Below are 115343 nucleotides of genomic sequence, written 5' to 3' on the forward strand. Positions count from 1 at the left end.
TAACTCATTTGGTACCTATCGTTTACGTCTTTTGGCTAGCTCTCCGGATAGAGGAAGTAGTATCTATACCAAATCCATACGGATCTCCAGAACCCAAAAAGAAACGACACCCAAAGAGAATCGTGAGGTATTTGCAGAAAACAATGCTACACCTCCTGCAGAAAGTGAAACTTCTGTAGGCCAACCGCAAATCATTGATGGAGCAACCCGTGATATCAATGAAGAAGATCGGACAGAGGAAAATACAGCGGATGATGAACAAGAAACAGAAAATCTTTCAGGGATACAGGAAGCAGAAGAACCTGGGCCTGGAGAGGAAGATAATCCTCCGGTAGAGGAAAAAGAAGTAGCGGCCGAAAAACTGGAAGACAATATTACAGAGAGCAATACCTCTGTACCTGCCCCTTCTCCTGCCAATACTCTTTCCACTCCTTCTGTTCTTTTTAATGCGGACATTATGCCTGAATTTCCTGGGGGAAAGAATGGGTTGAAAAGATATTTTCGTAAAAACTATACCTATCCGCAAGCTGCAAGAGAGTCTGGAATTGAAGGAACAGTATTCATTCGCTTTGTAGTAAAAGAAGATGGTTCCATTTCAGATATAGCCGTATTGAAAGGTCTTGGTTTTGGTTGTGATGATGAGGCGATCCGTTTGGTGAGAAAAATGCCTAAATGGATTCCCGGTGAGCATGACGGCAAAAGAGTATCCGTTTACAAAACCATGCCGATTGGATTTAAACTATTTGAATAGATACACAATAGATTCATGTACTAAAACGGTAGCTTTCGCAATGAGAGCTGCCGTTTTGCTGTTAAGGATTTATCCTGCGTGCCAGGCATATGCTATTTTTTCTGTATGTTTATATAAAGATTTTCCCCTCAGTTTCTAACCTAAACTTATCTAAGAACCATGCGCAAGCACAGCTTTATGCTAATCCTCCTGCTGAGCTTTCTTTCAGCTTCCTTTTCCCAAAGTGAACTAGAACTTCTTAACAGCCAAAAAATAGATCCAGATAGATATGAAGATATAGAAGACAGTCCTTATCTGTTCAAAAATTGGTTAATCGGCAATGTTACGACCAATTCCGGGGAGATAATCAAAGAGGTATTTATCAACTACAATGGATACTCAAAAAATTTCGAGGTTAAAAAAGGAGATAGATTCATTGAGTTGGAGGATAAATTCTACATGCAAATTGAACTTGACCGAAAGAAAAATGGAGATAAATTTCCCAAGTATGCTGGAGAGAACCTCATTTTTCAACGCAGTTTGCATAAGCAGTTCAAAGAGAAATTTGTCCGCCTGGTTTATCGGGGAAAACAAGTAAGTGTTATTGAAAAATATCGAGTTACAGTTACTGAAAAGACTTTTCAGGATGTCGGTAGAACCATAACGAAAAAACGATTCATCGGCACCCGGGTCTACTATCTACTCAAAGATGGGGAACTCAAAAATTTCAGTATGAAAAGGTCTTCTGTGATCAAGAATTTTGGCCTGAAAAAAGAACTGGATCAATTTATGAGAAAGCAAAAGATCAACCTGGATAAAGATGAAGATATCAGCAAAGTATTTGCCTACTACGAAGAATTGCTGAGTTCACAGTAACAATCTCCTGATCTTAAATGTTCCCTTTTCATAGCTTTTGTTTGTACAGAGGCTGAATTGTATTTTTGAACAAATAATAGACCTATGCTACAAACCAAAGTCGCTGCTCTGGGCTACTACGTACCTGAGAATGTGATCACTAACGATGAGCTATCCACCCGAATGACTACTTCCGACGAATGGATACAAGAACGTTCGGGAATCAAAGAAAGAAGATATTTTACCCCTGGTAAGGATACCGTTTCTAATATGGGCGCCAATGCTGCTCGTATGGCTTGTGAAAGAGCCGGAATTACTCCAGAAGATATAGACTTTATCATTTTTGCCACCCTGAACCCGGATTATATGTTCCCTGGCTCAGGTGTACTACTGCAAAGAGACCTGGGATTGAGCGATAAAGGTATTCCTGCCCTGGATATCCGAAACCAGTGTTCCGGATTTATTTATGGATTGTCCATAGCGGATCAGTTTGTGAAAACCGGTATGTACAAAAATGTATTGCTGGTGGGATCCGAAATTCACTCCTCTGGACTGGACTTTTCAGATGAAGGCCGGGATGTTACCGTTTTGTTTGGCGATGGAGCAGGAGCAGCTATTCTACAACCAACTTCTGAAGAAGGTAAAGGAATTCTGACCACTCATCTTCATGCAGATGGGACACATGCTGAAAGGCTGGCAGTTTTGGCACCCAGTGGCCATAAAGAAAGACATGTGACCAAGGAGATGATAGACGATCGGTCTATTTATCCTACCATGAACGGGCGCTATGTATTCAAATTCGCTATTGAGAAATTTCCTGAGGTCATTCAGGAAGCCCTTAGTGCTACGGGATATGAAACAGGAGACATTGATATGTTCATTCCTCATCAGGCCAACCTTCGTATCGCTGAGGCCGTTCGGATGAAACTTGGGCTCGAACCCGAAAAGGTTCACAACAACATCATGAAGTACGGAAATACCACAGCAGCTTCTATTCCTATTGCTCTCAATGAAGCCTGGGAATTGGGTAAGGTAAAGGAAGGAGATCTGGTTTGTCTGGCTGCCTTTGGTAGTGGATTTACCTGGGCATCTGCCTTGATTCGCTGGTAAAAATATTTGCGATAATATAATCGATAGGGGTAGCTCATGAGCTGCCCCTTCCTTTTTGCAAAATTTCGTGCAAACAAAAGCGGCGTTCAGAGATGAACGCCGCTAACATTATGTGTTGGTTGTGCCACTCATTATACACACTAATCCCTTTCTACAGGAATTAAACTTATCTGCTGAATATTATTCAGGTCAGAGTAATCATATTGATAGAGGCCTTCTTCCGCAACCATGATCAGGATGTTGTTCAACGGAATTACATCGATCGCTGTGATATCCGGGAAATGGGCCAATTGACGCTCATTGAGTCTCAAAGGATCAGAAGCATCAAATATTTTCAAACCATCCGCACCATCACATAGAAAGAGGATATCATCTCTGAGTCCTAGGCCGTGTGGATTGGTGAAGGGAAATTCTGCCGCAATAAAAGCACTGCTGATCGGATTGATATCAATCACAAAGAGGCTGTTTGTGGCTGTATTGGAGCGGCAATCTCTTCCATCACGAATCGTTGAGAAGGCATATTCTTCTCCTACAACAACAGGATCACAACCTTGTACATGACTTACAGCAGTCAACCACTCGGGCTGCTCGGGATTGGCGATAGAGAATACCAGCATACCGGTTTGAGTTCCGATGTACAGGCGATCACCCTTTGGCCAGATCGTCTCTATATCCCATCCAATTCCCAATCGGTTTACTTCTCTGGGACTTGAAAGATCAGTGATGTCAAAGACAATCATATCGCTAAAGGTAACTGTGTAGAGGTGATTGCCTGTAATAGCGAATCTCGCAAAAGAACCTCCTACGCCGGTACTAAGTTCTGAGGCACCACTAGGGACGGTACTTTCCAGCTGAGAATTGGAAGCCAGGGCATCAACTCTCAAATCAACGGCCTGATTGAAGGTAAACATGTTTTGGGGAAGGATATTGAATCCTCTATTGCCACATTCATGAACCTCGGTAACTTCTTTCTCAATCCAATCAATGGCTATCCCTTTGTCCGGATCAGCCCAAAGGCCATTGTGCCAGGAGCCATAGGGAAAGACATTTTCCTGTCTGCCGAGGATGCTTACATTTTGGAGATTACTGATGTCCAGAGCTATCATATCGGTATAGGAATCCGCATAAAGGACATTTCCTCTGGCAGCGATATCTCTTGTACCCGGAATCGCGATGAAGGCGATGGGATTGGGATTTCTGGGATCATTATTGTCGATCACGTGAATCCCTTCGTTTAGCTCACTCATCAGGATAAAACTATCCTTGAAATAGATTTTGCTGGGATTCTTTACGGCGCGTGGTGCTTCACTTTTAACTCCGGCTCTGATTTCTTCAAAGCTTTTGTAAACGGGTTCATAAGTGAGGTAAGTAACAGTTTGCTCACATTGGTCCTGCACACAGCCATTAAATGCAATAGCTACGAGGAATAGCAGAGGTAGAAGTAAACTAGTTCGTTTGTTCATGTCAAATTTGTATAAAATGCTTCATGTGGAATAAAGCGATTGTACTCAGTAGAAATCAAAATCAGGTTCGCAGAAGAACGTGCTAAGCTTAGGTTTAGGCTTATTGTGCGGTTGTACTGATTTTCCCCTAAAACGGAAGCATGATGAAAACTGCTGCATGGAGCTGAAAAAAATTATAAAAAAGCTTCTCATCTCTATGTCAATATGTAATTTTGCTCCATGCAAATAGCAGAAAATCTGAAAGACATTCAGCAAAAGATAAAAAAGGCCGCATTAGATGCCGGCAGAAAGGGAGATAGTGTAAAACTTATAGCGGTTTCCAAAACCAAGCCGATGGAGTTGATTCATGCGGCATATGCAGAAGGGCAATTGGACTTTGGAGAAAATCGGGTGCAGGAATTGAGAGAGAAACATCCGGAACTGCCGGAGGCTCGCTGGCACATGATTGGGACTTTGCAAAGAAATAAAGTGAAGTACATCGCTCCTTTTATTCACCTTATCCATTCCGTCGATTCAAGGAGACTATTAGAAGAGATAGAAAAACAGGCAGCAAAAAATGAACGGACGATCTCTTGTCTGCTTCAGCTGAATATTTCGGATGAGGATGCGAAATCAGGAATGGATGAAGCTGAAGCAAAAGGCATTCTGGAGGACATCGATCAATTTCCACACATTCATATCAAAGGCCTCATGGGTATGGCTGCCTTTGTCTCAGATGAAGGAACCATCCGCAATCAATTTAGACGATTACGGATGGCTGCTGATACATTCGGAAATTTAACTCATAACCGCATCGATATGGAGGAACTCTCTATGGGCATGTCCGGAGACTTTGAAATTGCCATAGAAGAGGGCGCTACCATGGTGCGGGTAGGGAGTGCTGTGTTTGGTTCTCGATATTACCCCTGACTCATGTGCTCTTAAAAGAAATCCAGATCCATGTCCATATGGAGACTATCTTCAAAAGACTCCATTAACAGATCTTCCCCTACAAAAATTTCTTCTTCCATGGGTAGGTCGAAATTGAATGCTTTCATTTCGCCTGTTTCCATAAAATTTCTGAGTTGTGTACTAGCCTTTTTAGGCAGGTCCATTTTCATTCCATCAAGTTCCAGCAAGAAATTTCCCGTTTCTTCCTGTTCTTTTAAACTGATTTCCTGGAAACAATCCATATCATTTAGAGCAACTTCAATAGGTGTTATCCTTCCTTCGCTTAACTTCGCAGCCTTTATATGCTGTTTCGTAATGATCACTTTCATGATTACCGTTTTTTCTTCGTTCTGTTTGATGTCATAAATATCTCTGCCTCCCGCTTGTGTACCTAATGCTCTATTTCGTATTTCTTACAGGTAGTGGAAACTTGTAATATTCGGTTTATTTGTAAATCAAAATAATATACCAAGTGTATTAAGTGCGAGGCTAAAGGCTTCATTCAGAAGCTTTTGATAAAGCGAGCATCCGCTATCAACAACATAGGCCCTGGTAGAAAAAATGTGCCATTGTGGGGAGAAAGAAAGAAAATCACACATTTTTAACAGCTATTAAACCTCCAGGCTTGATTTTCCTCCATTCCAGGGAAGCTTTTCAGAAGGGATCAAGCGCACAAAAGCCCTCTTGCTTCCGTATATAACTTTGAGAGCTTAGGCTTTTCACGTAATTTTAAGATATGGAACTGGGAGTAGATCAAATTAGCCTGCTGATAATCGTCGCTAATCTTATTGTAACCTATAAAGGAGAAAGCGACCCTTCTTTTAAAAAGCAGTACCTCTTCAATGTAGAAGCCATTCTCGTACGGAAAGAATACATCCGTATGCTGAGTTCGGGTTTCCTGCATGGCGGCTGGTTTCACTTCCTGATCAATATGTACTGTCTCTATACCTTTTCGGGCCTCTTTCATTATGTTGGTTTCCCGGCCTGGTATTATCTGGTGATCTATTTTGGGAGTTTGATCGGGGGAAATGCGCTTTCCCTTTTCATCCACAGAAATAATGGCAGTTATAGTGCTCTGGGTGCCTCGGGAGCCGTGAGTGGAGTTGTATTCGCCAATATCGCTTTACAGCCATACGGGCAATTCTATCTCTTTTTCATTATCCCTATGGTGAGTTGGCTGGCAGGTATTCTCTTTGTAGCCTATTCTATTTATGGGATAAAGGCCAAAAATGATAATATCGGCCATGATGCGCATTTGGGGGGAGCTATCATTGGCCTCTTACTAATGTTGCTATATGTACCCGGCCTATTTGCGAAATATCCCATTATCATTTCCGCGCTCTTGTTCCCTGCCATGATCTTCCTCTATTTGATTGTAACCCGTCCGGAGATGCTTTTGATTCCCGGCTATTGGAAGAAGGAGGCCTCAAAGGTGAGTAGCAATTTTACCGTTAAAAAGGGAGGTAAAAAATCTTCCTCTAAATTTGCCAGCGTGGAAGATGAAATCAATCATTTGCTGGATAAAGGTTATGAAAACTTAAGCCCCACAGAGAAAAAACGACTCGAACAATTATCGCGCAGAACAGATGAATAATCTGTCTCAAGCTTTCGGTATGAAACACATATACTTTCTATGCCTGCTCCTCTTGCCTTTCTGGGGATATGGACAGGGTACTTTGCTCAAAGGAAAATTAAAGCTCAATAAGAAGGATCTGACGCTCAAGCTCAAAGGGATCAAGCTCCTGACTGATTTTCAGGAGGGGACGCTTTGGATTTATTATGATGTCGATCGGGGAGCTGCTCAAAACTGGCTGATCAATAGTGAACCCTGGGGCAGTATCCGGTTTCAGGAAGATGGGCAAGGCAATTATTTCGGAAGAGCAGAAATGGGCCAGAATTTTGTGGAATTTGAATCCTGGCGGGATACCGTTTCAAATGAATCCAATTGGGTGATTAAAAGTCTTAGCGACGTTTACTTTCTCCGAAGAAAAAAAGAAGCCACAAGCCAGGATTTTTCTCTCCTCAAGCAAATCGTAACTCCAAAAGGCAGAGCAGAGGTACATCTGATTGATTTTAGCTATGATAAAGATGATCCCAAAAATCTCTACATCATAGATGAAGCTCCCTTGTCAGATTATCCTTTATTAATGAAAGTCGTTGCAGCCTGGTTGGCGACTCTCGAAGGATTGGAACAGTTGACTTTTCTTTCTTTAGAGAACTAGGTAGGAAGAAAGGATTTGGGAAAGTGCTTCTGGATTGTCAGCAGTTGTCTCAACCCCTAGTTCCCCCAATTTATTACTGTGTCCATCTGATATATGACTGGCTCCTGCAAAACCTATGACTTTGCAACCCGCTCCTTTTGCTGCCTGAACACCAGTGAGGCTATCTTCTACGACTAGCACTTCATCTGGGGACAGAGAAAGTGATTGGAGGGCATGCAAATATACATCCGGATGCGGCTTGGGTTTGGGTACATGCTCAGAAGAATAGATTCTCTCTTCAAAAAGAGGCCTGATTCCGCAAATATCCAGAGACATCTGTACATGTGCTACGTGACTATTTGAGACCACTGATTTGGGGAAGGAGATACTTTTGACAAGTTCAGGCATTCCTGCTACCGGTTTCAATTCCTCAGCAAAAACCCGATCTCTTTCTGCCTCAATTTTCTGGTAAAAATTTGGGGGAAAAGGCAGGCCTTCCTGCTCATTTAAATACTTGAGAATCTCCGTATCCAACATGCCTGTAAACTGGCTGGAAAAGGCTTGAAAACTGCTTTGATAGCCGAAGGGTGCCAGCATTTTCAGCATGACCTGTACGGCTACATATTCGCTGTCAATGAGGACTCCGTCACAATCGAAAATCAAATGCTTTATTCCAGACATAATTTTCTGCTTTATTGAATGAGGCAGGGAAATTAGTCCTTTTTATGAAATTTGGATAGATAAATGTCTGTAGAACATAAAAAAACAACAAAGTTGTCATCCCGGAAAATTTTGGAAGTTAACGGAAAAAATTTATCCGGGATCTCTTTCTACTACTAGAGATCCCGGATATTTTTCCATTTCATCGATAAAAATTCCGGGATGTACTGTAGTAAAAGTCAAATAAAATTGGGATTAAATTGAGTTCTATTTTTAGCTACAGCAAAAGCCTGCCTTAAGAGTTTATGAGCAACGGCGACTCTAATGACTTTATGATGTTTACCCTTTTGTTTCATATTTTCTACCATAGATTGACAAAGAGGATTTACTTTCATCGCGGAAAAGGCTCCCATATAGAGATACTTTCTTGCCAAGGCCTGCCCCATTTTTACGATCCTCTCTTTTCCCTTTACAGAGCTACCCGATGTGAAAATACGAGGACATAATCCCAAATAAGCGACCAATTGTTTGGCAGACTCAAATCGGCTAAAGTCATGGGTAATACAGATCAACAAACAAGCGGTCTTAGGTCCTATACCTGGGATGCTCATAAGCGACTGATAGCTTTGTGAACAATGCTCTTTACTAAGGCTGAGCATCTGTTGCTCCAGCCGCTTGATCGAAGCTTGTAGTTGTTCAATCAGATAAAGCTGCTGACTTCTTACCAAAGGATCCACTATGGGAACTTGATCCATAGCCTCGAACTGATTACGAAGCATCTGGAGCTGTTTTTGAAATAGGTTAATGCTAGTCAAAAACTGCTGTAAGCGGAGAAAAATAGCCGCTGGAGGCTGCCAGGGCTTAATAAAGCTTCGGTGATCCCGTCCATATTGAGCAATTAAGCGCGCGTCTTGCTGATCGGTCTTGGTTCGCCTTAATTGCATCTGACTGTAGCGGCGAATGACCAGGGGATTAACTACACTTAGTTTAATCCCATGCTGATGTAAACTAAAGGCCAGGGATAAATAATAGGGACCACTTGCTTCCATGACACAGAGATCTCCTTGAGAGAGGACTTCGATAAATTTACAATGGCCCGAAGCAGTATTGGAATAGCTTTTTACCCAGCTTTTCCCACTATCATTAAGACAGACTACTTCAAAGCTTTTTTTGGCAATGTCGATTCCATATACGTTATTATCCATAATCCTATATTTGAGCAGCTCTGATTCGAACTTATCAATCCTACATTCTGGCTCTTAGCCTACTGTACTGTTCTAGTTTTGAATCAGAGGGAGAGGGAAACCAACATCCCGGACGGTTTTTTAAACCAATGACACTTAACGGATTTATCCCCTCTCCTTTTGCTGCTTATTCAAATACCACAAACTAAGAATTCTTTTCTTCCCTAGCTCTTAGGCAAGTATAGGATGACAATTCTTTGATGATCACTAAATCTCCTGGGCCCAGAACCTAATTCGTCTTTTTCAGGAAGGAATGTATTTCTCCGAAAAGGAATTCATATTCTGCTCCGCTGCTGGAAAATTCGTGAGCTTTTTCCTCGATTTCCACCAATCGCACATTTTTTATTTTCCGCTCATAAATTTCTTCCGAACCATATACCGGTAATGAGAAATGCCGGATCACAAATCGGCTCAGGCTTTCCGGAATATTGATTTTTGTGTCTTGAAATTCATATTCCTGTTCTCTTTTGTATTTGTCAAAAGGAATGCCTTGATGATAAGGAACCATATCATCCTCATTTCCATGAATGAGCAAAGTCGGGATTTGATCTTTTTCCTCAATATGATCCAGCTCGAATATTCCTCCCGCAATGGCTATCAAGCCCCGGATTTTTCCTCGGCTGAGATCTTCTTCTGATTGGCCCTTGTAAGGCAAGCAATCCAGGCAGTCCAGCGGATCATGCTTGAAGAAGTCAAAGGCTTCTCGTTCATCGATGTAGGCATAATTCAAAGCTAGTATGGCTCCTGCACTATAGCCCGCTAAATAAATGCGATCCGGATCTACACCCCATACTTCGGCATTTGCTTCACAATAGGCGAGCAAACTATGTGCATCCTGCAAACTGCGGTAGATCTGATTTTTGGCAAGTTTGCCCGGCTTCATCAATTGATTCAGCAAATCTCCCAAACCTCCCTGATAATCAGCAAGTCGATAATTGGCCGCCAGGGTCGCATAACCTCTTCCCGCAAAGTCCTTGCACAAACGCTGAATCAGAGCATCATTCTTGCTTCCGGTCAGAAAAGCTCCGGGATGAAGAAATACGATCAGGGACTTTTCTTTATCCTCATTTTCCGGCAAAAAAAGATCATAGGTCATTTGCCATGCCTTTCGATCTGTATGCTCGGCATAGGCTTCATCTTCTGCCCATTGTTCTACAGGAAACAGCTTGCGGCTATTGGATTGGCCTTTTAGTTCGGCTTCCTCCAGAATGACATGCTTTTTGGGAAAATCAGGAACAGAATCTTTTTCTGCTTTACAGGAAAAGAAGAGAAAAGGAATCAATAAAAGGATGGAATGCTTCATTCGGCCCGGCTTTATATAAAAGACGGAAGGGGAGGGGGAAGGTTGAAAAAATGTTAGTGTGTTAGGGTATTAATGTGTTAGTGATTGGGAAAATGGATTCATTAGAACCCTCGTACCCTAACACACAAACACCCTAACACGTCAAAAGCCTCCGGCTTTATGCTTTCACTCCCTCATACATTGCCTCTCTCTGAGCTTTGATATCCTCACTGAGGATATAGTCATCATAGCTCATCATTTTATCGAGAACTCCATTTGGAGTGATTTCGATTACCCGAGTAGCAGAAGTCTGCATGAACTCGTGGTCAGAAGAGTAGAGGAGTAGAGATCCGGGATATTTGATCAACTCATTGTTGAAGGCGGTAATGGCCTCCAGGTCGAGGTGGTTGGTCGGTTCGTTGAGCATGAGGAAGTTGGGTTGAGACATCATCATGCGTGCGATCATACAACGTACTCTTTCCCCTCCGGAAAGGACGGTAGCTTTTTTGAGGGATTCTTCTCCTGAGAAAAGCATTTGTCCCAAAAATCCGCGGGCAAATTCTTCTTCCTGGTTATCGGTGAATTGCTGAATCCACTCAATCAGGTTAAGGTTTTTGGTGAAGAAATGCTCATTTTCATTAGGGAGGTAGGCATGTGTGATGGTTTGTCCCCACTTGAAGCTTCCACTAACTGCTTCCTTTTCTCCATTAAGGATTTCAAATAAGGTGGTGATAGCCAAAGAATCTCTGGATAAGAGGGCGATTTTATCCCCTCTTTGCATATCAAAGGTGATATCTCTAAACAGGACTCTCCCATCTATCTCTGCAGTCAAACCATCAAGGTTGAGGATTTGATCCCCTGCCTGACGTTCCTGCTTAAACATGATCGCAGGATATTTTCTTTTAGAAGGCTGAATATCTTCAAGGGTAAGCTTTTGCAACATCTTCTTACGCGCAGTTGCTTGCTTGGATTTTGAAGCATTGGCGCTGAAACGTGCGATGAAATCCTGAAGTTCTTTCCGCTTATCTTCCAGTTTTTTATTCTTATCAGCTCTTTGTCTCAGGGCCAACTGACTGGATTGGTACCAGAAAGAATAGTTACCCGTAAACTGCTGAATTTTTCCGAAATCAATATCGGTAACATGCGTACAAACCGCATCCAAAAAGTGCCTGTCGTGAGATACCACGATCACAGTATTTTTGAAGTCTGCCAGGAAGTCCTCCAACCAGGCAATGGTTTCGACATCAAGGTCGTTGGTAGGCTCATCAAGTAGGAGGATATCTGGATTTCCAAATAAAGCCTGAGCCAGCAGGACCCGTACTTTTTGGTTACCGGTCAAATCTGCCATTTGCATGTAATGCAGATCCTCGGTGATTCCCAGATTGGAAAGGAGTTCGGCAGCATCGCTTTCGGCATTCCATCCATCCATATCTTCAAACTCTGCTCCCAGCTCACCTGCTTTGATCCCATCTTCTTCGCTGAAGTCCGGCTTGGCGTAAATGGCATCCATTTCGCTTTTTACCTTCCACAGTTTTTCATCACCCATGATCACGGTTTGCAATACGGGATGCTCATCGTATGCAAAGTGATCCTGTTTCAATACAGACATGCGCGCATTGGGATCAATGGATACATGGCCGGTGGTAGAATCTATTTCGCCTGAAAGGATTTTCAGGAAGGTAGATTTACCGGCTCCATTGGCTCCAATTACTCCATAGCAATTTCCGGGCGTGAATTTTAGATTGGCTTCTTCAAACAAGGCCCGCTTTCCAAAACGGAGAGAAAGATTGGATACTGTAATCATTAGGATTTCCTACTCTTTGTGAATTCGGCTGCAAAGATAAGGAAAATAATTGCCAAAGAGAATGTTTGATAGGGATAAATTAGAAGCCATCTCTGGTGAAATTTCTTATTTATGAACAACTATCTTCAAAGCTCCTGACTTCCTGCCTTTCCAAATGAAAGTAAGGAAATAAAGACCCTTTGGAACGGTCTCGATATTTAGGCTTACGCTGTTTTGTAGGCGAGTATCGATCCAATGGTGTTTGATGACTCTTCCCGTCTGATCAAGTAAATGCAATTCAAGCTTGCCCGATGGAAGGTATTCCCAATCGATTTCCAGGAAATCTTTAGCGGGATTTGGATAAGCCTTCAGCTGGGCAGATTCTAACAAGGGATCAAGTGCCAGATATGTGGCTGTATCCGGACAGACTCCGGATGAATCCGTCAACTTTTCATAACAGTTCATAGTTGAAAGGCTATAAAGATCCCCAATACCTTCTTGTGTATGGCTGTATCTACTCTCAATTGTCAAACCCAGGGCTTTTTCATATCCCAATACTAGTCTTGTTGACTGCAAGAGATTTGTCGAATCAATAGGAGGCGTAAAGTATTCCAATACATAATATGCCTGTTGATTGAGAGGCTCCTTGAGAAAGGGCCCTCGAAGGACGACATGATCCGAATTAGCCTGGTTGCTAAGCAAATGCGGATAAAAGTTTTGTGCGTCTTGACTAATTTCTATGGTGTCTCTTCCTAAGTATTCAAATACATCCAGAAAAGTTAGATGGACCCGGTCTCTTTCATATACAAGCCTGACAGAATCGGGATTGGGGAAAACGGGAGCGCTTAAAGCCCTTTGCCAAATATAGGTTCCAATTGTAGCATATTGTGGTATTCGCTCATGATAGAAAAAACTTTCTCCGACCTCAATATCAAAGAGTTCCTGAAAGGAGGGCAATCTTGATCCAATCCCTAATTCTTCTATTCCCCAGATTTCAAGATTATCTGAATTTCTCCCACTTACTCCTCTGTAAGGAAAGGAACGTTCTGGACTCAGAGGTAGAAAAGCTGGAGATCCTATCAACCCATAGTTTTTGGAGATGAGTAGACTATCCTGATTTGATAAATGAATTTGAATGACCGAATCCCTAATCCCCATAAAATCCATTTCATTCCTCGCGGTAATTTTTGCTGTGATACTATCCTGTTTATTAAAAATCCAGGCTTGATTAAGGGGAGCCCTTAGCTGTATGTTAAAGGTATCTTCATCAGAACTTACAAACTCATATATGCCCCCAGCTTTCTCTATCATTGCTCTTCCAAATAGATTGTCCTGATCTGGCTTCATATAATATGAGAAATTTAATCCCCTATATATGGAATCTCTCCCTATGCGATTGAAGGTGAAAATCGTATCTGATCCCAGCGTATAGACCGAGTCTGTCTTTAGTATAAAGAGTTCATTTTCGCCACTCCATTGAAAGGTATAAGTCATATTGGGTTGAAAAGGGCGGTAGTTTTGAGAAAAACTCAGATTCGCCCAGAGGATAAGTATAGGGAGGAGGGTGATGTGTTTCATGTTCAGCTTGTGAGGCGTTTATGTAAAACCAAGGTAAATATTTCCCGCTCTTTTATCAAAATTTAGAGATTTGCGCCTTGCGACTCAAAGTTTTTTCCTGGCACTTTTTATTTCATAGATTGCGGAAGTTAGAAGTTTGTATCAACCCAAAACACGCCCATGAAAACTTTCCTTAGTATTCTCAGCTTCTTTATATCCATTTCACTCTCAGCCCAAAATGTTGAATTTGATTGGGCTTACACCCTCGGAGGTCGAAATAGTGATGCTGCCAAAGCGACAACTACAGATGCCAGTGGAAATATTTACGTGTATGGATCTGTGCAGGATACCATAGATCTGGATCCGGGACCGGGATCACAAGTGGTCAATATTCCGCTGGGCCAGCCTCAGCTTTTTATTCAGAAATTAGATCCCTCAGGCCAGCTATTATGGGCACATGCATGGATTCAGGATTTTCTGGGAGATACGATTCCTGGAGAATTGTTGCATGTAGATGATTGGGGAAATGTGTACCTGGCAGGTCTGTTTTCCGGAACTGTCGATATTGATCCTGGCCCCAATACGGTCAACCTGACTTCGGCCTCCGCTTCAAAAAATGATATTTTCCTGCTAAAACTGGATGCTAACGGAAATTTTAAATGGGCAAAACAAACAGGAGGAGCTCAGGACGACAGGGTTGCCAGCCTTACGTCTGATCAGCAAGGGAACCTCTACATGACAGGAAATATGTATGGAGCCGTTGATTTTGATCCGGGAGCAGGAACATTTACACTGGTGGGTGATCCTTTGGGAGATGCCTTTATCCAAAAGCTGGACTCCTCGGGAAATTTTGTTTGGGCCAAAGAAATTGGGAATGCAAATTTTGACGGGATACGAACTTCGATAGTCGATAGACAAGGGAACCTCATTCTGAGTGGGAGTTTTATGGGCAGTCTGGACATCGATCCGGGAACGCCCCTCGTACCTCTCAATTCTACCAATAATACCCGCGACATTTATATCCTAAAACTGGATCCTGCAGGAGATTTCCTTTGGGCCAGAAGCATAGAAAGCTCTGTTTACTATGAAAAGGTAGCTTTGACTGTTGATGGGGCAAATGAAATTCTGGTCGCTGCCCGCTTAAGGGGTACCGTTGACCTGGATCCCGGCCCTAATACGATGAATGTTACAGCAGTCAGAAATGGAGCAATGTTTTTGCAAAAGCTGGATCAGGGCGGAAATCTGCTGTGGGCTAATACGATCGGAGATATCAATTCCTCTACCGATTTTCTCTCGGCCGAAAGAATAGATGTGGATAAGGAGGGAAATATTTATCTCGAAGGTGGATTTACGGGAAATATAGACTTTGATCCGGGTCTGGGAATTGAGACCCTTTCCGCACAGTTTGGCCAAACTTTTCTGGTCAGCTATAATCCGGATGGCACCTATCTCTGGGGAAGAAGTTTGGATGTGACAAATTCAGGAGTCACAGGCTTTACTATAGATGTAGCTAAAAATATATTGCTGGGAGGACGATTTTCCAGAGATTTTGATGTAGATCCGGGTGCGGGCAATTTTAGCCTTTCAGCTATATCTGGAGGTCGAGATATTTTTATGCTGAAATGGAAACAGGATAGTTGTTCTGGATTAGCTGCCACCATAGATCAGGTCGATGAACCGGCTTGTGGAACCCCCGGCCTGGTAGTTGGTTCTGCAGTAGGCGGATCGGGTAATTATTCCTATAGTTGGAATACGCTTCCCCCAGTTACGAAGAGATTCATACAACCTGATTCACCCGGAACTTTTGTGTTCACAGTAAGTGATGATGCCGGATGTAGCGATAGCAGTCGTGTTATCGTTGGGGGGCCAGCGAATCTCAGACCGAGTGATCTGAATATCAATGTTACTTCAACAGATTATCGCCCGGGAAGGACATCTACCATTTGGGTAGATGCCTATAATGATGGTTGTGCTCCGCTGGATGGAGAAGTGGTTCTGATTCTGGACAATTTCCTCACCTATTCCTCCTCTGTTCCAGCACCTGATTCGATAAATGGGCAAAGCCTGATTTGGTATTTCAATGATTTAAATGATACCTCGGGACACTTTCTGGCTCGTGTGCGTGCTACAGTAAGTACACAGGCCGGGATCGGAGATGAAGTTTGTGTTCGCTCTGCAATCCGTCAAAAAGGCGGCGGGAACAATACGAAATTCAACAATCGAGGCTATTGCCGCGACGTAATCAATAGCTATGATCCCAATGATAAACGAGTATTTCCGGAAGGAGTTTGTGAAGAAGGTTTTATCGAAAATGATGAGTGGCTCACCTATACTCTTCGCTTTCAAAATACGGGGAATGCATCAGCCATAGATATATTCTTGCTGGATACCCTGGATGCCAATCTGGATTTGAGCTCTTTTCGGGTGGTGGGCCAAAGTCATGAGCCTATGATTACAGAAGCTTTGCCCGATCGGGTGATGAAGTTTCGCTTTGATAATATCTATTTGCCCGACAGTATCAGTGATGAACCCAATAGTCATGGATATGTGATTTTTGAGATTCTTCCGCTTCCCAATCTTCCTGACGATACCAGGATTCTCAATAGCACAAGTATTTATTTCGATTTCAATAAGCCGGTAAAAACCAATACCGTACTGAATACCATTGCAGATTCTTTACCGCAAATTGACACCACTTTCCTTCAGGTAAATACCTGCGAAAGTTATATGCTAAATGGTCGAACTTATACCGAATCAGGTAACTATTTACAGGTGCTGTCCCGAGACAGGGATTGCGATAGTGCAATTGTACTTACTCTTCAAATCCTGCCGGAATTGGATACAACTGTGAGTCGGATCGGTTCTGTTCTTACTGCAAATGCAGGAGGTGCTCATGGATTGGATGTGGATTATCAGTGGGTGGATTGTGACAATGGGAATTCCGCAATTGATGGAGCTACCCAGCAGACTTTTAGTCCACAAACAAATGGAAATTATGCAGTTATGCTCAGTCGGGAAGATTGTATGGCTATGTCGGCTTGTATCCAAGTGATGAATGTAGGCATCGATCCGGATTTTCAATCAGCGATACGTTTTTATCCCAATCCTACAGCATCAGAAGTGGAAATAGAATTGGGGAAATTTTATTCCTCTATAGAAGTAGAACTTCTGGATATAAGAGGAAGGCAAATACAAGTCCATAGCTTTGATCAGCTTGATTCCTTTAGCCTAAAACTGCAAGGAGAAAAAGGAATGTATTTCTGTCGGATAAAAGTAGATCAAAAAGAAGCTATTTTGAAACTGGTGAAGCAGTAAAAAATAAACCCGGGTTTTGAGCCCGGGTTTCTATCGACTATCAATTGTATCTGTCTACAAAGAGTATTGTTGAAAAAAGTCCCAAAAGACTTTAGCCGCCACAATACCATTATCTTTTTGTCTTCCTTTGGGGTAAACATGCGCCAGGCCTTTTAGTATAGCATAGCGCAATTCTGTATCTGTACCTTCGAATCTATAGAGCAAATATTTTGGTCTTTCCCTCACCTTGTATTGAGTTCCCAATCCCATAGAGTTAAGGATGGTTTCTTGTGAAGATTTCAGGAAGGTATTGGCTTCTACCCCTGATTCGTTATGGGGAAGTTCACTGAGACCTGCATGCCCGGTAAAATGGTCGTCCATCGATCCGATCATAGCGAAAGTAGGGGAGGCATTTGCTGCGTTCACCTCCTCTTGCAATAGGCTTCCTACTCCTCCGAAAGCTGCGAAGCGATCAGACATGCGAGGAAGTAATTGGCTCAGGATAAAGCCCATACCATTTGAAAAGCCGCTTGCGTATATTTTTCTGCTTTCTACATGATAATTGCTATTGAGATGGTCGAGGATGGCTTCTACGAATGGCACATCATCATGAGCCTTCTGATTGGCGCAGAGTTGATCCAGTTTGCCAGCTGTCATCCAATAATTTTTTTCACTCCTTCCGTCAGCTTTGTCCAGACAGGTACGATAAGCCGTTGGGAAAACCGTGATGATCCCTTCCTGATCTCCTTTTTCTTTCCAGCCAGAAGTATTGTGAAATTTCATCCCTGTTCCTCCGCCTCCATGAAACATAAAAACCACGGGATATGCTTGGGCGCGATTCGCATCATAAGTTGGTGGAGTATGGACAATAAATTCTCTGATAAGGCCCTCTACTTCCATACGTACACCTGTACTTCCGGGAGCCAGATTTTTGCTTTGTGGGCTTTGGGCGAATAAGTGGCCGGATAGCAACAAGGCCAGTAATATGACAATTCTCATAGCTTTATTATTCTGTGTTTCCCTTTTGTTGCCTGGGCCCGCGAAAAGGTAACTTCAGCTAAAAGAAAAGCCCGCTTTCCTGATGGAAAGCGGGCCTGTACGTTTTAGACAACTAGCTATCGGATGTTGAAATCCAGTTCTTTGGAGGCTTTTTGAGTGGCAACTTTTACCTTGTATTGCCCTTTCAATAGATAGCTTGTATTAACTGTCGCTTTATTTCCTTCGATAATCAGGTCTTCGGGATGAAAACTCAGGGTTTCCTTTCCTCGCTTAACCTCAATATTTTTAATTCGATCATTCTCATTGGCAAGACTAATCTCTACCATAGCGCTTTTTTGCACCAAAGAAGCTTGAAGCTCTTCTTTTTTGTTTCTATTGCTTTGAATGGCAACAGGAGGTTTGGCTGGACGGCCTCTTTGCGGCTTTTCACTCATGGCTATCTCGACCTTTGAAAGGTCTTTGACATTGCTGAGGAGTGAGTCTGCGAAAGCAGCATCGGGGATACCGTAGCCATATTCGGCATCTGGCAGCGCATATTGATCTCCACTTAGCTTTACAGCCTGGATGATGTCCATATGGTTACGATCTGGATGTGCTTGCTTCAAGCAAGCCACCAAACCTGCAATAATCGGACTGGAGAATGAAGTTCCATTTGAGCCATAAATGCGATTGCTGGGGTGAGCTACGATCGTGCGAGTACCCATAGCAACTACATCGGGTTTGATCCTTCCATCCGGAGTAGGTCCGATAGAAGAGAAACGCGAACGTGAACTATATTTATCTACCGCTCCGGTACAGAGAACGCTATCTCCATCACAAGGAGCAGTGATGTATTTCCAGGGGCCTGAACCCTCATTTCCTGCGCTTGTACTTACGATGATTCCGCGGGCTGCTGCCATATCGGCCGCACGCGTAATGATGGTTTTATCTCCATCCAAATCTTCATAGGTATGATTGGTTTCCGCATCATCAAAAGTCGAATATCCCAGCGAACTGTGAATGACATCAACCCCAATTGAGTCCACCCATTCCATGGCTTTCATCCAATTATGTTCTTCCGCCAGACTCTCAGAGTTGTCATTCTCTGTGCGACAGAGGACGAAAGAAGCATTGGGCGCAGATCCTACCATTTTACCCGGAAGATCCGCTGCAATAGTTGAAAGAACCTGTGTACCGTGAGAATGAGAATGATATACATTTTCCTGATTGTCTACGAAATCCCAGGTAGCGATTACCCGATTTTCTGCAATCATATTCTTAAAAACATCTATGGTATCTGTTCCACTATATCCTGCATCGAAGACGGCTATTTTGATTCCTTTTCCTGCATATCCCTTTTCATGAAGGGGCCCAATATTGATCATGTCATTTTGATGCTTGGCACGACCGTAATTGAGTTCTTCTGCTGGAATTTCTACCAATTCTTCATCCAGTCCTGTAAGCTGTAATTTATGCATGCCTTTCAGGTGGCTTACAAATGGTAAAGCCAAAACCCTTTCTGCTTCGCTATGGGAAAGTTCTATAACCGCTGCGTTCATCCAGCGACTATTAAAGTGAGAACGAAGGCCCATTTGTTCGAGGCCGAGTATGTATTCATCTGCTACGGGCAGATCCGCTGCTGTAATGGCAATGCCTTTTGTTTCACGAAGGGCAATGGCATCAGTGCTTAGGAAAGATTCCGGATGAGCGAGTCTACATTCGGTGTCAGCTCCTTTATCCGTGAAGAATACCCACATTTTGTCTTGAGCCTGAGAGAGAGTACTCAGGGAAAACAGAAACAGGATACTTGTAATAATTGATTTCATATGTCTTGATCAAATTTCATACGATACTGAGCTTACACCCAGTCTTTCTAAAACTACTGGTTCGATGGCAGAAATAAAAAGAGATTTCGGCAGGATCATTACCCTTCTCTGCGAAATATTACGCTCATCTTGAGTAATTTGCCGCAAAGTATGTACCAATGATTGTAAGAATCGTAAGAATGGAATTTCGGAAAGAGGAAGTCGACCGATTTCAGGAAATTTTTGATGAGAGCAAACACAAGATCAGAGCCTTCCCCGGCTGCGAAGAATTGCAGCTTCATGGCGATCCTCAAAATCCCGCCATTCGCTATACATACAGCAAATGGCTTTCCGAAGATGCCCTCAATGCATACCGCAAAAGTGAGCTTTTTGGAGGTGTATGGCCGCGAACCAAAGCTTTATTTGCCACAAAGCCTCAGGCTTTTTCATTGGTACAGCTGGAGCAAATTGATTAGAAGAAAGGCCAGAGTTGATCGGCGATCCAGACAGCTTCTTTACGAGTTAGGGCTTTTTCTGGATAAAAGTTTTCTCCTTCCGCCCAATGAAGTAAATATCCTTTTTCTTTCATCGCCTGGAGCAAAAGATGCTCGTCGGGATCCAGATCTTTGTACAAGGGGGTAACATTATGAATGTTAATGTGATTTAATTCTTCTTCAAGAAAGCTCAATGCCATTCCCCGAGTCATTATCGTTACGTTTGCATCAGGTTCAGGAATATTTGTCCGAAGGGCTGGTTTCAGGGCTTGAAATTCTGCGCGCGTGACAGCACTGTCCGGATAAAACCAGGTTTGATTGGCCCATTTGTAGGGAACTCCCTGTCCCCGTATTTTTCCTTCTAGTCCGGCTTTTTGGGCAGCTTCAAAAAACCAGTCATCCGGATTCATATCAATGAAAGGCATTAACCAACATCCGGCATCTAATAAATCTCGTTGTAATTCCCGAATACTCAGATCGCGAGGAGAGGAGTTATGATCCAAACTCATATCCGCAGCCATACCAGCTGCTTGTCCGATGAGCATGACACAAGGTTGCAGGCGAGTAGCGCCATTTACTCTATGGCTTACTGAGATACTTTTTTCTGCAACGATGAGGTTGTCTATTTTTTCAGGAATAAGACTTTGGTAAGGAACGGAAAAAGAAGGGATGGAAGGAAATTCTTCTTCCGGTGCATTCGGATTCTTATCATGATGATGATCCAAAGGATAATCGCCTACTGCTATGGCTTGCTGGTAAAAGGGTCGTTCGGGATTGGCGTAGGGGTCTTTGAGGTCAGCCAGTCGAAATTGAATTTCTCCTTTCACCCGCCTTGCCTCCCTATGATAAGGAATGAAGGGTAATAAATCCTCTGTCGGATACTCATCATCTGCCAATCCTAGATTCTTATAGCCGGCTTTCGTTTGCAACAAATACAGTAGATCCAATGAGCGAGCTTTCGCAGGCTTATAGGCTTGCTGTCTTTCTTCAAAACTCATAGGGATGGGATTTAGGAAATAGTCATTGCCGTTATTGGGCCAATTGATCATATACTTCCCATTGGGCATGCGCCCATAATTCAGAAAAGTTTCACAGTCCGGCACATCTCGGGAAGGATCATCGCAAAGTTCTTTACAAATACAGTCAAACTCTGAAGGGTCATAGTTCGCGGGCTTTTCTATTGTTTTATCTGCATTTGGTCCAAAATCCTTTAAGACCGCACAATAAGTCAGGTCCTGTATGTTATCATCATGGGGATTGCCTTCTCTATCTATACCCGTATAGTATTCTGCTCCACTCATTCCTATGAGATCTCCGAGTTCTGTTGCATCTATATAGATCTTCGCCCGAACTTTCAGTTTTTTCCCTTCCTCATTTTTAAAGCTGAGTTCATGGATTCTATCTCCGTTCATCTTCGCTTCGATCAGGTGATATCCATGAATTCGTTCCAGGCGCTCTTCCCGATCTGCTAATTCATTCCAAATTCGATTTCCTACATGAGGTTCAAAGAGGGTATTACTCACCCAACCTGTTTCCACTTCTTTGGCTCCGCCATAATGATTTCTGAGCTTTTGCCGGAACTCTCCCCATATACCTGAGGGCAAACGGTGATTTCCATCAGTAGCTCCTACACCCGCTGCCGTCAACATCCCTCCCAGCCAGGGAGTTTCTTCTATCAGAATTACCTTACTGCCCCTTCGGGCGGCCTGTATTGCTGCAGGTGTACCACTGGCACCTCCGCCTACGACAAGAACTTCTGTCGTAAGGAAAGGAGCATAATCCCCCTCGCAAGCAGTTAGACTGAAAGTTATCAGGAAAAGGAGTAGTAAAAGTCTTGGGAGTCGATTCATAATAATTACTTAGCGCATTTCTTACTACTTCCAATCTCGCAAAAATCCGCTGGAAATGCGATATGTGTCCAAAGGAAAGGAGTTTGTGCCGATATGTTATATATTACGATAAATTGGAATTGACAATTAATGAAATTTAACGATATTTGAGTATATCAAATAAGTCGTTCATTTAATCAACATTTCATTAATCAACACACGCAACTGAATACGCAGTTGCACTCTTAGTCCTTACTCTTGAAGAGCCATGAGTCGCTCTCATAGCTCTCGCTCCTTTTACCGAGGGAGTCGCAAAGCAGATACGCAGATATGCGTGTCTGCTTTTGCTGTTTGAAGTATCTATATCCCTTTAAATTCGTATATTTAATTGTGATCAATATCATAAAGAAAAATATTTCGACTATCCAGAAACTGTGTAAAAAGCACAGGATAGCTAAGCTTTGGCTGTTTGGATCGGCAGTATCTGAGGCCGATTTCCAGTCGGACAGTGATATCGATTTCCTTTTCCTATTTGATGATGGTGGCAAATTTCAGAAAGATTTTCCCTATGTCGATGCCCTTCTGGAAATGAAAAAAGCACTCAACCAACTCCTGAAAACTAAAATTGACCTCATTGAATACGGGGATTTCTCCAATCCCTATTTTAAAGAGGCTGTGAAAACACAAAAACTCCTGCTCTATGATAAAAAATCCGAAGAAGTACTTATTTGATATCCAGCTGTTTTGTTTGCGGATAGACGAGTACCTATTAGGAATTGATTCAATCGAAAAATACTCTCAAAGTTTTGTGGTAAAAGATGCAATCGAAAGGAACATCGAAAAGATTGCAGAAAGCATGAAAAAACTGAAAGACCTCTTTCAGATTGAATTACCTATATACGATCGAACCTATAATTTCCGTAATAGTATCCTTCATCAATATGATGAGGTAAAGGATAAAACCATTTATTCTTTTGTGCTGCATGATATTCCCAAAATTCTGGAGGAAGTTGAAAGACAAATGGATGTACTGCCGGATTGAGTTTTCAAGCTTTTTCGTCGAAAAAAAAGCAAGTATATAAACGCAGTCATTGCGAGTCGAAACCTTCGACGAAGCAATCCCCTTGACTCTAAATAATAATCTGAGTCAAGGGGATTGCTTCGGTTCCCTCGCAATGACAAGTGCTTTGGGAGAGAACAGCACTCGCAGCCTCCCGATTTCCATATTTCCCTCATTATCCTGATCTTGTGCAGGATGAAATTTGTGCTTCGAAATATCTGGCAGGGCGTATGGGTGATTTGGGGAATTGTCACAATTCTCTTTCTGATCTTCTTTGTGATCGGTGATCCTGTACAATATCTGGTAGACGAACAAGCGACAGAGGAAGAAACGCAGGCTTTGAAACGCAAGTACAAACTGGATCGACCCGTCAGCATTCAATACCTCAGTTATCTCAACGACCTTTCTCCCATTGGCCTCATCGAAGCGGAACAAAAAGAAGAAATTTCTCATTTGACTTTGATTCCAATAGGAGAAAGTAGTTTTGGTTTAAAGGCTCCTTATCTGGGACGTTCCTATAAATATGACATTCCTGTAGCAGAAATGATGTCGAGCCGGATTGAAGGGACACTTATATTGGCACTAGCGGCCATTATATTTGCTGCCTTCTTTGGAATCAGTTTAGGAGTTCTGGCCTCTCTTCGAAGAGATTCCTGGCTGGATCGAAGCATACTTAGTTTCTCGGTTTTGGGAATTTCTGCTCCTTCCTTTTTTATCGGGGTCTTGATTGCCTGGATATTTGCTGTTTTACTGAGGGATTGGACCGGGCTGAATGTAAGTGGATATATGTTTTCGGATAATGTCTTTTCGGAAGGAAGAAGTCTGGAATTGAAAAACCTCTTTTTGCCCGCTTTGGCTTTGGGGATCAGACCTCTGGCTGTTTTTATCCAATTGACGCGAAGTAGCATGATCGAAGTGCTCAATAGCAATTATATTCGCACCGCCCGCGCCAAGGGTTTGAGCCCTTTTCCGGTTTTGGTAAAACATGCGCTGCGAAATGCCCTAAATCCGGTTATGACCTCTATCACGGGTTGGTTGGCTTCTCTACTGGCTGGCGCCTTTTTCATCGAATACATTTTCAATTGGCAAGGCATCGGTAAACTCATCATTGACTCCCTGGCCAATCGGGATTTACCTTTGATTATGGCGGGAGTTCTGATGATCGGGGTAGTATTTGTGATCGTGAGTATTATCACGGATTTACTATACCGACAACTGGATCCACGGGTAAAACTGACTTGAGCAAATGGATAAAGAGCCCTTGAGCATAGGAAAGAAATTCCTGAAGCTGGCAGAGAAATATCCTCTTGGCTTGCTCATGGGCTTGCAAATTATCCTGCTGCTGATAGCCTTCAACAAAAGCCTCCTTCATCCCCATGAGTACATGCTTTGCAATTACAATGATGGGATGCGGCAATATTTCTTTTACCAGTCTGTAGTCGAACAAGATCCTGAACTCGGATGGAGTAAAGTCTATAGCATGGGATATCCCTATGGAGAATATGTATTCTTCACAGATGCGACTCCTTTGCTAGCCTGGAGTTTCAAGTTTATTTCTAGTTACCTCTGGGACCTTTCTGGGAAAAGTATTTACCTCTTCAATCTTTTCATTCTATTCGGACATTTATTGAGCTCCTTCTTCTTATTTCGAATACTTCACCGCTTGAAGATTCAACATATCTATTGCCTCTTTTTTGCCCTCTTCCTTCCCTGGCTGGGCATAGAGTTTTTCAAAATCACCCAGGGGCATCTCAACTTATCTATTTCCTGGCCGTTATTGGGTGCGATTTATTTGCTGGGGAAAGCCTATGATCTCATTCAAATTGAGAAGATAAACAAGCGAGAACTGGGGAAATGGATGCTGAGCATGTCGGTTTTTCTATTGATCATCGGATTGATCCATTTGTATTGGCTGGCTATGGCAGCTTTTGCTGTAGGGGTGTTTTTTATGGGCCTACTATTGTTTAGGCGAAAGGAAAGACAAAAGCTTATCGCATCGGGTCTTTCACTCGGTCTTGGTGTCATATTGCCCACGATCTTTTTATTGATGATGATCCGCCTTTCGGATGGCTATTTTGATGCTCGGCTTCCGCATGGAGAAGGTTATGGTTGGGAACATTGGGTATTGCAATTTGAGGGGCTCTTTTCTTCCCATGCTCACAACAGCATTCCTTTCGTCTTTGAGGATTCCAAACTTTATTACTTTGGATCTTTTGCCTATTTGGGAAATTTTGCCCTCTATGCTTTCCTATTTCTTTTGATAGAGTTGGGCGTCCGAAAAAATATCCGAAAAGAATGGATAAGTACATTTCGGGAAGAAGGAAATCGTCCTTTCCTATTTCTGCTAATTATCTCAGCCTTTTTCTCCCTCATGATTTCTTTGGGCGAAAATATATACCTCCAGCGACTCGACTGGACCTTCACCAATTACCTCAATCCATTTTATTATCTGCACCTGATTAGTGATCGTATCACCCAATTTCGCGATGTGAGCAGATTCAGTTTTATCGTATTCTGGGTATTCAATATCCTGATAATCTACTCCTTTTCTCTCAGGCTAAAATTGGAGGATAAAAGATGGATGAAAGTCGCTTTGCCCCTCATTTTCCTATCCCTTGTCCTGGTGGATACTTTCGATAGCATAGCTTTAGCCCGAAAAGAAATGAATCGCCCCAATTTGCTTGCACAAGGAGCGGATGCACAAATTCAGGCATTGGCTGATCAGATAAATGCAGCAGATTTTCAAGCCATCATTCCCATACCCTACAATCATGAAGGAGCAGGTGATAATCACTATGTTATAGACGGTTTTGATGATTTTCTGACGAACGCCATGCAATTGCAAAGCTGGACGGGAATCCCGCTCATGTCAGCCAAATTTTCCCGGGGTAATTTCCAACATGCGCAAAGCCTGTTGAGTCTGTTTAATGAAGAGAGAGTTGCGGATGATCTTTTGCAGCATTTGGAAGAAATACCAGTTTTAGTTCTCTACAATACAGATTTCTACAACGGCAAAAGAGAACTCCGCGGCAACCCACTCGAACCCGCCTGGAGCATCCTCCAGAATTCGCACAAAATCATAGAAAAATACGAGATGAAAGAAATCGCCCGCAAAGGCCCTTTCATATTGTATAAAGGGTATATTCCCTAAGCGACGATTGCTATCGTCGGTAAAAAGGAATCAGAAAATTTCTTAAATTTTTATGGCGAGCAAAATATGCCGCCTACTTTTCTCGCAATTGCCATTCCTGGCTAAATCCTTCTACTGTATCATTGAGCGAAAGCCACATCTCATCATCTTTCAGCATCTCGATGGTATAAGCCCTTGCTATCCCATCAAAGATCAATTGAAACTTGGTCTTTTTTGAGATGAATTCCCAGCTTCCTTCCCGAAATCCGCCATCAGCTCCTACAATCTTTGCGGTATAGTTTTCCTCTATACTCAAGGTGGAATCTTCGTAAATGCCGGAAAGGTTGACCCCATTTTCCTCATAAAATGACCAGCGCCAATCATTGATCGCCCGATCTTCTGCAGGGATAAAACTCACAAAAGGACCTTCTTCATATTTATCAATCCCATTACAGGAAGTGAAGCTCAACAAAACGAAAGGAATCAAAGCCAGGAGAAAGAGAAGCTGTTTGTTTGGGGACATTAAAGGGAGTGTTAGAGTGTTTTTGTGTTAGGGTGTTAGTGTTCTGATCGTCAAGTACGTAGAATTTGAAATAAAATAAAAACCACTTTAACAGAACCCCGTCCAAAACCCTAATACCCTAATACCCTAATACCCTAATACCCTAATACCCTAATACCCTAATACCCTAATACCCTAATACCCTAATACCCTAATACTACAACACTCCCGCACTTTTACTACCTTTGCGGCCATGAGTTTACAAGCCCAAATTCAGGACCTCTCTGCGGAGATATATGAAGAAGTTGTTGCCAATCGTCGGCACATACATGCAAATCCGGAATTGTCTTTCCATGAGGAAAAGACAGCTGCTTTTGTACAGGAAAAGCTGGAGGATATCGGAATCCCTGTGACGCCCAATATTGCCGATAATGGATTGGTGGGCATCATTGAAGGAACGAAAGAAGGAGAGGACAAAGTGCTGGCATTGCGTGCGGATATGGATGCCCTTCCTATCATTGAGGAAAATGAAGTTGCCTATAAATCTCAGAACCCGGGTGTGATGCATGCTTGTGGACATGATGTGCATACCTCTTCCTTGCTGGGAACTGCGAAAATTCTGAATCAATTCAGGGATAAATTTTCCGGGACCATTAAACTCATTTTTCAACCGGCAGAAGAGCTTTTGCCGGGAGGAGCTTCTCTGATGATCAAAGATGGAGTGCTCGAGAATCCCAAAGTATCTTCCATTTTGGGACAGCATGTTCAGCCTTATATGGATTGTGGAAAGATAGGAGTACGTCCCGGGATGTATATGGCTTCGGCAGATGAAATTCATATGGTGGTCAAAGGAAAAGGAGGTCATGCTGCTATGCCGGCCAATTTTATCGATCCCATCATGATGACGGCCCAAATGCTGGTTACGCTTCAGCAAGTTGTGAGTCGTTCCGATCCCAGAATTCCCAGTGTACTATCTTTTGGAGACATCCATGGAGATGGAGCTACCAATGTCATTCCTTCTGAGGTCAGGGTAAAGGGTACCTTCCGAACCATGAATGAAGCCTGGCGAGATAAGGCCCTCAATAAAATCGAAAAGATTATCACCAATACGGCAGAATCTCTGGGAGGTAGCGTAGAATTGGAAATCAAAAAAGGGTATCCCGTTTTGTACAATGATGAAATCCTGACCCGCAATGCCCGTGCGCATATTTGTGACTATATAGGCGAAGAGCATGTAGTCGATATGGATATCTGGATGGCTGCTGAAGACTTCGCCTGGTACACCCAGGAGATACCGGGATGCTTCTATCGTCTGGGTACCCGAAATGAAAGCAGAGGCATTGTTCACGGAGTACATACCCCACGCTTTGATATAGACGAAGATGCACTCAAACTTTCTACTGGTTTGATGGCCTGGTTGGCGATCAAGGAATTGGAATAGCAGCGCTTCTTTACTAGATTCATATCTCTGCCAGATGGCAGAGAATAAATGGATCTACATGGGCAAAGCCGTCATAAAAACTACTACGGAAAACTACCTTTCCGCATTTAAAAAACAGCTCAAAGGAGAAGTACTGGGAGATGCCTACAGTCTGGGGCTTTATGCAACGGATGCCAGCGTCTATCAAATGACTCCCAAAGTGGTCATCACTCCCAAAGATGAGGAAGATGTCCTTGCTGCCCTTAAAATAGCTCAGGAATATTCACTCAATGTCTTGCCAAGAGGCGGAGGAACCAGTCTTGCTGGCCAAACGGTTGGAGATGCCCTGGTGCTGGATTTCTCTCGGCACATGAATCAGGTCATAGAACTGAATGTGGCAGAAAAATGGGTGCGGGTCCAACCGGGTATGGTTCGAGATGAACTCAATGCTTTTCTGAAACCTCATGGTTTACATTTCGCTCCTGATCCTGCCACTTCCAGCCGTGCCAATGTTGGAGGGATGATCGGAAACAATTCCTCGGGAACCAAGAGCATTTTGTATGGCAAGACCGTCGATCATGTCCTGGGATTAAAAATTGCTTTGGCAGATGGTCAGGTATTGGAGCTTGACGAAAAGTCTCAGCAGGAGCTTGAGCAACTTCAGGAAATGAATACTCGGGAAGGGCGACTGTATAAGCACTTTTCCAAACTCATTCATAAAAACCATACAGAAATAGATACGCGCTTTCCCAAAGTCATGAGAAGGGTTGGTGGCTATAATCTGGATGAATTTCCCCTAAATCAAAACTGGAATCTGGCTAAACTGCTATGTGGAAGTGAAGGTACTTTGGGGGTGAGTCTGGAATGTAAACTGAATTTGGAACCCCTGCCTGCTTATAAATCGGTTTGCGTAGTTCATTTTGCTGAGGTACTGGAAGCAATTATGGCTGTAGAGCCTATGCTGGATTTTCGACCTGCTGCAGTGGAGATTCTGGATAGGACCGTTTTAAATTTGAGTAGGGAGAATTTAACTACTAATAGGGCTTGTCACTTTCTGGAAGGAGACGCAGCAGCCATCCTGATTGTAGAATTTTATTCCGATACTTTTGAGAATGTCATGGAGAGGCCTCGACATATGATCAAAATGTTGAAGGAGAAAGGATTGGGATATGCTTATCCTTTATTCCCCGAAGGAAAAGAATATGAGGATGTTTGGCTAATCCGAAAAAAAGGACTGGGCTTGATGTTGGGATTGAAAGGGGAAGCCAAGCCTTTGCCTTTCATTGAAGATTCCGGTATCCCCATAGAGGTCTTACCTGAATACATAGAGCGGGTATTAAAACTCTGTGAAGAAAATGAAACTCCAGTTGCCATGTATGCGCATGCAAGTGTAGGGGTGATACATGTTCGTCCCATTTTGGACTTGCGCAAAGAGATTGAAATTGAAAGATTCAAAGCGATTTCAGAAGGTACTTTCCAGATGGTGCAGGAATATGGTGGTTCATGGAGTGGGGAACATGGAGATGGCCTGGTGAGAAGCTTTTATAATGAACGCTACTTTGGAACAGAACTCTATCAGGTATTTAAAGAAATCAAAGCACTCTTTGATCCTAAAAACCGAATGAATCCGGGCAAGATTGTCGATTCTCCTTCAATAGACCAGAATCTCCGATATGGAGCTATCTATCAAGACCTTGAACCTGATACCATTTATCAATACAGAAAAGATGAGAACTTTGGGGCTTCGGTCCATATGTGTACAGGAGTAGGGGAGTGTCGAAAAATGCTGGGAGGAACCATGTGTCCCAGTTTTAAGGCGACCCGTGATGAAGAGCAGAGCACTCGTGGTAGAGCAAATGCCTTGCGTCTGGCTATGTCAGGGCAGTTGGAGGATGGTCTGGAAAGTAAGCGTTTGCAGGAAGTTATGGATCTCTGTCTTTCCTGTAAAGCTTGTAAATCTGAATGTCCCAGCAATGTGGATATGGCCAAGCTAAAAAGTGAGGTTCGGCAAATCTATATGGATAAAGCGGGTTTGAGTTTGCGTGACCGATTGATTCGCGACTCAGCCAAAGCTTCCCGAAGATTTTCGGGTTTTTGGGCTCCCTTGGTCAATTTCATTCAAAAGACTTATTTGTTTCGCTGGCTATTAGAAAGTCTGGGAGGATTTGATAAAAGAAGAGTATTACCTGATTACGCCAGGCAAAGTTTTGCTTCCTGGTTTAGGTCGAGTGAGAGAAAAGGCAAGGGTGATTTGGGGAAAGTGGTACTTTTCGCAGATACCTACCTCAATTATCATGAACCGAATATAGGCAAAGCCGCCACGCACCTACTGGAAGACTGCGGATATGAAGTGTTGCTGGCAGAGCCAGGTTGTTGTCAGCGACCTCGTATTTCCAATGGTTTTTTGCGGGAAGCCAAAGAAGCAGGAGGGGAAATGGCTGTAAAGCTGAAAGAATTCCTGGATCAGGGATTGCCTGTGTTAGTTTGTGAACCGAGTTGTGCCTCTGCTATGGTAGATGATTTGCCTGACTTATTGGAGGATGAAAGCCTTGCTTCACAATTATCCTCTCAGGTCAAAATGATTGATGTCTTTTTGGCAGAGGAAAAGACTGCCGGGAGACTAGAAGTCAACATTCGCCCGAAAGATAAAAGTCTTCTGCATGGGCATTGTCACCAGAAAGCAATGTTTGGAACAGCCTCTATGAAAAGTTTCTCCCCAGAGCTGGAAGAAATTCCCTCGGGTTGCTGTGGAATGGCAGGCTCTTTCGGCTATGAAAAAGAGCACTATGAAATATCGGAGAAAATCGGCTCAGAAATTCTTTTCCCTGCTGTAAAAGAAAAACCGAACAGCAAAATCATTGCATGTGGAGTGAGCTGTCGACATCAATTGGAGCATTTTACACAAACTCATGCCTTGCACTGGGTAGAAGCGGTGGAGGTGGTGAAATAAGATAGATGTGTTCAGGTGTTCTTGTGTTCTCGTGTTCTGGAGCTTTGGGAAGCCTGGGAGAAATGCAACGCCAACACGCCAATACTCCAACACGTTAATAGGAAGACTTCAAACAGCCCTGTCATTGCGAGCCTGTACTACAGGCGAAGCAATCCCCTTGACTCAAAAATAGGTTATTGTGGTCAAGGAGATTGCTTCACTTCGTTCGCAATGACAGCGTATTTGCTGTTTACTTTATTTCGTCCCAGTCTCCGCTCTTCGGATTGCTCCGTAAATCATCTTCGTACAAGTATCAAAATGCGGATCCACATTAGGATTGGGATTGCTTTGGGTCATGAGGAGAACCGTAAGGTCTTCGCTGGGATCAGACCAGTAGCGCGTCTTGAAGTATCCTCCCCAGCCAAAAGCTCCATCCTTCTCAGGATAGGTGGCATGCTCTGGAGTAGGAGAAATGGAAACGCCCAATCCATAGGGAAAATCATGAGACGTATTATTGGCGCACATGCGTTGTACGGTCGTATCATTGAGGATGCGGACTCCATTGAGTTCTCCACCATTGGTCAGCATGAGGGCGAAACGAGCGTAGTTCTCGGTAGTTCCGCAAAGTCCACCACCACCGCTGAAATAGGTCTTGGCTCCATTGACAGCAAAATTCATGAGGAGTTCGCCTGCAGAGTCTATCTGGGCCTCCGTAAAATCTGGATAAAGAGCCTTCACACCTTGTCTGGCAATTTGATCCGATTTAACGGCATTTCCCAAACCTCCTTCTTCTGAATAGGAGATAACCGGCAACATGCGATCCCGGTAAGAATCTTCGAGGTAAAAACCAGTATCATCCATTCCCAGCGGATCGAAAATTCTTTCTTGCATGAACTGATCCAGTGGCATTCCGGAAAGAACTTCCACCAAATAGCCCGTCATATCAATTCCTAAACCATAGGTCCATTTTTCTCCGGGTTGATGGAGTAAGGGAAGACCCGCGAGGGTTTTCATTTTATCGGCCAATACAAAAGGCTCCAGGCTCCAGGCATCATTTACACCTGCCTGGGCATACATGATGCCTGCTTCTGGCTGTACAAATCCATAGCCTAATCCAGAACTGTGAGTGAGTAAATTGCGGACGGTTAGCTCACGATTAGCAGGAACGGTAGTTCGGCTATAATCTTCAGGATTGAGGCTATCCAAAACCTGGGTGTTGGCAAATTCGGGGATGTATTTGGAAACCGGATCATCCAGTTTGAATTTTCCTTCCTGATAAAGAATCATAGCCGCAACAGCAGTAACAGGCTTGGTCATAGAGGCCATGCGGAAGATTTGGCCTTCGCGTAAAGGCTGCTTTTTTTCCAAATCCTCAAAACCGATCCGACTGTTGTGAACAATCTTTCCCCCACGAATAACCATAGCTTCAATACCTGGTAATTTCCCTTCATCTACCAAAGCTTGGGATACACTATCCATTTTGGCAAACATAGCTGCATCCATAGAGGCTTCGTCCGGATTGCTGGCCGGAATCTCATAGCGAGCTACGGTTTCAGGAGTAGTTTTACAGGAAATAAGGAAAAAAAGAGGGGCGAGTACGAGTAGTAGCGTTCGTTTCATTTAGATGTAGATTTACACCTAAGTTAAGAAGGATATAGATAAAAATATAGATCACTCTTCAAATCCATACTTCCCCCTCAGGGGCACAAAATGGAAATGATCCAGTTTATGGATTTCAAATTCTCTTCGGCTGATCTTTTTCACCAAAGTCATTTGCTGCTGACTGAGGTTGCCGACGGGAAGGATCATCATGCCTCCGATTTCCAATTGTTGCTTTAGGCTTTCGGGTATGCCGGGACTGGCGGCCGTAACAATGATGCGTTCGTAAGGTTGAAAGGTCGGCCAACCCATAGAGCCATCTCCTTTGTGGAGTTTAACTTTCAGACCCAGATTGTCTAGTCTTTCTTTCGCTTCCCTATGTAAACGGGCATCTATTTCTACGCTAAAGACCCGCATTCCCATAGCTGCAAGAATCGCTGCCTGATAACCAGAACCTGTACCGACTTCCAGGATCTTCATTTTGGGTTTGAGATCAAGGCTATAGGTTTGGTAGGCAACAGTAAATGGTTGGCTAATGGTTTGTCCACTTTGAATGGGCAGGGCCTTATCCTCATAGGCTTCGTGCTGGAAGGCATTTTCTACAAATAAATGCCGGGGAACTTTGGCAATAGCATCCAGAATCCGGGGATCATTGATTCCCTTCTCTTCCAATTCTTCAACAAGTCTGGCTCTTTGCCCTTTATGTTTATAAGTATCCAGCAATTTTTTAGGAAAATTTTAATAGTCGCTGCCAATTTTTGAGGAGTACAAATCTAGCAATTCTTGGCTTCATAATTCGTCCAAATGAGTTAACTTTGTGAAACTTTTTTCAGATGCAAAAAGTTAAGTTCTCAATCTCATCACTCGAACTTAAAAACAGATGATCAAGCACCCCGATTTTTTTGTAGATCGCCATTTAGGACCCACAGCTCAGGAACAGGAAAAAATGCTCAAAAGCCTGGGATTAGATTCTTTGGATGAGCTGGTAAATCAGACCATCCCCGGAAAGATCAGGCTGGAGAAAGAGCTTTCTCACAAAGAGGCTCTGAGTGAGTATGACTACCTGCAGATGCTGAAAGGGAAGGCTGCAAAAAATAAAATATTTCGCTCATATATTGGGCAAGGTTATTACGATTGTATCACGCCCTCTGTGATCCTTCGAAACATCTTTGAAAATCCCGGTTGGTATACCCAGTATACTCCATATCAGGCCGAGATTGCTCAAGGTCGATTGGAAGCTCTGTTAAACTTCCAGACCATGGTTTCTGACTTTACAGGACTGCCTGTTGCCAATGCATCCTTATTGGATGAGGGAACGGCTGCAGCTGAGGCTATGGCCATGACTTATGGGCAGAAAAAGAAAAAAGACAGAAAGTCTCAGGCCAATGTATTTCTGGTCGATGCCAATGCTTTCCCACAAAGCATAGAGGTAATTCAAACCCGTGCGGATGCTGCAGGTTTTGAAGTGCGCGTATCTGACCCTAAAGATTTTGTGATAAATGAAGAAGTATTCGCTGCTTTCATCCAATATCCCAATGCGGAAGGAGAAGCCAGGGAGTACAAAGAGCTAGCGGAAAAACTGCATGCGCAGAAGAGTTATCTGGTAGTAGCTTCTGATTTGATGGCTTTGGCCATGTTGGAAGCTCCGGGAAGTTTTGGTGCTGATGTTGTTGTAGGTTCTGCTCAAAGATTTGGCGTGCCTATGGGATTCGGAGGCCCTCATGCAGCTTTCTTTGCCACAAAAGAAGATTTCCTCCGCATGATCCCCGGTCGTATCATCGGAGTTTCCATTGATACAAATGAGAATCCTGCTTTGCGGATGACCTTACAGACCCGCGAGCAGCATATAAAAAGAGACCGCGCTACTTCTAATATCTGTACCGCTCAGGCCTTATTGGCCATTATGGCTTCTATGTATGCCGTCTACCATGGGCCTGTCAGAATCAGAAAAATTGCAGAGCGTATCCATACCAATGCCGGTAATCTCTATAATGGATTGAAAGCATTGGGCATTACGGCTAAGCATAGTGCTTTCTTCGATACCTTAAGGATTGAGTTGAGTGATGCCCAAATGGGTTCTCTTAAAGAGAAAGCGCAGGCCAATCAGATGAATTTCTTTTATGGAGAAGGGGAAGTTGGAATTGCGTTGGATGAAACGACAAGTGAAAAAGAGGTAAGAGAAATTTTGGGTCTTTTTGAGCACGTAAGTGGAACTTCTTTAAACGGATTCCAACAATCTACTGCGGCTGGAAGCTTCATTCCAGCTTCCTTGGCAAGAGGAGTAGATTACCTCAGCCATCCCATCTTTAATTCCTATCACTCTGAGACCGCGATGATGCGTTATCTCAAATTGTTGGAGAATAAGGACTTGTCTTTAACTCATGCGATGATCCCCTTAGGTTCATGTACCATGAAGTTGAATGCAGCTACCGAATTGATGCCGGTAAGTTGGCCAGAGTTTGCTAAAATCCATCCCTTTGCTCCTAAAGATCAGAGTGAAGGTTATGCAGAGATCATTGATGACCTGGGGAAAGACCTTTGCGAAATCACCGGTTTTGCCGGAATGTCTTTCCAGCCCAATTCAGGTGCGCAGGGAGAATATGCCGGACTGATGGTAATCAGAGCTTATCATCATGACAGAGGCGATCATCATAGAAATGTAGCCTTGATCCCTTCATCTGCTCACGGTACCAATCCGGCCAGTGCAGTTATGGCAGGGATGAAAGTGGTGGTTACTGCTTGTGATGAAATGGGCAATATCGATATGGATGATCTTCGGGCGAAAGCAGAAGCACATAGCGAAAACCTTTCCTGCCTGATGGTTACCTATCCTTCTACGCATGGCGTATTTGAGGAATCCATCATGGATATATGTGAGCTGATCCACCAACATGGAGGGCAAGTGTATATGGATGGAGCCAATATGAATGCACAGGTTGGGCTGACAAGTCCCGGAAGGATCGGAGCGGATGTTTGCCACCTGAATTTGCATAAAACATTTTCTATTCCACATGGAGGTGGAGGCCCGGGTATGGGACCTATTGGGGTTGCCGAGCATTTGGTGCCTTTCCTTCCGGGGCATGGATTGGCTGAGTATGGAGGAGATAAATCTATTTCTGCGCTTTCAGCGGCTCCATTTGGAAGTGCAAGTATTCTCTTGATTTCCTATGCTTATGTGAAACTGCTGGGCAGTGAGGGGTCAAGAAAAGCTACTGAGTATGCCATTCTTAATGCCAACTACATGAAGAATCGCCTGGAAGAGCACTATCCGGTCCTTTTTCAAGGAAGCAATGGCAGAGTAGCACATGAGTTTATACTCGATCTGAGAGAGTTTAAACACAAGCTGGGGCTGGAAGTAGATGATATCACCAAGCGATTGATTGACTATGGTTTCCATGCGCCTACAGTTTCCTGGCCCGTTCCCGGAACGATCATGATTGAGCCTACAGAAAGTGAGCCTCTATCTGAACTGGATAGGTTCTGTGATGCGATGATTGCTATCAGAGAAGAGATCAAAGAGATCGATATGGGCATAGCGGATGCAGAGGACAATGTGCTAAAACATTCTCCACATACCCTGGCTGAAATTACAACAGATGACTGGCAACATGCTTATTCTCGTGAAAAAGCAGCCTTCCCGGTCGCGAGCTTACGATTAATGAAATTCTGGCCAGCAGTGGCAAGGGTGAACAATACCTTCGGAGACAGAAATGTAGTCTGTACTTGTCCGCCCCTTGAGGCCTATATGGAAGAAGTATAACATAAAAAAGCCCCTCATCGAGGGGCTTTTTTATGCGTTATTTTTTATTCTTATCCTTCACTACCCGTATCAATCCTTCCTGGGTAACCGAAGCAACGAGGATTCCCTCCTGATTGAAAATACTTCCCCTCGTAAAGCCCCTTGCGTTAGAGGCACTGGGACTGTCTATCGCATATAGCAACCACTCATCCGAACGGAAGTTGCGGTGAAACCACATGGCGTGGTCAATGCTGGCAATGATGATCTTTTCCTTGTAGAAGGAAAGGTTATGGGGTAGCATGGCCGAGGTCAATAAATTGAAATCGGAAGCATAGGCTACCAGGTAACGATGCAAGGCATGATTGTCTGCGGCCACCTTGCCATTTGCCCGAAACCATACATGCTTAAAGGGAGGTCTTTTTCCGGGATTAAAGGGATTGATGTCTTCAACAGGTCTGATCTCAATGGGCCAGTCCTTTCTTTTGAACACGGAGGAAATCTCAAGGCCTTCTTTTTCCCATTTGGTTATGGATTCCTGATAGCTGGCCAATGATTCCGGATGGGGAACATTGAGCATATTGATCTGATGTTCGGCACCTTCCTCTTCGATCTGAAAAGAAGCCGCCATATTGAAGATCGGCCTTCCATGCTGAACGGCGACAACCCTTCTGGTCGTAAAACTCCTACCGTCTCGGATGGTATCTACTTCGTACACAATAGGAGCTTTGATGTCTCCGGGAAGAATGAAATAGGCATGCATAGAATGCGCCAATCTGTCTTTCGGAACGGTGCGAGTAGCTGCATTGAGTGCCTGAGCCAATACCTGTCCACCAAAGACTGATCGGCTGCCAATGTCTATGGTATTTCCCCGGAAAATATTCTCTTCAATCTTTTCCAGTTCCAGGGTATTTATCAGAAAATCTAAGGGATTCATAATTGGGTTTGCTGAAGATGAACTAGCCATTTTGATTTTCTTTTGCATGCATGGCTATGGCATAGTACTTCATTTGCTTAAGCATGGCATTGAGGCCATTGGAGCGATTGGGCGAAAGGTGCTCACGAACTCCGATCCTATCCAGAAAAGATAAATCTGCGTCCATAATCTCTTTTGCGCTGTGGTTGCTCAGCACCTTCACCAGCATAGCAATAAGGCCTTTGGTAATGATTGCATCACTATCCGCCAGAAACTTCACCTTGCTACCCTCTTGTTCGGCATGCAGCCAAACTTTCGACTGACAACCTCTTACAATATGCTCCTCATCCTTATACTCATCCGGCATGGGCTCCAATTCACGACCCAGCTCGATCAGGTGGGTGTATTTATCCATCCAATCCTCCAGGAAATCAAATTCCTCAACTAACTCTTCTGATAATTCTGCTATGCTCATCTGAATTTTTTGCAAATATAGTAAAAGTGTTAACGTGTGAGGGGGTTAGAGTGTTTGGGTATAGCGTGCGGTAGTGTTGTAGTTGCTAGAATTTAATTAGCTTTAAAATAATTCAACCCTAACACTACCGCACTATAACACCTTAACACGTCCTCCCATGCGCATTCACTTGTTCGAATTTGAAGATCAGCCCTGGTTTCCGAAGATCATTCGGGACTATATGACAGACTTTCTTCAGTTTGCCGCCAAGGTTTTTGATATCTATAAAGGGATCACGGATATTATTGTGAGAGGTGTCAAAGCTTCTGGCGAAAATCAGATCATTGATATGGGAGCCGGTGGGGGAGGAGGTTGGATTAAATTGGCTGTACAGGTCCAGCGAGAAATTCCGGATATCAAGATTACCCTGACAGATTTTTATCCCAATGTAGAGGCTTTCGAAAAGATGAAGGCGAATAATAAAGCCATCGATTTTCTTTCGACTCCGGTGGACGCACGTGCTGTTGATCCGAAATTGAGGGGATTGCGTACACAGTTTATTTCCCTGCACCATTTTCGCCCGGCAGATGCTCAAAAAATCTTGCAAAATGCCGTTGATGCAAAATCTCCTATAGCCATTTTCGAAGCTCAGGAAAGGAGTATTCCCAATTTCATTTCCATGATCATTGCTCCCATCAATGTCCTGGTGATGACTCCCTTTATCAGACCTTTTAAACTAGGGCGTATCATTTTTACCTACCTCATTCCTATCGTACCCCTCATTACCTTATGGGACGGTTTGGTGTCTGTGCTTCGGACCTATTCCCCTAAAGAATTGAACGGACTCATCTCTCAATTGGAAAATGGAGATAGTTTTGACTGGGAGATCGACAGGGTGAAGTCTGGTCCCGCCAAGATTCTGTATTTACTGGGAACGCCTAAATAGAAATGCATTAAAAGGGCTTTTTCCATTCCATATAATCAATGGCAGCCTGTATATGTGGGGCAAGTTGGGGACTAAATAGCTGAACTTGTTCATCGTTTTCTGGATGAGCAAATTCCAGTTTATAGGCCTGAAGCATAAGACCTGGAAGCTGAAATTCGTCTCTCCACAAACGGTTGTGATCTCGAACGCCATGTTTTTTGTCTCCGAGAATAGGGTGATGCTCGTAGGAAAGGTGTCTGCGAATCTGATGTCTCCTCCCGGTTAGCGGATGAACTTTTAATAAAGAATAGCGAACACTTTCAAATTCTCCTATAGGTATGGGCAATTCCTTTTGGGCGAGGGTCCAGAAATGGGTTTCGGCAGCTTGAAATTTGCGGGTGGGTTTTTTCCTGAGTTCCCGATCTATTTTTCCTTCTGCTTCAGCTAAACCTCGAACGATGCAGACATATTCTTTGTTCACCCTTTTTTCTGCAAAAGCGCGCATCATCACATTGGCGGCTTCTTTTGTGAGGGCGAATATCATCACGCCTGCTGTAGCTCTGTCTAATCGATGCACAGGATAGAGGTGTTTTTTTAGCTGGCGACTCAGGAGATTGAGGAGATTCTCAAATTCCCTTTGGGTGTACTCGTTTCGATGAACGATCATGCCTGCCGGTTTGTCAACTGCTACGATGTGTTCATCCAAATGCAGGATGTTTAGTTCGGGGACCTCCATTGCGGCAAGTTAGTCAAATATCTAGTCTGAGAAACATTCGCCGATAAAATGAAAAGGCATCCTTCAAAATCATGAAGGATGCCTATTGCACATATGCCTATTGCACATATGCTTATTTTAGCTCAATTACTTGATGTATAGTTTTTTATCAGGGCAAGCTTTGTAGAAAATATAAGCATTATTTCCAGTTTTGGTTATCGGCCACATACTTTCGTCCCAATCTCCTCTTGGTACTCTCCCTCCACATAAACCATAATGGTTAGGGTTTCCACTTCCTCCTAATCTCGCTTCGAATGTTCCAAGAATGTAGCTGGTAGGAGTGATATAGGCTCCACCGTTTTTAATCCTTACTTTGACCTCTGCATTATCCCCAGTTAAGGATATCAATTCCATTTCAGATTCTCCGCAGACTATTTTAGATTCAGATTTGAAGGATAACGTTTGATCACATCGTTTAGGACTAAAAGAAGGATTGTCTCCGGTGATTCTAAAATACCAAATCTCTTCATCTCTTCCGTCGGGCAATGCGCTTCCATCATGCGCTCCACCTACATGTGCTTCCCCGGTAACTGTGATATCGATCATGTCAAAAATATTGGATCTCGGCAAAATTGCAGCACCTCCAAAAGGTCCTCTTACAAACATGGCAATATTTTCTCCATCCTTACTCTTTATTTCATACTCGAAATTTCCACAGCTGATTGTCTGAGCAAAAGAACTTAGGGCAAAAAATAGGATTGCTGATAAGATCAAAAGACGTTTCATAATTACTCTTTGTTGAATTGATATTGCCTACTCTCTTAGGGATTTTCGGCTTTCTCCTTGGCGCCTTATTAGTATAACTGCCAAGGTTTTAAATTCATGCTTTCGAATAGTTTTTTGTTCTGAATGGTATCGAATTTGTTCTGAATGGTAATTTTTTTGCCAAAAAAATGTAAAAACAGGAAAATATTGCACTGCGTCCTTGTCTAATTAATAGGAAATCAGGCTGTTATATTTTTCTTAAAAACAAAGAGGCCGCTCCATTGAGCGACCTCCTTTTACCTATATTCCTTAAGAACCCGAACCTATACCCATTTCGGCTACCTCCCGAAGCGAGAGATTAGTTCTTTTACAGATTTGTCTTTTTTGAAACTTTTGAGTGCGGGATGCTTTTTCAATACGGCAGTTTTATATTTGCCTTCTTTGATGGCTTCTTTCAGCAAGCTCAATCCTGCATCCTGATCTCCTTCTTTAATTTTTATTAAGCCCATACCCATTTTGATTTGGTGAGGAACTTCTGGACTTCCACCCTGAGCCATGACAAAGTGATTTTTGGCTTCCTGAATATTACCAGCATTTAGGTAGCTATAGGCCAGTTCCCAAAGATTCTCAGAAGTTTCGAAACTGTTATTGAGTTTAAAGGCATATTTGAAGCTTTGAATGGCAGAAATGTTTTCTCCCAGTCGAAACTGAGTTCTGGCTTTTTGGATGTAAGCTTCTGCATAGCCTTCCTTCTGCTTGAGAGCCTGGGTGTATTCAGGTATGGCTTTTTTGAACTTGCCATTTTTGAAATGCACATCTCCTCTAGATAAATAAGCTGCCGGGAAATTTGGTTGGTATTTGATAGCACTTGAATAATCGGAAAAAGCTCTGCTGAGGTCTTTCATTCCTTCATAAGCTCTTCCTCGATAATAATAGGCTTCAGCAAAATTTTTCTCTTCTTTTAGTGCAGCCGAAAGATTCTTGACAGCTTGTGGGTGATTACCTATTTGTGTCCGAAGTTTGCCCGCTTTGAACTGAACTTCAGCTTGCACAGCATCTCTTTGTAAGAGTTTGTCATAACATGTCAGGGCTCTGTCCAGTTTGCCTAAAGCCTGATAGGTATCTCCCGCGTAAATGTAACTGGGTAAATATGCAGGCTCCACAGCCATAGAATTTTCAAAATCCTTGACTGCGAGACTGAGTTGTCCCAGTTTTTGACGAGAAAGCCCTCTTTGCTTGAATGCCATATAATAATTGCCATCCAGTTTGAGTACCTGGCCGTAGTCTTCGATGGCTTCCAGAAACTTTTCTTCTTTAAAAGCCGCTTCTCCTTTGTTATACCAGGCTTCTTTAAACTTGGGTTCAACTTCGGTCGCATGGGTAAAAGATTCTCTTGCGAAACTGAAATTCTTTTGTGCGTAGGCATCCTGACCAGTTTTGAAGTAGTCATTGGCGATTTTTTTCAAATGCTCTCGACCTGTTTTGTTAAGGCCGTTATTTCGGGCTTTGATAAAATCTTCGGAAGCCGCCGTGAATTCCTGTAAGCCTAAATAAGAAAGCCCACGATAGTACCAACCCTCTGGATCTTCGGGACTCAAACGGACGACCTGAGCGAAATCATTTACAGCATTTCCGTGGATTTCCAGTCGATTGCGAATGATTCCTCTTTCTTTGTAAAGTTCTACCCTTTGTGGGCTAAACTCTATGGCTTCAGTATAGTCTTCAATTCCCTTTTCATCCTGACGGGTAAGTACAAAGAGTTTGGCTCTTCTTCTCAGGAGATCAGGATCATTTCTAAAGGTAGAAATAGCCAATCCAAAATCCGTAATGGCTTTATTATAATTTTGTTCCTTTTCAGCAATTGAGCCTCTCAATAGATAAGCTTCGCGCAGGTCTGGATAGAGTTTGATCGCTTTGGTGAAATCATTGACGGCTTGTTTGACCTTTTCGATCTCCAGATAGCATTTTCCTCTGGCCAAATAGAGGTCCGGATTCTCACCCTTCTTCTTTAGCTCTTTATTATAAACTTTGATCCCTGCCTGATAATCTTTTCCATAACGGGCTTTCAGATCATGAAGATAAATCTGGTTTTGATCCATTTCCTTGATCTTCATCTCAATCTCCTCAATACCCGGACGCAATTTCAAGGCCTGACGATAATGCTTGAGTGCAATTTCATAGTTGTGAATGGTAGCATTTAGCCTGCCTAATTTTTCTGCAGCCAGAAATTGAGCAGATTCCATACGCGCTTTATCATCCACAATCTGCTTTACGCTATTGATTTTCTTCAGGAGACTTACCTGATAGGGATCTACTGCCTGCGCTTCTTCATAGGCAGCCAGGGCTTTTTGGAATTCTTCTTCCTCCAAGGCGCGATCCCCTCTATCAACCAGAGATTTATAGGTAGCTTGTTTCTCTTTTTCAAATCGCTCTTTTCTTGCTTGAATATCCTCTTCAAACTTTCGGAGATATTCTGCTTCTATTTCTTTGGCGCGGGCTTCTATTTCCGCAGCACGAGAATCACTACTAAGGCTTTCGTTTCCTCCCATAGCCAATGAGATGGATTCGGCCATTTGATAATTGATTTCCTCAAATTTCTCATCTTCTCCCAGGAAGACGATGCTCACGATGCGGGTTTTCCACTGACTCCCTTCTTTATCTGCACGGAGTTCTGCGATTCGTTTTCCAGATCGATATCGATTGGCAACTTCCTTATGGGTACTCCCGAATTTGCTTTGGAAATACACCCGTACATAGGTATAGGATTTTTTTTCTACTGCCGAACTTTTGATAGAATCAAACTGGATTGTGGGACTGGCTGTTTTCTTGTAGAAAATGTCCAGATCCTGCAGATAGCGAAGTGCGCTTAGATCCACCGCATCCTCAGCTTTATAATGGCGAGGATTTACATCATCCTCAACGATGGCATTTTGATCATAAAAAAGCTGATTGGGATTTTCAGAGGAAAAACTATTGGCAATCAGCATTTCCGTCTGGCTCAAGGTGATATTTTCATTGCTAATCACATTGAGCAGAGATTCCAGCTCCTTGATCATGAGTTTAGCATTATAGGAAATCTCGATCTTGTCGGCTGGACTTAGGTTGGATTGTGCGTGTAAGTTTTGAGCTAAGAAGCCTGTCAGCAGGCAGAGTACGATTGATAAATAAGTTTTCATAATGAGTGGGCTACTTATCAGTCGAGAAACAGTTCTTGCAGGCGATACCTGGATTTCTCGGCTTCGGTCATAGGGGATAGTGAATGTATCAGCCATCCGGAATTACGTCCGGGGCGTCGGAATTGGGAAACGGTAAATATCCAGTTGCGAATTTGCAGGAAGTGGTAACTGATCTTCCTGATCTCTCTCAATTTCAGGCGGCCCTCGCTCAACTCATGATAAAAGAGTGTGAGCAAATTGCCCTGAAAATTTTTATGCATATATCCACGGGCAAACTCTGGTTGTTCGAAGAGTCTGTGCAGATTCATAAAGTCGGTAGCATGGCTTACAGGATTGAGCATGTTTTTGGAATTCTCCAGCTCAGGTAAGCATAAAAAATCAGCCTTTACTCCTTTGATTACCCATTCAGATGCCAGGTCCGGGCTGGATTCGACTGCCAGGAAAAGACTCATGGGTTGTTTTTTTCCTTTGTATAAAACTTCACAATCCAGCTGTGCATACCAGTCCTGGTCATAATAATCGAGGTACATGGGCTGCTCAGGATCATTGACATCTCTGAGAAAGGCTTTGACCAAATTCAAATCCCAGGTACTATCCCGGTGATTGAATAGAGTAGTCAGGAGTTCATATCGCTCCATTTTATCCTCCGGATAATATTTGCGCATGTACTCAAGAAGAACCGTATTTTTTTGCCCATTGAAGCGCTCTATAAATTCATCTACCTGTTTTACCTGAAAAGCAAAGTTTTGGGACTGATCAAAACTGATCTGTCCCCTCAAAGTAGAGGCAGTAAGCAACAGGTAGGTTAAGAGAGCAATTCGGGAAAAGATCGTTAGGAGGTGGACCATGAACTTGGGAGGCAGAATACTTTTTTGATATTAAATGGTTTGTTCAACTTTGATATTCGAAAGCAGGACATCCCAATGATCGGCTTTCTGACCTTTTTCGAATTTGCTATATCCTTTAAACATGACCTCGACTCTTTTCTCAGTCATATCTTCATATGCTACTTCGCCATCTTTGAAGCCTCTGAACACCTGTACAAAACTTACATAGCCATAATAATTGCCATCTGTACCTTTGCGGATATCTCCCACATAGTTTACTTCGGCCCAGGTGATTTCGACCTTATCGTATTTGAGTAGCTTCAGATGCTGCAGGTAATTGCGAATTTGATAGCGTTGAGTTTCCACTCGATTTACGCTGGAAACTTCTACTATACTTTCTTCCCCCACAAACAATTGTACAGCCTGGTCGATGGCTTTATTGGCTTCCAGGGCAGGAGTACCTTTATCTGAGATCAAGCGGATATAATTGGTCAGCTCTTCGGTTCGCAAAGTAGCCTTTCGCTTAAATTCCGCTTCATCTATGGGTAGGGTATTCTTTTTCTTTTCAAAACTTATTGCTGGAGAAGCTTTGGGTTTGCCTTCACTTTCGCTGGCTTTCAAGCGCTGATGCTCATTGGATGCAACCAACTCGCCTCCATTTTGCTTATGGTACTGGAGCAGTTTTTCGGCTACTTCACTGGAAGCACCGAAAAATTGATGACTCTTATCTCGATAAAGGATCATCGATACTTTTTCAATGGGAATACTCTTTTGCTCTTTGTCTTCGAGTAAATGACTGTACTGTACTCGATCCCGATATACCATGCAGGTTTTGAGGGGAATCATATTTCCATCTTTGTCAATGAGCTTGTGGTAATAATCATTGTCAAAAGATGCTCTGAGAAAACCATCTCGGAGGCTATGCTCGAAAATATAATAATCTCCATTTTCTGAGAAGATCATTGCCACTTTTTCTTTGCGGATATGCAGAACTTCTCCATCTTGCTCATAGTTTATCCAGTTGATCCCAACTATATGAACTTTAGCTTCCAGCCGTTCTCCGGATTTTGTATAAATGATATCTGCGGCTCTGGTAGAGAGGACATTCCATAGAATGCAGAGAGCAAGCATGGGTAGCAGCTTTTTCATAACAGGTGTGGATTTTACCCTTGTAAAACAAGGGTTTTTGGATAAAATGGTTTAGAATGAGAGAATAATTGGCCTATTGGCCTTTTTTGTTGTGCAAAAATCATTCCGTCTTTACCTTTTATATTTTTACCTTTGACGCAAAAATTTGTCATTTATGAAGTACACCCAATTAGGAAAAACCGATGAAAAAGTGAGCCTGATTTGTCTGGGAACAATGACTTTTGGTGAACAGAACACAGAAGCAGAGGGCCATGAACAACTGGATTATGCTGTTTCTCAAGGCATCAATTTCATTGATACAGCAGAGATGTATCCCATCGCTACCCGTAAGGAAACTCAGGGAGATACAGAGAGAATCATTGGGACCTGGTTGAAGAAAAGAAATAAGCGGGACGATTTGATCCTGGCTACCAAAATTACAGGCCCTGCTCCTCATATTACCTGGTTGAGGGATCCGATGAAATTTGACGCTTCGCAAATTCGAGAAGCCTTAGAAGGGAGTTTGAAGCGCTTGCAAACAGATTATGTAGATTTATACCAGCTCCACTGGCCAGAAAGAAGAACAAATTTCTTCGGACAGAGGGGATATAAGCATAATCCCAAAAGTGTCTGGGAGGAAAACTTTGAAGAGATACTTGAGACAGTTCAGGATTTGATGAAAGAAGGAAAAATTCGGCATCTCGGTTTGTCCAATGAAACGCCCTGGGGATTTCAAAAGTTTCTGCAGCTTTCTGAAAGAAAAAATTTACCCAGAGTAGTAAGCGTCCAGAATCCCTATAGTCTGCTCAATAGACTTTATGAAGTAGGGATGGCTGAAATATCGATACGGGAAGATGCGGGTTTGCTGGCTTATTCACCTCTGGCTTTTGGCTTGTTGAGTGGGAAATACCATAGAGGAGAGGACAATGAGAAATCTCGTATCAATCTCTTTAAGGTTTTTGCGCGATACAATAGTACCAATTGCCATAAGGCTACAGAAGAATACATGAAAATCGCTGAGCAGGAAGGAATTTCTCCCACCCAATTGGCACTTGCTTTTGTCAATAGTAGGGACTTTATGACGAGCAACATCATCGGGGCAACTTCTATGGAGCAATTGAAAGAGAATATCTCAAGTGTAGATATTGAACTTTCAACAGATGCACTAAAAGCCATCGAAGCTGTACAGGCAAATATTCCTGATCCAGCCCCCTAGTATTTCAACCCTTTTTCGGAGAAATAGTCTTTGGAGTATGCATCGCATATTTTTTAGCGGAAATTGTGAATATTATGCATTTTTAGCATTATCTGCCTAAAAGCGATATGAACCTCTAGCACGCATTATGATTCAAAACTATTTCTCCGGCTTTTTTTCCTTTTGGGGAGCTTTTAGTTTTCTCAGTAAACATAAGCTTTGGTCTTATGTCATGATTCCCGGCCTGATCAGCCTGGTCGTAGCTGGCTTGATTTTCAGTGGAGCCTATGCCAGTTCGGATGATTTGGGACATTGGTTGATCGGATTTTATCCCTTTGAGTGGGGGAAAGAAACCTTTGAATGGGTGGCTGGAAGTCTTTCATTCGTCCTGATGATCATCCTTTCCCTTTTGATCTTCAAATATCTGGTGATGGTTATCGTATCGCCTTTCATGGGAACCCTTTCTGAAAAGGTGGAAAGTAAAATTACCGGCAAAGCTGCTCCGAATGTATCGATGAAGGCCATGATCGCAGATATGGTGAGAGGAATACGCATCGCCTTGAGGAATCTCTTTCGGGAAATCATCTTTGTTTTATTGCTGACCATTGCCGGTTCGATTTTCGGGACCATTATCCCAATAGTTGGTGGGATCTTACCCACCGTTATGATCTTTTTGATTCAGGCTTATTTTGTAGGCTTTGGAAATCTGGATTATCTCCTGGAAAGAAAGCGATATGGAATCAAAGACAGTGTTCGTTTTGCCAGGAGACATAAATGGATGGCAATGGGGAATGGTACGGCCTTTACCTTGCTACTTTTTGTGCCTATATTAGGTTGGTTCCTGGCTCCAGCTATGGGTACTACGGGAGCGACAATCGAAGGGCTGAAGAAATTGGAGCGGGAGCAATAAGCTTTCCTTTGACATGAAACTACTACAAATCTCCTGCTTCATAGGGCTATTGTCCTTATGTCTATTCCCCGCTTGTACAGAAAAAGTTGCTGAAGAAGCAGCTGCCTTACCCAATATTATCCTGATCAATGTAGATGACATTGGCTATGGAGACTTTGGAGCATATGGCCAGAAACTGATCAAAACCCCTCGCATCGATCAGATGGCGAAAGAAGGTGCCCTGTTTACCAATTTTTATGCAGGTTCAACGGTCTGTGGCCCATCGCGTGCAGCCTTATTGAGTGGCTTTCATATGGGCCATCATTTCAGTTGCACCAATGGGCAGGGAAATCTGGCCGGGAGTTTTCGTACCTGGCCACATTTGTTGAAAGAGCGGGGATACCGGACGGCTATGTTTGGCAAGCAGCATAATGCACAGTTGGAAGATTCGACTGTATTGGGTGATAGTCCACTTGATAGAGGATTTGAAGAATTTGTGGGTCATCTCAATGCCGTTGATGCGCATCAGTATTTCTTTGATGGAAAGACAGATGGCTGGAAGCGACGAAAGTATTTATGGAAATCAAATTCAGCGGGCAAAATTGAACCTTATCATATAGGTCCGGATCGTTACACCCAAAATGAGTTTATGGCTCAGGCACAGAGATATATTCGGGAGCATCAACAAGAGCCTTTTTTCCTCTACCTTCCCTTCACTATCGCACATGCTGAGTTGGCGATTCCCAAGCCGGGGGATCCTGATCATGATGCTAGCAAAGACAAAGGTATTTGGGAACAATACCTGGATGCAGAAGGGAATAGTATCTTTCCGGAATTTGACTATCAGGGAGACAATATCTACGCCCGTCCGATTCCCTTTAAGAGTCGCGCCACTTTTGCAGCTATGATTAGTCACCTGGATAGGGATGTAGGCGAAATTCTGGATTTACTCAGTGAATTAAATTTGGATGAAAATACCCTGGTCCTCTTGACCAGTGATAATGGACCGGCAGATGAAGGAGGAGTAGATGAGCAACAAATTGATGGCAAGTTGGAGAGTCCTTTCAACAGCAATGGAGGACTGACGGGATTCAAAAGGAGTTTGTATGAGGGAGGAATACGGGTACCCATGATTGCCTGGTGGCCCGGAAAAATTGAAGCAGGTAAAAAGATCGAAAGCCCCTTCGCCAATTATGATATCGGGCCGACTTTGGTAGATATGAGTGAGAGCGCAAATATCCCTGATAGTGATGGAATGAGTTTCTTCCCGGCATTGATGGGAAAGGAACAGCAAGAACATGATTTTCTCTATTGGGAGTGGAATGGGAAACAAGCCCTTCGTATGGGGAATTGGAAGTTTTACAGAGGCTTGAATGAAAGCGAAAGCGATCCTTTGGAACTCTATGACCTCTCTCTCGATCCTTCAGAACAAAATGATCTGTCAGGAGAGCAAACACATGCGGACTTACTCCTAAAAGCCAAAGAGATATTGAATCGGGAAAGTGCAGGTACTGCCTGCAAATTTATTCCTCTGGCTTTGAAATAGGTTTACGATAGACTTCAACTTTGGTAAAGCCTTTTTCGAAGGTCCTGATAAGCTCTCCTTCTTTGGGTAAGGCATTGGCAAAAGAAGGAGGGCTGAGAAGCGCCCTATATTCCATGCTATCGTTTGGAACTACCCATACTTTATTATGATTCGTATCAGATGCAAATCCAAAACGAGCATCCTGAAAGCCATTGAATAAAGGGAAATTGCCTAAAAAGGCGGTATTCGCAGGAACCTCTTGCTCTAAAAATTCCGTAGCCTCTTTTTGCACAGACAGGTAATCCCGATAATTGATATCCACATCAAAACGAAAGCCCAACTGCGACTGAAAGCTAAAGGCAAAGAAGCATGCAATGGCCAGATTACTCCAATTGAGTATGGGGGCTAATTTTGCCTGATCCCATAGGATTGCCAGCGAGATCATGAAGATCGGAAAGAGGCTCAGGACATAGCGATCCATATAGACATTGAGGGCCGAAAAGCAAAGAAAGCCTAATGCAAAAATGGAAATCAATCCTAAAAAGGATGCTTTAAGCTGTTTTTTATATACAAGAAATAGAGTAGTTGCAATTAGTCCAGCTCCTATAATACTTCTTCCCTGATCGATAAAAAGCCAGCGAAAATAGTCCCAGAACTTTGTGAATATTTCTTCCATATCCAGATTGACCAATTCCATATGGTACGGAAAAAAATACCAGCCATAGGTCTGTTTTTGTATGAAAAGAAAAATGAAGTAAATGGATACTGGTGCGAAAGCGATACCTATGGCTTTGAGATTGAGTGCTTCTTTTTTGAGGAGAAAATTCAGAAACATCCAGGAAGAGCAAGCGAGTGGAAGTACCAAAGCGGACTCTTTCGTCAGTAAAGCCAGAGCCCCCAAAAGAAAATACCATCCATACTTTCGCTCATAAAAAAAGTAAAGTGCCCAGAGTATCTCCAGCGCTAACAATACTTCTGGCAAAGCCAGACTTGCCTGCGCGATCATAATCCCCTGCAACATAAAGAGCAGCGTAACTCCTAGGGCCAGTAAAGGATTGCTGTATTTCTTTGAAATGTAAAATACAGATGCGAATAAGCCCAGGCTGATCACCAAAGCGAATAAGTGAATCTTAAAGAGGGAATAACCCGTCAATTTCACCCAACTAGCAAATAGTGCATAAAACCAAAGCGGATGTCCTCGGGAAAGTTCAGGATCAAGACCTGAAGGCAACAAACTAATCCCATTATCAAGCATTGACAATATGCCCGGTCCATACACCCCAATTTCATCCCAGTACATAGGAAGCGAAAGGTCTGCCCATTTTGCCCACACAAAAATCAGGCAGGCGATGCCGAAAAGCAGCCAGCTGAGTTTTGGAGAAAGAGATTTGGGGAGGGAGGGCATAGAGGATAAACGTATTGCTGTGTTGCTGTATTGAGCTTAGTATGTTTTATTCAATCTTAAAAACGCCAATTCTTCAACACACCAACACGTTTCAGAATTTAATATCAAACAACTTCGTCATTTGGCGATCTGTGGTACTCTGAGGTGTCATGCGCATGAGGCGATTTCGAAATCTGGACATCAGGCCATTGCTCCACTGGCCCATAGCGCCGATGCGGTAGGAAGTATTTACGATCCATTTGTTTCGCTCCATACGACGAACTTCAAACTCTTCGAAAGCAGAAATATAGCTTTCTGCGGTTTTGAGGCAGGACCGAAGTACAGCGGCATCTTCTATGGCCATGCAGGCCCCTTGTCCCATATTGGGTGTAGTGGCATGTGCAGCATCCCCTAATAGGAGAATTCTTTCGAAGGCATAGGTTTCCAGAGGTTTGAAGTCATGGATATCGTTCCAAAGGAGGTCTTCTTCTTTGGTTTGGGCCAAGACATGCTGCACCTTGTCATGGAAGCCGGAAAAATTCTGTTTCAGGTCCTCCAGTTTCCATTTTGCCATTTCAGCATCATTCTCCGGAGCATTCTTGGTAGCGAACCAATAAATCCGATTGTTGCTCAGTGGGACAATGCCAAATCGGCCATTCTTTCCCCAGGTCTCACTTGCCAAATCTTCCTGCTCCTCAAGATTGCTGGCATCAATAATAGCACGCCAGCAAGTATATCCGCTGTATCGAAGGTTCACTCCAGGAAGATGTTGTTGGCGGATCACAGAATGAATCCCATCTGAGGCAACCATAGCAATCCCCTCAGCCCGACTTCCATCTTCGAATTCAACCCAGCTGCTTTCTTCGCTCTGTCCAACACGTTTACAGGCTTTCCCGGTATGCAGGCTGCCTTCTTTGAGCAAACTGATCAATTTGTTATGCAAATCAGCCCGATGGACTGCATAAGAACCAAAGCCATATCTTTTTTTCAATCTTTCGGCATCTATGCCTGCATTTAGGACTTTTCCATCTTCTGCCAATAGACTAAATCTAGTAAGCTCATAGCCGATTTCCTGGATTTCTTCTACAATACCGATGGCTTTGAGGGCCTTCATGGCATTGGTGGCCAATATCAGACCAGCACCAAGTCCCCTTAGTTCGGGAACTTTTTCATATACCTGTACTGGAAATCCCTGTTTCTGCAAGGCTATAGCTGTACACAAACCGCCTATACCTGCACCGATGATCAGAATGGGAGGGTGGGAACTCATAGGTTAGTAGTTTCCTTTGTGTAAATATAGGCTTTTCTACCTCTCGAATGCCAGCAAAATTGAATTCTCCCTCTTCTCCTTGCTCCAAAATCTACTACGGACATCCCGAAAGTCTGCACGGAAGATAATAATGCGACGCGCTAGTGTATCCTCAGACGGAATACTGGAGTATTCTAAAGCATACGAATTCAAGGTTAAATTTTTTAAAAAGAATGTGAATCGAAAACTTATACGATTATGAAAGCTTTAGTTACCACCCAAGACACTTCCTTCTCTCAGCAGGCCATTATCAAAGTTGCTAGCCTTTTTACTTTGCTTTCGATAGTATTTGCCCTCAATAGCTTTGCTCAGCAAGCGACTATCTTGAAAGTGAATGTCAGCCCCATGTTTACCGGGGAGTATGGAGCCACTTTGGAACACAAACTCAGCAAAAGGGCCTCTATCTATGGAGAAGCGTCTTATCTGAATAAGGATAATTCGACAGTGATAGGACAAGGTTTCGGGACTAAAGCTGGATTGCGCTATTACTTCAACATTAAGCGCAGTTATAAGAAAGGTCGCAATAAAAGTAAGATGAAAGCCTTTGCCGGACATTTCATCAGTGCCGAAGGACGATACGGTCAATTGGTACCTGCTTCCGAGTCATTTGACTTACAGTTGAGCCGTCAGTATAGCAAGTTTGCCATCCATTATGGTGCTCAGAAATTCTGGAAGAACTTCTTTATCAATGCAGAAGTAGGACCTTCCTGGGGAACTTCAGACTTCGCTGACACCGGTTCCAAAGGATACTATACCGATGGATTCAATCTCGACGGACGTTTTTCCATCGGACTAGCCTTCTAAATATGCCAAACAAGCACGGATATTAGTATAGATTAAAAGTCATCTTGAGGAAGATGGCTTTTTTTGTTAGCAGGTGTTGGAGCGTTGATGTATTGGAGTTTAAATCATGGAGCATCTCCAACACACCAATACCTTTTATTCTAAAATCAAATCATAGCCAAACTCCAAATCCGTCCAGGGAATATTATAGGCAATACGGACAAATCCTTCTCCCTGATTATAGAAGAAATAAACTCCGGATCGATTGTTTTGTATGGGAGCAAAATTTGCCTGTACATTGATCTGAGAATACTCTTTTCCCATTTGCTTGTGGTCGGCGCGAACACCCGTACAGGGGCCATCAACACAATTTTGGTAAAAATATTCCTGGTGATTGACAGGGATTTGAGGGGTTGCTATGGCTCCCAGAGGATACTCAGCGGTTTCCTCTTTGACTGCCAGGAGGCGATGAGTGGCAAAGTTTAAAGGGGAAAGCTCTAAAATCAGGGAATTGTCGCGATAGGTGAATTGATAATTTTCTACTACCTGGGTAATGGTATAGCGAGCTTCCATTTGGTAGACATTGCCAGCCTTACCCGTGATTGTTAACCAAAGACTATCCTGGGTATAGATAACGGTATCTATTCCATCGCTGCTATCGTAAATGGCTTCAAAAAATCTATAAACACTTTCCTGTCCTACTTTGGGATCGGCAAAAGATATGCGTTCATCTATCGGTTCTGTAGGAGGCTGGGGTCTTATTTCTTCGGGTTCACAGGCCGCAAACAGGAAAAGTAGGATCAGTAGGGAGAAGTGTGTTTTACGCATGTTTTCTATGGTTTTAGGGGGGCAGTCATAAAAGTAAAACGCCTGTTGAGAGGTATCGTTGCTTTTTTAGAGAAATAATCAATTGATTATCAGATAAAAATACAAAGGGCGAGACACAAAGTCCCGCCCTTTTTGCAGTTTTATTTCTTCTCATTTAGTCTTGCAGGAGAAAGTCCCAACCAGATTCGCTCTTGGTCCAGGCACTTACTGCAGCAACTCTGATCAGTCCATGTTCCTGGCTGTATAGCAAATGATGGCCGGGGCCATCAACGGCCATATCGGTATAATCTGCATACAGATTCAGGCGAGCATAGTTTTGGTTGAGTTGTTCATGGTTTACAGTAGAGGCTGCGCAGGGATCGCCTACGCAATTTTGGGTCAGGGTCTCATAACTTAGATCCAATTCCGGGCTGCTCAGTTCCTTGAGCGAAAGGCTCATTGGCAAAGAAGCCAGGTCAAAAAATCTGTAAGGCCCGCTATTAGCTTGTCCTGACTCAACGATCAAAGAATCATTGACTAGGGTGAAAAGGTATCTATCCAATTCTGCATCCTGACTGTATTTGGCTTGTACCTCAAATACATTCCCGGATTGATTGCTAACAGTGAGCCAGGTGGTATCTCCTGTGTAAGTAAGTTGTCCAGGGCCGTTATTTGGGTCATTGGGCCTTTCGTAGGCCAGGTAAATGTTTTCCTGTCCGACTACCGGATCATCAATTTCGATGTAGCTGAACTGATCATCCTCATTGGGATCGAGCGGTTCGTCTTCACAGGCATAGAAAAATGGGAGGATCAATAGAATGACAAAAAGCTTTCTGTTCATAAAATTGTGTTTGTATTTGATGTATGTTAATGAGCGATTACCTACTACTTTCACAAAAATTTTATTCAACTACCCCCTCAAAACTGCCTTCAATAAATTTATAGACTTCCTGGTATTGGCCATCCGGATCGTACCAACCAAAGGCCAGACCTTCGAATGTTAACTGAATGTGATTCCTTTCGACCCCATCAACCATCGCCGTCTTAATATCGGTAATTTGAAAAGCCGGATTGGCTCCCTGATGAAAACTGACATTATTCCCTATCGTTACTCGTGCCTCATCAAAATCTCCAAAGAAGAAATTGGCTTCATCTTCCATTGATTTATATTCCCAGTTCCTATCCCAGGCTGCATTATTAGGATCGTCCAGAATCAAGAGGTCTCGATTTCCTTCCAGTTTATTAAACCCAAAGCCCAATTCTACTTTTTCTCCATTTTCCAATTCCACATCAAAATATATTGCCAGGGTCAACATGACTCCTCCCTGCCGATTTTCATACCATCCTGCGTTTTTTCGGTTTACTTCCCAGGATTTGATACGGGATACGTAATCATTGCTGGAATTGATGACTTCAATTTGACCGCTAAAGACCGGATCAGGATCAATAAGAGGACTTAGGACTCGATTTTGGGCACAACTGACAAAAAAGGGAATCGATAATACGAGTAGAAGTTGTAGACAGCTTTTCATAAATCTCAATTTTTGATTAACTAGCTCAGGCACCTATATAGGAAAGGTACCTATCCGTTAAACGCAATTAGTTCCCATTCGCTGCATGTATATACGAAAAGCCTTAATTCAGGAACATTCAAAAGAGCAGATTCTTAGAATTGTGGATTATATCGGTTCGGATGAGGATCGGGTAAAAGAGCTCATGGAAATATTTTTCAGTGAGGATACCCGACTCGTACAGCGTTCAGCCTGGGTACTTACGCACTTGTCAACAAGGCGGCCCTATTTACTGAGGCCCTATTTGCCACAAATGGTGAAAAATCTGGATACGCCCAAGCATGATGCAGTTTTGAGAAATACGCTCAGGTATTTTGATATGATAAACCTGCCTGAGGACTTGATGGGAGAAGTTGCGGACAAATGCTTTCATTATCTGAATTCACCGGAATATCCCATTGCGATTCGGGTTTTTTCTATGGGAACCCTGTACAATATTTCCCTCAAATTCCCTGAATTACAGCGTGAGTTGATTTTGGTAATCAAGGAACATCTCCCTTTTGGCTCTGCCGGTTTTAAAAGCCGTGCGAAACGAATTTTGAGGAAAATTGATAAGTAGAACTCCTACTGCCCCTTCTGTTCGAGCAGACTTCCCATTTTTCGATGAAAAATGGGAGGAGCGCAATACCGGTTTTTTTACAGCATGCTTGTCATTGCGAGCCATAGATTAGGGCGCGGTAATCTCCTTGACTTAAAAAAATATTCACATTCAAGGAGATTGCTTCGCCTGTAATACAGGCTCGCATTGACAATGAGTATTGGGGTGTTGGTATTGAGTCTTTGGATTTGTCTTTAACCCAAACAAGAACACGGGAGCACAAGAACACCAGAACACTTCTTCTCTCACTTCCTTCTTCTTCAATCTGCCTTTCATTTCTTATTCCGCATCCAGCATCCAGTCCATTTCTCCCAGCATATAGAGGCCTTTGGGTTCGTCCTCTTCATTCTCGATAGTCTCAACTTCTACAACTGTCAGACTGCCCTCTTCTACCACATCCGCTTCATAGGCATAAATGTATTGAAGAGCTTCTTCCTCAGAATCTGCAATAGCGATATAGTTATTTTGAAAACGGCTGACGAGAATTTTTTCTCTGCTTTCCGGATGAATAGCTTCTACTGCTTTTAGGCTTTTGCCTTCAACGATCATGGAATACCCAAAGGAATCATCTGAAAATTCAGGTTCCATTTCTCTCTGTAGCCAGCAGATATTCGAATTGGTTCGATCGTATTCTTTGGCCTGCATGAGGTAGTGTTTTATCGCTTCTTCATCTTCATCCGTAAACCAAAATGCCTTGGCAATATGGGTGCAGATTTCGCTCATAATCATGGCCTGGCTTTTATCCGAAGGGACCGGCAGTTCGGCCAATTCTTCTTCGACAATCTCCAGCATCATATCGAATTGTCCGATATCTGAAAGGAGGCTCATTTTAACCTCAAAAGCTTCGATAGCTTTATCTGAGTCTTTGAGTCCCTGAAGAGTATTGAGGGCATTGTCGAAATCCTGCACATTTGCATAAGCAGCGGCTTTGTTGATCTCGATCAGGGATTTGTCAGCTCCTTCTTTTCGGGCAGCGATGTTGTAGGCCAAAACGGCATCTTTCACTTTTCCACTTTCGGAGTAAATATTTCCCTTGGTCATTCCCAGCGTCCAGGAATCCGGATGAGCCATCATGCCTTTTTCAATCCATTTCAAGGCAGAATCTATGTTCTCTTCCATTTGATCAGCCATAGCCATGACCTGAAAACCATATTCTTTCCCGGCATCTATCAGGTTTTGACCTATTTTCCTGGCTTCATCAAACTCCCCTTCATGGATCAGTTCTTCTGCTTCAAAGGCGAGTGCTGCGAGTTGGTCTTCCGTTTGACTCATCAAAAAAGGATTTTGGGTAATTATTCTCCCCAAAAATAGACAATATGCCTGAACTATTTAGCTCTGAGGGAAAGTTGGACTGGTAATCCGTCCTGGGGTTCCTGGATGGGGACAGATTTCATCGGAATCTGATAATCTGTGGGTACAGTCCAATCTGCTTTCATGAGAAATTGACTCATGATCAGTTTGATTTGCATTTCGGCGAATGCAAAACCGATGCAATGATGAATGCCGGCTCCAAAAGGGGAGTAGGCATAAGGGCATTTCATGTGTTCCTTCCTTTCGCTGCTAAACCTTTCCGGATCGAAAGTATGAGCTTCCTCCCATATTTCAGCATTCAGGTGATGGTGGCCGAAAGGAGTACTTAAAAAAGTTCCAGCTGGAAAATCATAGCCGCCAAACTGAACGGCATCTGTACATTTGCGGGAAACCGTTACCAGAGGAGGATATAAGCGTAAGGTTTCTTTGATGGCAAGTCCAAGCTGCTCCATTTCTCTTAATTCCCGGACCTTAAAATCTTCTTTTCGCCCATAAAAAGCTTCGACTTCTTCTCGACATTTTTGCCGCCATTCGGGATGTTTAGCCAGGAAATAGGACAAGCTCGTCATGGTGCTGGCCGTGGTGTCATGTGCAGCCATCAAAATGAAAATCAAATGATCAACCACCTGTTCCTCATCCAGCATTTCTCCCTCCTCATTTTTCGCCACACATAATCTGCTAAAAAGATCCTCTCCCGGATTTTGCTTTTTTTCTTTTACCAGGGATTGGAAGAAATGTAGTAGTTCTTTTCTGGCCCTTATTCCTTTGCCATAAGTTGTAAAAGGGAGTTTTATAGGAAAGGAAGTACTGGCTTTAACGATTCGACTTACTGCTCTATTGATCTTTGGGAGCTGAGTACCTGTATCCAGACCGAAAAATACTTTCAGGGCAATTTCCAGGGTCCAGCTTTTGAAGGTAGGGAAGAGTAAGACTTCGCCTGATGAAAGCTTGCTCATGAAATCATCCACTATGGGACGCATCAGAGCTAAATAGCCTTCCATCGGTGCTTTTTTGAAAGCTTCGGCAACAATGCTTCGATGGTATTTATGTTGGGCCCCATCCATCAACATAAGTCCATTGGGAAAAAGGTCTTTCAGAACGAGTTCCCAGGGTTCACGACTATTGAAGGCTTTAGGATTATCTACCAGTAAGAATTTTGTTGCTTCCTTCGACATCAGGGTGATGATGGGTCTGCCGAGAAAGCTTGAACGAAAAATATCCCCATACTTCTTTTGCTTGCGTAATTGTAGGTTTCGAGGATCTTTGAAAAATCTCAGGGTATCGGGAATTCCCCAAAAAGCTTCGCTACCGGGAATATCTTTTAGGCTGGATTTGGGCATACGGAAAATTAGGTTCAGGATGGCAGTTTTGAAATATAATGGGATAATATTTTTGCCATAAAGAAAAGGGCCCCGACAGGATTAGCTGCCAGGGCCCTTTCGGGAAAATCTGTTTCCTAGTTTGTATTTTCAGCCAAACCCATATCAAATTCATAGGTTTGAAGTCTGTTGTATCGAGGATAGAATCCGGTAATACTCACTTTTTCTTTGCTAGTTTCCAGTGCTTTGGTAAAGTCTTCGGCGCTGTCAATCAGTTCTCCATTGAATTTGAGAACGATGAACTTTTCGCGGATAGAGGTTTGACTCCTTAATAAACCTGCATAAAGCTTTTCTACGAGTATCCCTCTTTCAATATTCAGGCGTGACATTTCTTTCTCACTGAGGTCTCGTATACTCAATCCGAGTTTATTTAGGGTTTCATTCCTTTCCGGAGCGAGAATGACTGTTTCCCCATATGCATTGGTCAGGGTAACCCGGAAACTGCGATTCTTTTTATTTCGATAAACTTTTACGTCAATCTGGTCGCCGGGACGATTTCTTCCTATCAGCTCCAGCAATTTGGCTTCGTTGCGGGTTTTAACTCCATCGATACTTACGATCACATCTCCTGCCTGTAAGCCGCCCTGATAGGCGCCGCCCTGCTCTGTAAGCTCTCCCACATAAACACCCTCTGTCAGGTCAATCCCCAACTTTTTGGATAATTCTCCATTTAGCGCTTGCATATTTGCTACACCCAGAAAGGCGCGCTGAACAGAGCCATATTGCTTGAGGTCTGTAACGACCTTCTTCACGATATTGGCAGGAACTGCAAAGGCATATCCTGCATAGGTTCCGGTAGGAGAGGCGATGGCTGTATTGATGCCAATCAGATTTCCTTCTAAATTGACCAGGGCCCCACCGCTATTACCGGGATTTACGGCTGCATCGGTTTGAATGAATGATTCGATGGCCATGCGATCTTTGATGATCTCCAAATCACGACCAATGGCACTTACGATACCCGCAGTGGCAGTGGAAGCCAGAGAAAAGGGATTCCCTACAGCGAGAACCCAATCGCCAACCTGGCTTTCATCTGAATTTGCAAGACTCAGACTGGGAAGACTCTTTGCTTCTATTTTGATAAGGCCAAGATCGGTAGATGGATCGGTTCCAATAACGGTAGCTTTATAGCTGCGATTATCGGATAAACTGACTTCCAGTTCATCGGCATCCTGTATCACGTGATTATTGGTAACGATGTATCCATCTGGACTGATAATAACACCAGAGCCGGAGGATAATTGCTGATTGCCTTTATAGCGCTGAGGCTTTATCCCAAAGAGTTCATAATAGAAATTGTCATATCCATTCTCATTGCGTTGATAGCTTTGGAAGGATTTGATGTGTACCACCGCAGGCATAGCCTTTTGGGCGGCAAAGTTAAAGTTTTGGGGGGCTTGCCCGAGGCTTCTGTTTGCCGGGACATATTGAGGCATTTCTTCTTGAGAAACCCCACGAGCAAAAAGCTCATCATCGCTTGGCGTTTCCTTTCCAATTTCCTCAGATGCCTGACTTAAATTGGATTGATAGTTATGGTAGGTTGCAATGCAAGCGAGGCTTACAACTAGCGCAGTTATGGCACTTAGGGCAACTTGTTTCATTTTAGTAATGCTTGACGTTTGTTATCCTAATTTACGGCAGTTTTTTAAGGGGCGTTTATATTTGAAGTCGAAATAAGAAAACATTAACATTTTTTTCAGGTATAATGCTTATGAAACCATCCTTCTCCTAATTACTCTTATAGAAAAGTATTAAAATTAACGTTCAACCCATGCGACTATCTTTCAAATTATGCTCAATCAGCCTCCTGGCTATCATGCTATTTGGCTTCCAGACAGCTGTAAACCCTATCAATTATAAGATTAATTCCTCCGCCGCTAAGGTAAGCTTTATCATAAAGAATGCCGGACTTAACGTAGACGGTGAATTTTCTGGTCTTTCTGGTACGATCAACTTTGATAAAGAGAATCCTTCGGCGGGTAAAATAGAGGCAAATATCCCTGTAAAAAGTATAGACACAGGCATAAATAAACGGGATAATCACCTGAGGAGTGAGGATTATTTTGAAGTCGAAAAGTACCCGAATATCAAATTTGTTTCGAGCAGTATTTCAGCGACTAAAGATGGATACAATGTAAGTGGAAACTTCAGCATAAAAGCCACAACGAAATCTGTAACGATACCTTTTACTTTTGAGAACAATGTCTTCGTGGGGAAGTTTAATATTGATCGCAGAGATTATGGAGTAGGGGGGAATAGCTGGATCATGGGAGATAAAGTGAAAATCTCATTCGAAATACCTGTAGAGGCCTTATAGAGAATAATCAATCCTATATATATAGCCTGGTCGGGTACTCCCCGGTCAGGCTTCTTTTTTTTGCCTAAGTTTGTTGCTCTAAGACCTGATACTTGAAAAACCTTAAAGCACTAATATTTCTTTTCAGTGCGAATACCATCAGCGGATTCGCTCAAGGCATCACCATGTTGGCGATCCCCTGGCATATTCTGGGATTAGCTGAAGGAAAATTTAAAAATGCCATGATGGTTACGACGGTAACTGTCATTGTCCTGTTCTGGGGCTTATATGCAGGCACACTGATAGATAAATACAATCGTAAACACATTTTCCTTTCAACTACAGGGATTGGAGGCCTTATCTTGCTGAGTATCTCTGCATTTGGTTTTCTAAATGGAGGGGTAAATTTCCCTTTGATTGCCATGGTCTATCTCATGACCGTGATGCTCTACAGTGTCCATTATCCCAATCTGTATGCATTTGTACAGGAGTTATTTGAGCCTGAGTATTATTCCCGGGTAAATTCTGCGATCGAGATACAAGGGCAAACCACCAATTTTATCGGCATGATGCTAGGCGCCCTGCTTCTGGATGGTACACAAGAAGTAAACTGGTGGCCGGAATCCTGGAAATTTGATGCCTGGAGTTTGCACGAGATATTTCTTTTGGACGGAATAACCTATGTACTAGGCTTTATATGTATTGCCCTCATACCTTATACCCGTAGTGCCAATTGGAAACCGGATAAAGGAAAGATGATCCAGCGACTGAAATTTGGCTTCAATTATCTCCAGCAGAACCCGTCCATATTCATATTTGGGATTGCTTCTCATGTGCTTTTTTTCTCCCTCATAGTAGTTGTACAGGCTTTGGGGCCGATTTATGTAAAAGAATACCTGAATGAATCAGCTTCTGTCCTTTCCTTTTTCAAAGGCTTCTATGCCCTGGGGGCCTTGAGCGCGGGTTTGCTGGGACTGTCGACTTTCATCCGAAAAAGCAATCTCGTCCGGCAAATCATTTTTCTCCTCAGTTTCGCGGGAATCCTCTATTTCCTTTTATCTGTGACCCAATCCATCTGGATTACCCTCCTGGGAGGCTTCTTACTGGGGATCTGCAATGCAGGAACCCGCATTCATCGTATCACTTATCTGGTTCGTATCGTCCCCAATGAGGTCATTGGTCGCGCCAATTCCTTTTTCGCCGTAGTAAATATCCTCATGCGAGCTGCCTTTATTGCTTTGCTGGCCGTACCATTTTTCGCGGATGAAGGCAATGGCCCCAACATCATTTATGCTTCGCTTTTATTGAGTTTGATCATGTTTTTGGCTGCCGGAGTCCTCTGGGCCAAATTTGATGCTTTTGATAAGGAGGCGAGTAGTGGGTAGGGGAAAAGTGTTCTCGTGTTCTAGTTGTTTTTTCTGAAGAGATTAGGAATTCCCCTCAACTCCAACACATCCTACTCTTTCCTCCTGGCTAAGACTATTCCCAATAGACTCAACAAAAGCATTACGGCAATTGAAATCGCAAAGGTCCATTGTTGACTCTCGATGTCTGCCAGGCCAAAACCCAAAATGATAGGGGCGGCGGCGGTAGAAAATACTCCGAAAGTGGAGGCTAAACTTCGGATACTTCCGAGATAACGCGTGCCATAAATTTCTGCCCAGGTAGCTGTGCCGCTAAGGGAATTGAGGCTGGCACTGACTCCCATCAAAATGAAGAAAATCACCCAGGAGCCCGGATTAGGGAAAAGAAGCATAAGGGCTACGCCGGGAATGAGGGGAACTACCTGCAATCCAAATACCCATATACCTGAAAAGGTATCAATTAGCCAACCAGAAATAAAGTTCATCAGCAGGCGGGCGATGCCGAATGCGGAGATACTCAGGGCTACGAGTTCGAGGGACCATCCGTAAGAACTTCCCACAATGCTGCTGTTGATCATAACGCCTGTGGAGAAGAAGGGCATGAAGAGGCTAATGAGGACGAGAAAATAGAATCTGGGTTCTTTAAGTGCTTCTGCCCGGGTCTTACTTTTTGAAGATTGGAGTCGAGAGGCTGCGTCTATATTTTCCTCAGTCTCTTCCTCATCTTCCGGCGCAAATTGAAAGGGACTATCCAGTTTGACCAGGCTGATCACGAGGGGAAGGAATATCAATAGTACAGTAGCACTGATCACCCACCAACTATTCCTCCAACCTATCGCTGCAATCAATAGGACTAGCAGGGGGGGAAGTACACTTTCTCCAATAGAAACTCCAAAATTGACCAAAGACAGGGCTTTCCCTCTGGTTTCATGAAAATATCTACCTATAGCGGTATTGGCTGTGAGACACATCAGACCTTGCCCACACAAGCGCAAACCAAAGATCAGAAAGAAGAGGAGATAGATGCTGTTGAAAGTAGCAACCCCCATACACACCAAAGCAAAACAGATGGCCAGGCCGATGCTGAAGTAGCGAAGCTTGATTTCGTCTACCCATTTCCCTACAAAAGGAAGAACTGCAGCACTCAGCAAAGTCCCCCCACTATACAACCAATCAAAGTCGATATGGCTAATCGAAAGCTCTTGCGTGAAATAGAGGACAAAGAGAGAAATGAAGAAAGTCTGGCCGGGACTGGAAAAGAAAAAATGCAATGCCCCATAGGCAATGTAGTTGGGGTAGCGGCGAAGCAATTGGAGGTAGTTCATCAGGGCTATTTTTGCAGCCCCAAAGGACGGTAATTTTCCCTGTTTTATCCTAATCTGCGGATGAAGTCTTCGGCATTTTTATGTGAAATCTTTTCAAGTTGATCCTGACTAAAGCCCTTCTCCTTCATTTCCTCAAGGATAGCAGGAAATTTGGAAGCATTCTTATGTTGGGGATAGAAAAATGGCCTGCGTTCCTGATCCGGAATCATCCTTTCATCAAAATAATCAGCTCCAAAAGCGAGATGTTCCCCGGCCCCGATTTCTTCAATTCCATATTGGATATGTTCATAGAGCATTTCAGCTCCTTTTCTCCCGACAAAATCCCGAACAAAATTGATTCCGATCAGGCCTTTCCTGTGGACGATTTCTTTGGCAAACTCATCCGGCAGGTTTCGGGGATGATCGCAAATCGGGCGAAAATTTGAATGACTGGCAATGACGGGAATATCATATCGCTGCTGTTCGATCTCTGTCAGGATCCCCTCTGCCAAAGCATCACTTGTATGAGAAAGATCTACAGCTATATTCTTCCCATCCATGCAGGCCAAAAGGCTTTTGCCGTCAGAAGTAATCGGTAGGTTGTCGCTGAAATTTCCTCCTCCAAAACGATTGGCGAGATGGTGGGTAAAGCTGATATAAAGCAGTCGGCCCGTTCCTTTGATAAATTCATCTAGCCTTTCCTCCAATAGGCTGATCGGCTCCTCTTCTTCAAGCAAGCCAGATGCATTTTCGATAGAAGCGAAAATTGCGGGTTTATTTTCTTCTTGAGCTTTTCTAATTTCTACTTCAGATCGGCCTGCAGAAAATTCAGGTCCTTCTATCAGTTGGCTGAAGTGTTTTAGCTGAGCGTTGGCGAAAGCATAACTTCCGCTCTGCGTCAGAGAAAATATGGCACAGACCTGTAGCTGTACATTCCCTTTCTTCAAAAATGGATAACTCGCACCGATCACATCTTCTGAATGAATGGAGGCATCATCTGCCATATGCAGATAGCTTAACAGATCGCAGTGGAGATCAAAGACAGGAAGATTCTGGCTCATTGTTGACTTGATTGATTTCCCAAAATAGGGAAATTATAGAAGCATAATGAGTCCAGGGCAGAAATGCTTATTTCGTCTGCATCATTTCCACTCCTGACCAGGCTTCTGGTGCTCCATCAAGCTTATATTCTTTGGATCTTTTGAGGTAAAATTCGGCAGCTTTATCCAGATGATTTTGAGCGATAACATCTTCAAATAGCTTTTGAGATTGTGCAAAATTTTGGAGGTAATAATTCTCCAGAGCTAATTTGAATTTTTCTCGATTTTCCCATTTGGGTTTATCGAGCGGATTGCCGTCCAGATCGAAAATTTCATACACCCCAATCGCCTGCTCTTTACCCTTTACCTGCACTTTGCCAAGGAATCTATGAGCGATCGTATCAGGTGCTTTGAGGGTACGGAAGGTATCTTCACTCAAAAGGAGCTTCGAACCATAAAATTTGGTCAAGCCTTCCATGCGAGAAGCGAGATTTACAGTATCTGAAATGGTCGCGGGTTCCGTCCGTTTTGAATCTCCAATGATACCCATAACCAGTGGGCCTGTATGAATCCCCATCCCGACTTCGATAGGGGTACGATCCATTTGGAGGCGTTCTGAATTGTATTCACGGATCATGCGCTGCATTTCCAAAGCTGCTTGTACGGCATCTTCGGTTTGGTTTTGGAAAATTGCCATGATGCCATCTCCCATATACTGATTGACGAAGCCTTTGTATTTCTGGATAATGGGCCCCATTCTTCCAGCATAAGAATTGACGAAACGGAAATTTTCTTCCGGAGTCATTTTTTCAGAAAGGCTGGTATATCTTCGAATATCAGAGAAAAACACATTTACATCTTTGGAAACATGATCGCCCAGATGGACTTCGGTGATATTCTCTTTCCCCAAAGCCCGGAGGAATTGATAGGGGACAAATCTACCGGTGGCAGAGTTGATGCTGTATAGATTTAAATGGGTTTTAACCCGGGCCAGTAATTCGTCTTTGGAGAAAGGTTTGGCCAGATAGTCATTGGCTCCGGTAGATAGGCCTTCCACCAAATCCTGCACCTGGTTTTTAGCTGTTACCATGATCACCGGCAATTCGCTGGCTGAAAACTTCTGACGAATATGCTTACAGACATCATAGCCTGTCATCCGGGGCATCATCACATCCAGCAAAACCAGGTCAAATTTGCCTTCATTTTCGAGGATTTCCAGGGCTTCTTCTCCATTCATGGCAGAATGGGTTTCAATGGCTTGATCCAGAAAATGATTTTGGAATACCTGTTGGTTTACGGGTTCATCATCAACGATCAGGATTTTAAAGTGCCCTTTCCCATTGATGTTCTGAGTCAAAACCCCACTTTCCCTCACTTTTCCCGGGGCTCTTTTTCCGGAAGCTTTAGGAAGGGGATCGACTTCCAGTAAATGAGAAACAAGTGGAGCTTCAATGATAGGCTCTTGTACTGTTTCCCAACTTAGGGGAATACTAAAACTAAATACCGAACCTTCTCCGGAAACCGATTGTACAGAAAGCTCCCCTCCATGAAGTTCTACCAGTTTTTTACTGATACTCAATCCCAGACCTGAACCATTATAGGTCCTCGAAATGCTGGCATCCGCCTGAGAAAACTCAAGGAAGATGGAGGCTTGCTTTTCCTCATCAATCCCTATACCTGAATCAGCTACAGAAATGAGTAGTTTGCCTTCTTTTTCCTCAGCAGATACTTCTATAAATCCTTTAGGGGTAAATTTGATCGCATTGCCTACGAGATTGTGTAGAATTTGCTGAAGTCGATTTTCATCTCCGTGAATCGCAGGAATATCTTTGGGAATATTATGGCTGAGTTTGAGTCGCTTCTTTTTGGCTAAAGGTTGATTGAGTTTGACAATCATTTCGACCAATGCATAGGGATCGATAGCTTTTGAGTTTAGCCGGACTTCCTGATTTCTGATTCGGGAGAAATCGAGGATATCATCCACCAGACTGGATAATCTTCTGGCAGAGGAAATGATCATGGAAAGGTTTTCTTCTTGAAAATCATTGGTCGCTCGGTCCTCTAAGGATTCTGCCAATCCAATAATTCCATTGAGTGGGGTTCTGAGTTCGTGGGAGGTATTTGCGAGGAACTGGTCTTTCAATTGATCCACCTGCTCCATTTTTTCTCGACGTTCTGTTTCAATCTGTGCCCTCCTTCTTTGTTGCCTGACTCTTACCCACAAAAAGATGCCCAGAATGCCCAAAAGGGAAACAATGACTCCCGCAATGGCGAGATTTCTTTGATTGGTGGCTTTTTCCTCTTCCGCAATCTTTTTGTTGAGTAGCATCATGTTTTCCATGGCCTGCTTTTCCAACTCTGCACTTTCCCGCTCAAGTTTTATGATCTCCATTTCCTGCTGAATCCGCTTATTCTCTTCCTCCATCAAATTGGCCCGAAGTTCTGATTCTATATTTTTGCTCTCTGTAAGCACAGCTACGGTATTACTTTTTTCAACTTCCAGTTTTTCCTGCAATTGGTTCAGTTCTTTGGTAAGATGTAAGCTGGAAAGACTGTCTCGAATCAGTTTATAAGCATTTTGATAGGCAGTTGCGTTTTCTAGGTCCTGCTTAAGCATATAAATGGTCTGCATGAGCTTATTGCCCATCAACATTTCTTCGGTATTCTTTGTGCTTTTTGCGAGTTCAAGTCCTTTCTCGGTTGCCGAAATGGCTCTATTGTATCGTCCCCGATCTCTATCGAGGATACCGAGATAATAATTGCTCTTGATCTGACCTTCTACATATTTGAGGGAGTTGGAAAGTTTGAGGGCGTCTTTTGCCAGTTTTTGGGCTTCAGTTCGATCTGCAACACGGAGTTTGTTGATAATATCTAGCATCAGGTCCACTTTGCGTTCTCCGTCAGCATCCTCAAGTGCCATATAGTAGACGTCCAGTTTCTCCTTTTGGGCTTGAAGCTGATTCGTAGAGACAAGAAACAATACCAATAGAAAAGGAATTAGAAAAAATCTCATTGGCAGGGGTGGTAATCTTAGGGCTTTTGCAAAATGTTAAATTATCAAAAATTCCTTCATTTTTCGGAATTTTCACCCTAATGGCCTGATTTCTTGAGAATTAGCCCCTTTTTCTTGTATGTTTGGCCTTCCAATGTTTTAGAAACCCTTAAATGCTTCAGTTGCCTTATGCGCTACCTACTACTTTTACTCAGTCTATTCTTTATAAGCTGTTCTCAGTCAAATCCTCATGATCCAGATCAAGAAGAATGGATCGATCTTTTCAATGGCAAAGACCTTTCCGGCTGGGACATTAAGATCAGGGGGCATGAGCTCAATGATAATTTTCATCAAACTTTTGGGGTAGATAGCGGAAGGCTCATTGTCAATTATGATGAATATGAGGCTTTTGATGAAACCTTTGGACATATCTTTTACGAGACTCCTTTTTCCTATTACAGAGTTCGTGCGGAGTATAGATTCGTAGGAGAACAGGCTCCGGGAGGTCCGGGCTGGGCCACAAGAAATAATGGTCTGATGTTACATAGTCAATCTGCGGCTAGTATGGGCATTGAGCAGGATTTTCCGATATCGATAGAGGTCCAATTACTGGGTGGATTGGGCAAAGGGCCTAGGACGACTGCGAATTTATGTACACCTGGGACGCATGTTTTTATGAACGACAGCCTGTTTACCCCTCATTGTACTTCTTCTACTTCCCAAACCTATGAGGGAGATCAATGGGTAACAGTTGAAATAGAGGTTTTGGGAGACTCCATGTTTACTCACTATGTAGAAGGCGAAAAGGTATTGACCTATACCCATCCGCAAATCGGTGGCGGGGTAGTGGGAGGTTTTGATGAAAATATGAAAGAAGATGGCAAGCTTCTAAAGGAGGGATATATCGCATTACAGGGAGAAAGTCATCCGACGGAATTCAGAAAGATCGAATTGCTGGACCTGGAAGGTTGTTTGGATCCCAAAGCCAAAAATTACAAAAGCTATTTTGTAAAGGGGAATAAGGCGAAATGTGTATATTGATTTTCTAATCCTTAATACTACTACAAATGCCACTTTCCCGTAGAAATGCGATCCAGAATATATTTGCCGGTCTTGCAGGATCAGGCCTTGGTTTATTTAGCCTTGAAAGAGAAGAAGTAAGCGAAATCCCTAAAGGATTGCGAGTCTTGTTTCAGGGAGATTCGATTACCGATGCAGGTCGAAATCGAGGAGATTATTATGCCAATCGGGGAGGAGGCATGGGACAGGGCTATGTGAGGCACATCGTTACACATATGCTGGGCAATCATCCGGGAGATGAACTTCAGATTTACAATCGGGGTATCAGTGGACATAAAGTCTTTCAGCTGAGCAATAGATGGGAAGAAGATTGCATGATGCTCAAGCCGGATGTCTTGAGTATTCTGATTGGAGTTAATGATTTCTGGCATACCTTATCCGGTCGCTATGACGGGACGGCCAAAGTCTATGAAGACGATTTTATGGCTTTGATGGAGCGGACGAAAAAAGGCATGCCCGATGTGAAATTAATCATTGGGGAGCCATTCGTTTTACATGAAGGAACAGCCATAGAAACTGAGAAATGGAAAGGTCATTTTGAAGCTTATCAGGCCGCATCTAAAAGAGTCGCCGATCAATTTGATGCGGTATTTATTCCCTATCAAAAAGTCTTTGATGAAGCCTTAAAAGAAGCTCCTACTTCTTACTGGTGCCCGGATGGGGTACATCCTTCTATGGCTGGAAACTTTTTGATGTCTCAGGCCTGGTTGAAAGCTTTTGGGAAGGTGATGGGTTAATAGAAAGTTTACTTGATTTTCTCCATCAATCGTTGAAAAGTCTCAAAATTGTGTTTTGCCATTTTGTCCCCGACTGTGTCTTTGGGGTTGGTTACGGCATTAAGTTGACGATCAATTTCTGTATTCGCACGTTCAGATAAGTACCAGCCTAAGGGTAGGATGATCTGTTTCCCTTCATCTTCCTTGTAGACCCGTTTATTGTTTTCATCGATAATGACTTTCCTATCCAATTGGAAGGGATAAAATGCTATATCCAGCCCAAGCTTAGAAAGGCTACGGAGAGAATTTTGGGTGTTGTTGATCGTATTAACGGTACTATTCCCCCAATTGCTGATAATTGTATTCAATGGAGCGGAAATGTCAACAACAAAATCTGAAGATTCTACTTCCCGGAGATCTTTGTCGAGGCTGTTTTTCAACAAAACAATGTTGAAGCTCATTCTGTTGAGATCAGCAGAATCAGTTTCGATAAGAATCATTTGGAGAATCTGAAAAATAGTTTCCAGCCCTGTATTATCATGATATCCTCCATCAACAATTTGTAGGCTGTTTTCTCCTAATTCTACTTTGCCTGCTGAAGTAACAAGTGGAAAGCGTGCACTTAGGGATGCTGCGGTTTTCAGAGGGATCCCCATGGCTTCTTGCCTGGTGTTTCTTATTTCTCCCAAGAGGTCTATCGAATTTCCGAAGTATTCTTTCGGGATTTCCAGATCCGATATGAGTGCCTTTTGCCCAGTTTCTAAAACGGTACAATTGAGAAAAATATGGCTCAGATTTGGGGCTGGTTTATTACCTAATGTATACCAACGCTCTGTCAGGCTTTTAGCAAGAACATCTGTTCCCATTGAATTTTCTACAGCTGCTTGAAAAGCATCCTCCAACCATCTGGACCGATCCCAGGAATCAATGGGATAAGGGATAATAGATTGAATCATATCCGGAATCAGCAGCCCAAAAGTAACCGGAGCCAGAAAATCATTCTTTATGGCTTGTTTGAGTTTTTCCGTTTCAGCTGGCCCATTTTCGCTTAGGGTAGCTTGTTGGAAAACAGCTCCGACACTTCCCCCGGAGACACCGCTGATCGCATAGAGATGTTGGTCGAAACCTACCTGTTCTTTATAAAACTTATCCAGCAATAAAGCCGTCCATTTCATAGATCGAATTCCCCCTCCTTCCGCTGCGACAAATACTACTGGAAATCGGTTTTCAGAGGTATATGAATCATCGAGTTTTGCAGATATCCAATTATTAAAATCTGAGCTTAAACTAGACCGATTTATTTCAGCCTCTTTTTTAATTCGGAGTTTATGATTGTTGTTGAAAAATGAGAAAAGTGGAATCAAAAACAGGATCAAAAAAGACATAGAGAATTTTGTGAATTCAGCCTGAATTTTATGCCATGCGATATTAAATAAGAGGGTAGCCCCCGTAAGGTAAAAGCAAATGATAGCTCCAGAGTTAAACCATTGGGGAACATTTATGGGCTTGGGGTCAAATGAGCTAATAACTAATCCCACTACAATGATGCCTATTATCAGGTAAAAAATACCATCCAGAAATAATTTATCTGGGGCACACTTATCATCATATGCCATCGGGCCTTTTTTGATAAAGTGAGTGAAGTTATTCCTTCTCATATATGCCTCTCTATAAACAAAGAGACCTAATCCCAAAAATATCCCGATATACAAAAAGTACCAACCATAAGGGTTTTTCACTATTTCCATCCCATTAAATGCGGTGCAGATGATCACATAAACACCAATGCTTAGGAGGTAGGGTAGGAATTTAATTAGCCCTTTATGAGCCCTGGAGGAATCATTTCTCCCATTGATCACACTTTTTAATCCCCCAAGGTCATAGAATGCTAAAGCAAAGATACTTGTGTACCATATACTTAAACTCAAAAGCATTACCCCTAACCAAAACCAAAATAGGCTCATCCCTCCATCTTGAGCTATTCCGTTAATGACATCTTTAGCTTGTTTTGATACCGTAAAAGTGCCAATAGCCACAAAAAATATTATAAGATTTACCGCTAGAGCTTTGATATAAATCCAAATATTAGAAAGGATAATTCTAAAGGAGTTATCAACATAATTTGACGGAATAAAAAAGCCAGTAAAAGTAAATACTGAATTTAGTACTGCAAGAACCGGATGGAGTTTCTCTTCTTTGGTTTGTTGAGTCCTATTAGTATTGGGTTGATCTGCTAGAGACATGGGGAATAGGTGTTTCCATAGGAAAATAGAAATAGCTTTCCTATATAATTTTGAATAAGTAGTTTAGGATTATAGACTCACTGTCAGAAGAGAACTTTAATATAATCCATCTATTCGAAATATGCAATCCTCTGTTTTATCGATTGAAAGTAGAGAAAAAGCCTTATAGTACATTCGACAAATAGCGCTTTCTCTATTGCTTTCTCCCGGGATTCTATGCAAATTAAAGGAAAGGATTTTGCCCAAATGAAACTTACTACAACTACTACGATTAGCCTGCTGGCTATCCTGATTTTTTATGCTTCCTGTACCTCCTCAAGTCCTTCGGAGGCTCCTGCTGTTCCAGCAGAATATATTCTCAAAGTTGCCGACCTACCCGAATATGAATCGGATATAGATCATGCTTCTTTGCTTAATATGGATGCAGAATGGGAGGAAGATTGGGGCCTTCGAAATGAGGGAGTAAAAATATATCGAACCACCTGTTATGCCTGCCATGGCAACAATGAACAGCCCGGTTCCCTGCCCAACTCCAATAAATTCTGGAAGGATGCATTTAAAAATGGCAATGATCCCTATTCTATGTATCAGACCATTTCGAGAGGCTTTGGTCAGATGCCACCCCAAATGCAATTGGTTCCTGAACAGAAATATGCAGTCATTGCTTTCATCCGAAATGAATTCATAAAAAAGCATAATCCCAGCCAATATTTTGAAGTCACAGAAGCCTATATCGATTCCCTTCCCAAAGGAAGCAGTGAAGGACCCGAACCCACAGATTATACGCCCTGGACCGAGCTGGATTATGGCAATTGGCTCATGCGTTGCTATGAGATGTCAGATGATGAGGATCCGCCAAAATATGTTTCCGGCGGGCGATCTCCTTTGCCGAATGAAGATTACAGCAAGGTCAATTTTGCTTACAAAGGGATCGGTATGCGACTCGATCCGGGAGAAGGAGGCGTAGCCAAAGGAAATACCTTTGCCATGTTTGACCATGATCTCTTGCGTTTCGTAGGTGCCTGGACAGGTGAAGGCTTTATCGATTGGGAGGATATCCTGCTGGATGACCAGCACAATATCTATCCCCGAACTGTAGGCAAACGCCAATTTGCCAATCCCATCACTCCCGGTTGGGCCAATCCTGAAACGGGCTCTTTCGAGGACCCCCGCTTCCATGGATCTGATGACCGACAATACGGTCCCTTGCCCCGAGCATGGGCACATTACAAAGGCCTGTACAGATATGAAGATCGGGTGGTGATTAAATATACAGTTGGAGAAGCGGAAGTTTTAGAAACTTACGATTTAGCAGAAGCCGGAGAAAAACCAATCATTGCCCGAACGATCAACATAAGTGGCGCCAAGCAAAGCCATAAACTCAGAATAGCACCTGCAAATGTTTCCGTAAGTAGCGATGGAAGTGGACATATGATCATTAAATCCGATGGATTTCATGTATTGGAAACTTCCGGAGCAGCTTCTGATAAGTTTGTCATTTATATGTCTATGCAGGAGCAGGCGAAAGTACAGGCTTTTGCAGAAAGTTCGGAAATGGCTACAGATCTCTCTCGCTTTACCAAAGGAAGTCCGGCTCAATACACCCAAACACTTGAAAGCATCATTATTCCCGGAAATGAGGATGAACCTTATGCGGTAGACGTTTTTACCCTGCCTGAAAATCCCTGGAAAAGTCGTTTGCGATTGACGGGGATAGACTTTTATGAAGGTGGAGAGGAAGCCGTTGTTTCGACCATAGATGGGGAAGTCTGGAAATTGACAGGCATTACTCAAAAAGAAGGCAAAATTACCTGGACAAGAATCGCAACGGGTATGTTCCAGCCATTGGGGATAAAGATCAAAGAGGGCGATATTTATGTCAGTTGTAGAGATCAGATTGCTATTCTGAGAGATTTGAATGGAGACGGAGAAACGGATTTCTATGAAAGCTTCAATTCGGATCACCAGGTGACAGAGCATTTTCATGAATTTGCCATGGGACTGCAAATGGATAAAGAAGGCAATTTCTATTATGCCAAAAGTGGCAGGCATGCCCGAACTTCTCTGGTTCCGCAACACGGTACCTTAATAAAGGTAAGTGCTGATGGAAACACTTCGGAGATACTCGCCAATGGTTTTCGTGCTGCCAATGGAGTTTGCATGAATCCGGATGGCTCTTTTTATGTAACCGACCAACAAGGCTACTGGAATCCCATGAACCGCATCAATCGCGTTACTAAGGGCGGTTTTTACGGCAATATGTGGGGCTATGGAGCTCCTAAGGATTCCTCGGATGCAGCCATGATCCAACCTATGTGCTGGATCGATATGAAATACGATCGTTCACCCTCCGAATTGCTCTGGGCAGAAAGTGATCAGTGGGGCCCTTTAAACGGCAAATTATTAAACCTCTCTTATGGCTATGGAAAGATTTTCGTAGTGATGACTCAAATGGTCGGAAATCAGGAGCAAGGAGGTATGGTAGAATTGCCCGTTCCTCAGTTTCCGACTGGCATCATGAGAGGCCGCTTCAATCCTAAAGATGGTCAATTGTATAGCTGTGGAATGGCTGCCTGGGCTACAAGTCGGATGATACAGGTGGGCGGTCTATATCGGGTGAGGTATACAGGCAAAGAGCTTCATTTACCCATAAAAATGAAGGCCCTCGATGCTGGTATGGAACTGGAATTTAGTGCAAAGCTGGATAATGAGAGTGCCGGCGATCCTAGCAATTATGAGATCAATACCTGGGACATCAAACGTACCAGAGCCTATGGATCAAAGCGATACAATGAAAAAAACCTGAAAATTAGTGAGGTCAAAATTTCCCCTGATGGGAAAAAAGTGATGATTTATCTCCCGGAAATCAAGCCTAGCTGGATCATGGAAATCAAGTATAAGCTCAAAGCTGCTGATGGAACAGACTTCGAGGGAGCGATTCAGAATTCGGTGTATGATCTCGAACAAACTGAACTTGCAAATCGCTAGAGATTTAGGCAATTACTACAGACAAAAACTTTCCTGAAAATATGTCAAAAAATACACTCAACAGAAGAAGCTTTCTCAACAAAACTACAGCTGCCGCCACAGCCGCTTTTGTCTTACCCTCTTTTATGATCGGTAAATCAAAACCCGAACTGGGCGCAGAAATTCTCGGTCATGGAGATTTTACTTACCGGGTACACAAGAATTGGGGGGATTTGGCTCCTGCAAAAACGCCTGTGAAAAATTGCCATGAAATGGTGATGGACGCTAAAGGTCGCCTGATCATGGTGGGAGATGAAGTAAAAAACAACATCCTGATTTACGATAAATCAGGCAAACTGCTGGATTCCTGGGGAATCAGATATAGAGGTGGACATGGCTTAAGTCTTTGGGATGCAAATGGGGAAGAATTCCTCTACATCTGTGATACCAATGGAACCGTCATCAAAACAACCCTGGATGGCCGGGAACTTATGATGCTAGGGCATCCTTCTGAGTATGGAGCCTACGAAAAAGAGGATAAATATTCGCCTACAGAAACAGCCGTCGGCCCTAATGGAGATCTGTATATCGCTGACGGATATGGTTCCTGTTATGTGCTTCAGTTCAATAAATATGGAGAATTTATTCGCAAAATCGGAGGCGGTAGAGGGCCTGGAGAAGATCAGTTCCAAACAGCACATGGAGTTTGTATAGATGATCGAGATAAAGAGAATCCGACCCTCTTGGTTACTTCTCGTGCTGATAACTGCTTCAAACGCTTTACACTGGACGGGAAATACCTGGAGACAATTTGTTTGCCAGGGGCTTTTGTATGTCGTCCGGTGATTGATGATTATAATCTTTATGCAGGGGTTTGCTGGTCTTCTTCCAAGCCCTGGGATCCCAAAGACCCACAATCCCATCCCTACAATAGTAGTCCCAATTCTGGTTTCGTAACCATTCTTGATTCAGAGAACAAAGTGATCTCCAATCCCGGAGGTACTGAGCCGACTTATGTGAAAGGGGAACTGCAGCGCATGGTTCAAGAACAGAAAATCTTCAATCATTGTCACGATGTCTGCATAGATGAGGATAAAAACATCTATGTATGCCAATGGAATGCAAATCAGACCTATCCCATAAAATTGGAGCGGGTCTAAACGGACGAGAATTTTTTTAAAATCCAGAAAGAAGGACAAGGGTGAGATGTGAAATTTGCTCTTGTCCTTTTGGCTTAAAAGCGGGAACTTAAACTAGATGAAGTCGATGCGCTACTACCTAATTGTGCTGCTGATGTATGCATCAGCTTGCAGGCCTTCTATGCCCGGAGAAGTAGCGATAGCTTATGAACAGCTCCCAGAGAAGATCGACTACAATTTTCATGTTCGTCCTATCCTCTCCGAACATTGTTTTTCTTGTCATGGACCGGATGATAAAAAACGGGAAGCGGGTTTAAGGCTGGATATTGCAGAAGAAGCTATCCGTAAAATGGAGGGTTCTGACACTTATGCGGTTCGTCCGGGAGCTGCTGAAGAAAGTCAGCTCTTTCATCGGATTTTGACCGAAGAAGAAAGCGAACTCATGCCTCCTCCGGAGGCGAAAATTCCCCTCACAGAAAAACAAAAAGCCATCCTGATAAAGTGGATTGAAGAAGGAGCCGAATACAAAAAACACTGGGCCTTTGTGAAGCCTGAGAAGAAGGATCATGCTTTCGGAGAAAAACATCCCATTGACTATTTCGTTCTCAATAAATGGAAGGAAAAAGGGCTTACTCCCAATTCTAAAGCTTCTAAAGAAAGCCTCCTCAGAAGAATTTCCTTTGACCTCAGAGGCCTTCCTCCTTCACTCGAAGAGCTAGACCAATTTCTAGCAGATACTTCTGCTGCTACCTACACTAATTGGGTTCAGAAATACCTGGATAGCCCGGATTATGGAGAAAGAATGGCTGCCTACTGGATGGACCTGGCTCGCTATGCGGATAGCGACGGTTATTTGGATGACAAACATCGGGATTTTTCTCCCTGGCGAGATTGGGTGATTGAGGCCTTTCAGCAAAACATGCCCTATGACAGTTTTGTAAGCCTGCAATTGGCGGGTGATTTGATGCCAGATGCAAAAGTGGAGCAAATCCTTCCGACAGCTTTCAACCGACTCCATAAAAAGAACTCTGAAGCGGGTATAGAATTGGAAGAATTTCGGGTGGAATATGTGGCTGATAAAACCAATACTTTTGGTAAAGCTTTCCTGGGTCTTACTCTGGAGTGTGCTCGCTGCCATGCCCATAAATACGATCCCATCAGCCAGGAAGATTACTACAGCATTTTCTCCTTTTTTAACCAAACCGACGAGATCGGTCATGCCGTTTATGGACCTGATATTACGCCCGGTCCGGCTTTGCTTCTGGCAGATGAAGACGCGCAAAAACAGATGGAGTTTTTGAAAGAAAAAATCAGGCAAGGAGAAAAAAGTCTGGCAAAGGTACTTTCTAGTACCGAAGTAAAGCTGAAAGTAAAAGCAGCTGAGATGGAAAAAGCCTTAGGATCCAAAGAGCAGGCCTATTATCCATTTGATAAGGTAAAAGAATTTGGCAAGCAAAAACTTTCCCCCGAAAGAAAATCCAGGCAAAAACCGGCGCGCTTACAGGAAGCCCAACTGAAAGCCGGAATAAAGGGATTGGCAATCTTCAATACAGATTATAGCTCTGCATTTTTAGGTGAAAAAGTTGGGTGGTTTGAAAGAACGGATCCTTTTAGCATCGATTTTTGGGTATATCCGGATCGGGTATATGAGGAAGCTTCCGTCTTCCTGCATTGCGAAGATTGGCGACTCGGCTATAAGGGCTATTCTTTGCATCTGGAAGACAACCGCCTCAAATTCCTTATGGCTCATGCCTTCCCTTCCAATTCTCTACAGCTCAAATCTAAGATTGCCCTGCCTCCTGAACAATGGAGCCATATCAGCTTGAGCTATGATGGAAGTAGCAAGGCCAAAGGAGTCCAATTTTATTTGGATGGGAAACCGATAGAGATGCAGATTGAAGTAGATAATTTGTATAAAGGCATTTTATATGAATACAATATCCATACTTATGGCTTTGGAGGATTTCAGTTGGGGAAAAGGGATGGAGTTTTGCCCATGGATGGAGGAGGAATTGATGAAGTAAGGATATTTAAGGAAGCATTGACTCCTTTGGAAATCGCCTACCTGCACAATCCGGATATCCTTAATGAAGCAAGCGAAACGGAGCTGAGAAATTGGCGATTTACACAAAAAACCGATATCAGAAAAAGGCAAGATGAACTCAAAAGCAAGAGGGAGGAATTGAATGAGATAGAAAACTCAATTCCTGAGATCATGGTCATGAAAGATTTGCCGAAGTACCGGAAAAGTTTCGTCCTAAATCGGGGCGTTTATGATGATCCTGCAGCTGAAGTCTTTCCGCAAACCCCTGCATCCATTCTTCCTTATCCAGAGGAGTTTCCCCAGAATAGACTGGGCCTTACCCAATGGCTCTTTCATCCCGATAATCCTTTGACTGCCCGGGTAATCGTAAATCGGGTCTGGGAAATGCATTTTGGCAAAGGCCTGGTAAAGACCCAGGAAGATTTTGGGAATCAGGGGGCCTTACCTTCCCATCCTGAACTCCTGGATTATCTGGCGATTTGGTTTCAGGAATCAGGCTGGAACCTGAAAGCCTTGCATGCCTACATTCTTTCGTCTGACACCTATCAACTTTCTTCCAAAATACTGCCTGAAAACCTGGAGAACGATCCGGAAAATACCTATCTCAGCAGAGGAGCTCGTATGCGTTTGAGTGCAGAAATGATCCGGGACAATGCTTTGGCAGTTAGCGGGCTTTTGGTGAAAAAACAAGGAGGTCCCAGTGTATATCCTTATCAACCGGAAGGCCTTTGGGATGAAATCAGCAATAAGCATTGGCGCTATCCTTATTTACAGAAGCCTGGAGAAGGACTGTATCGCAGAAGTCTTTATACCATTTGGAAACGTACTGCTCCTCCTCCTTCTATGTTGATTTTTGATGCCAATGACCGCAGCAATTGTACGGTTCAGCGAAAGCAGACAAGCACTCCTTTACAAGCACTAGCTCTGCTCAACGATCCCCAGTATTTGGAAGCTGCAAGGCTTATCGCAGAAAGTTTGATGCAGGAAAATGAAGACTTAGAGGAAAGAATCGAGAAAGCCTTTCGGATGCTGACCGCTAGAATTCCCGGGAAGAAAGAATTGAAACTTTTGAAAGAGCTTTATCAGGAAGAATGGAAATATTTCGAGCAAACTCCTGAAGCAGCTGAGGCCTATTTATCGGTAGGGGAATCTAAATCCGGGATTAGCATGGATAAAATTAGTTGTGCTGCACTCGCGGTTGTTATTCACGGAATCATGAACACAGAAGAAGCTTATACTCGCTCCTAAAGCCAGCAAGATGAATTATAAAGACAAAATCAGGGAATTGAATTTCCGACAAAGCCGCAGAGATTTTTTCAAGAAGTCGAGTCTGGGGTTTGGTGCTTTGGCTTTAGGACAATTACTCAATCCTACTTCGGCTTTTGCTTCGATGGGAGATAGGGGAGGAGTACTGGGAAAACCGCATTTTGCTGCCAAGGCCAAAAGGGTGATCTACCTTTTTCAGAGTGGGGGACCTTCTCAGATTGAATTATTCGACTATAAACCTCTGCTCAAAAAATGGCAGGGAGAAGAAATTCCGGATTCGGTCCGAGGTACGCAAAGAAACTCGGGCATGGTTACAGATCAATCTACTTTTCCCCTGGTATCTTCTATTTATGATTTTAAACAATATGGGCGATCGGGTGCCTGGATGAGTGAGCTTTTGCCTTATACCTCTCAATTGGCCGATGAGCTTTGCATCATTCGTTCCATGTATACCGAGGCCATCAATCACGAGCCGGCTGTCATCTTCATGCAGACAGGTTCCCAAATCAATGGACGTCCATCTATTGGAAGTTGGCTTAGCTACGGATTGGGTTCCAGCAATGAAAATTTACCCGCCTTTGTTGTGTTGATTTCCAAAGGAGGAGGAGCCCAGCCTTTGAGTTCTCATGCCTGGGGAAGTGGTTTTCTTCCCTCTTATCATCAAGGCGTTCAATTCCGTTCCTCCAAAGATCCTGTCCTTTACCTCAATAATCCTCCGGGCATGAGTCGGGATAATCGAAAGGAAGTATTGTCCTATATCGAAAAACTCAACCAGCAACAATATGAAAAATGGGGCGATCCTGAAATAGAATCCAAAATCCAGCAATATGAAATGGCTTTTCGGATGCAGTTATCTGTACCCGAAGTGGTGGATATTTCGAAAGAGCCTCAACACATCCTGGATATGTATGGGCCTGATGTGAAAAAGCCCGGCAGCTATGCTGCCAATTGTCTGCTGGCACGCAAGCTGGCCGAACAGGATGTGAAATTTATCCAACTCTACCACATGGGTTGGGATCAGCATGGAAACCTTCCCAGCGGTATCAAAAGTCAGGCTCAGGGAACCGATCAGGCTACAGCAGCCTTACTCAAAGACCTCAAACAAAGAGGCTTATTGGATGATACCCTGGTCATTTGGGGGGGAGAGTTTGGGCGAACCAGTTTTTCACAGGGACGTCTTACCAAAAGCAACTATGGCAGAGACCATCATCCCGGCTGCTTCAGCATGTGGATGGCAGGCGCAGGAGTGAAAAAAGGGATAAGTTATGGGGAAACCGATGACTTCAGTTACAATGTCGTGAAAGACGGAGTCCATGTCCATGATTTTCAAGCGACCCTGCTACATTTGCTGGGGATTGATCATGAGAGACTGGTATATAAATACCAGGGCAGGAAGTTCCGTCTGACCGATGTACATGGACATGTTGTCAAGGCCCTTATTTGATGCAATTAGAGCATTACAAAAAGAAGACTTGCCAAAACGAGCAAGTTCAGGAGGGACCAAAGCATAGAGATAGGTTTAAATTTAAGTTTGGCATTCATAATTCTAATGTTTAGGGTTCAAAAAATTTGGGGAATCTATCTGGAAATCTCGGTTTGAATGAAAAGCTGATTATCTGGGGAATGGATCTCTTTTAGGAAAAAATATTTATCCCCAGAGCTTCCAAGAGGAAAGAGCAGAACAAGGGCACAACAAATACGCCCAGGTAAAAGGCCACACTTCCCCAATCAACTTTCATTTTTACAGAAAATTTCCAGTTTTTCTTCGATACAATGCTTGTGGTATTCAAAGCTCTTTCTATATATAATTAACATTAAGGAAATGCTAAATTAACATTATATTTAAAATAAATCAACATTTGCTTAACATTAAGTTAATATTGGATGCTTTTTCTGGCTTAAAGAGTCTATTTCATGGATTTGGTACTGAAAAAGAGAGACACATGCAGTAAATGTCAGGAGAGGAAGTGCCTTGCTAGGCCTAACATTCAAATGTTTTGGGATTTGGGCTATTTCATGTATTTTGAAGAATTCTATAGCAAAGCGATTGGGTTCTAAGTTGACAATCGTATTTCCCGCCTTTATTCCCTAACAATTAAGCCTGTAATTGGACTGGAATCTATTTGCTAAAAATTTCTTAATGATAACCTATGAAATCCCTTCCGGTGATATTTTTGGCTTTTGCCAACGATCGGGTAGATGCTGCGAGATATTTGCGAAATCTGCCACTCGAACAAAGGCAAATTTATGAAGTATTGGAGGCTGCAGAAGAGGCGAAGCTTTGTGAAATAGTTTCTATTTCCAATGCCACGATCAAACAGATCATAGATACTTTCCAGAAAGAGCGCTACAAAGATCGGATAGCCATTTTTCACTTTGGTGGGCATGCAGATGGTTATCAATTATTATTGGAAACAGAGACTGGAGAACATGAAGTCGCTCACGGCAAAGGCCTGGTTTCTTTCCTTTCTCGCCAAAGATCACTGCAATTGGTATTCTTAAATGGATGTACTACCGAGCAGCAATCGCAGGAATTGGTTGATGCTGGAGTTCCTTTGGTTATTGGTACAAACTCCTCGATCTCAGATAATGTCGCTACCCGTTTGGCCGTTCGATTTTACGGAAGTCTGGCCAATGGTGCCAATCTCCTGCATGCCTGGCGGGATGCCGAGGATGAAATTCACATCAGAACTGCTGGGACAAGTTCTTCCTCACGGAGCCTTGATTTTGGCTTGTGGAACGATGAAGTAGTTCGCGATGCTTTCCCCTGGCGGCTGATTCTGAGAGAGGGAGCAGAAATTGTGGAAGAGTGGAATCTGCCGGATGCCGCTAACAATCCCTTGTTTGGCCTTCCCAATCCCCCTAAAAAAGACTTGCCGGAAGAACCTTTTCGTTTTCTCAAATGGTACGAGGCGGATCATGCAGAAATCTTTTTTGGAAGGTCTTACGTGATCCGGAATCTATACGAGCGAATCACAGATGAACATACGGCTCCTTTACTTTTACTATACGGTAAATCTGGAGTTGGTAAATCTTCTCTGTTGGATGCGGGCTTGTTACCCCGCTTAAGACAGATGTCGGAAGTAAAATATGTCCGGATTTCAAACGAATATACCTTGCTGAAAAGCCTAAGGCAGCAATTGGAGGAAAAGGAAGAAGATAAGGGAAAGAGCTTAAAGAAACTGTGGCAGGAAAAAGAGGAAGTGGCAGGAAAAGCCCAGGTTATCATCCTGGATCAGTTGGAGGGTATCTATACCGAAGGAAATGAAAATCGAGAGGCAGAATTAGAGGAACTCCTCGTTCAGCTGAAAGAAGTTTTTCAGGAAGTTTCGGACCGACCCAATGGTAAACTGATTCTTTCTTACCGAAAAGAGTACCATGCTGAGATTGAAAAAACCTGTAAGGGCCTGCAAATTCCACGTGAACAAGTCTATCTACCAGCTTTGGCGAGAAAGGACATTATGGAAGTGGTAGGTGGATTAAGTTCTACGGAACGTTTGAGACGAAAATACCGATTGGAAGTAGACGAACTGCTTCCTACTATAATAGCAGACGATCTTTTGGTGGATAGCCATTCCTCCATAGCTCCAGTTTTGCAAATTCTATTGACGAAGATGTGGGAGTTAACTGAGACAGAGGAAAAACGCCACTTCAGCGTAGAAAACTACAATCGACTATTGAAGGAAGGCATTTTGCTGGATGATTTCTTCGAACAGCAAACGCAGAAAATACGACAGCTTCATCCAGATGCCGAAAGTTCGGGTTTGATCATTGATCTGCTCAACCATCACACAACTGATTTTTCCACAGCTAGAAGCAGAGGTTTGGAGGAACTGAGGAAGCGCTACCTGCATCGGGAAGATGTATTGGAGACAATCCTGCAAGAGTTGAAGCAGCTATACCTGCTAACAGATATTGGTGGAAAAACCACCCTGGCCCATGATACCCTGGCGCCTTTGGTTCAAAAAGAATTTAAAGAGTCTGATCGTCCCGGCCAGCGTGCAATACGGATTCTGGAAAGCAAACGGCCGAGCTTCGAGCAAAATAAGGAAGTCTACCTGGATGCGGATGACCTGGAATTGGTGGAGCAGGGGAAAGCAGGTATGCGCTTCTGGATAAAAAAAGAGGAAGAATTGATAGAGAGGAGTCGACTGAGGAAGGCGAAGTTGGAGAAGGAAAGAGCACGCAATAAACGCTTTAAGCAAATTGCAGTTGCCGGCCTTGCATTATTCTCCGTGGTGATTAGTTACCTGGGCTATCAGGCCTATCAGGAGGCCAGAGCCAATGAGAAGGTCGTCATGGCACTTGAAGTAGAAAGAACCGATGCAACCCAGGCATTGAGGTTAGCGGCTGAAGGCCAGGCCATCAAACCGGATAACAAGGCGATAAGGCAAACCTTAAGCAGAATTTATGCTTCTAATGAGTTTTACCAGGATACTTACCAACAAAGGAGTCCGATACGAGCTTTGGCTTTATCTCCAGACGGCAAGCTTGTACTTAGCGGAGATGAAAATGGGCGAATTTGGCGTTGGGATGAAGGGGGAAACTTACTGGATTCAGCTAAGGTGTATGAGGAGGCCCTCCATGAGATAGTATTTACTCCAGATGGCGAATTTTATGCTACAGCGGCCAATGATTCAAGACTGTTGATATGGACTAAAGGAGGGGAAATATTTGAGCGATTAAAAGGTGATGGAACCCCTTTTACGAGTCTGGTATTCTCAACGGACGGGAAACAATTGTTGGGAGGTACGAGAGATGGGAAAATATGGATATGGTCATGGAAAACTGGAAAATTGGATACCAGTTTTGTTGCGCATGGGGGTAGTTTTCGAGGAGTAAAGTCATTGGATTATTCATCTGATGGACAACGTTTTCTCAGTGCGAGTGCTGATACCTCTGCAAAAGTATGGACTAGGAAAGGGGAGTTGATTCGAAAGCTGGATGCACGCTCAGATTGGGTTTTGAGCGCTTATTTCTCAGATAATGATCAATATATTTTGACAGCAAGTAGGGACAAGTCTGCAATATTATGGGACACTACAGGGAAAAAAATAGTTCAGCTTAAAGGGCATACCAATAGAGTTACTAAAGCCTATTTTGGGCCTGGTGAGAATTTATTTACATCCGGTGCCGACGGAATAATCATTCAGTGGGATAAAGACGGAAACCAATTAAAAAAGTATGTAGGTCATGGAAATGCCATTAATGCTTTAGCATTTGATGAAAAAGCGAGGGTTTTCTTTTCTGCGAGTGAAAATGGAACTATTAGAAAGTGGGAAATTGATTCGAAAATAGCTAGACAATTGCTACATCCTCAGATTTCAACTACAACCTTGTTTACTGTTGGCCTTGGAGCGAATAATCTTTCTTTTGATGGAAGCTTGTTAGCGACCGGAGGGGAAAAGAAATATTTGAGTAATTATGTAAGATTTACTGATCAAAGCACCCATGCTCTCCCCATTCGTATTTGGGATTTACGTAATAAGAATACATACGATCTCGAAGGGCATGAGGCAGATATTAGTTCGCTTGCCTTTTCTCCTGATGCTAAGTCGCTTCTTTCAGGCTCTATGGATGGATCACTCATATTTTGGACCCTTCCAACATCTAAGAGTCCAAAGTCCGAATCTAAAATTATCGGAACCCATAATGGAGGTTGCACACTTGTGAATTGGTCACAAGATGCATCATTTTTCATAAGTTCCGGACTAGATAGCCTGTTAAATATTTGGAACTCCAATGGTGAACTTTTGCAAAGCTTTAGGGGGGAAGATTGGATCAGAACAGCTGCAATTTTCCCTGACGGAAAAACCATCTTAACTGGAGCAACTGATGGAAGCTTAAAACTCTGGGAAGTCGGAGGGGCTGAGGAGCCTAGTGCGATTTGGAAAGAACATCAAACAGCTGTTCGGAGCATTTGCTTTTCTCCTGACGGAAAATATCTAGCAAGTGGTGATCTCTCAAACACTCTCATTCTATGGAATGATGAGGGGGAGATAATATGGAAGAAAGATCTTTCTGGAACAAGCCTCAGCGGTAGCGGTGCCATAAAGGACATAGAATTCTCCCTAGATTCCAGGCAGATCATTTATGCTAGTGCTGATGGAGGGGCTAATATTCTGGACCTTAATGGGAACCTCTTGCAAAGCATGCAGGAGACAGCCGTTAAATTTACTGGGGTAGGATTCGCCCCCGACGGAAATACCGTTTTTTGCGCCGGGGACGATGGCATGGTTCGATTTTATTATACCCTGGAGGGATATCTTGAACATCAGGGTATGAATAATTAAATCCCTAATTATTCCGAACCGCCTTTCTACCTTCTATTTTTGCCCTCCCAGGACCGACTCTTCTCCTTAACTTACTGTTTAGGTAAGTGTTGACCCATTCTCTATTTTCCGGCGAGTCTCCTAATCCGTGAGCGTGATTAAATAAATCCATGAGATTATTTATGGTTTTATATCTGTTTGGTCCACTTTGTAAGGCGTTAGTATTAATCTTTAGGAAGTGATTGATTTCACGTTTGATCTTCTCTTCATCAAGAAAAATAGGCCTAAATGTCCCTAACTTAGTATAGGTTTCATATCGATAATAAACGTTTAAGGGGCCAGCTTCCCGGGGATTGATTGGGTTCCCATCAACTATATATATTTTAGCCTCTTTAAAGGAGATCTGGTTGTTCTGGGTATACATATATTTCGTGACTCTCTTACCCTTGTAAGAATAATCAATTCTAAAAGGGGCCAGCTTTCTTGGGATAGGAAGGTGCCTGATGGGAATAGAAAATTCTTCACCCAGGATAACTCTCTTGGGTTCTGAAAAGAAAGATTTCAAAAATGCTATTTCTCCTTTGGCATTTTGAGGTGGAGTAAGGTTGAATTGATACCCATCGTCCTTAAGAGGAATCAGTTTATTTTTCTTCTTTCCTTCAGCTAGCGTAGGTATCAGAACGTAATTTACTCTGGTATCAGCATTTAACATAAGAGCCATGGCAGTAGTATCGCCTTTATCAATTAAGCAGAGCTCGGTAATTGAATTTATATTGATGATATCTCCATGATGCAACTGCCGGTCAGTGGTACATAACTTTACAATCCCGAAAGTTTCAATTATGGTGTACTTAGCTGCAGAAAGATAGCCGCAAAGGCTTATCAAAAGAATGCTTAAAAAGGTTCTCATCAGATTCAAAGGTTAAAGGATTAAAAATGAGTCCATACTAAAACCTCAGGGTCTTACGCATGATCTGGCACTCCAATATTCCCATAGGAACACAGAGTTATTGCACTTTATCATTATGGAGACGAATGGGAGAGGACATTTACATCAAGCCTAGTGACCTGAACACCAAAGGAAAAGTATCTATAATATACACTTTAGTTTTGTGAAAATGCCTGAATGTTAAAATTTTTACAGGTGTGAGCTACTGTAAAAAGCTCTCTGAACTTATTCGGAGCTCCAAGGAAAAGCAGTATTAAACCCAAAACTTGACAATTCCCCGCTTTAAAGCGATCTTAAATCAACATATACGATCGCAATGAACTACTATAAGCAACTACTCAGCACGAGTCTCTATATGCTGTTGGCAATAGCTTTGTTTGCAGCTTGCCAGGAAGTGGCAAATAAGGAGACAAGACAAAAGGCTTCACTCGAACTCGACTATCCCATTCAACCCATTGCCTTTACCGATGTAAAAATTAATGATAGCTTCTGGGCACCGCGTATCGAAACCAACCGCAAGGTTACCATTCCCTACAATTTCAAAAAGAGCGAAGAAACTGGACGCATCCGAAACTTTGCCATTGCTGGAGGGCTCGAAGAAGGCGAATTCGAAGGCATCTTTTTCAATGATTCCGATGTCTTCAAAATCATCGAAGGAGCGGCCTATTCCCTCATGGTTCATAAGGATCCCGAACTGGACCAATACCTGGATGACCTCATTCATAAAATAGCTGCAGCCCAGGAAGAGGACGGTTACCTCTACACCAATCGGACCATCGATCCGAGCCAAGCGGCAGATAGTGCCGGTACTGAAAGGTGGACAAGTTTGGGCATTCATCACGAGCTCTACAATGTCGGGCATATGTATGAAGCAGCAGTCGCTCACTATCAGGCGACTGGAAAGCGTTCCTTTCTGGATGTCGCCTTGAAAAATGCAAATCTGGTGGATCAGGTATTCGGGCCGGGCAAAAATCCCGGCTTTCCCGGACATCAGGAAATTGAGATCGGTTTGGTGAAGCTCTTTCGGGTAACGGGTGAGAAACGCTACCTCGATCTGGCGAAATTCTTTGTAGATCAAAGAGGATCAGAAGCACCTTATGAGTCAGAGGAAAAAGCCAATGATATGAAGTATCAACAGGCACATAAACTGCTGGCTGATCAGGAAGAAGCCGTTGGACATTCCGTACGAGCGGGCTATTTCTATTCGGGAGCTACGGATGTAGCAGCTTTGACCGGGGAGACCGCTTATGATAAAGGACTGGACAAGATTTGGAAAGACATCGTACATCAAAAGATTTATCTAACCGGAGGCATCGGAGCAGAACCTCGACACGAGGGCTTTGGGCCAGACTATGAACTCCCAAATGCGACTGCCTATACAGAGACCTGCGCAGCCATTGCCTTGATGTTCTGGAATCATCGCATGTTCCTCCGAGGGGGAGATGTGAAATACATGGACGTTTTCGAAAGGACCCTTTACAATGGTTTTCTGGCAGGAGTTTCTTTTGAAGGCAATACTTTCTTTTATCCCAATCCCCTGGAAGCAGATGGCGTGAAGAAATTTAATCAGGGAGTCTGTGGTCGATCGCCCTGGTTTGACTGCTCCTGCTGTCCAGTTAATATTGTGCGGGTCTTGCCCTCTTTGCCTGGCTATATCTATGCGGTAAAGGATGAGGATGTCTTTGTAAACCTGTATATCGGGAATGAGGCGAAATTTGCGGTCGGGGGAAAGGAACTGCAGATTAGGCAGACAACAAATTATCCCTGGGAAGGAAAGGTAAAGATTGAAATAGAGAATGACATAGATGCTCATTTCAATTTGCGTATTCCCGGCTGGGCAAGAAATGAAGTTATGCCCGGAGACCTCTATACATACGTTGATGACGAAAAACCAGGAATACTGGCAAAGGTGAATGGAGAAGAAGTAACAGTAGACTTGCAAAGCGGGTATCTCAGCCTGGAGAAAAAGACTTGGGCAAAAGGAGACGTGATTGAGCTTGCTTTTGAGATGCCGGTGAGAAAGGTAGAAAGCCATGAACTGGTGGAAGCCAATAAGGGCAAAATCGCACTCGAAAGAGGACCTTTGGTTTACTGTGCAGAAGAGGTAGACAATCCCGGAGGAGTTTTGAATTTGGGTGTTTCTCGAGAGACTCCCTTCAATTATAGCTATGATCAGGGTCTCTTTTCAGGCTTGGGTAAAATAAATGGCAAGACTTCGCCAGCTCATGGAATGAAGGACTTTACGGCTATACCTTATTATGCGTGGGCACATAGAAAAATGGGAGAAATGGCCGTCTGGCTGGCCGAAAACTAATTCGCAGATATGAAAAACAGGATCATTTTCCTTGCATCTATGCTTTTGCTACTTGCGTGCAAAGAGAATAAGAGTCAAAAGCCGCTGGATGCAGAAGCAACTGTCGGCATTGAAAAGCTTTCCGAACCAAAGGCCTTGTTTCAGCAAGGAGAGTCCGGCTATGCCTGTTTTCGGATTCCCGCCCTCATAAAAGCGGCCAATGGAGATGTACTGGCTTTTTGTGAAGCGCGGAAAAATGGCTGCTCAGATACGGGCGATATTGACCTGGTCATGAAACGCTCCACAGATCAGGGACAAAGTTGGGGAGAACTGGAGGTAATTTGGGATGATGGGAAAAATGTATGTGGAAATCCCGCTCCGGTTTTGGAAGAAAAAAGCGGAAATATCCATTTGCTCCTCACCTGGAACAAAGGCACAGATCATGAGTCTGAAATCATTGCCGGGGAAAGTGAGGATACGCGAAGAGTATTTCATTTGAGCACAGAGGATCATGGCGAAAGTTGGACCGAGCCCAAAGAAATTACCGCAACTACCAAACTCCCGAATTGGACCTGGTATGCAACAGGACCGGTGCATGGGATTCAAATGAAACAAGGTCCCTATGCAGGAAGATTAGTCATTCCTTGCGACCATATAGAGGCTGAAAGCAAGAAATACTATTCTCATGTGATCTATTCGGATGATCAGGGGTCAACTTGGCAACTCGGAGGGACTACCCCTCAGGATCAGGTCAATGAATGCACCATCGCAGAACTCCCCAATGGAGACTTACTCCTGAATATGAGAAACTATGCCCGAAAGGAATCTCAAAGTCGTCAAATAGCGATTAGCAAAGACGGTGGCCTGAACTGGGAGGATCAAAAGTTTGATACTGAATTGCCAGAACCTCGATGTCAGGCGGCTATGCTTGCCGTCAAAAGAGGAGAAAAAGAGCTTTTGTTATTCTCCAATCCCGCCCATGGATCAGAACGGAAAAATATGAGCCTGGCAGTAAGTGAAGATCAGGGAGCTTCCTGGAGTGCAAAAAAAACTATTTATGCCGGAAACTCGGCTTACTCTGATTTGGTGGAAATGGATAATGGCCAGATTCTGCTCTTTCACGAAGGAGGAGAGAACAGTGCCTATGATGCTATCTTATATAGCTTGCTTTCTATCCAATAAGTCTTCTTTTTAGCATGAAAAAATTATCCCTACTCATCTGCCTGTTTTCCTGCCTTGCTGTTTTTAGCCAGCAGGAATCTACTTTTAAATGGTGGAATCCGGCAGAAGAGGAAGAAAGTCTGCTTGAAGGGCGCATCTGGAATAGCGAGCTTGAAGATCCCTATGATCGACTGCCTCAGAAAGCAAAAAGAGTAGTCAGACAAGCCGTTTGGAATCTCTCCAAACATTCCGCAGGCCTGATGATTCGCTTTCGTTCTAATGCTGAAAAAATCGTAGTCCGCTATACAGTAAAAGGTAATCATGCGATGCAACACATGCCAGCTACGGGAGTTTCCGGAGTTGATCTCTATGCCATAGATAGTGATGGAAATTGGTTGTGGTGCAATGGGCAAAGAAATTTTGGAGAGAAAATCAGCTTTACCTTCAGTGGCATTCAACCAAATGATACCTACCATAAAATGGGTCGAGAGTATCGCCTTTATCTCCCTTTATACAATCAGGTGGAATGGATGGAAATTGGGGTGGAGGATGAAGCTTATTTTCAGCCTTTACCCATTCGGATGGAAAAACCTATCGTCGTCTATGGAACTTCTATTGCGCAAGGGGCCTGTGCTTCCAGACCGGGCATGGCCTGGACCAGTATCCTGAGCAGAAAACTCGATAGGCCTTTGATCAATCTTGCCTTTTCTGGAAATGGTCGATTGGAAGAAGAATTGATTGATTTGCTGCTGGAAGTCGATCCCAAAATCTACATCCTCGACTGCTTGCCGAATCTTTGGGATGCAAAAAACTATGAGGATGCAGAGCTGAGCAAGCGAATTCTAAGATCAGTTAGGAGTTTGAAAGCAAAGAACCCTCAAACGCCTGTGCTTCTTGTTGAGCATGCGGGGTATACAGATGGGCTGCTAGTGCCTGCCAGAAAAACAGCCTATAGTCGGGTCAACGATATTCAGGAAAAAGCCTTTGCCCAATTGAAAGCGGAGGGATATGAAGAACTGTATTATATGAGCCGTGAAGAGATTGCTTTGAGCCTGGATGCAATGGTGGATGGAACCCATCCCAATGATTTGGGCATGATGCAGTATGCGGATGCTTATGAGGAAAAACTACGGCAAATTCTAGATGAGCCTTTGGGGAAGGCTTCGACCACACAGGCTTGCATTCAATATCGTGAACCCGGAAATTATGACTGGGAAAACAGGCATAGAGATATCCTGAAGATGAATCAATCTGATCCTCCCAAAACGATTATCCTGGCAAACTCTATCGTGCACTTTTGGGGAGGTTTGCCCCGGACAAAATTGGTACGAGAAGAGGAATCTTGGGAAAAGACCTTTACCCCTATGGGAGTCAGAAATTTTGCCTATGGATGGGATAGAATTGAAAATGTATTGTGGAGGGTATATCATGATGAATTGGAGGAGTTTGAAGCTGAAAATATCATCCTTATGATTGGCACCAACAATCTTCATCTCAATACCGATGAGGAAATTCTGGAAGGATTAGCTCTTCTAATAAAAGCTATTCAGCATCGTCAAGCTCAGGCCGATCTTCGATTGATGGGCTTGTTACCGCGAAGGGCTTATGAGGAACGTATTGCTCAACTGAATCGGAAACTGGCACAACTAGCCGCCGAGACCAGGGTTGATTATGCTGATATCGGAAATATTTTTCTACAGCAAGATCAGAAAATAGATGAGGACCTGTTTTCAGATGGATTACATCCCAATGCCACTGGCTATATAAAAATGCGGGAAGCTCTCCTACCTTTTATCCAGAATAACTAATGAGCCAGAAAACGGATTACCTTTTATGAAAAGTTTCTCTTTCCTTGCTTTATGCTTCCTTTTATTATGGGGGAACGCTTGTCTTCAGGGACAAACAGAAGGCCAGATTATTACCAAAAGTTTTAAGGTCATAGATACCATTGACCTGAAAATGGATATTCACTATCCAGCAGAATTTAAAAAGGGAGATCAATTGCCTGTGATTATCTTCTTTTTTGGAGGTGGATGGAAAGGAGGAACAATCGAACAGTTTCGACCACATGCCCAATATTTTGCTTCAAGAGGGATCATAGCAGCTCTGGCTGATTATCGCGTAGAATCCCGGCACGGTACTACTCCTTTTGAATCAGTAAAGGATGCAAAATCTGCCATTAGATTTTTGCGTATCCATCAGGAAGAACTGGGCATAGATTCCGATAAAATCATTGCAGCTGGAGGATCAGCTGGAGGACATCTGGCAGCTGCGACGGCTTTGGTTCCTGGATTAGAGGAAGAAGGGGAAAAGCTGGAGATCTCTTCCCAATCAAATGCGATGGTCCTTTTCAATCCTGTTTACAATAATGGACCGGGACAGTACGGATACGATCGCATAGGCGAACGTTATCCCGAAATCTCTCCCCGACATAATATCAGAAAAGGTGCCCCACCTGCCATCGTCTTTTTTGGTACAGAAGATCCCCTGCTAAGTCCGGAAACGGCCATGGATTTTGATGCTGCAATGGAAGCGGTGGGAAGCCAATGTGAGACCTTTTTATATGAAGGCCAAAAACACGGATTTTTCAATTTCGCCAAACCGAAATACTACAAAGAAACCGTCTACCAAACAGACCGATTTTTGCAGAAGCTGGGCTATTTAAGTGGAGAGCCTGCCATAAAAAGAGAAACTGAAAACAAATAGTCAGGCTTGGATTAATCTCCTTTGTCAGACAGAAAACACATATAGAAACAAAAATATATGTCATTAGGTTAAACTATTGAATCATTTCCCGAAATTGCTGTAAGGACTAACGCTTCTATTTTAGGCTAAACCGCTACTATGCCCCGTTTCAGCTTTGATCGAATCATTTCTGCCTGCATCTTTATGCTGCTGCTGGGTATTTCACCGCTCTCAGCACAAAATCTCGTTCCCAATTCTTCTTTCAATGATTTTACTTGGTGTCCGGGAGGAAGGGGACTTTTAGGTTGGGCAGTTCCCTGGTATTCACCAAACAGAAACACCAGCGATTTTTGCCATAGCTGTTCGGGCTCACCTTCTTATTCAGGAGTTCCTACCAACAGATGGGGAGATCAGTTGCCATATATGGGAGAAGGATATGCCGGTATCAGAACCTGGATTTCGACCGATGTTTTTGTCGCGGGCAAAAATTATAGAGAGTATCTGGCAGTTGAGTTGACGGACAGCCTTCGAGGCGGAGATACCTATTTTCTGAGTTTTAAAGTAAGTGTGGGGGATAATGCCGGTTATTTTAGTGATGATATAGGCATGTACCTTTCGCCAGATACCATTGCCTCTGATACCATCTTGCTATTTACACCTCAATTGGAGAATCCGGAGGGGAACCTTCTGGAGGATATGGATAACTGGGTGGAAATTTCCGGTCAATTTGTCGCTGAAGGAGGAGAGCGTTTTCTCGTAATCGGAAACTTCAAGGTGGACGACAATACAACTTTGGTCCCCACACCCGATAGCGACTCCATGTTTCAGACGACTTATTTTTTCATAGATGATGTAAAAGTCGAAGCCTGCAAGGCCCGTTTCCCTGAGACTTTACTTTTTGCTGAAGATAGTTTGATTTGTCCGGGGGAAACGATCCGTTTGACGGGAGTAGATTTGGACAGTGCTACTTACGAATGGGAAGATTCAAGTACAGATTTAATCCGCCAAATTCAAGCTCCAGGAACATATGAGCTGAGTGTAAGTCTGAATGGCTGTACCCGAAAAGACAGCATTAGTATAGAAGGTATAGAGCTCCCAGCCATAGATTTGGGGGCAGATACTACCCTGTGTCCGGGCGAGAGTCTTTTGCTTAGCGTTGAAAGTGGAGCTGATTCTTATCTGTGGAGTGATCAATCAAATGGAACTGAATTGCTTGTGGAAAGTGGAGGTAGCTATAGTGTCGAAGTTCAGAAAGGAAAATGTAGCCAGACTGCCAGTGTTCAGATAAGCTATGAAGAAATTCCCCCTCAACCTGCGGATAAAGAATTGCAAAAATGCTCGGATACAGATCTGGAGTTAATTCCGGATCTCAAGGGATTGAATTACACCTGGCAGGACTTTAGTACTACGGAAAACTTTCTGGCAAAAGAAGCGGGAACCTATTGGGTAGAAGTAGAATCCTATTGCTATCAATTGAGGGAGACTTTTGTGGTAAGTGAATTTACCTGTAGTTGTGAGAGCATGGTTCCCAATGTATTTAGCCCTAATGGAGATGGAATAAATGAAGCTTTTCTTCCCATATTTGAAGCAGCCCCCAGCCGTTATCAATTGGATGTTTTTGACAGATATGGACGGGCGCTTTATTCCTCGACCGTTCCTTCAACTGGATGGGAAGGAAAATTAGGGACAAAAGATTTACCCTCAGGCGTCTACTATTGGACGATTTCCTATTCTTGCCTGGAAGGAGGCGAAATTCAGGATGTAGTCAAAAGCGGTTACCTGAGTTTGCTCCGTTAATATTCCTATTCTGGCCTTTGAGGACCCACCGCCTCAAGCCCACACTCCCTTATTTGGTCGAATAATGGAGTGCACGCGAAGCCATTACGTAAAAAAGCTGCCATATGCGGCTTGTTTCCTTTCTACTGAAGGGAAACGGGCTTGTGTGGAAGGGTCCCAGCCCATCGGGAACAGGGTAGGCTGGTGGGGCAGGTTCTAGGCTTTGCAATTTTTGACTCCATCTTTTTTAAAAAAGAGGGAAACATCCCTAAAAAAGAAAACAACCTATCACAAGAATACTCAATTTTGCCTACCGATACTTAGGCTCCTGAAAATATTTCTGTAACTTGCGCCCCGGTTAATAAACCCGTGAAATACAAGGAATAGAGATGAATTACAGCGAAATTTTCCCCAAGATTGTTTCCCATGCAAAGGAGTATGGATTCGTGTTTCAATCCAGCGAGATCTATGATGGCCTCGGTGCAGTTTACGATTATGGACAACTGGGGGTAGAACTTGTCAACAACCTGAAGATGGCCTGGTGGAAAGCCATGGTCCAAATGAATGAAAATATTGTTGGGATTGATGCATCTATCCTGATGCATCCTACGGTTTGGAAAGCTTCCGGACACGTAGATGCATTCAATGATCCCCTCATCGATAATAAGGATTCCAAAAAGAGATACCGTGCAGATGTATTGATCGAAGACCAAATCGGCAAATACCTCACGAAATCTAAAAAGGATACAGTAAAGAAAGCCAGAAAAGAAGGCTGGGAAGAAGGTAGTGAAGACTATAATAACTTCCTGAACAGAAATAGAAATGCGGTTAAGGCTCAGGTGCTTCAAAAGCAATTTGAGGATGCCCTCAATTCCGGAGACCTGGGACAATTGAAAGATGTAATCGTCAACAATGGCATCGTAGATCCCGAGTCTGGTTCTAAAAACTGGTCAGACGTTCGTCAATTCAACCTGATGTTCAAAACCCAGTTGGGAGCCACAGCTGAATCTGCCATGGACTTGTATATGCGACCTGAGACGGCACAGGGTATTTTCGTCAATTACCTCAATGTGCAGAAAAGCTCGCGCATGAAGCTACCTTTCGGTATTGCACAAATCGGTAAATCTTTCCGTAACGAGATCATCGCTCGTCAGTTCATCTTCCGGATGAGAGAGTTTACCCAAATGGAGATGCAATACTTTGTGAAGCCGGGGACTCAGCAGGAATTTTTCAAATATTGGAAAGCCCAAAGACTTGCCTGGCACAAAGCATTGGGATTAAGTCCGGAACGCCTGCACTTTCATCCACATGAAAAACTGGCGCATTATGCAGATGCTGCTGAAGATATTCAGTTTGATTATCCGATTGGTCTTAAAGAACTCGAGGGGATTCACTCACGTGGAAATTATGACCTGAGTCAGCACATGGAGTTTTCTGGAAAGAAGTTGCAGTACTTTGATCCTGAGAAGCAGGAGTCATATGTACCTTATGTAGTGGAAACCGCCGTAGGATTGGATCGTACCTTCCTGGCTCATCTCTGCAATTCTTACGATGAAGAAGAAGTGCCTACTGCAAAAGGGGATAAAGAGATCAGAAAAGTATTGCGTTTACATCCAATACTCGCTCCTTACAAAGTGGCTGTATTCCCATTGGTGAAGAAAGATGGTTTGCCGGAAATTGCCCGCAAGATCATTGGTGATCTGAAGTTTGATCATCAGGTTATGTATGATGAAAAGGATGCAGTCGGTAGAAGATATCGTCGCCATGATGCGATTGGTACGCCTTATTGTGTTACCGTTGATTATGAAACCAAGGATGACAATTGTGTGACCATTCGCGAAAGGGATAGCATGAAGCAGGATCGAATTCCAATCAGTGAAGTGGGGGCCTATGTTTCAGAAAGACTGAGCTGGAGAAATGTGCTTTCTCAATTGGAAGCCTAGTATAAAAGCTTATCAAAGCAAAAAGGCGCAAATGGTTGATTCCCATTTGCGCCTTTTGCATATATAATTTTTAATTAATTTCTGGATGCGTATCTGCTGAGATAATAGTTTACGGTAAACATTACGAAGAAGTAAGAGTCCTTTGAACCAGGGTTTCCTCTTCTGTCGCCAGGATTGAAAATCCCGTCTGGAGAGCGCTCTGAAAGTGCTACTGCCAGCTCGCCACCTGAAGCTCTCAAAGCATCAAAGTCTGGATAAATGGAACTTACATCATCAATGTAGTCTGTTCCGGTCATTCTGTAACCAACTTCCAGGCTTACCCCGGTATAGTCAGTCAACCTGAGGCTCAATCCTCCTCCAAATGGAGCACTGAACTGAATGGTAGAATAAACCTTCGCACCACCAATATACTGACCTTCAGTACCTAATGGCTGGAGATTTCTCCAAACACCCTCATAGCGTGCTTGAGGATTGAAGTGGAAAAGACCAACACCTGCAAAGAAGTAGGGAGTGAAAAATACTTCGTCTCTCCAGGAGTTTCCGAAATTTTTATCACGAAACAACTCAACTACAAGGGCAGCATGAGCTTCAAATACTTTGCTTCTGAAGTGCAGATTCCGAACCTGACGGCCCACGTCTATCGCCTGAGCATCTGCTGCACCAACTTCTCCATAAGAGAAACCGGTTCTGATTTTGAGTACGGGCATGATGTACTTGGCGTATGTGATAGAGGCTGCGGGACGGATCAGAGAATTGTTGAATTTATCAGTGAGGTCACCATAGTAATAGGTGGTACCGATTCCAGCTGAAAATTCATGTGTTCTCTGACCGAAAAGATCCGGGCTGTACACAAAGCATATCATGTAGAGCAATGGATAGAGTAAATATTTTTGAAGTTTCATAGGCACATTAAGGGTCATTCCCTGCTGATATCTCCTAGGGGGATGCGGAGCAACAAAGAACTTAATAATAGGGTAGAAAGGTTGTGCTAAATTAGTCGAATTCTTGCGTGTCTCAACAAGCCTTCGATGCTTCTGCTAAAATCTCTGTGCCAATGGTCTAAAACCCTGTGCAAAAACTCATTTTTGTTGAATATTCCAACTTCCCAAATAAGCGGAAAATGGAATGCTTGTTAAGCTAATTCGCTCTGGATCAAATATATATGCCTTGTGATGCCTGGGTACCTATTTGTTTTTACCAAATGCGAAAAGAAGAGAGAAATTCCCTTGCTGAGTTGCTAAGGCGTATTTGCATAGGGAATTATGTAATTTTATCTGGAAAATTTTTAATCAATACAACCGCTTTTCAATCACCTGACACCTTTCTATTACCATGCAAAGCAAGAGTAAAGCAAGTACGTATCCTATTCGAGAAGAGGAGCGGATTCTTTTAGAAGCCTGTCTCAGAGGTGATGCTATTGCCCAGAAACAGCTATATGATCGCTACAAGGATGCCATGTTTACCCTTGCGTATCGAATTTGTAATGATTTTGAAGTAGCACAGGATGCTTTGCAGGAAGGATTTGTGGGCGTGTTCAGGGGGATGAAAAATTTTCGGAAAGAGTCTACCCTCGGAGCCTGGATAAAAACCATTATCATAAGAACTGCTTACAAGAAACTGAAGAAAGAGACCTTGATGCAACCCCTTAATCCAGAGATCGAGGATTCGGTGATTGACTGGGGAGGGCAGAAACTGGATGTAGAGTACCTGGAGAAAGCTATTCAGGCATTGCCTTCAGGATATAGAAGCGTATTTGTGTTGATTGAGGTAGAAGGTTATGCGCATAAAGAAGTAGCCAATATTTTGGGTATTTCGGTGGGTACCTCAAAGTCCCAACTCTTTTATGCTAAAAGACAATTGAGAAAACAACTAAATGCAATGGGAATATGGAGATGAAGGAAAGAAATCATAAAGATCTCAAACGAGCCCTTGAACAATTACCGGAACACAAAGCTCCGGAAGTAGTCTGGGATCGTATCGAAAGAAGATTGGCTTCTCCAGAAGCAGAAAACCTGCGCGAGAAGTTGGGACAACTGAACACCTACCGGGCACCGGATGAGGCCTGGTCAAATATTCAGGGACAATTAAAGAACAAGCCTTCTACTATAGGAAGAGCCCTACGCATGATGCTGGTTGCTGCCACTGCCATGCTCTTGCTTTATATAGGTCTGCAATTTTTGGGAGATGATGAATTGCCTGCCAATCCACCTATGACCGAAACGAAAGTGCCCTTATCCGAAATGACAGACATCCAGATAGCCGATTTTGAGAATAAAATGGCTGAAGAAGAGGAAGAATTGAAAGCTTGTATTGAGGCTATAGAAGATCAAGGATTGCAGGAGGAAATGGAGAAAGAAATTTTGCAATTGGAAGAACTCACCCAAACACGTGATAGCCTCAGTTATTTTCTTAGTAAAGGAGAAAGTTTGCCAGGCACCACCCCCCGACTGGATAGACTGGAAGCCAGAAGAAATCTCATGATTCAAAACCTGCGAGAAAAGCTCTGCGGGGATAAAGAATAAGATGTTTGCTTCATGATTAGGATATTTTAAGGTAAAAATCATTCTCTCTCTGCAATTTTTCGGAATAATTGCTTAAATTTATTACAGACAGAGGGCGATCCGACTTAACCTTCACATCCTAATTCAATTCTGTATATGAAGCAAAGCTTTACCTTACTGCTATTGACATTCGGATTAGCCTGTTCACTTTTTGCCCAAATTCCTTCAAAAAGCGATTTGCCCGATGAGGAAGAGCTGCCGCTCGTTCCTGATCTCTTTGGCTATCAGGATTATGATACGCGCATGTTTAAGTTGAATGTGCTGGATTTGATCCAGTATACCAATCCTGATGGAATCATTGGTAAAATTCAATTTGCCTATGAGCACAAGCTCAAGCCTTCCTGGTCCCTAAATACGGAACTCGCGGCAAACTATTTCTTTGCATATAATGAGCTTGGTAGATCCCATTTGAAACTAAGAGACGGAATTTTGAGCCTCACTATGGAGCCCCGCTATTATCTTGGGATGAGGAGACGAATGTTTTTCAAGCAAAGCAAGAATAACTTCTCCTCAAACTATGTAAGTCTGGCTTTTTCTACGCGTCTGGTCGAACTTAATCGCGGATTTTCAGCTACAGACAATGCTCGCTACCTCTATTCAGATAATTTTGGAGTCGCTCCTTTATTTGGAGTACAAAGAAGAATCCTGAAATGGATATATGTGGATTTCAATCTGGGAGTTCGTGTCTCCTATGGAGATCCCCTGAGGACACGCTTGTTTTTCCCAAAAGATTCAGAGAAAGTCTGGCAGATAGCTCCGCATACGAGCCTGAAGTTGGGATTGGCAATTTAATTTGCTTACCACACTTTCCGTGTCATTGCGAGTCGGAACCTCCGGCGAAGCAATCCCCTTAACTCAAAATAACAATCGGGGTTCAAGGGGTCTGCTTCGCCTGTAGAACAGGCTCGCAATGACAGCCTGTATAAACAGAATCAAACTCGCTCATAGATCCTCCGAATCCGACTACTCAGTCGTACCAGAATTTCATAAGGAATGGTATCAGCTGCCTCTGCCAGTTTGTTGATGGATAGATAGTGTTCTCCTTCTCGACCAAAGATGAGGACAGAATCGCCGGCTTCAGCTTCAGGAATATCTGTTACATCCAGCATGAGCATATCCATACACAGCCTGCCAAAAGTGGGAGCTTCTTTCCCTCTAACCAGGAAGCTGATGTTTCCTTCGCCAAGAGAACGAGGAATTCCGTCTGCATATCCAATGGCTACTGTAGCGATTCGACTTTGCCGCTTTGTTTCCTGGCTACGTCCATAGCCGATACTTTGTCCGGCTGAATAGCTTCTGATTTGACTGATGCTGCTATGAAGGCTTCCAATTTCTTCCAAATCGATAAGTCCTTCTGTTGCCTTAGCGGGATGAATCCCATAAAGACCTATTCCCATCCTGACCATTTCAAAGGCATATTGTGGAAAGCGAAGGATGCCTGCTGTATTGAGGATGTGGCGAAAAGATTGAATGCCCAATTGCGATTGGAGGCTTTGGTACATCTGCTGAAAACGTTCAATTTGTGCATGGCTAAAGGCATCTTCCGACGGATCATCCGCAGCAGCCAAATGAGACAATACCGATACTATTTCGAGATCAGGGTAGAGAGAGAATAAATCTATGAGTTTTGACAGATCTTCTTCGACAAAGCCCAGCCTTCCCATACCTGTTTCCAGTTTGAGGTGTATGCGATAGCGACTTAATTCTGCCAGACGAGCAGCCTTGAGGTATTTGTCGAGAAAGGAAAAATTTGAAACTTCTGGTTCGAGAGAAAACTGAATCAGGCTTTCGATGCTGCTTTCATCCGGATTCATGACCATTATAGGAAGGCGAATCCCATCTTGCCGGAGTTCGATGCCTTCTGAGGCATAAGCAACTGTCAGGTAGGTCGCCCCCTCCTGTTCCAGAACCTGAGCAATTTCCCAGGTGCCGCTCCCATAAGATGCCGCTTTGACCATACACATCGTATGCGTGCCTTCGGGGATTTGAGCCTTGAGGCTCCGAAAGTTTTTACTCAACTGATGAAGTCGGACCTTGAAATAGGTGGCATTGAGTTTTCTGTTGAAGAAAGGCAGGAGGGTTTCCAGGGCAAAACTTCGAGCTCCCTTGAGGAGTAAAACGGAATCTTTAAAATCCTCATATCGCAACTCAGCTTTCAAGGCTTCTGTATGCGGAAAGCTTTGAGGGAGATTCATGGAGGAGAATACCGGTCCAAGGGTATAAATATTTTCTTCGCCTAATTGCTCCCGCAATTCCTCATAGATAGCTTGCTGGATTTCTTTTTGTCTGTTGCCTAGATGTGGGATATCTGAGAGGATGATTTGCTTTCGGTCATGGCTGGGATTGCTGAGTAAAAGCTGCAAGGCATTGCGGAGAGAATCCTCATCTGAATTATAACTATCATTGATGAGGCTGATTTCAGGATTGTCGGTGATGATTTCCGTCCGCATCTCTACTGCCTGAAGGAGAGCTAGGCGTTCGAGTATATCCTCTTCTGTCGCGCCCAGGTATTTTGCCACCGTGATAGCTAAGGCTGCATTTTCTCTATCTGCCGGATTGGGAAAGCGATTTTCATCTGGATAGTTAGCCTGGCTACTTTCGAAAGGGATATTGTTTTGCTCAAGGGCTTGAAGGACAAAATCCTGTTCGGAGCCTGTAAAAACTTTTTCTGTCCCTTCAAAGAGTTGCAACTTCTCCTGAAGTTTTGCTGCTTCTGAGGTAAAGCCTTCTGCATGCGAGCTCCCCATATGCGTGAGGATGCCTAAATCCGGCTGTATCATTAGCCATAATCTTCCCATCTCTTCGGGTTCTGATATTCCCGCCTCGATTAAGGCCAGTTCTGCTTGTGGATGCATTTGCAAAAGAGATAGGGAAACCCCCAATTGGCTATTATAGCTCATGGGGCTTTTGACAATCTGGAATTGCATTTCCAGCAAACTTGCCAACCATTCCTTTACAATGGTTTTACCATTGCTACCTGTGATACCGATGACTGGATAAGAAAATTTTTGTCGATGTGCGAGTGCCCATCTTTGCAGGCTGTCCAAGCAATTGTCGCAGAAAGCATAATTCACATCCTTATAAGGAAGGGCTTTTTCTACGAGGAAGTTTCTCACTCCTTTTTGATAAGCATCAGCAATAAAGTCATGCCCATCGCGATTCTCGGTTTTTAGGGCAATGAAAACAGTCTCGGCCCCTCGGCTGATCTTTCGACTGTCATAAGCGATATAAGTGAGAGGAATATTGTCCATGCGCCCCTGAAATAAATCCAGTGCGCCGGCAAGGCTCGCTATTTCATTGATATGATAGGGTAAACCCAGCAAGAGATGCTAGTCCTGAAGAACAGAGTGCTCAGTCATCACTTTGTTCTGGATCGTCTGCAGTCCGTGGATCACTGTTTCGGGTCTTGGAGGACAACCGGGAATATAGACATCGACCGGAAGGAAATTGTCAACTCCCTGAACGACACCATATACACGATGCATGCCACCCGTGGAAGCACAAGCTCCCATAGCCATACACCATTTGGGGTCAGGCATTTGATCCCAGATCCTTTTGATAGCATGAGACATTTTATAGCTACACCATCCAGCTACGATCATAAGGTCTGCCTGCCGAGGGGAAAATCTGAATACCTCACTACCAAAACGAGATACGTCAAACTTAGGTCCGGCGAAAGACATCATTTCAATTGCACAACAAGCCAGTCCCATAGGCATTGGCCACATGGCATTTTTTCTTGCCCAGTTTGTAACAAAGTCTACAGTTGATAGCAGATAACCCTGCTGTGCTAATGCTTTTTCGAGTCCCATGATGTAATAACTAAATGAGTATGCTATATGTTAAGACCATTTCAGGCCACCTTTTTTATACACGTAAATGTATCCGACGAAAAGAATGATCACGAAGACCAGCATTTCTATGAAGGGAAAGAAGCTATCGGTTTCTATGATTAACTCCTTAAACTGAACTGCCCAGGGATACATAAATACCACCTCTATATCAAATAAGATGAAGAGCATGGCAATGAGGTAGAACTTCACAGAGAAGCGCTCATGAGCAGTACCTACTGGGTCCATTCCACTTTCATATGCAGAACCTTTGATCTTGTTAGGGCGAAAGGGGCCGAGCAGCCAGGAAAGGTTGGTCAGCAATAAGGCCAGAACAATCGCAATGAGCAGCAGAATGAATATCGGGATATATCTGCCTAAGGTTTCTGTGTAGGCCAATAAAATGGTCGGAGCAGTGTTCATATAATAGATACTATTAACCCTTAAATATATTCACAATTTTGAGAAAGTCCGAATAAATTGTGGAAAGGAGAAAAAGGAAAAGAAATGCAGCCTCTGGAAAAAAGTTAAGGGAAGCAAAATTGCTTCCCTTTTCTTTTAATCCGTGCGTGGCGAAACGGTTAGTTCAGTGAAACATTTTTCAGTTTCTCCAATTCACTAAGCATACGAGTAAGTTTATGGTTTTGAACCTCTCCAAGGTTCCTAACCCCTACGCGCTCAGCTTCATGGATCATATCCATTCTTACTCCTATCTCTCTAAAAGTGAGCTTGGAATCAGAAGGATTAGTCCTGTTTCTAACAATTTCTTTGTTCAAGAATGACTTTGTGGCTTGGATCTTTGCGTGCAACTCTTGTGATGTCATAATAATAATTCGGAAAATTTTAGACGTACTTAACCTAATATCCCTGCAAAAGTAGGAATAAAAAGCAGGAAATGCAAGGATTGTTTTTAACATAATGCTAGCTTTTTGCAGGATTATTAGAAGTTTTGACCCTGATTCCTGCAATTTTCTCCATTTTTTGGCCGAAATATTACATTATTTTCATTTTTCCTGAGCATTCAATTTTTTTAGGCGCTTTTTGCAAACGGTCAAAATCTACGTTTGAATGGACATTTTCCCTCCCGCTAGCTGATTTTTTCTGTAAAAGCGAAATTTCGGGCCTAAAAAGCGTTTTGATTTTTAGCGAATTTTAGTGTCTTTCTTAGCTGTCTATTTATGTAGACAGAGATTTTCGGGGCAGGAGGTAAAAAAGTAGGGCTTTTCTATCTTTACAAAAGATTTTGATGTGAGAATCAGGCGAGTAATGTCGCTTTCGCAAATAAATCTATGGGGCTATTCTTACTCGGAATGAAATTTGCGTCTTAGACGATTACAATTGTTTGTTTGGGTATTAGAAATGGAAAATGTATCATAAACATCGTAGAGCATTCACTGAGTTACTAGTGGCTGAACAACCGCATTGGTTTATGAAACTTGACAACATCCTCAAGGGATATGTCATCCTGGCAGCGGCGTCTTTCATTGGCTTCTGTCTCATTATCATCCATTCCCTTATATTAACTATAGGGACTGATGATACCATAGCTCCTGAAATTGCCTCTGCTAATATAGAAATGGAAGCAGTCGCTGTTACCGTGGAGTTGGATACCACCACTTTCGAAGAAACCATAAGAAATCCCGATAACTTTATTATAGAACCTCTCGCAGATTCTTTGATGGCGAGGCTGGAAGAAGAGCAGGTAGTTGAAGTGCAAAGTCCAGCGGAAAAGGAGCCTGAAGAAGAGCAGGTATATAATCCTTTAGAAAGGTTCATTACCAAATTGGATAAGGCCAAGGAGAATAATGAGCAAGTGAGGATAGGTTACTTTGGAGATTCTATGATAGAAGGAGATCTCATCACCCAATCTTTGCGCAAAGACCTGCAGGAGATGTTCGGGGGTAAAGGTGTGGGCTTTGTTCCCATCTCCTCCAAAATTCCTGGCTTTAGAAAAACCATCAGACATAGAATAGGGGAGTGGAAATCTTACAATTATTTCACCCCCGGTCCGAAAGGCATGCCATTGGGGATTTCCGGAGAGTTATTCCTGGCAGATAATCCTCAGATGAGTTGGGTGAGTTATAAAGCTACCTCTGCTTTCCCCGGTACCGAGATATTTGAATTGGTAAAACTTTATTATGGGGGGGGAAGTGAAATTCCGGAAGGATTTGATTCTTATGTGATCGTTGATACAGACCAACGTAGTGATACTTTCGCCCTCGACGGAAAAACAGAGATTTCAGAATTGGTGATCTCCTCTGAGCCGACCAAGAAAGTGGAGCTTAAATTTCACATACCTTCTAATCTGCCCATCTTTGGCCTGAGTGTAGAAAGTGAAAGTGGAATCGTTGTAGATAATTTCCCCTCACGCAGCAATAGCGGAACCAATCTTGTCAAGATTCCCGCCGATGTACTCAATAAGTTTGACAACTACCTGGATTATGACCTGATCGTATTGCAGTTTGGCTTAAATGTCGTTTCGCCTAAAAGAAAGAGTTATAGCAGTTATGAAAAAGGCATGAAGCGAGTTGTAGAGCATTTCAAGACCCATATGCCCAATACAGATATCCTGCTGGTAAGTGTGTGTGATAAGAGCACGAAAATCAATGGGGTACTGCAAACGGATCCCAGTGTGCCGCTGATTGTAGATGCGCAGCAACGGGTAGCAGAAGAAATGGGCATCGGTTTCCTCAACCTATATGAAGAAATGGGAGGTCGCAATTCGATGATCAAATGGGTGAAAGCCAGACCTTCTTTAGCAAGATCGGATTACGCTCATCCTAATCATAGAGGAGCTGTCAAAGTTTCTAATATTGTGAAAGATTTCCTGTTGAGGAACTATGACACTCACATGGCTCAGAAAAAGGGACCCAATGAGGAAGCTTTTTCTATGCGTCGGTAGAGACCTTATCCCATTTTAAGTATCAAGTTCAGGTGCATTTAAGCTTTTGGGAGAAAGCAGCTTTACTTATTTCCTTCCCCATAGTTGTTCTTATTTCCCTTTTCCTCGATAAACTCATTTACCCGTAACTCTACATTTTCACGAATATCTACCCAGAAAAGGTTGATGTCGCCTACGTGAAAGTTTTTGATAGGAGCGAGGGGTAAAGGACTTTTTACCCAAAGGATGCCCTGATGCGCTTGTGCGTGAAGGCTTTGGCTTTTGATCTTGGAGAATTTCCCATTGAGAAAGCCCTTGTGCATGCTTTCCGGAGCAAAACTTCCATCTGTTTTCCAGTTTATGGGATTTACCACCACTACATCTTTATAAAAAGTGTTCAGGCTTTTGGGCTCGGCATTTTTCTTCCAGGCTGCCCAACCCATCACACATTCGGTAGCATCAGGAGAATCGCAAACCTTAATGCTCTTGAATTTTGAAGCTCTGAAGGGCCAACCAGGGACATAGGCAGCAACCAATTGTTTTTGTAAATCTTTTCCATCAAAAAACTCCTGAAGGAGCATTTGTGCATGTAATGCTCCCTGGCTATGTCCGGCGATTACAATGGGGCGGCCTTGGTTGAAATTTTCCAGGTAGTAAATAAAGGCTTTGCGGACATCCTGATAGGCAAAAAGAAGGGCCGATCTTTTCGATGCTGTATCTACTGCTCCGAATCCTCCATACACCATTTGTCTATAGCGGGGAGCGTATACCTTGCAACTATGGTTAAATACACTGGCCTGATGCATGATGGCCCTTTCATCTGTCTGAGTGTTCAGGCTGCTATCCTCCACATTGGCATTCCAGTAAGTTCCTTTCATGAAGGTTGTGGGGTGCACGAAAAACACATCTGCAGATGCATGATCCTGGTCTTCTTCGCTAACTCCTTCCGGATATTTATCTGCAAAATCTTCTTTATCCGGATGAGAACACCAGGCATCGAGAGTTGAATAATCAGGTTCTACCCATTTCGGGCTTTTGTCAAAGGATTCCGTCAGAAGTTCCTTGCTACTGGAACAAGCACCGAGGAAAAGCAATAGACCCAGGGTCCAGATAGATATAGATTTCATAGTGTCGCGAATGGTCTTTTCAGGAGTATCGTCTATTTACGAAAGAAGGTGGTGTCGTAGATTCAAAAATAAGCTTAAATTTCAAACCCTGAAAAATCCCTTTTGTTAGGAAAAAGCTATATCAATTTCCCCTAAATGGAATTTGGGCTAATTGACCAAAGTCCTTTTTATTCTAAATTTCTTTTAGGGATTCCTATAAAGGTGTATGGATACAAAAAACACGCCCCCTGAGAAGGAGGCGTGTTTTATGTTTTATATGCGGGCTTATTTATCTGTAAACTACCTGTTGACGATAGGTTTCTTCGCCATCCATGAGTTCGATAAAATAAGCTCCCTTGTCAAAATTGCTGAGGCTAAAAGGCTGTTCATAAGTCCCTGCACTCACATGCAGCAAACCATCATACAGCTGGGTACCTCTGGAATCCAGGAGGCGAAGCTGCAACCTCATTTGTCTGGGGCTTTCCAGCTTTACATTTACGATCCCTTCCTCATCTGCCAGGTCAGGAATATTTATTTCCCCTTCATCTACCAATTCCTCCAGACTAGAGCTATTGATAACTTCTATCTTCTTGCTTACAATATCCTCGCAGATTCCATTAGAAACGATCAAACTTACGGTGTACTTGCCAGGCTTGCGGAAGAAGTGCACAGGGTTTTGTTCGGTAGAAGTACTTCCTGTACCAAAATCCCAGAGCCAGCTTTTCCCATTGATGGTTCTGTCGCTGAAATCTACTTTACCTGCACCTTGTGCAAGATCTATGGTTTCCGGTCTGTCAAATACAAAGTCAGGCTTCAATTCATTTACTTCCAGACTTATTTCTGCTGTATCTACACATCCGCCTGTATTCGTTCCTATGACTTGATAAGTTGTGGTCTGATTGGGTCTCACATATGTACGAGCGCCTTCAAACCTGAGCAAGCCCTCAGCAGGTAGCCATGTATAGCTATCTGCACCCGAAGCAATCAGAGATACTTCTTCCTGCACACAAACGCTGGCATGAGAAGCGGAGATTTCGAGAAAATCTTTTTCTTCTACTACCACTGTTACATAATTACTCGTTTCACAGCCTTGTTCATCGATTGAGCTGACTGTATAGCGAGTTGTGGTTTCAGGATTGACACGCACTTCTTCTCCTGCTGCTTTGGTCAGGCCTTCTGCCTGATCCCAAATATAGTATTGACCACCGCTGGCTGTCAGGGTGGTATATTGTCCGCGACAGGCTTGTACGCTTGCCGGACTTATTGTCAAAGGTTCTGGCTGGGTAACGGTAATTGTGATGGCTTCTTCAACGCGGCACCCATCAGCGCCTGTGCTTACTATATAGGTAGTGGTCTCTTCAGGGAAAGCGGCGACTACCGGACCTCTTGTTTTGTCGAGGCTTGCAGAAGGAGACCATAAATAATCGGTGGATCCAGAAGCTGTAAGGAAGGTTGTATCTCCACGGCAAATGCTACGCTCCTGGGCGCGTACTTTGAGATCTTCGGCTTCATTTACAACCACAGTTACTCGAGCTTCTGCATGACATCCGCCATCATTGGTGCCGCGAACCACATATTCTGTAGTTCTTGTAGGAAAGGCATCCACTGCTGTGCCAGAAGATGCACTCAGGGAACCTGAAGGGCTCCAGGTAAATACCCCTTCGCTATGGGTGTCCAAACGAATTTGATCTCCCTTGCAAATGACCGGACTTTCCGGATCTATTTTGATGGACAGGCCTTCATTGACCGTAACCGTAATTTCTTCTTTAAACTCACAGCCATTCAAACTGCTTGCCTCTACCACAAAAGTTGTCGTTTGAGTAGGGCTAACTAGTATTTCATTTTCATCCCCGCTTGTCGTAGACTGACCGGCAACACTCCAGGTATAAGAAGCCGCTCCTTCTGCAAGGAGTCGTACACTTTCGCCTGAACAAATGCTGGGATTTTTGGGACTGACGCTTAATTGGTCGTTTGTTTCCAAAACTTCCAGGGTGATTTCTGCTTCTGCTTTACAGCCATCGCTCATTTCTCCCACTACCTTATAGGTGGTTGTTCCGGTAGGCTTGGCGTTTACAAGGTTTCCGTTTGTTTTATCCAATCCTATAGCTGGCGACCAGGAATAGGTATCGGCTCCGAAAGCCTGCAATTCCAGACTTCCCCCTTTGCAAATGCTTTGGTCTCCCTGATTCAAACTCAGAATAATGGGTTCAGTTACTACAATGAAGTCTGTCTCTGAGGTGTAATCTTCATTTCCGCTACAACTTACTACCCGCAAACTTACGCTATGGTATCCTTCCGTCTCAAAGGTGACTTCGGGATTGGCTTCATTAGATCTTCTGGGGAAACCTCCTTCAAATTCCCAATAGTATTCCTGGGCATTCTGGGAAAGGCTTTGAAATTGAACAGATTCTCCGGCACAAACGACACTCTTCACAGATGTAAAGGCAGCTCTTGGATAAGATCCTGTTGCCACATCTATGGTAATTTCGTCTTCACTTTCACATCCATTTTCATCTTCTGCCACTACCCGATATGTGGTTTGCCTGCTTGGGCTAACCCGGGTAAATTCTCCTACCCTTGAGCTTACTTCATTTGCCGGATACCAGGTATATCTGGATGCGCCATAAGCCCTCAATACAGTTGATTGACGACGACATACAGCAGCATCATCTGCTTCGATTTTAACTTTGCGACTTTCTCTCACTCCCACTTCTACAAAAGCGGTATCGCTACAGCCGGCTTCATTGGAGCCAATCACCTGATAGGTCGTATTGACGGTCGGGACTGCTTCTGCACGCGCTCCCTGAACAATGCTCAGTTCTGCTTGTGGATACCAATCGTAGGTGAGCGCTCCGGCAGCCTGAAGGCTTACTGTGCTCCCTTCACATACGAGATCCGTTGATGCATTTAATATAATATTGGGTCTTGGGATAACTTCCACAAAAACATCTGCCGAAGTAGAACATCCATTTTCGGTGGTTGCAGTAACTCTATATGTTGTACTCTGGAAAGGCCTTGCAATAATTTCCTTTCCTTCTGCACTATTCAAGTCCGATACAGGCGACCAACGATATCCTGCGGCGCCTGAGGCAGTAAGGGTAACGGCATCTCCCGGACAGAGAATCCTGCGAGACGACTGAACGGTCAATAAATTGGGAGCATCATCTACCGTTACCGTAATATCCTTTTTGACTCTACAGGATCCTTTTATTCCGGTAACTGTGTAGGTAGTTGTTTCATCCGGACTTAAACTTACGAGACCCTGTCCAAGGAATGAAACTCCCTGTGCAGGTTCCCAGGTATATGAATCGGCTCCATCCAGATTGATTTCTACATTGGAACCTCTACAGATAGAAGCAGAAGGAGGTGTCATGCTGATATTTTCTCCTTGCTGAACATCTATACTTAGATTTACTTCATTTTTACAGCCGCTACTGCCTTCTCCAATGACACTCAGGGTCATACTTTGTTCTGGTCGAAGGGTCAAGCTATTATTGAGGGGTTGATTGGTAAGCCCCGGGACATTCCAGGTATAAGAATCTGCCCCACTGACTTCAATGGTTATTTCTTCTCCTGCGCAGATATTGGGATCTTTAGAAGGCGTAAGACTAACGGGTTCCTTCGGTCGTACTTCTATGACTTCTTTACGCGTAATGGTATTGCTTCCACCTTCGCTGGTAACGGTTAGGAAAACATCGTATCTGCCTGGCTCTTCGTAGCGAACCTTGGGACTTTTGACCGTATCTCCTGCCGGGAAGCCTCCGGGAAATGCCCATACCCACTTTTGAGGGGTACCATAGGAGTCATCCGTAAACTGTACATCCATACCGGCACAAATACTGGTGCTGGATATTTTAAAATCTGCAACCGGCGGCAATTGAGTTGCACCGGTCAGTTTTATATTATCGAGGTAAATATCATTACCGTGTCCGCCGAAGTTTACAAAGGCAATTTGCACTCGGGGTTGTCCATCGAATTGACTGAGGTCTATTACATCAGTTCTCCAGTCATCCTCTACCGGAGAGAAAGGTTTGTTGAACGGACGGGCCGTTTGCAAGGCTTCTCCTCCTTTATAGTAGATGCACCTGAAAACCGGATCGCAGGCAGTAGCTACGAAAATTCCCAGAGTATCTGCATATCTTCCATTATAGGGTACATAGGCCAGATCAAAAGCCAAAGTAGTTGAACTTTCTTCACTCAAATCAAAAATAGGACTTACCAACCAGTCATCCGTTCCCGTTAGGTTATTGTCATAGTTATTGATTGTCATGGCGCCTTTGCTTTTTCCAAAGCCTCCTACGCGTTCTGTTTTATCCCAGGTATGATCCTGCTGAGGGTTGTGGATGAAAAAGCCATTGGGCGGGAAAACGCTATCCGGTTCGAAGGTAGCTGTAAGGGGAAGGGAAGCACCCTCTTCCATTACCTGGACATAGGCACTCTTTGTTATTTCTTTTGATCCTCCTTTATTGGATGCTACGAGTTTTACCTCATAGAGTCCTGGCTTTCTATATACTACTTTAGGATTCTGGTTTTTCGAGGACTTTGGTTTTCCTCCGGGAAATGACCACTTCCAGTTCTCGACATCTCCTTCTGTCAGATCTCCAAAATTGACTTCCAAAGGCCCACATCCCAATCGGATATCAGCGATAAAATCCGGTTTGGGAGGTTCGACTTTGCTTCTGCATGCAGTAGATTCGATGACACTTTTTCTGCGTGGACTATTTTGAAGGACTGCTCTCATACGATCCCTTTGGTCCCGGGTAAATAGATTCATACAAGCATCATCGCTGTAATCCATATAATTAGATACCATGGCTTTTCCTCCTTCACAACTTACAGATCCCGGAGGGCAGTTGAAGTTAGGGGAATCAGCTACAGGCGTATCATTACAATAATCATCTTTATCACAAGCGCCATCACCCCAGATATGGCGAAGTCCCAGCCAATGTCCTACCTCATGGGTAGTTGTTCTCCCTCCATTAAAAGGAGTGCTGACTGTTCCTATGGTACCAAAAACATTATAGTTTATCACCACTCCATCTGTTTTTGCCAAACCCGGAGAAAAAGGTAGTCCGCCTACTTCTCCTGATTGAGGAAATTGAGCATAGCCCAGAATTCCTCCCGCGATATTACAGACCCAAATATTGAGATATCGACTAGGATCCCAGATGATATCCGGTTTTATCTGTTCATTGATAAATTGTTCACTAAAAGGCGCCCCATCAAAAGAAATTCTATTGATTCCATTGGTACTTCTGCCGGATGGATCTAGGCTTGCGAGGCAAAACTCAATGCCGGTATCTACTGCGCTATTTCTAAATTGAGAAGGTGTTTTCCCTTTGTCAGGATTCTGTCTTCTGTAATCTTCATTAAGAACACGGATTTGAGAAAGTACCTGATCGTCGCTGATATTTTCTGTGGGATTGCTGTAGACCACATGCACTACTACTGGTACAGTCAGGATTTCATCTGAACCGGTACGATATAGCGAACGGCTGGATTGCTGTCTTTTTACATTGTCCTGTATCCATTTTTCGAAGCTAGCATCATCCTCTACTGCATTGGGATTGACGATCTCCAGCTCTTCTCCATTTTCATTTGTGTAGCAGATACGATCTTTAGGAAGCAATGCCCGATATCTGGGATTTTGTCTCTCATAATCATACTCCAGAAGATGTTGAATCGTACCAAGCTGGGGATTTCTGAGGTTGAGCGTTTTATTTGGATTTCCCCCGTGTGCGCTGGGGGGAAGTGGAGTTTGTGCTATTAGGCTTGTTAGTGTGAAGAACAATGCCAGACCAGTAGTCAGGGTTCGCAACATATATATCTTGTTTTTGCCTGTTCTTAGGGTTTGAATTGATGAAAAGTATATATGGCAATTGTGAGGCCATTGCCGAACAGAAAGCTAAGGATTTTAAAAAAAGCCAATAATGGCTGGAATAAATAGGGAGATGTCTACTTATTAAGTCAGGGAATACAATATATGCAAAAAAACTGATTAGTTTTCTATACATTCCTGTGTTAAAAAAAATAAAGACTGCCAAAAGGGAATTTTTTTCATAATACCCTTTTGGCAGTCCTGAAAATTATTAGTTTTCGGAGCTAAGTCTTTTTTTAGCAGGCTTTTGGTTCTTCTGCTTCCTCTTTTGCTCCTAATACATATTTTGCAATTTTTCTGTTGAGTTCCTCCGGTTTGAAAGGTTTGGATACAAAATCTGTCATCCCTACTTCTCGTACCCCGCTTTGTGTAGGTTGGAGAACTGAGGCCGTCAAAGCAATGATGGGAAGGTCTTGAAAGCGTTTATCTTTATAAGATCGAATTGTACGGGTTGCAGTGTAGCCATCCATGACAGGCATATGCAGGTCCATGAGGATAATGTCAAATTCCAGCTGTCGGACCAATTCTGTTGCGATCAGTCCATTCTCTGCCACCTCAACCTCAATTCCCCAGTGGCTGAGAAATTTCTTGGCCACCATTTGGTTGACTTTATTATCCTCGACCAATAGCACTTTTACCCCTTTCAGAGATTCTACCAAAGGAGCTGTGTCTGCGGATTCTTCCTTGAGCGATTGTCGTCTGCTTCTTTTGAGGGGCAAGGTAAAGTAAAACTTTGATCCTACGCCCAATTCACTTTCCAGTTTGATTTCACTTCCTTGCAGCTCAATCAGACGCTTCGTAATAGACAAACCCAGTCCAGTTCCTCCATATTTGCGGGTAATGGTCGAATTGGATTGCGTAAAGCTTTCAAAAACGCTCGTAATCTTGTCCTCCGGGATTCCAATTCCAGTATCTTCCACTTCGAAATCAATGAACATTTGCTCGTCCTTTTCTTCCCGCATGGCGATATCGACCGTAACTTTTCCTTTTTCCGTAAACTTGACCGCATTTCCAATCAGATTATTGAGGATTTGAGAAAGGCGGGTAGGATCTCCTACGACCACTTCCGGAAGGGCCGAATCAATATAAATCCGAAGACCTATTCCTTTGTCCCTGGCTTTCACCCCTAGCGCTTCCTTAATCGTATTTGCAACCGTTTTCAGGCTAAAGTCTATTTCTTCAAATTCAATTCTTCCTGCTTCTATCTTATTGAAATCAAGGATATCATTGATGAGTACAAGTAGATTTTCCCCGGAAAACTTGAGGACATTCAAATTGTCTAATTGATCCTGCCGGGGATTTTCCTGAATAAGGAGATTGGTAAGACCGATTACTGCATTCATCGGAGTACGAATCTCATGACTCATAGTGGAGAGGAAATTGGTTTTTGCAATAGCAGCGGCTTCTGCTTTCTCCTTGGCCTGAATCAGTTCTTCCTGAAACCTGACTCTAAGGGTAATATCCTTGATGATGGTGATAAAAATATCTCCGCTACTTCCTGACATTTTACTGATAGAAATCTCTGTCGGGAATATTTCTCCATCCTTCTTGAGGGCCAAGGACTCATCAGAAAAGCTGGCTTGCTTGCCTGAAATTATTTCACCTATAGCCAGGTGAAGTCCTTTTGCTTTTTCGTGACTCACATCGGGGAGAAGAAGTTGAATATTTTCTCCCTGCAATTCCGTTTCGATGAAGCCAAATATTTCCTGGGCTGCTGAATTGACAGACAGGATCTTTCCCTCAGAATCAAAAGTGAGTATCCCATCAACCACATTTTCCATAATTGCGGAAACATAGCCTTCGGCATCTTCTTTAATCTTTTGATTTAGCTCTGTGAGCTCTTGGGTAAGTGTAGCAACCGTATGGTCTTTTTTCCTGCGCTCTTCATCCTGCTCTTCATAGGCGCTACTGACGACTTCCAGGAGAGCTTCGAGGGGGAATTCCCCCTCTTTGGCTTTCCTTTTAAGTTTTTTTACTTGTCGTTCCAGCAACTTATGCATCATACTTTCTCAGTAATTGAAGTAATGGTCATTGTTTGGTTGTGTAATTGACAGTTTCCAACTTCGACGTGAGGAGAAATTTCACCATACGAATAGAAACCGATCTGCTTGGCGCCTCCCATGATATCCATGACAGATTCAACCTCATCTGCAGTTCTTTGGCCCAAAACCATTTTTCTTCCTACACAGCTAATCAAAATAGCCAGTGTATCACTCTCCATTTCTTCTTCTTCCTTATTCAAGGCAAATTTTGCTGCCTCCGAAGCTCCAGCTACCAGGCGGTCAAAGTTTGCCATCATGAGCTGAGCAGAATATCCTTCTGGCACATCTCCGGCAAAAGTCATGGATTGATCTTCTTCATTTACGGTGAGGATCGTGCGTACTGTTCCTACTTCTTCCTGTCCGGATGGACGGATCATAAGTGGAAAGAGGAGCGCACTTCCTGGCAATTCAGAAGCTTTATCTCCTAAATATCCTTTGTAAAGTTCCAATGCTGGTTTTCCGTCCAGTTCATATAAAACATTTGCTTCTGAACGCGTAATTTTTCTTTCGGGACCAAAAGCGTCCCATCCGCCTACAGAACCATGCCCTACCTGTACAGCTTCACCTTCAAAGCCGATAACTACAATTCGTCCCTGTTCAGGAGTTGCATTATAGGCTACCAGTGTTTTTTCAAATCTGCCTCCATCTCCGGCTAGTCCTCCTGTGATGATTACATCTGTACCAAGTATTTCTGTAAGTCCTTCTACCAATTCACTTCCATTTACAGATCCTCCATCAGAGATAACCAGGACAGATTTTAAATTATCAGCCTTAATTTCCTTTCCCAGAATTTTTCCAGCATCTAGAGAACCTTCTGTATCTCCTATCAGAATAGAAGCAGAATTTATCGTTGTTTTTTCAAACTCAATAGCAGTAGCTACGATCGAATCATCCAATACTTCATCTCCAATAATCTCTCCGGCAGTGGTGCAGCCAACTAAAGTGGCTTTCGGGTACATTTCCTGTAATTGTTGGAAGAACTCCTGTTCTTCAAGCAAGCTTGTACTTCCAAAAAATAGTACAAGTTGTGGGGTGATCTCTACGGCATCTTCATAGCTTTCCCATGAATCCCCGTCTTCCCAGATCAATTGATTAGTCTTCATATTTCTTATGTTACTGAGAATAAAAGGTCTTTATCCGACATAAATTTTGATTGTTTGTATAATTAATATTTTGTAATACTTTCTTCAAGGGAGAATGTATAGGCATCTAACAGAGAAATGGAGATGTAATAATTCAGGCTTTCTTCAAAGAAGAAGGCCTTCAA

82 protein-coding genes (1 of these 82 running past the window's edge) are annotated in these 115343 nt (G+C 43.3%); 40 read left to right on the plus strand and 42 right to left on the minus strand.

Annotated elements, in window-relative coordinates; genetic code table 11:
* The 3 genes from R8P61_30750 to R8P61_30760 form a co-directional block, all read left to right on the plus strand.
* Positions 1-751, plus strand: partial view of a TonB family protein gene (locus R8P61_30750; protein MDW3651499.1) — the 3' portion only. The gene continues 470 nt to the left of window position 1, outside the view; the window shows 751 of its 1221 coding nt (coding positions 471-1221); the start codon falls outside the window, past its left edge; the stop codon is at positions 749-751.
* A 159-nt stretch (positions 752-910) separates the two neighbouring features.
* Positions 911-1606: a hypothetical protein gene (locus R8P61_30755; protein MDW3651500.1), complete on the plus strand. Its 696-nt coding sequence runs from the start codon at positions 911-913 to the stop codon at positions 1604-1606.
* A gap of 84 nt (positions 1607-1690) precedes the next feature.
* The gene (locus tag R8P61_30760; GenBank protein ID MDW3651501.1) at positions 1691-2695 is read left to right on the plus strand and encodes a beta-ketoacyl-ACP synthase III; all 1005 of its coding nucleotides are present in this window, start codon (positions 1691-1693) and stop codon (positions 2693-2695) included.
* 140 nt (positions 2696-2835) lie between these two features.
* Here R8P61_30760 and R8P61_30765 read toward each other — a convergent pair whose 3' ends face one another.
* Positions 2836-4158 (minus strand): hypothetical protein, encoded by a 1323-nt coding sequence (locus R8P61_30765; protein MDW3651502.1) that lies wholly within the window; start codon positions 4156-4158, stop codon positions 2836-2838.
* 219 nt (positions 4159-4377) lie between these two features.
* Here R8P61_30765 and R8P61_30770 point away from each other — a divergent pair, with 219 nt between their 5' ends.
* Complete coding sequence (locus R8P61_30770; GenBank protein ID MDW3651503.1) at positions 4378-5067, plus strand: YggS family pyridoxal phosphate-dependent enzyme; 690 nt, start codon at positions 4378-4380, stop codon at positions 5065-5067.
* Positions 5068-5078: 11 nt separating this feature from the next.
* Here the strand turns inward: R8P61_30770 and R8P61_30775 are convergent, their stop codons facing one another.
* Positions 5079-5417: a hypothetical protein gene (locus R8P61_30775; GenBank protein ID MDW3651504.1), complete on the minus strand. Its 339-nt coding sequence runs from the start codon at positions 5415-5417 to the stop codon at positions 5079-5081.
* Between the two features lie 407 nt (positions 5418-5824).
* Here R8P61_30775 and R8P61_30780 point away from each other — a divergent pair, with 407 nt between their 5' ends.
* Both R8P61_30780 and R8P61_30785 read left to right on the plus strand, forming a co-directional pair.
* Positions 5825-6682 carry a rhomboid family intramembrane serine protease gene (locus tag R8P61_30780; GenBank protein MDW3651505.1) on the plus strand — a complete coding sequence of 286 codons (858 nt, stop codon included), beginning with the start codon at positions 5825-5827 and terminating at the stop codon, positions 6680-6682.
* A 19-nt stretch (positions 6683-6701) separates the two neighbouring features.
* Positions 6702-7310, plus strand: a complete 609-nt coding sequence (locus R8P61_30785) for a hypothetical protein (protein ID MDW3651506.1) — start codon at positions 6702-6704, stop codon at positions 7308-7310.
* On the opposite strand, the gene R8P61_30790 is transcribed toward R8P61_30785, so the two are convergent.
* From R8P61_30790 to R8P61_30810, 5 genes are all read right to left on the minus strand, one after another.
* Complete coding sequence (locus tag R8P61_30790; GenBank protein MDW3651507.1) at positions 7299-7970, minus strand: HAD family phosphatase; 672 nt, start codon at positions 7968-7970, stop codon at positions 7299-7301. The two genes, R8P61_30785 and R8P61_30790, sit on opposite strands and share 12 nt — an antisense overlap.
* Positions 7971-8188: 218 nt before the next feature.
* Complete coding sequence (locus R8P61_30795; protein ID MDW3651508.1) at positions 8189-9154, minus strand: IS110 family transposase; 966 nt, start codon at positions 9152-9154, stop codon at positions 8189-8191.
* A 268-nt stretch (positions 9155-9422) separates the two neighbouring features.
* Entirely contained in the window at positions 9423-10496 is a 1074-nt protein-coding gene (locus tag R8P61_30800) for an alpha/beta hydrolase (protein ID MDW3651509.1), read from the minus strand.
* 157 nt (positions 10497-10653) lie between these two features.
* Positions 10654-12279, minus strand: a complete 1626-nt coding sequence (locus tag R8P61_30805) for an ATP-binding cassette domain-containing protein (GenBank protein ID MDW3651510.1) — start codon at positions 12277-12279, stop codon at positions 10654-10656.
* A 105-nt stretch (positions 12280-12384) separates the two neighbouring features.
* Positions 12385-13836: a T9SS type A sorting domain-containing protein gene (locus R8P61_30810; protein ID MDW3651511.1), complete on the minus strand. Its 1452-nt coding sequence runs from the start codon at positions 13834-13836 to the stop codon at positions 12385-12387.
* A gap of 159 nt (positions 13837-13995) precedes the next feature.
* On the opposite strand from R8P61_30810, the gene R8P61_30815 reads away from it, so the two are divergent.
* Positions 13996-17130, plus strand: a complete 3135-nt coding sequence (locus tag R8P61_30815; GenBank protein ID MDW3651512.1) for a T9SS type A sorting domain-containing protein — start codon at positions 13996-13998, stop codon at positions 17128-17130.
* A 54-nt stretch (positions 17131-17184) separates the two neighbouring features.
* Here R8P61_30815 and R8P61_30820 read toward each other — a convergent pair whose 3' ends face one another.
* Together R8P61_30820 and R8P61_30825 are read right to left on the minus strand one after the other, a co-directional pair.
* A complete protein-coding gene (locus R8P61_30820) occupies positions 17185-18108 on the minus strand; it encodes a hypothetical protein (GenBank protein MDW3651513.1) in 924 nt (307 codons plus the stop codon).
* A gap of 116 nt (positions 18109-18224) precedes the next feature.
* On the minus strand, positions 18225-19913 hold the full coding sequence (locus R8P61_30825; GenBank protein ID MDW3651514.1) for a S8 family serine peptidase: 1689 nt from the start codon (positions 19911-19913) through the stop codon (positions 18225-18227).
* Positions 19914-20071: 158 nt separating this feature from the next.
* Between R8P61_30825 and R8P61_30830 the strand changes: the two genes are divergently transcribed.
* Positions 20072-20368, plus strand: a complete 297-nt coding sequence (locus tag R8P61_30830; protein MDW3651515.1) for an antibiotic biosynthesis monooxygenase family protein — start codon at positions 20072-20074, stop codon at positions 20366-20368.
* On the opposite strand, the gene R8P61_30835 is transcribed toward R8P61_30830, so the two are convergent.
* On the minus strand, positions 20365-22236 hold the full coding sequence (locus R8P61_30835) for an FAD-dependent oxidoreductase (GenBank protein ID MDW3651516.1): 1872 nt from the start codon (positions 22234-22236) through the stop codon (positions 20365-20367). The genes R8P61_30830 and R8P61_30835 overlap by 4 nt on opposite strands.
* 369 nt (positions 22237-22605) lie before the next feature.
* On the opposite strand from R8P61_30835, the gene R8P61_30840 reads away from it, so the two are divergent.
* From R8P61_30840 to R8P61_30855, 4 genes are all read left to right on the plus strand, one after another.
* Positions 22606-22947 carry a nucleotidyltransferase domain-containing protein gene (locus tag R8P61_30840; protein ID MDW3651517.1) on the plus strand — a complete coding sequence of 114 codons (342 nt, stop codon included), beginning with the start codon at positions 22606-22608 and terminating at the stop codon, positions 22945-22947.
* Positions 22916-23257, plus strand: coding sequence for a hypothetical protein (locus tag R8P61_30845; GenBank protein MDW3651518.1), 342 nt, complete (start codon positions 22916-22918; stop codon positions 23255-23257). The genes R8P61_30840 and R8P61_30845 overlap by 32 nt, the downstream gene beginning before the upstream one ends.
* A gap of 213 nt (positions 23258-23470) precedes the next feature.
* Positions 23471-24517, plus strand: a complete 1047-nt coding sequence (locus R8P61_30850) for an ABC transporter permease (GenBank protein MDW3651519.1) — start codon at positions 23471-23473, stop codon at positions 24515-24517.
* 4 nt (positions 24518-24521) lie between these two features.
* Positions 24522-26426: a hypothetical protein gene (locus R8P61_30855; GenBank protein MDW3651520.1), complete on the plus strand. Its 1905-nt coding sequence runs from the start codon at positions 24522-24524 to the stop codon at positions 26424-26426.
* Between the two features lie 73 nt (positions 26427-26499).
* On the opposite strand, the gene R8P61_30860 is transcribed toward R8P61_30855, so the two are convergent.
* Positions 26500-26928 (minus strand): hypothetical protein, encoded by a 429-nt coding sequence (locus tag R8P61_30860; protein ID MDW3651521.1) that lies wholly within the window; start codon positions 26926-26928, stop codon positions 26500-26502.
* Positions 26929-27160: 232 nt separating this feature from the next.
* Here R8P61_30860 and R8P61_30865 point away from each other — a divergent pair, with 232 nt between their 5' ends.
* Both R8P61_30865 and R8P61_30870 read left to right on the plus strand, forming a co-directional pair.
* Positions 27161-28348 carry a M20 family metallopeptidase gene (locus R8P61_30865; GenBank protein MDW3651522.1) on the plus strand — a complete coding sequence of 396 codons (1188 nt, stop codon included), beginning with the start codon at positions 27161-27163 and terminating at the stop codon, positions 28346-28348.
* A 34-nt stretch (positions 28349-28382) separates the two neighbouring features.
* Complete coding sequence (locus tag R8P61_30870) at positions 28383-31277, plus strand: FAD-linked oxidase C-terminal domain-containing protein (protein ID MDW3651523.1); 2895 nt, start codon at positions 28383-28385, stop codon at positions 31275-31277.
* Between the two features lie 234 nt (positions 31278-31511).
* On the opposite strand, the gene R8P61_30875 is transcribed toward R8P61_30870, so the two are convergent.
* Together R8P61_30875 and R8P61_30880 are read right to left on the minus strand one after the other, a co-directional pair.
* A complete protein-coding gene (locus R8P61_30875) occupies positions 31512-32876 on the minus strand; it encodes a serine hydrolase domain-containing protein (protein MDW3651524.1) in 1365 nt (454 codons plus the stop codon).
* A 51-nt stretch (positions 32877-32927) separates the two neighbouring features.
* The gene (locus R8P61_30880; protein MDW3651525.1) at positions 32928-33578 is read right to left on the minus strand and encodes a protein-L-isoaspartate(D-aspartate) O-methyltransferase; all 651 of its coding nucleotides are present in this window, start codon (positions 33576-33578) and stop codon (positions 32928-32930) included.
* A gap of 157 nt (positions 33579-33735) precedes the next feature.
* On the opposite strand from R8P61_30880, the gene gcvP reads away from it, so the two are divergent.
* On the plus strand, positions 33736-36615 hold the full coding sequence (gcvP, locus tag R8P61_30885; GenBank protein ID MDW3651526.1) for an aminomethyl-transferring glycine dehydrogenase: 2880 nt from the start codon (positions 33736-33738) through the stop codon (positions 36613-36615).
* Between the two features lie 37 nt (positions 36616-36652).
* On the opposite strand, the gene tesB is transcribed toward gcvP, so the two are convergent.
* Complete coding sequence (tesB, locus tag R8P61_30890; GenBank protein ID MDW3651527.1) at positions 36653-37531, minus strand: acyl-CoA thioesterase II; 879 nt, start codon at positions 37529-37531, stop codon at positions 36653-36655.
* A gap of 19 nt (positions 37532-37550) precedes the next feature.
* Entirely contained in the window at positions 37551-37982 is a 432-nt protein-coding gene (locus R8P61_30895) for a SufE family protein (GenBank protein ID MDW3651528.1), read from the minus strand.
* A gap of 157 nt (positions 37983-38139) precedes the next feature.
* Between R8P61_30895 and R8P61_30900 the strand changes: the two genes are divergently transcribed.
* Entirely contained in the window at positions 38140-38907 is a 768-nt protein-coding gene (locus R8P61_30900; GenBank protein ID MDW3651529.1) for a hypothetical protein, read from the plus strand.
* 7 nt (positions 38908-38914) lie between these two features.
* On the opposite strand, the gene R8P61_30905 is transcribed toward R8P61_30900, so the two are convergent.
* The 5 genes from R8P61_30905 to R8P61_30925 all read right to left on the minus strand — a co-directional run bounded on the left by R8P61_30905 (position 38915) and on the right by R8P61_30925 (position 45518).
* On the minus strand, positions 38915-39622 hold the full coding sequence (locus tag R8P61_30905) for a pseudouridine synthase (protein ID MDW3651530.1): 708 nt from the start codon (positions 39620-39622) through the stop codon (positions 38915-38917).
* 126 nt (positions 39623-39748) lie between these two features.
* A complete protein-coding gene (locus R8P61_30910; GenBank protein MDW3651531.1) occupies positions 39749-40387 on the minus strand; it encodes a hypothetical protein in 639 nt (212 codons plus the stop codon).
* Between the two features lie 317 nt (positions 40388-40704).
* Positions 40705-43542: a tetratricopeptide repeat protein gene (locus tag R8P61_30915; protein MDW3651532.1), complete on the minus strand. Its 2838-nt coding sequence runs from the start codon at positions 43540-43542 to the stop codon at positions 40705-40707.
* 17 nt (positions 43543-43559) lie between these two features.
* Positions 43560-44390 (minus strand): hypothetical protein, encoded by an 831-nt coding sequence (locus R8P61_30920; GenBank protein MDW3651533.1) that lies wholly within the window; start codon positions 44388-44390, stop codon positions 43560-43562.
* A 30-nt stretch (positions 44391-44420) separates the two neighbouring features.
* Positions 44421-45518 (minus strand): hypothetical protein, encoded by a 1098-nt coding sequence (locus R8P61_30925; GenBank protein ID MDW3651534.1) that lies wholly within the window; start codon positions 45516-45518, stop codon positions 44421-44423.
* A gap of 154 nt (positions 45519-45672) precedes the next feature.
* Here R8P61_30925 and R8P61_30930 point away from each other — a divergent pair, with 154 nt between their 5' ends.
* The 3 genes from R8P61_30930 (at position 45673) to R8P61_30940 (ending at position 49127) form a co-directional block, all read left to right on the plus strand.
* On the plus strand, positions 45673-46713 hold the full coding sequence (locus R8P61_30930) for an NADP(H)-dependent aldo-keto reductase (GenBank protein MDW3651535.1): 1041 nt from the start codon (positions 45673-45675) through the stop codon (positions 46711-46713).
* Positions 46714-46840: 127 nt separating this feature from the next.
* Positions 46841-47602 carry an EI24 domain-containing protein gene (locus tag R8P61_30935; protein MDW3651536.1) on the plus strand — a complete coding sequence of 254 codons (762 nt, stop codon included), beginning with the start codon at positions 46841-46843 and terminating at the stop codon, positions 47600-47602.
* Between the two features lie 13 nt (positions 47603-47615).
* Positions 47616-49127, plus strand: a complete 1512-nt coding sequence (locus R8P61_30940; GenBank protein MDW3651537.1) for a sulfatase-like hydrolase/transferase — start codon at positions 47616-47618, stop codon at positions 49125-49127.
* On the opposite strand, the gene R8P61_30945 is transcribed toward R8P61_30940, so the two are convergent.
* Positions 49105-50511, minus strand: coding sequence for a hypothetical protein (locus tag R8P61_30945; GenBank protein MDW3651538.1), 1407 nt, complete (start codon positions 50509-50511; stop codon positions 49105-49107). The two genes, R8P61_30940 and R8P61_30945, sit on opposite strands and share 23 nt — an antisense overlap.
* Positions 50512-50602: 91 nt before the next feature.
* A complete protein-coding gene (locus R8P61_30950; GenBank protein MDW3651539.1) occupies positions 50603-51760 on the minus strand; it encodes an FAD-dependent monooxygenase in 1158 nt (385 codons plus the stop codon).
* Positions 51761-51997: 237 nt separating this feature from the next.
* Here R8P61_30950 and R8P61_30955 point away from each other — a divergent pair, with 237 nt between their 5' ends.
* The gene (locus tag R8P61_30955) at positions 51998-52603 is read left to right on the plus strand and encodes a DUF3575 domain-containing protein (GenBank protein ID MDW3651540.1); all 606 of its coding nucleotides are present in this window, start codon (positions 51998-52000) and stop codon (positions 52601-52603) included.
* A gap of 135 nt (positions 52604-52738) precedes the next feature.
* Here the strand turns inward: R8P61_30955 and R8P61_30960 are convergent, their stop codons facing one another.
* From R8P61_30960 to R8P61_30970, 3 genes are all read right to left on the minus strand, one after another.
* Positions 52739-53410: a hypothetical protein gene (locus R8P61_30960; protein ID MDW3651541.1), complete on the minus strand. Its 672-nt coding sequence runs from the start codon at positions 53408-53410 to the stop codon at positions 52739-52741.
* A 154-nt stretch (positions 53411-53564) separates the two neighbouring features.
* On the minus strand, positions 53565-54230 hold the full coding sequence (locus R8P61_30965) for a hypothetical protein (GenBank protein MDW3651542.1): 666 nt from the start codon (positions 54228-54230) through the stop codon (positions 53565-53567).
* 61 nt (positions 54231-54291) lie between these two features.
* A complete protein-coding gene (locus R8P61_30970; protein MDW3651543.1) occupies positions 54292-54921 on the minus strand; it encodes a hypothetical protein in 630 nt (209 codons plus the stop codon).
* Between the two features lie 85 nt (positions 54922-55006).
* Between R8P61_30970 and R8P61_30975 the strand changes: the two genes are divergently transcribed.
* Positions 55007-55519: a hypothetical protein gene (locus R8P61_30975; protein ID MDW3651544.1), complete on the plus strand. Its 513-nt coding sequence runs from the start codon at positions 55007-55009 to the stop codon at positions 55517-55519.
* Positions 55520-55837: 318 nt separating this feature from the next.
* Here R8P61_30975 and R8P61_30980 read toward each other — a convergent pair whose 3' ends face one another.
* The 3 genes from R8P61_30980 to R8P61_30990 form a co-directional block, all read right to left on the minus strand.
* Positions 55838-56830 (minus strand): hypothetical protein, encoded by a 993-nt coding sequence (locus tag R8P61_30980; GenBank protein MDW3651545.1) that lies wholly within the window; start codon positions 56828-56830, stop codon positions 55838-55840.
* Positions 56831-56883: 53 nt separating this feature from the next.
* Positions 56884-58209: a cytochrome P450 gene (locus R8P61_30985; GenBank protein MDW3651546.1), complete on the minus strand. Its 1326-nt coding sequence runs from the start codon at positions 58207-58209 to the stop codon at positions 56884-56886.
* Between the two features lie 116 nt (positions 58210-58325).
* Positions 58326-59849, minus strand: a complete 1524-nt coding sequence (locus R8P61_30990; GenBank protein ID MDW3651547.1) for a Do family serine endopeptidase — start codon at positions 59847-59849, stop codon at positions 58326-58328.
* A gap of 170 nt (positions 59850-60019) precedes the next feature.
* Between R8P61_30990 and R8P61_30995 the strand changes: the two genes are divergently transcribed.
* Both R8P61_30995 and R8P61_31000 read left to right on the plus strand, forming a co-directional pair.
* Positions 60020-60565: a YceI family protein gene (locus R8P61_30995; protein ID MDW3651548.1), complete on the plus strand. Its 546-nt coding sequence runs from the start codon at positions 60020-60022 to the stop codon at positions 60563-60565.
* 92 nt (positions 60566-60657) lie between these two features.
* Positions 60658-61929, plus strand: a complete 1272-nt coding sequence (locus tag R8P61_31000; protein MDW3651549.1) for an MFS transporter — start codon at positions 60658-60660, stop codon at positions 61927-61929.
* Between the two features lie 71 nt (positions 61930-62000).
* On the opposite strand, the gene R8P61_31005 is transcribed toward R8P61_31000, so the two are convergent.
* From R8P61_31005 to R8P61_31015, 3 genes are all read right to left on the minus strand, one after another.
* Positions 62001-63233, minus strand: coding sequence for an MFS transporter (locus tag R8P61_31005; GenBank protein MDW3651550.1), 1233 nt, complete (start codon positions 63231-63233; stop codon positions 62001-62003).
* 44 nt (positions 63234-63277) lie between these two features.
* On the minus strand, positions 63278-64273 hold the full coding sequence (locus tag R8P61_31010; GenBank protein MDW3651551.1) for a membrane dipeptidase: 996 nt from the start codon (positions 64271-64273) through the stop codon (positions 63278-63280).
* Between the two features lie 67 nt (positions 64274-64340).
* Positions 64341-67265 (minus strand): response regulator, encoded by a 2925-nt coding sequence (locus R8P61_31015; GenBank protein ID MDW3651552.1) that lies wholly within the window; start codon positions 67263-67265, stop codon positions 64341-64343.
* Between the two features lie 168 nt (positions 67266-67433).
* Between R8P61_31015 and R8P61_31020 the strand changes: the two genes are divergently transcribed.
* Together R8P61_31020 and R8P61_31025 are read left to right on the plus strand one after the other, a co-directional pair.
* The gene (locus tag R8P61_31020; GenBank protein ID MDW3651553.1) at positions 67434-68285 is read left to right on the plus strand and encodes a DUF1080 domain-containing protein; all 852 of its coding nucleotides are present in this window, start codon (positions 67434-67436) and stop codon (positions 68283-68285) included.
* 26 nt (positions 68286-68311) lie between these two features.
* Positions 68312-69061 (plus strand): SGNH/GDSL hydrolase family protein, encoded by a 750-nt coding sequence (locus tag R8P61_31025; GenBank protein ID MDW3651554.1) that lies wholly within the window; start codon positions 68312-68314, stop codon positions 69059-69061.
* 8 nt (positions 69062-69069) lie between these two features.
* On the opposite strand, the gene R8P61_31030 is transcribed toward R8P61_31025, so the two are convergent.
* Positions 69070-71283 carry a hypothetical protein gene (locus R8P61_31030; GenBank protein ID MDW3651555.1) on the minus strand — a complete coding sequence of 738 codons (2214 nt, stop codon included), beginning with the start codon at positions 71281-71283 and terminating at the stop codon, positions 69070-69072.
* 246 nt (positions 71284-71529) lie between these two features.
* On the opposite strand from R8P61_31030, the gene R8P61_31035 reads away from it, so the two are divergent.
* From R8P61_31035 to R8P61_31055, 5 genes are all read left to right on the plus strand, one after another.
* Entirely contained in the window at positions 71530-74271 is a 2742-nt protein-coding gene (locus R8P61_31035; GenBank protein ID MDW3651556.1) for a DUF6797 domain-containing protein, read from the plus strand.
* A gap of 41 nt (positions 74272-74312) precedes the next feature.
* On the plus strand, positions 74313-75410 hold the full coding sequence (locus R8P61_31040; protein ID MDW3651557.1) for a 6-bladed beta-propeller: 1098 nt from the start codon (positions 74313-74315) through the stop codon (positions 75408-75410).
* 106 nt (positions 75411-75516) lie between these two features.
* A complete protein-coding gene (locus R8P61_31045; GenBank protein ID MDW3651558.1) occupies positions 75517-78681 on the plus strand; it encodes a DUF1553 domain-containing protein in 3165 nt (1054 codons plus the stop codon).
* 10 nt (positions 78682-78691) lie between these two features.
* Complete coding sequence (locus R8P61_31050; GenBank protein MDW3651559.1) at positions 78692-80143, plus strand: DUF1501 domain-containing protein; 1452 nt, start codon at positions 78692-78694, stop codon at positions 80141-80143.
* A 706-nt stretch (positions 80144-80849) separates the two neighbouring features.
* On the plus strand, positions 80850-84992 hold the full coding sequence (locus R8P61_31055; GenBank protein MDW3651560.1) for a CHAT domain-containing protein: 4143 nt from the start codon (positions 80850-80852) through the stop codon (positions 84990-84992).
* 4 nt (positions 84993-84996) lie between these two features.
* On the opposite strand, the gene R8P61_31060 is transcribed toward R8P61_31055, so the two are convergent.
* Positions 84997-85881, minus strand: a complete 885-nt coding sequence (locus R8P61_31060; GenBank protein ID MDW3651561.1) for a hypothetical protein — start codon at positions 85879-85881, stop codon at positions 84997-84999.
* 355 nt (positions 85882-86236) lie between these two features.
* Between R8P61_31060 and R8P61_31065 the strand changes: the two genes are divergently transcribed.
* The 6 genes from R8P61_31065 (at position 86237) to R8P61_31090 (ending at position 95778) form a co-directional block, all read left to right on the plus strand.
* The gene (locus tag R8P61_31065) at positions 86237-88234 is read left to right on the plus strand and encodes a glycoside hydrolase family 127 protein (protein MDW3651562.1); all 1998 of its coding nucleotides are present in this window, start codon (positions 86237-86239) and stop codon (positions 88232-88234) included.
* A 9-nt stretch (positions 88235-88243) separates the two neighbouring features.
* Positions 88244-89395, plus strand: a complete 1152-nt coding sequence (locus R8P61_31070; protein ID MDW3651563.1) for a sialidase family protein — start codon at positions 88244-88246, stop codon at positions 89393-89395.
* A gap of 14 nt (positions 89396-89409) precedes the next feature.
* Positions 89410-91182, plus strand: coding sequence for an SGNH/GDSL hydrolase family protein (locus tag R8P61_31075; protein MDW3651564.1), 1773 nt, complete (start codon positions 89410-89412; stop codon positions 91180-91182).
* Positions 91183-91207: 25 nt separating this feature from the next.
* On the plus strand, positions 91208-92080 hold the full coding sequence (locus tag R8P61_31080; GenBank protein ID MDW3651565.1) for an alpha/beta hydrolase: 873 nt from the start codon (positions 91208-91210) through the stop codon (positions 92078-92080).
* 138 nt (positions 92081-92218) lie between these two features.
* On the plus strand, positions 92219-93856 hold the full coding sequence (locus R8P61_31085; GenBank protein MDW3651566.1) for a gliding motility-associated C-terminal domain-containing protein: 1638 nt from the start codon (positions 92219-92221) through the stop codon (positions 93854-93856).
* 368 nt (positions 93857-94224) lie between these two features.
* A complete protein-coding gene (locus tag R8P61_31090) occupies positions 94225-95778 on the plus strand; it encodes a glycine--tRNA ligase (GenBank protein ID MDW3651567.1) in 1554 nt (517 codons plus the stop codon).
* A gap of 74 nt (positions 95779-95852) precedes the next feature.
* Here R8P61_31090 and R8P61_31095 read toward each other — a convergent pair whose 3' ends face one another.
* Positions 95853-96680, minus strand: a complete 828-nt coding sequence (locus tag R8P61_31095; protein MDW3651568.1) for a DUF6089 family protein — start codon at positions 96678-96680, stop codon at positions 95853-95855.
* A 430-nt stretch (positions 96681-97110) separates the two neighbouring features.
* Here R8P61_31095 and R8P61_31100 point away from each other — a divergent pair, with 430 nt between their 5' ends.
* The 3 genes from R8P61_31100 to R8P61_31110 all read left to right on the plus strand — a co-directional run bounded on the left by R8P61_31100 (position 97111) and on the right by R8P61_31110 (position 99131).
* Entirely contained in the window at positions 97111-97674 is a 564-nt protein-coding gene (locus R8P61_31100) for an RNA polymerase sigma factor (GenBank protein MDW3651569.1), read from the plus strand.
* Positions 97665-98300 (plus strand): hypothetical protein, encoded by a 636-nt coding sequence (locus R8P61_31105; GenBank protein ID MDW3651570.1) that lies wholly within the window; start codon positions 97665-97667, stop codon positions 98298-98300. Before R8P61_31100 ends, R8P61_31105 begins: the two co-directional genes overlap by 10 nt.
* Positions 98301-98435: 135 nt before the next feature.
* On the plus strand, positions 98436-99131 hold the full coding sequence (locus R8P61_31110) for a hypothetical protein (protein MDW3651571.1): 696 nt from the start codon (positions 98436-98438) through the stop codon (positions 99129-99131).
* Positions 99132-99271: 140 nt separating this feature from the next.
* On the opposite strand, the gene alr is transcribed toward R8P61_31110, so the two are convergent.
* From alr to R8P61_31130, 4 genes are all read right to left on the minus strand, one after another.
* On the minus strand, positions 99272-101590 hold the full coding sequence (gene alr, locus R8P61_31115) for an alanine racemase (GenBank protein ID MDW3651572.1): 2319 nt from the start codon (positions 101588-101590) through the stop codon (positions 99272-99274).
* A 78-nt stretch (positions 101591-101668) separates the two neighbouring features.
* On the minus strand, positions 101669-102151 hold the full coding sequence (gene nuoB, locus R8P61_31120) for an NADH-quinone oxidoreductase subunit NuoB (GenBank protein ID MDW3651573.1): 483 nt from the start codon (positions 102149-102151) through the stop codon (positions 101669-101671).
* A 30-nt stretch (positions 102152-102181) separates the two neighbouring features.
* The gene (locus R8P61_31125; GenBank protein ID MDW3651574.1) at positions 102182-102592 is read right to left on the minus strand and encodes an NADH-quinone oxidoreductase subunit A; all 411 of its coding nucleotides are present in this window, start codon (positions 102590-102592) and stop codon (positions 102182-102184) included.
* Positions 102593-102750: 158 nt separating this feature from the next.
* Entirely contained in the window at positions 102751-102945 is a 195-nt protein-coding gene (locus R8P61_31130) for a hypothetical protein (GenBank protein ID MDW3651575.1), read from the minus strand.
* A gap of 653 nt (positions 102946-103598) precedes the next feature.
* Between R8P61_31130 and R8P61_31135 the strand changes: the two genes are divergently transcribed.
* Positions 103599-105071 (plus strand): hypothetical protein, encoded by a 1473-nt coding sequence (locus R8P61_31135; GenBank protein MDW3651576.1) that lies wholly within the window; start codon positions 103599-103601, stop codon positions 105069-105071.
* 62 nt (positions 105072-105133) lie between these two features.
* Here R8P61_31135 and R8P61_31140 read toward each other — a convergent pair whose 3' ends face one another.
* From R8P61_31140 to R8P61_31155, 4 genes are all read right to left on the minus strand, one after another.
* Complete coding sequence (locus R8P61_31140) at positions 105134-106177, minus strand: DUF3089 domain-containing protein (protein MDW3651577.1); 1044 nt, start codon at positions 106175-106177, stop codon at positions 105134-105136.
* A gap of 268 nt (positions 106178-106445) precedes the next feature.
* A complete protein-coding gene (locus R8P61_31145; protein ID MDW3651578.1) occupies positions 106446-111977 on the minus strand; it encodes a PKD domain-containing protein in 5532 nt (1843 codons plus the stop codon).
* A 293-nt stretch (positions 111978-112270) separates the two neighbouring features.
* Positions 112271-114037, minus strand: coding sequence for an ATP-binding protein (locus R8P61_31150; GenBank protein MDW3651579.1), 1767 nt, complete (start codon positions 114035-114037; stop codon positions 112271-112273).
* The gene (locus tag R8P61_31155; GenBank protein ID MDW3651580.1) at positions 114034-115179 is read right to left on the minus strand and encodes an FIST N-terminal domain-containing protein; all 1146 of its coding nucleotides are present in this window, start codon (positions 115177-115179) and stop codon (positions 114034-114036) included. Before R8P61_31155 ends, R8P61_31150 begins: the two co-directional genes overlap by 4 nt.
* Positions 115180-115343 lie beyond the last annotated feature (164 nt).

Source organism: Bacteroidia bacterium (assembly GCA_033391075.1).
In the GTDB taxonomy this organism is placed as follows: Bacteria; Bacteroidota; Bacteroidia; order J057; family J057; genus JAWPMV01.

What these genes read in the sequence shown, in the direction of transcription:
- R8P61_30760 (MDW3651501.1), top strand. Translation starts at nt 1,691, where the DNA reads ATGCTACAAACCAAAGTCGCTGCTCTGGGCTACTACGTACCTGAGAAT.
- R8P61_30850 (MDW3651519.1), top strand. Translation starts at nt 23,471, where the DNA reads ATGAAATTTGTGCTTCGAAATATCTGGCAGGGCGTATGGGTGATTTGG.
- R8P61_31085 (MDW3651566.1), top strand. Translation starts at nt 92,219, where the DNA reads ATGCCCCGTTTCAGCTTTGATCGAATCATTTCTGCCTGCATCTTTATG.
- R8P61_31135 (MDW3651576.1), top strand. Translation starts at nt 103,599, where the DNA reads ATGAAACTTGACAACATCCTCAAGGGATATGTCATCCTGGCAGCGGCG.
- R8P61_30990 (MDW3651547.1), bottom strand. Translation starts at nt 59,849, where the DNA reads ATGAAACAAGTTGCCCTAAGTGCCATAACTGCGCTAGTTGTAAGCCTC.
- R8P61_31125 (MDW3651574.1), bottom strand. Translation starts at nt 102,592, where the DNA reads ATGAACACTGCTCCGACCATTTTATTGGCCTACACAGAAACCTTAGGC.
- R8P61_30790 (MDW3651507.1), bottom strand. Translation starts at nt 7,970, where the DNA reads ATGTCTGGAATAAAGCATTTGATTTTCGATTGTGACGGAGTCCTCATT.
- R8P61_31035 (MDW3651556.1), top strand. Translation starts at nt 71,530, where the DNA reads ATGAAACTTACTACAACTACTACGATTAGCCTGCTGGCTATCCTGATT.
- R8P61_30805 (MDW3651510.1), bottom strand. Translation starts at nt 12,279, where the DNA reads ATGATTACAGTATCCAATCTTTCTCTCCGTTTTGGAAAGCGGGCCTTG.
- R8P61_31095 (MDW3651568.1), bottom strand. Translation starts at nt 96,680, where the DNA reads ATGAAACTTCAAAAATATTTACTCTATCCATTGCTCTACATGATATGC.
- R8P61_30930 (MDW3651535.1), top strand. Translation starts at nt 45,673, where the DNA reads ATGAAGTACACCCAATTAGGAAAAACCGATGAAAAAGTGAGCCTGATT.
- R8P61_30770 (MDW3651503.1), top strand. Translation starts at nt 4,378, where the DNA reads ATGCAAATAGCAGAAAATCTGAAAGACATTCAGCAAAAGATAAAAAAG.
- R8P61_30895 (MDW3651528.1), bottom strand. Translation starts at nt 37,982, where the DNA reads ATGAGCATAGCAGAATTATCAGAAGAGTTAGTTGAGGAATTTGATTTC.
- R8P61_31090 (MDW3651567.1), top strand. Translation starts at nt 94,225, where the DNA reads ATGAATTACAGCGAAATTTTCCCCAAGATTGTTTCCCATGCAAAGGAG.
- R8P61_31010 (MDW3651551.1), bottom strand. Translation starts at nt 64,273, where the DNA reads ATGAGCCAGAATCTTCCTGTCTTTGATCTCCACTGCGATCTGTTAAGC.
- R8P61_31110 (MDW3651571.1), top strand. Translation starts at nt 98,436, where the DNA reads ATGAAGCAAAGCTTTACCTTACTGCTATTGACATTCGGATTAGCCTGT.
- R8P61_30960 (MDW3651541.1), bottom strand. Translation starts at nt 53,410, where the DNA reads ATGCGTAAAACACACTTCTCCCTACTGATCCTACTTTTCCTGTTTGCG.
- R8P61_30940 (MDW3651537.1), top strand. Translation starts at nt 47,616, where the DNA reads ATGAAACTACTACAAATCTCCTGCTTCATAGGGCTATTGTCCTTATGT.
- R8P61_30865 (MDW3651522.1), top strand. Translation starts at nt 27,161, where the DNA reads ATGAGTTTACAAGCCCAAATTCAGGACCTCTCTGCGGAGATATATGAA.
- R8P61_30965 (MDW3651542.1), bottom strand. Translation starts at nt 54,230, where the DNA reads ATGAACAGAAAGCTTTTTGTCATTCTATTGATCCTCCCATTTTTCTAT.
- R8P61_30905 (MDW3651530.1), bottom strand. Translation starts at nt 39,622, where the DNA reads ATGGAGGTCCCCGAACTAAACATCCTGCATTTGGATGAACACATCGTA.
- R8P61_30980 (MDW3651545.1), bottom strand. Translation starts at nt 56,830, where the DNA reads ATGAGTCAAACGGAAGACCAACTCGCAGCACTCGCCTTTGAAGCAGAA.
- R8P61_30835 (MDW3651516.1), bottom strand. Translation starts at nt 22,236, where the DNA reads ATGAATCGACTCCCAAGACTTTTACTACTCCTTTTCCTGATAACTTTC.
- R8P61_31045 (MDW3651558.1), top strand. Translation starts at nt 75,517, where the DNA reads ATGCGCTACTACCTAATTGTGCTGCTGATGTATGCATCAGCTTGCAGG.
- R8P61_31020 (MDW3651553.1), top strand. Translation starts at nt 67,434, where the DNA reads ATGCGCTACCTACTACTTTTACTCAGTCTATTCTTTATAAGCTGTTCT.
- R8P61_30780 (MDW3651505.1), top strand. Translation starts at nt 5,825, where the DNA reads ATGGAACTGGGAGTAGATCAAATTAGCCTGCTGATAATCGTCGCTAAT.
- R8P61_30910 (MDW3651531.1), bottom strand. Translation starts at nt 40,387, where the DNA reads ATGAAACGTCTTTTGATCTTATCAGCAATCCTATTTTTTGCCCTAAGT.
- R8P61_30820 (MDW3651513.1), bottom strand. Translation starts at nt 18,108, where the DNA reads ATGAGAATTGTCATATTACTGGCCTTGTTGCTATCCGGCCACTTATTC.
- R8P61_31075 (MDW3651564.1), top strand. Translation starts at nt 89,410, where the DNA reads ATGAAAAAATTATCCCTACTCATCTGCCTGTTTTCCTGCCTTGCTGTT.
- R8P61_30765 (MDW3651502.1), bottom strand. Translation starts at nt 4,158, where the DNA reads ATGAACAAACGAACTAGTTTACTTCTACCTCTGCTATTCCTCGTAGCT.
- R8P61_30810 (MDW3651511.1), bottom strand. Translation starts at nt 13,836, where the DNA reads ATGAAACACATCACCCTCCTCCCTATACTTATCCTCTGGGCGAATCTG.
- gcvP (MDW3651526.1), top strand. Translation starts at nt 33,736, where the DNA reads ATGATCAAGCACCCCGATTTTTTTGTAGATCGCCATTTAGGACCCACA.
- R8P61_30815 (MDW3651512.1), top strand. Translation starts at nt 13,996, where the DNA reads ATGAAAACTTTCCTTAGTATTCTCAGCTTCTTTATATCCATTTCACTC.
- R8P61_30935 (MDW3651536.1), top strand. Translation starts at nt 46,841, where the DNA reads ATGATTCAAAACTATTTCTCCGGCTTTTTTTCCTTTTGGGGAGCTTTT.
- R8P61_31040 (MDW3651557.1), top strand. Translation starts at nt 74,313, where the DNA reads ATGTCAAAAAATACACTCAACAGAAGAAGCTTTCTCAACAAAACTACA.
- R8P61_31055 (MDW3651560.1), top strand. Translation starts at nt 80,850, where the DNA reads ATGAAATCCCTTCCGGTGATATTTTTGGCTTTTGCCAACGATCGGGTA.
- R8P61_31005 (MDW3651550.1), bottom strand. Translation starts at nt 63,233, where the DNA reads ATGAACTACCTCCAATTGCTTCGCCGCTACCCCAACTACATTGCCTAT.
- R8P61_31050 (MDW3651559.1), top strand. Translation starts at nt 78,692, where the DNA reads ATGAATTATAAAGACAAAATCAGGGAATTGAATTTCCGACAAAGCCGC.
- R8P61_30845 (MDW3651518.1), top strand. Translation starts at nt 22,916, where the DNA reads ATGATAAAAAATCCGAAGAAGTACTTATTTGATATCCAGCTGTTTTGT.
- R8P61_30755 (MDW3651500.1), top strand. Translation starts at nt 911, where the DNA reads ATGCGCAAGCACAGCTTTATGCTAATCCTCCTGCTGAGCTTTCTTTCA.
- R8P61_30875 (MDW3651524.1), bottom strand. Translation starts at nt 32,876, where the DNA reads ATGAAACGAACGCTACTACTCGTACTCGCCCCTCTTTTTTTCCTTATT.
- R8P61_31080 (MDW3651565.1), top strand. Translation starts at nt 91,208, where the DNA reads ATGAAAAGTTTCTCTTTCCTTGCTTTATGCTTCCTTTTATTATGGGGG.
- R8P61_30920 (MDW3651533.1), bottom strand. Translation starts at nt 44,390, where the DNA reads ATGGTCCACCTCCTAACGATCTTTTCCCGAATTGCTCTCTTAACCTAC.
- R8P61_31030 (MDW3651555.1), bottom strand. Translation starts at nt 71,283, where the DNA reads ATGTCTCTAGCAGATCAACCCAATACTAATAGGACTCAACAAACCAAA.
- R8P61_31025 (MDW3651554.1), top strand. Translation starts at nt 68,312, where the DNA reads ATGCCACTTTCCCGTAGAAATGCGATCCAGAATATATTTGCCGGTCTT.
- R8P61_30945 (MDW3651538.1), bottom strand. Translation starts at nt 50,511, where the DNA reads ATGCCCTCCCTCCCCAAATCTCTTTCTCCAAAACTCAGCTGGCTGCTT.
- R8P61_30900 (MDW3651529.1), top strand. Translation starts at nt 38,140, where the DNA reads ATGCGCATTCACTTGTTCGAATTTGAAGATCAGCCCTGGTTTCCGAAG.
- R8P61_30950 (MDW3651539.1), bottom strand. Translation starts at nt 51,760, where the DNA reads ATGAGTTCCCACCCTCCCATTCTGATCATCGGTGCAGGTATAGGCGGT.
- R8P61_30800 (MDW3651509.1), bottom strand. Translation starts at nt 10,496, where the DNA reads ATGAAGCATTCCATCCTTTTATTGATTCCTTTTCTCTTCTTTTCCTGT.
- R8P61_31140 (MDW3651577.1), bottom strand. Translation starts at nt 106,177, where the DNA reads ATGAAATCTATATCTATCTGGACCCTGGGTCTATTGCTTTTCCTCGGT.
- R8P61_31070 (MDW3651563.1), top strand. Translation starts at nt 88,244, where the DNA reads ATGAAAAACAGGATCATTTTCCTTGCATCTATGCTTTTGCTACTTGCG.
- R8P61_31060 (MDW3651561.1), bottom strand. Translation starts at nt 85,881, where the DNA reads ATGAGAACCTTTTTAAGCATTCTTTTGATAAGCCTTTGCGGCTATCTT.
- R8P61_30985 (MDW3651546.1), bottom strand. Translation starts at nt 58,209, where the DNA reads ATGCCCAAATCCAGCCTAAAAGATATTCCCGGTAGCGAAGCTTTTTGG.
- R8P61_31100 (MDW3651569.1), top strand. Translation starts at nt 97,111, where the DNA reads ATGCAAAGCAAGAGTAAAGCAAGTACGTATCCTATTCGAGAAGAGGAG.
- R8P61_30855 (MDW3651520.1), top strand. Translation starts at nt 24,522, where the DNA reads ATGGATAAAGAGCCCTTGAGCATAGGAAAGAAATTCCTGAAGCTGGCA.
- R8P61_30970 (MDW3651543.1), bottom strand. Translation starts at nt 54,921, where the DNA reads ATGAAAAGCTGTCTACAACTTCTACTCGTATTATCGATTCCCTTTTTT.
- R8P61_30825 (MDW3651514.1), bottom strand. Translation starts at nt 19,913, where the DNA reads ATGAAATCAATTATTACAAGTATCCTGTTTCTGTTTTCCCTGAGTACT.
- alr (MDW3651572.1), bottom strand. Translation starts at nt 101,590, where the DNA reads ATGGACAATATTCCTCTCACTTATATCGCTTATGACAGTCGAAAGATC.
- R8P61_30785 (MDW3651506.1), top strand. Translation starts at nt 6,702, where the DNA reads ATGAAACACATATACTTTCTATGCCTGCTCCTCTTGCCTTTCTGGGGA.
- R8P61_31065 (MDW3651562.1), top strand. Translation starts at nt 86,237, where the DNA reads ATGAACTACTATAAGCAACTACTCAGCACGAGTCTCTATATGCTGTTG.
- R8P61_30775 (MDW3651504.1), bottom strand. Translation starts at nt 5,417, where the DNA reads ATGAAAGTGATCATTACGAAACAGCATATAAAGGCTGCGAAGTTAAGC.
- R8P61_31150 (MDW3651579.1), bottom strand. Translation starts at nt 114,037, where the DNA reads ATGATGCATAAGTTGCTGGAACGACAAGTAAAAAAACTTAAAAGGAAA.
- R8P61_31145 (MDW3651578.1), bottom strand. Translation starts at nt 111,977, where the DNA reads ATGTTGCGAACCCTGACTACTGGTCTGGCATTGTTCTTCACACTAACA.
- R8P61_30795 (MDW3651508.1), bottom strand. Translation starts at nt 9,154, where the DNA reads ATGGATAATAACGTATATGGAATCGACATTGCCAAAAAAAGCTTTGAA.
- R8P61_31155 (MDW3651580.1), bottom strand. Translation starts at nt 115,179, where the DNA reads ATGAAGACTAATCAATTGATCTGGGAAGACGGGGATTCATGGGAAAGC.
- R8P61_31105 (MDW3651570.1), top strand. Translation starts at nt 97,665, where the DNA reads ATGGAGATGAAGGAAAGAAATCATAAAGATCTCAAACGAGCCCTTGAA.
- R8P61_30870 (MDW3651523.1), top strand. Translation starts at nt 28,383, where the DNA reads ATGGCAGAGAATAAATGGATCTACATGGGCAAAGCCGTCATAAAAACT.
- nuoB (MDW3651573.1), bottom strand. Translation starts at nt 102,151, where the DNA reads ATGGGACTCGAAAAAGCATTAGCACAGCAGGGTTATCTGCTATCAACT.
- R8P61_31015 (MDW3651552.1), bottom strand. Translation starts at nt 67,265, where the DNA reads ATGAGATTTTTTCTAATTCCTTTTCTATTGGTATTGTTTCTTGTCTCT.
- R8P61_30860 (MDW3651521.1), bottom strand. Translation starts at nt 26,928, where the DNA reads ATGTCCCCAAACAAACAGCTTCTCTTTCTCCTGGCTTTGATTCCTTTC.
- R8P61_30830 (MDW3651515.1), top strand. Translation starts at nt 20,072, where the DNA reads ATGATTGTAAGAATCGTAAGAATGGAATTTCGGAAAGAGGAAGTCGAC.
- R8P61_30925 (MDW3651534.1), bottom strand. Translation starts at nt 45,518, where the DNA reads ATGAAAAAGCTGCTACCCATGCTTGCTCTCTGCATTCTATGGAATGTC.
- R8P61_30995 (MDW3651548.1), top strand. Translation starts at nt 60,020, where the DNA reads ATGCGACTATCTTTCAAATTATGCTCAATCAGCCTCCTGGCTATCATG.
- R8P61_30955 (MDW3651540.1), top strand. Translation starts at nt 51,998, where the DNA reads ATGAAAGCTTTAGTTACCACCCAAGACACTTCCTTCTCTCAGCAGGCC.
- R8P61_30975 (MDW3651544.1), top strand. Translation starts at nt 55,007, where the DNA reads ATGTATATACGAAAAGCCTTAATTCAGGAACATTCAAAAGAGCAGATT.
- R8P61_30915 (MDW3651532.1), bottom strand. Translation starts at nt 43,542, where the DNA reads ATGAAAACTTATTTATCAATCGTACTCTGCCTGCTGACAGGCTTCTTA.